The organism is Pseudomonas sp. FG6 (assembly GCF_057809015.1).
On the sequence record NZ_JBMDJD010000021.1, the window covers coordinates 1 to 97653 of the forward strand.

The 97653-nt window shown below is 62.6% G+C and carries 84 protein-coding genes, 3 tRNA genes and 3 pseudogenes; 45 read left to right on the forward strand and 45 right to left on the reverse strand.

What is annotated here, in order from left to right; translation table 11 throughout:
• The first annotated feature begins 141 nt into the window (after positions 1–141).
• The 4 genes from ACODSJ_RS15185 to ACODSJ_RS15200 all read left to right on the forward strand — a co-directional run bounded on the left by ACODSJ_RS15185 (position 142) and on the right by ACODSJ_RS15200 (position 6526).
• A complete protein-coding gene (locus ACODSJ_RS15185) occupies positions 142–963 on the forward strand; it encodes an endonuclease/exonuclease/phosphatase family protein (RefSeq protein ID WP_489102504.1) in 822 nt (273 codons plus the stop codon).
• A 180-nt stretch (positions 964–1143) separates the two neighbouring features.
• Positions 1144–3567: an autotransporter family protein gene (locus ACODSJ_RS15190; protein ID WP_489102505.1), complete on the forward strand. Its 2424-nt coding sequence runs from the start codon at positions 1144–1146 to the stop codon at positions 3565–3567.
• 276 nt (positions 3568–3843) lie between these two features.
• Entirely contained in the window at positions 3844–4758 is a 915-nt protein-coding gene (locus ACODSJ_RS15195; RefSeq protein WP_489102506.1) for an autotransporter domain-containing protein, read from the forward strand.
• A gap of 142 nt (positions 4759–4900) precedes the next feature.
• Positions 4901–6526, forward strand: coding sequence for an NADP-dependent glyceraldehyde-3-phosphate dehydrogenase (locus ACODSJ_RS15200; protein ID WP_489102507.1), 1626 nt, complete (start codon positions 4901–4903; stop codon positions 6524–6526).
• Here the strand turns inward: ACODSJ_RS15200 and ACODSJ_RS15205 are convergent.
• The gene (locus ACODSJ_RS15205; protein ID WP_489102508.1) at positions 6514–7425 is read right to left on the reverse strand and encodes a DMT family transporter; all 912 of its coding nucleotides are present in this window, start codon (positions 7423–7425) and stop codon (positions 6514–6516) included. The two genes, ACODSJ_RS15200 and ACODSJ_RS15205, sit on opposite strands and share 13 nt — an antisense overlap.
• A gap of 133 nt (positions 7426–7558) precedes the next feature.
• Here ACODSJ_RS15205 and ACODSJ_RS15210 point away from each other — a divergent pair, with 133 nt between their 5' ends.
• A complete protein-coding gene (locus ACODSJ_RS15210; RefSeq protein WP_489102509.1) occupies positions 7559–7996 on the forward strand; it encodes an Lrp/AsnC family transcriptional regulator in 438 nt (145 codons plus the stop codon).
• Positions 7997–8106: 110 nt separating this feature from the next.
• Here the strand turns inward: ACODSJ_RS15210 and ACODSJ_RS15215 are convergent, their stop codons facing one another.
• On the reverse strand, positions 8107–8778 hold the full coding sequence (locus ACODSJ_RS15215; protein ID WP_489102510.1) for a Bax inhibitor-1/YccA family protein: 672 nt from the start codon (positions 8776–8778) through the stop codon (positions 8107–8109).
• A 123-nt stretch (positions 8779–8901) separates the two neighbouring features.
• On the opposite strand from ACODSJ_RS15215, the gene ACODSJ_RS15220 reads away from it, so the two are divergent.
• Positions 8902–8989 (forward strand) — tRNA-Ser (locus ACODSJ_RS15220).
• A gap of 370 nt (positions 8990–9359) precedes the next feature.
• Positions 9360–11150, forward strand: coding sequence for a DAHL domain-containing protein (locus ACODSJ_RS15225; RefSeq protein WP_489102511.1), 1791 nt, complete (start codon positions 9360–9362; stop codon positions 11148–11150).
• Between the two features lie 40 nt (positions 11151–11190).
• Here ACODSJ_RS15225 and ACODSJ_RS15230 read toward each other — a convergent pair whose 3' ends face one another.
• The gene (locus tag ACODSJ_RS15230) at positions 11191–12090 is read right to left on the reverse strand and encodes a polysaccharide deacetylase family protein (RefSeq protein ID WP_489102512.1); all 900 of its coding nucleotides are present in this window, start codon (positions 12088–12090) and stop codon (positions 11191–11193) included.
• A gap of 238 nt (positions 12091–12328) precedes the next feature.
• On the opposite strand from ACODSJ_RS15230, the gene ACODSJ_RS15235 reads away from it, so the two are divergent.
• Both ACODSJ_RS15235 and ACODSJ_RS15240 read left to right on the forward strand, forming a co-directional pair.
• On the forward strand, positions 12329–12583 hold the full coding sequence (locus tag ACODSJ_RS15235) for a DUF6555 family protein (RefSeq protein WP_489102513.1): 255 nt from the start codon (positions 12329–12331) through the stop codon (positions 12581–12583).
• 151 nt (positions 12584–12734) lie between these two features.
• Positions 12735–12965 carry a hypothetical protein gene (locus ACODSJ_RS15240; protein ID WP_260956298.1) on the forward strand — a complete coding sequence of 77 codons (231 nt, stop codon included), beginning with the start codon at positions 12735–12737 and terminating at the stop codon, positions 12963–12965.
• 81 nt (positions 12966–13046) lie between these two features.
• Here ACODSJ_RS15240 and ACODSJ_RS15245 read toward each other — a convergent pair whose 3' ends face one another.
• Positions 13047–13232: a hypothetical protein gene (locus ACODSJ_RS15245; protein ID WP_489102514.1), complete on the reverse strand. Its 186-nt coding sequence runs from the start codon at positions 13230–13232 to the stop codon at positions 13047–13049.
• A 247-nt stretch (positions 13233–13479) separates the two neighbouring features.
• Here ACODSJ_RS15245 and ACODSJ_RS15250 point away from each other — a divergent pair, with 247 nt between their 5' ends.
• On the forward strand, positions 13480–13842 hold the full coding sequence (locus tag ACODSJ_RS15250) for an NUDIX hydrolase (protein WP_489102515.1): 363 nt from the start codon (positions 13480–13482) through the stop codon (positions 13840–13842).
• Positions 13843–14111: 269 nt separating this feature from the next.
• Here the strand turns inward: ACODSJ_RS15250 and ACODSJ_RS15255 are convergent.
• Positions 14112–14198: transfer RNA gene (locus tag ACODSJ_RS15255), tRNA-Leu, on the reverse strand.
• Positions 14199–14393: 195 nt separating this feature from the next.
• Positions 14394–14467 (reverse strand) — tRNA-Cys (locus tag ACODSJ_RS15260).
• A 327-nt stretch (positions 14468–14794) separates the two neighbouring features.
• On the opposite strand from ACODSJ_RS15260, the gene ACODSJ_RS15265 reads away from it, so the two are divergent.
• The 8 genes from ACODSJ_RS15265 to ACODSJ_RS15300 all read left to right on the forward strand — a co-directional run bounded on the left by ACODSJ_RS15265 (position 14795) and on the right by ACODSJ_RS15300 (position 24116).
• The gene (locus tag ACODSJ_RS15265) at positions 14795–16024 is read left to right on the forward strand and encodes an MFS transporter (protein WP_489102516.1); all 1230 of its coding nucleotides are present in this window, start codon (positions 14795–14797) and stop codon (positions 16022–16024) included.
• A 120-nt stretch (positions 16025–16144) separates the two neighbouring features.
• Positions 16145–16660, forward strand: a complete 516-nt coding sequence (locus tag ACODSJ_RS15270) for a sigma-70 family RNA polymerase sigma factor (protein ID WP_489102517.1) — start codon at positions 16145–16147, stop codon at positions 16658–16660.
• Complete coding sequence (locus ACODSJ_RS15275) at positions 16661–17626, forward strand: FecR domain-containing protein (protein WP_489102518.1); 966 nt, start codon at positions 16661–16663, stop codon at positions 17624–17626.
• 92 nt (positions 17627–17718) lie between these two features.
• The gene (locus tag ACODSJ_RS15280) at positions 17719–20154 is read left to right on the forward strand and encodes a TonB-dependent siderophore receptor (RefSeq protein WP_489102519.1); all 2436 of its coding nucleotides are present in this window, start codon (positions 17719–17721) and stop codon (positions 20152–20154) included.
• Between the two features lie 57 nt (positions 20155–20211).
• Positions 20212–21390, forward strand: a complete 1179-nt coding sequence (locus ACODSJ_RS15285) for an ABC transporter substrate-binding protein (RefSeq protein WP_489102520.1) — start codon at positions 20212–20214, stop codon at positions 21388–21390.
• Positions 21387–22445, forward strand: a complete 1059-nt coding sequence (locus ACODSJ_RS15290) for a FecCD family ABC transporter permease (protein ID WP_489102521.1) — start codon at positions 21387–21389, stop codon at positions 22443–22445. Before ACODSJ_RS15285 ends, ACODSJ_RS15290 begins: the two co-directional genes overlap by 4 nt.
• Positions 22439–23194 (forward strand): ABC transporter ATP-binding protein, encoded by a 756-nt coding sequence (locus ACODSJ_RS15295; RefSeq protein WP_489102522.1) that lies wholly within the window; start codon positions 22439–22441, stop codon positions 23192–23194. Before ACODSJ_RS15290 ends, ACODSJ_RS15295 begins: the two co-directional genes overlap by 7 nt.
• A 142-nt stretch (positions 23195–23336) precedes the next feature.
• Positions 23337–24116: a TSUP family transporter gene (locus ACODSJ_RS15300; RefSeq protein WP_489102523.1), complete on the forward strand. Its 780-nt coding sequence runs from the start codon at positions 23337–23339 to the stop codon at positions 24114–24116.
• Here ACODSJ_RS15300 and nudC read toward each other — a convergent pair.
• From nudC to ACODSJ_RS15355, 11 genes are all read right to left on the reverse strand, one after another.
• The gene (nudC, locus tag ACODSJ_RS15305) at positions 24084–24917 is read right to left on the reverse strand and encodes an NAD(+) diphosphatase (RefSeq protein ID WP_489102524.1); all 834 of its coding nucleotides are present in this window, start codon (positions 24915–24917) and stop codon (positions 24084–24086) included. The genes ACODSJ_RS15300 and nudC overlap by 33 nt on opposite strands.
• Positions 24918–24923: 6 nt before the next feature.
• Positions 24924–25736, reverse strand: coding sequence for a crotonase/enoyl-CoA hydratase family protein (locus ACODSJ_RS15310; protein WP_489102525.1), 813 nt, complete (start codon positions 25734–25736; stop codon positions 24924–24926).
• Between the two features lie 243 nt (positions 25737–25979).
• The gene (locus ACODSJ_RS15315) at positions 25980–27461 is read right to left on the reverse strand and encodes an efflux transporter outer membrane subunit (protein ID WP_489102526.1); all 1482 of its coding nucleotides are present in this window, start codon (positions 27459–27461) and stop codon (positions 25980–25982) included.
• The gene (locus tag ACODSJ_RS15320; protein WP_489102527.1) at positions 27458–30562 is read right to left on the reverse strand and encodes an efflux RND transporter permease subunit; all 3105 of its coding nucleotides are present in this window, start codon (positions 30560–30562) and stop codon (positions 27458–27460) included. Before ACODSJ_RS15320 ends, ACODSJ_RS15315 begins: the two co-directional genes overlap by 4 nt.
• 202 nt (positions 30563–30764) lie before the next feature.
• A complete protein-coding gene (locus ACODSJ_RS15325) occupies positions 30765–33860 on the reverse strand; it encodes an MdtB/MuxB family multidrug efflux RND transporter permease subunit (RefSeq protein WP_489102528.1) in 3096 nt (1031 codons plus the stop codon).
• Positions 33857–35173 carry an MdtA/MuxA family multidrug efflux RND transporter periplasmic adaptor subunit gene (locus tag ACODSJ_RS15330; RefSeq protein ID WP_489102529.1) on the reverse strand — a complete coding sequence of 439 codons (1317 nt, stop codon included), beginning with the start codon at positions 35171–35173 and terminating at the stop codon, positions 33857–33859. The genes ACODSJ_RS15325 and ACODSJ_RS15330 overlap by 4 nt, the downstream gene beginning before the upstream one ends.
• Positions 35174–35363: 190 nt before the next feature.
• Positions 35364–35864 (reverse strand): thiol peroxidase, encoded by a 501-nt coding sequence (gene tpx, locus ACODSJ_RS15335; protein ID WP_489102530.1) that lies wholly within the window; start codon positions 35862–35864, stop codon positions 35364–35366.
• A 110-nt stretch (positions 35865–35974) separates the two neighbouring features.
• Entirely contained in the window at positions 35975–36646 is a 672-nt protein-coding gene (locus tag ACODSJ_RS15340) for a DUF3313 domain-containing protein (RefSeq protein ID WP_489102531.1), read from the reverse strand.
• A gap of 84 nt (positions 36647–36730) precedes the next feature.
• The gene (locus ACODSJ_RS15345; RefSeq protein ID WP_489102532.1) at positions 36731–37228 is read right to left on the reverse strand and encodes a GNAT family N-acetyltransferase; all 498 of its coding nucleotides are present in this window, start codon (positions 37226–37228) and stop codon (positions 36731–36733) included.
• A gap of 277 nt (positions 37229–37505) precedes the next feature.
• Positions 37506–38456 (reverse strand): alpha-E domain-containing protein, encoded by a 951-nt coding sequence (locus tag ACODSJ_RS15350; protein WP_489102533.1) that lies wholly within the window; start codon positions 38454–38456, stop codon positions 37506–37508.
• Positions 38457–38459: 3 nt separating this feature from the next.
• Positions 38460–39869, reverse strand: coding sequence for a circularly permuted type 2 ATP-grasp protein (locus ACODSJ_RS15355; protein ID WP_489102534.1), 1410 nt, complete (start codon positions 39867–39869; stop codon positions 38460–38462).
• A 566-nt stretch (positions 39870–40435) separates the two neighbouring features.
• Here ACODSJ_RS15355 and ACODSJ_RS15360 point away from each other — a divergent pair.
• The 8 genes from ACODSJ_RS15360 to ACODSJ_RS15395 all read left to right on the forward strand — a co-directional run bounded on the left by ACODSJ_RS15360 (position 40436) and on the right by ACODSJ_RS15395 (position 47196).
• On the forward strand, positions 40436–41026 hold the full coding sequence (locus ACODSJ_RS15360) for an amino acid synthesis family protein (RefSeq protein ID WP_489102535.1): 591 nt from the start codon (positions 40436–40438) through the stop codon (positions 41024–41026).
• Positions 41027–41071: 45 nt separating this feature from the next.
• Positions 41072–41905, forward strand: coding sequence for an alpha/beta fold hydrolase (locus ACODSJ_RS15365; RefSeq protein WP_489102536.1), 834 nt, complete (start codon positions 41072–41074; stop codon positions 41903–41905).
• The gene (locus ACODSJ_RS15370) at positions 41902–43383 is read left to right on the forward strand and encodes an aldehyde dehydrogenase (RefSeq protein WP_489102537.1); all 1482 of its coding nucleotides are present in this window, start codon (positions 41902–41904) and stop codon (positions 43381–43383) included. Before ACODSJ_RS15365 ends, ACODSJ_RS15370 begins: the two co-directional genes overlap by 4 nt.
• Positions 43384–43395: 12 nt before the next feature.
• A complete protein-coding gene (locus ACODSJ_RS15375) occupies positions 43396–43881 on the forward strand; it encodes a flavin reductase family protein (RefSeq protein WP_489102538.1) in 486 nt (161 codons plus the stop codon).
• A 48-nt stretch (positions 43882–43929) separates the two neighbouring features.
• Positions 43930–45405, forward strand: coding sequence for an NAD-dependent succinate-semialdehyde dehydrogenase (locus tag ACODSJ_RS15380; protein ID WP_489102539.1), 1476 nt, complete (start codon positions 43930–43932; stop codon positions 45403–45405).
• Positions 45402–45791 (forward strand): carboxymuconolactone decarboxylase family protein, encoded by a 390-nt coding sequence (locus tag ACODSJ_RS15385; RefSeq protein WP_064677219.1) that lies wholly within the window; start codon positions 45402–45404, stop codon positions 45789–45791. The genes ACODSJ_RS15380 and ACODSJ_RS15385 overlap by 4 nt, the downstream gene beginning before the upstream one ends.
• A gap of 75 nt (positions 45792–45866) precedes the next feature.
• Positions 45867–46631, forward strand: coding sequence for a GntR family transcriptional regulator (locus ACODSJ_RS15390; protein WP_489102540.1), 765 nt, complete (start codon positions 45867–45869; stop codon positions 46629–46631).
• A 1-nt stretch (position 46632) separates the two neighbouring features.
• Positions 46633–47196: an NUDIX hydrolase gene (locus ACODSJ_RS15395; RefSeq protein WP_489102541.1), complete on the forward strand. Its 564-nt coding sequence runs from the start codon at positions 46633–46635 to the stop codon at positions 47194–47196.
• 7 nt (positions 47197–47203) lie between these two features.
• Here ACODSJ_RS15395 and ACODSJ_RS15400 read toward each other — a convergent pair whose 3' ends face one another.
• Complete coding sequence (locus ACODSJ_RS15400; RefSeq protein ID WP_489102542.1) at positions 47204–47497, reverse strand: DUF1330 domain-containing protein; 294 nt, start codon at positions 47495–47497, stop codon at positions 47204–47206.
• An 85-nt stretch (positions 47498–47582) separates the two neighbouring features.
• Between ACODSJ_RS15400 and ribBA the strand changes: the two genes are divergently transcribed.
• From ribBA to ACODSJ_RS15425, 5 genes are all read left to right on the forward strand, one after another.
• A complete protein-coding gene (ribBA, locus tag ACODSJ_RS15405) occupies positions 47583–48692 on the forward strand; it encodes a bifunctional 3,4-dihydroxy-2-butanone-4-phosphate synthase/GTP cyclohydrolase II (protein ID WP_489102543.1) in 1110 nt (369 codons plus the stop codon).
• A gap of 267 nt (positions 48693–48959) precedes the next feature.
• Positions 48960–49985: an ABC transporter substrate-binding protein gene (locus ACODSJ_RS15410; protein WP_489102544.1), complete on the forward strand. Its 1026-nt coding sequence runs from the start codon at positions 48960–48962 to the stop codon at positions 49983–49985.
• A complete protein-coding gene (locus ACODSJ_RS15415; protein ID WP_489102545.1) occupies positions 49982–50911 on the forward strand; it encodes an ABC transporter permease in 930 nt (309 codons plus the stop codon). Before ACODSJ_RS15410 ends, ACODSJ_RS15415 begins: the two co-directional genes overlap by 4 nt.
• 6 nt (positions 50912–50917) lie before the next feature.
• Positions 50918–51727, forward strand: coding sequence for an ABC transporter permease (locus tag ACODSJ_RS15420; protein ID WP_489102546.1), 810 nt, complete (start codon positions 50918–50920; stop codon positions 51725–51727).
• A gap of 17 nt (positions 51728–51744) precedes the next feature.
• A complete protein-coding gene (locus tag ACODSJ_RS15425; protein ID WP_489102547.1) occupies positions 51745–52896 on the forward strand; it encodes an ABC transporter ATP-binding protein in 1152 nt (383 codons plus the stop codon).
• Positions 52897–53193: 297 nt separating this feature from the next.
• On the opposite strand, the gene ACODSJ_RS15430 is transcribed toward ACODSJ_RS15425, so the two are convergent.
• The 4 genes from ACODSJ_RS15430 to ACODSJ_RS15445 form a co-directional block, all read right to left on the reverse strand.
• Positions 53194–53688: a GNAT family N-acetyltransferase gene (locus ACODSJ_RS15430; RefSeq protein WP_489102548.1), complete on the reverse strand. Its 495-nt coding sequence runs from the start codon at positions 53686–53688 to the stop codon at positions 53194–53196.
• A 58-nt stretch (positions 53689–53746) separates the two neighbouring features.
• Positions 53747–54868: a cell division protein ZapE gene (gene zapE, locus ACODSJ_RS15435; protein ID WP_489102549.1), complete on the reverse strand. Its 1122-nt coding sequence runs from the start codon at positions 54866–54868 to the stop codon at positions 53747–53749.
• A 246-nt stretch (positions 54869–55114) separates the two neighbouring features.
• Positions 55115–55456, reverse strand: a complete 342-nt coding sequence (locus ACODSJ_RS15440; RefSeq protein WP_420232527.1) for a nuclear transport factor 2 family protein — start codon at positions 55454–55456, stop codon at positions 55115–55117.
• Positions 55457–55507: 51 nt separating this feature from the next.
• Entirely contained in the window at positions 55508–56224 is a 717-nt protein-coding gene (locus ACODSJ_RS15445) for a helix-turn-helix transcriptional regulator (RefSeq protein ID WP_489102550.1), read from the reverse strand.
• Positions 56225–56597: 373 nt separating this feature from the next.
• Here ACODSJ_RS15445 and ACODSJ_RS15450 point away from each other — a divergent pair, with 373 nt between their 5' ends.
• On the forward strand, positions 56598–57068 hold the full coding sequence (locus ACODSJ_RS15450; RefSeq protein WP_489102551.1) for an LEA/WHy family protein: 471 nt from the start codon (positions 56598–56600) through the stop codon (positions 57066–57068).
• Between the two features lies 1 nt (position 57069).
• Here ACODSJ_RS15450 and ACODSJ_RS15455 read toward each other — a convergent pair whose 3' ends face one another.
• Positions 57070–57993 (reverse strand): carbon-nitrogen hydrolase family protein, encoded by a 924-nt coding sequence (locus ACODSJ_RS15455; protein WP_489102552.1) that lies wholly within the window; start codon positions 57991–57993, stop codon positions 57070–57072.
• A gap of 84 nt (positions 57994–58077) precedes the next feature.
• On the opposite strand from ACODSJ_RS15455, the gene ACODSJ_RS15460 reads away from it, so the two are divergent.
• Complete coding sequence (locus ACODSJ_RS15460) at positions 58078–58986, forward strand: LysR substrate-binding domain-containing protein (RefSeq protein WP_489102553.1); 909 nt, start codon at positions 58078–58080, stop codon at positions 58984–58986.
• Between the two features lie 3 nt (positions 58987–58989).
• Here ACODSJ_RS15460 and ACODSJ_RS15465 read toward each other — a convergent pair whose 3' ends face one another.
• Positions 58990–59244, reverse strand: a complete 255-nt coding sequence (locus ACODSJ_RS15465) for a hypothetical protein (protein ID WP_421136756.1) — start codon at positions 59242–59244, stop codon at positions 58990–58992.
• A gap of 146 nt (positions 59245–59390) precedes the next feature.
• On the opposite strand from ACODSJ_RS15465, the gene ACODSJ_RS15470 reads away from it, so the two are divergent.
• Entirely contained in the window at positions 59391–59708 is a 318-nt protein-coding gene (locus ACODSJ_RS15470) for an ElaB/YgaM/YqjD family protein (protein ID WP_489102554.1), read from the forward strand.
• A gap of 191 nt (positions 59709–59899) precedes the next feature.
• On the opposite strand, the gene ACODSJ_RS15475 is transcribed toward ACODSJ_RS15470, so the two are convergent.
• The 3 genes from ACODSJ_RS15475 to ACODSJ_RS15485 all read right to left on the reverse strand — a co-directional run bounded on the left by ACODSJ_RS15475 (position 59900) and on the right by ACODSJ_RS15485 (position 64295).
• On the reverse strand, positions 59900–61777 hold the full coding sequence (locus ACODSJ_RS15475) for a feruloyl-CoA synthase (protein WP_489102555.1): 1878 nt from the start codon (positions 61775–61777) through the stop codon (positions 59900–59902).
• A 132-nt stretch (positions 61778–61909) separates the two neighbouring features.
• Positions 61910–63358: an aldehyde dehydrogenase gene (locus ACODSJ_RS15480; protein WP_489102556.1), complete on the reverse strand. Its 1449-nt coding sequence runs from the start codon at positions 63356–63358 to the stop codon at positions 61910–61912.
• A gap of 106 nt (positions 63359–63464) precedes the next feature.
• Complete coding sequence (locus ACODSJ_RS15485; RefSeq protein ID WP_489102557.1) at positions 63465–64295, reverse strand: p-hydroxycinnamoyl CoA hydratase/lyase; 831 nt, start codon at positions 64293–64295, stop codon at positions 63465–63467.
• Positions 64296–64508: 213 nt separating this feature from the next.
• Here ACODSJ_RS15485 and ACODSJ_RS15490 point away from each other — a divergent pair, with 213 nt between their 5' ends.
• Positions 64509–64994 (forward strand): MarR family winged helix-turn-helix transcriptional regulator, encoded by a 486-nt coding sequence (locus ACODSJ_RS15490; RefSeq protein ID WP_489102558.1) that lies wholly within the window; start codon positions 64509–64511, stop codon positions 64992–64994.
• Positions 64995–65202: 208 nt separating this feature from the next.
• On the opposite strand, the gene ACODSJ_RS15495 is transcribed toward ACODSJ_RS15490, so the two are convergent.
• Positions 65203–66510 (reverse strand): OprD family porin, encoded by a 1308-nt coding sequence (locus ACODSJ_RS15495; RefSeq protein WP_489102559.1) that lies wholly within the window; start codon positions 66508–66510, stop codon positions 65203–65205.
• A 307-nt stretch (positions 66511–66817) separates the two neighbouring features.
• Between ACODSJ_RS15495 and mhpT the strand changes: the two genes are divergently transcribed.
• Positions 66818–68059: a 3-(3-hydroxy-phenyl)propionate transporter MhpT gene (gene mhpT, locus ACODSJ_RS15500; RefSeq protein WP_489102560.1), complete on the forward strand. Its 1242-nt coding sequence runs from the start codon at positions 66818–66820 to the stop codon at positions 68057–68059.
• Between the two features lie 189 nt (positions 68060–68248).
• Here mhpT and ACODSJ_RS15505 read toward each other — a convergent pair whose 3' ends face one another.
• The 3 genes from ACODSJ_RS15505 to ACODSJ_RS15515 all read right to left on the reverse strand — a co-directional run bounded on the left by ACODSJ_RS15505 (position 68249) and on the right by ACODSJ_RS15515 (position 71587).
• The gene (locus ACODSJ_RS15505) at positions 68249–69196 is read right to left on the reverse strand and encodes a SphA family protein (protein WP_489102561.1); all 948 of its coding nucleotides are present in this window, start codon (positions 69194–69196) and stop codon (positions 68249–68251) included.
• A gap of 77 nt (positions 69197–69273) precedes the next feature.
• Positions 69274–70041 carry a coniferyl-alcohol dehydrogenase gene (locus ACODSJ_RS15510; RefSeq protein WP_489102562.1) on the reverse strand — a complete coding sequence of 256 codons (768 nt, stop codon included), beginning with the start codon at positions 70039–70041 and terminating at the stop codon, positions 69274–69276.
• Positions 70042–70114: 73 nt separating this feature from the next.
• Positions 70115–71587, reverse strand: coding sequence for a benzaldehyde dehydrogenase (locus ACODSJ_RS15515; RefSeq protein WP_489102563.1), 1473 nt, complete (start codon positions 71585–71587; stop codon positions 70115–70117).
• 455 nt (positions 71588–72042) lie between these two features.
• Here ACODSJ_RS15515 and ACODSJ_RS15520 point away from each other — a divergent pair.
• Positions 72043–73137, forward strand: a pseudogene (locus tag ACODSJ_RS15520) (sigma 54-interacting transcriptional regulator); the annotation flags it as partial.
• Here ACODSJ_RS15520 and ACODSJ_RS15525 read toward each other — a convergent pair.
• Positions 73039–73269: pseudogene (locus tag ACODSJ_RS15525) on the reverse strand (hypothetical protein); the annotation flags it as partial. The pseudogenes ACODSJ_RS15520 and ACODSJ_RS15525 sit on opposite strands and share 99 nt — an antisense overlap.
• On the opposite strand from ACODSJ_RS15525, the pseudogene ACODSJ_RS15530 reads away from it, so the two are divergent.
• Both ACODSJ_RS15530 and ACODSJ_RS15535 read left to right on the forward strand, forming a co-directional pair.
• Positions 73162–73647, forward strand: a pseudogene (locus tag ACODSJ_RS15530) (AAA-type ATPase lid domain-containing protein); the annotation flags it as partial. The pseudogenes ACODSJ_RS15525 and ACODSJ_RS15530 overlap by 108 nt on opposite strands.
• 379 nt (positions 73648–74026) lie before the next feature.
• The gene (locus ACODSJ_RS15535; RefSeq protein ID WP_489102564.1) at positions 74027–74878 is read left to right on the forward strand and encodes a CAP domain-containing protein; all 852 of its coding nucleotides are present in this window, start codon (positions 74027–74029) and stop codon (positions 74876–74878) included.
• 106 nt (positions 74879–74984) lie between these two features.
• Here ACODSJ_RS15535 and mqo read toward each other — a convergent pair whose 3' ends face one another.
• The 11 genes from mqo to pedF form a co-directional block, all read right to left on the reverse strand.
• Complete coding sequence (gene mqo / locus ACODSJ_RS15540; protein WP_489102565.1) at positions 74985–76628, reverse strand: malate dehydrogenase (quinone); 1644 nt, start codon at positions 76626–76628, stop codon at positions 74985–74987.
• A gap of 395 nt (positions 76629–77023) precedes the next feature.
• Positions 77024–78229, reverse strand: a complete 1206-nt coding sequence (locus tag ACODSJ_RS15545; RefSeq protein WP_489102566.1) for an acetyltransferase domain-containing protein — start codon at positions 78227–78229, stop codon at positions 77024–77026.
• 218 nt (positions 78230–78447) lie between these two features.
• Positions 78448–79818 (reverse strand): ATP-binding response regulator, encoded by a 1371-nt coding sequence (locus ACODSJ_RS15550; RefSeq protein WP_489102567.1) that lies wholly within the window; start codon positions 79816–79818, stop codon positions 78448–78450.
• Positions 79802–80959 carry an alcohol dehydrogenase-like regulatory protein ErcA gene (ercA, locus tag ACODSJ_RS15555; protein ID WP_489102582.1) on the reverse strand — a complete coding sequence of 386 codons (1158 nt, stop codon included), beginning with the start codon at positions 80957–80959 and terminating at the stop codon, positions 79802–79804. The genes ACODSJ_RS15550 and ercA overlap by 17 nt, the downstream gene beginning before the upstream one ends.
• A gap of 133 nt (positions 80960–81092) precedes the next feature.
• Positions 81093–81164, reverse strand: coding sequence for a pyrroloquinoline quinone precursor peptide PqqA (gene pqqA / locus ACODSJ_RS15560; RefSeq protein ID WP_003243383.1), 72 nt, complete (start codon positions 81162–81164; stop codon positions 81093–81095).
• A 255-nt stretch (positions 81165–81419) separates the two neighbouring features.
• Complete coding sequence (gene exaC / locus ACODSJ_RS15565; RefSeq protein WP_489102568.1) at positions 81420–82940, reverse strand: acetaldehyde dehydrogenase ExaC; 1521 nt, start codon at positions 82938–82940, stop codon at positions 81420–81422.
• A gap of 274 nt (positions 82941–83214) precedes the next feature.
• Positions 83215–84990, reverse strand: coding sequence for a PQQ-dependent methanol/ethanol family dehydrogenase (locus ACODSJ_RS15570; RefSeq protein ID WP_489102569.1), 1776 nt, complete (start codon positions 84988–84990; stop codon positions 83215–83217).
• A 286-nt stretch (positions 84991–85276) separates the two neighbouring features.
• The gene (locus tag ACODSJ_RS15575) at positions 85277–86215 is read right to left on the reverse strand and encodes a quinoprotein relay system zinc metallohydrolase 1 (protein ID WP_489102570.1); all 939 of its coding nucleotides are present in this window, start codon (positions 86213–86215) and stop codon (positions 85277–85279) included.
• A 16-nt stretch (positions 86216–86231) separates the two neighbouring features.
• Positions 86232–86999 (reverse strand): quinoprotein dehydrogenase-associated SoxYZ-like carrier, encoded by a 768-nt coding sequence (locus ACODSJ_RS15580; protein WP_489102571.1) that lies wholly within the window; start codon positions 86997–86999, stop codon positions 86232–86234.
• Positions 87000–87009: 10 nt separating this feature from the next.
• Positions 87010–87885: a substrate-binding periplasmic protein gene (locus ACODSJ_RS15585; RefSeq protein ID WP_489102572.1), complete on the reverse strand. Its 876-nt coding sequence runs from the start codon at positions 87883–87885 to the stop codon at positions 87010–87012.
• Positions 87886–87890: 5 nt separating this feature from the next.
• A complete protein-coding gene (gene pedF / locus ACODSJ_RS15590; RefSeq protein ID WP_489102573.1) occupies positions 87891–88352 on the reverse strand; it encodes a cytochrome c-550 PedF in 462 nt (153 codons plus the stop codon).
• Between the two features lie 251 nt (positions 88353–88603).
• Here pedF and exaA point away from each other — a divergent pair, with 251 nt between their 5' ends.
• Together exaA and ACODSJ_RS15600 are read left to right on the forward strand one after the other, a co-directional pair.
• Positions 88604–90460, forward strand: coding sequence for a quinoprotein ethanol dehydrogenase (gene exaA, locus ACODSJ_RS15595; protein ID WP_489102574.1), 1857 nt, complete (start codon positions 88604–88606; stop codon positions 90458–90460).
• Between the two features lie 130 nt (positions 90461–90590).
• Entirely contained in the window at positions 90591–91235 is a 645-nt protein-coding gene (locus ACODSJ_RS15600) for a pentapeptide repeat-containing protein (protein ID WP_489102575.1), read from the forward strand.
• Between the two features lie 237 nt (positions 91236–91472).
• On the opposite strand, the gene ACODSJ_RS15605 is transcribed toward ACODSJ_RS15600, so the two are convergent.
• Positions 91473–92111, reverse strand: coding sequence for a response regulator (locus ACODSJ_RS15605; RefSeq protein WP_489102576.1), 639 nt, complete (start codon positions 92109–92111; stop codon positions 91473–91475).
• Entirely contained in the window at positions 92111–93367 is a 1257-nt protein-coding gene (locus ACODSJ_RS15610) for a HAMP domain-containing sensor histidine kinase (protein WP_489102577.1), read from the reverse strand. Before ACODSJ_RS15610 ends, ACODSJ_RS15605 begins: the two co-directional genes overlap by 1 nt.
• A gap of 421 nt (positions 93368–93788) precedes the next feature.
• On the opposite strand from ACODSJ_RS15610, the gene ACODSJ_RS15615 reads away from it, so the two are divergent.
• The 4 genes from ACODSJ_RS15615 to ACODSJ_RS15630 are packed head-to-tail and all read left to right on the forward strand — an operon-like array spanning position 93789 to position 97531.
• On the forward strand, positions 93789–94973 hold the full coding sequence (locus ACODSJ_RS15615; RefSeq protein ID WP_489102578.1) for an ABC transporter substrate-binding protein: 1185 nt from the start codon (positions 93789–93791) through the stop codon (positions 94971–94973).
• Positions 94974–95016: 43 nt separating this feature from the next.
• Positions 95017–96015 carry a YVTN family beta-propeller repeat protein gene (locus tag ACODSJ_RS15620; RefSeq protein WP_489102579.1) on the forward strand — a complete coding sequence of 333 codons (999 nt, stop codon included), beginning with the start codon at positions 95017–95019 and terminating at the stop codon, positions 96013–96015.
• On the forward strand, positions 96012–96743 hold the full coding sequence (locus tag ACODSJ_RS15625) for an ABC transporter ATP-binding protein (RefSeq protein ID WP_489102580.1): 732 nt from the start codon (positions 96012–96014) through the stop codon (positions 96741–96743). The genes ACODSJ_RS15620 and ACODSJ_RS15625 overlap by 4 nt, the downstream gene beginning before the upstream one ends.
• Positions 96740–97531 (forward strand): ABC transporter permease, encoded by a 792-nt coding sequence (locus ACODSJ_RS15630; RefSeq protein ID WP_489102581.1) that lies wholly within the window; start codon positions 96740–96742, stop codon positions 97529–97531. Before ACODSJ_RS15625 ends, ACODSJ_RS15630 begins: the two co-directional genes overlap by 4 nt.
• Positions 97532–97653: the final 122 nt, after the last annotated feature.

Here is a 97653-nt window from a genome sequence, read left to right on the forward strand (position 1 = left end):
TTTGGGCGCAATCATAGCGCCCGATTGAAGTGTCCAAAATCATTAGGCCAGTTCAGCTTTGCTCCCACAGGAATCTGAGTAGCGGCGACAAACTAAAATATCTGGAACTGCCGCTGACTCGGGTCAGTCGCATGAACAGGTATGTCTGATTCAGGAGTGAACGTGACTCGCGATCCCGACTGGCGGGCTGTCGAATCAGTGCCATTGGACCCACCGGCGACGGTCCATCGGTTGCGGGTTCTGACGGTCAACACCCACAAGGGCTTCACTGCCCTAAACCGCCGCTTCATCCTCCCCGAATTGCGCGAAGCGGTGCGCAGCACCGGGGCTGACCTGGTGTTCCTGCAGGAGGTGCTGGGTGAGCATGATCGCCACGCCTCGCGCTACGACAACTGGCCCCAGACCTCCCAATACGAATTCCTCGCCGACAGCATGTGGAGTGACTTCGCCTACGGACGCAACGCGGTCTACCCCGACGGCCACCATGGCAACGCGCTCCTGTCCAAATACCCGATCCGCCAGTTTCGCAATCTCGATGTTTCCATCACGGGCCCCGAGCGGCGCGGGCTGCTGCATTGCGTTCTCGATGTGCCGGGCCACGCCGAAGTCCATGGCATCTGCGTGCACCTGAGCCTGTTGGAAAGCCATCGCCAATTGCAGCTCAAGCTGCTTTGCCAACTGCTCGACTCGCTTCCCGAAGACGCTCCAGTGATCATCGCTGGCGACTTCAATGACTGGCAGCTACGCGGCAACGCCACCCTTGCCCGTCGCCAGTACCTGCACGAAGTCTTCGAGCATCATCTCGGCCGACCGGCCAGGACATACCCGGCCCGCTTTCCCCTGCTGCGCCTGGACCGCATCTACCTGCGCAACGCCACCAGCCATGCCCCGCATATCCTGGGTAACAAACCCTGGACCCATCTGAGCGATCACCTGCCTCTTGCGGTGGAAGTGCATCTCTAGACCCCGCCTGCGCCCTCGCTACTTGCGCAGCGACCTGTAAGTTCTGACAGTAGCGAGGCCCTTTATTCATTGCTAGGGTGCCATTCCATACAGCGAGCGTTGCCAGGTCCTGTGTGCCTTTTGTAGTGCAACCGATGCTGGAACAGGCATGCCAGGGATGCCGATGCAGAGGGATAGCACATGAGCTTGCGCGATCATGGGTACACTCGGCTGTTCAACGCCCTATGGCTATCGGCACCGCTGCTGCTACCGGCACCAGGTGCCATGGCGGCCTGCTCGCTGACTCCCACGGCAGGCGATGACGTCTATGTCTGCGACAGCGGCACCAGCCCGGGACTCACGGACCTTTCGGGCAACAACAGCCTGACGCTGCCCGTCAACGGCAGCGGCACCATCAGCGGCAATGTCAGTTTCGGTGCCGGGGTCGATCGCATCGAAATCAACGCCAACGGCGTGATCGACGGTGACGTAGAGCAAGGCTCCGCGGCCGACGCCTTCGTCATGAATGGCGGCAGGATCCTTTCCCTGTCCCAGGGTGATGGCATCGATTCCTTCCTGATGACCGGCGGCACCATCGTCGATGCGTTCGAAGACGGCGACATCGCGAAAATGACCGGTGGCACCATTGGCCGGGTCAACATGAAACTCGATGACAACGTCTTCGACATGTCGGGCGGGCAAATCATCGGCAACCTGGTGACCGGGTTCGGCCAGGACACCATCATCCTGTCGGGAGGACGCATCGGTGGCAACGTCAGTGTCAGCGATGGTAACGACCGCATCAGCGTGAGCGGCGGTGAAATCATCGGCGAAGTCCGGGCCAGCCTGGGCGATGACCGATTCGAGTGGAGCGGCGGCCTGATCCATTCGGCGATCCTGATGGGCGACGGCAGCGATACCGCGCTGCTTAGCAATCTCACGCCGACCCAGCTCGGCTCCAACCCCAGCCTGGACGGGGGCTTGGGCCAGGACGTCCTGACGTTCGCCGGCACCACCTCCGACACCGGAGCCCGCTACATCAACTGGGAAACCGTCAACCTCACCCAAGGCTCGCGCCTGGATCTGGCGGACGCGCTGGTGCTGGGCGACAGCACGTCCGCCACGGGCGTGCTCAACATCGACGCCAGCAGCGTGTTGACGTCAAGCCAGGGCAGCGTCGCCGCGTTCACCGCCGGCCAACGGGTGACGCTCAACAACGCCGGGGCTATTGACCTCGCCACGGGTAACAGTCGCACCAACGACACCCTCACGGTTCAGGGCAACTACGTCGGTAACAACGGCCAACTGCGCCTGCAAACCGCGCTCGGTGCAGACGACGCGCCCAGCGACAAGCTGGTGGTCAATGGCGGGACGCTCACCGGCACCACCGCCATCGTGGTCACCAACCAGGGCGGCGCAGGCGCGTTGACCACCCGCGACGGCATTCAACTGGTCGAGGCCCAGGGCGGCGCCGTCAGTGACAGCGGGGCTTTTTCCCTGGCGCAATCCGTTTCAGCCGGTGCGTTTGACTACCGCCTGTTCAAGGGCGGCGTCACCGGCAACGAAAACAATTGGTACCTGCGCTCCACGGTCGTCGCGGGGCCAGTCGCGGCGCCCAGCCCGACGTTGCCTCCCCTGCCGGTGGCAGTACCCGGCGCTGCGCCTATCGTGCTGTATCGCCCGGAAGTGCCCACTTGGTCGGTCTTGCCGCCGGTGGCTGCGCAACTGACGCTGATGGCCCTGGGTACGTTCCATGACCGTCAGGGTGACCAGCGCCTGCTCAGTGAAACCGGCGCGTTCGGCGCGGGCTGGGGCCGAGCCTATGGCAAGGATCTGGACCAGGCCTGGGCCGGCACTGTCAGCCCCCGGTTCGACGGGTCCATCAAGGGTTTCCAGGTCGGTAACGATCTGTACGGCTCGCTGCTGTCCGGCGGCCAGACCCAGCGCGTCGGATTTTTCGTCGGGCATACCGAGCTGAACGGTCACGTCGACGGTTTCAACCTGGGCTTCCAAGGTCGCCGCGCCGGCAAGGTTGGGCTCGACGGCGACAGCTATGGCCTGTACTGGACGCTGATCGATCCCACCGGAGGCTACCTCGATGCGGTGGTGATGGGGACGCGCCTGGATGGCGACAACCGCTCTGAGCGTGGACTCAAGATCGACAATCGCGGACATGCCCTGACGCTGTCGGCGGAGGCCGGTTATCCGTTCGCCGTCGCCGCTGATTGGGTGCTTGAACCCCAGGTCCAGATCATCCACCAGAAGATTTCCCTGGACACTCAGAACGACGGCGTCTCCAAGGTCGAGTTCGATTCCGACGGCGCCTGGACCGGACGTCTCGGTGCACGCCTCAAGGGGCGTTACCAGGTCAGCGGTACACCTGTGGAGCCGTATCTGCGCGCCAACCTCTGGCACACCTTTTCCGGCACTGACGCAGTGACCTTCGACGACACCGAACGGGTCGAGACGCAACAGCGCGCTTCGACCGCTGACCTGGGCGTCGGCGTCATCGTCAGCCTGGCGCCCACCGTCAGCGTGTACGCCGGTGCCGACTACAGCAACAACCTCGACAGCACACAGCAACGCAGCGTGGCGGGAAATCTCGGTCTAAGGATCAGTTGGTAGTCTTCAACAAACATTTGACGTCAACATAATCGCCAATAATCAGTCAGTTATATCGCAATAAAACAACACTCCACTCATCGGGCATTTTCTTGACGCGCCACCCCCGGTCTTCTTGACTACACCGTACTACCCCCGGAAATACAGTCAGGGGCAGGCCTCTGGAACCCGCCAAAACGGGCCGCCCGAGGTTTGCCTCAATCCATTCGGTCGCCCCTCATTCGGGGTAGGAGAGGACGCCCTAAGCGAGATACAGATGCGATTGCAAGGCAGACCCCCATGAACGCTCCCCTCCGTCCACACACCTTCACCACCACCCTTCATACAGCGTCGACCACCTTGTTGTTGTGCTCCTCGATGCAGGCTCAGGCCTGGCCTGTCGAGGATCCGATGCAGCCCTGGTTTGGCGGGACACAACCCGGCAAACCGAACACCGTACTCACCGAGCCGCTCCCCACCTCAAGCAAAAGCCCGGCCCTGTTGGTGCTGCAGAACGACAGTGGCCACACCCAGCGCATGGGCCTGATCAGCGGACAGAACCAGATCATCGGCACCGCCGATGGCATGCTGGTAACGCCCGCCCTGGGCCGGTCGGACAAGGACGCCCTGAACCTGCAAGGTAACAACCTGGGCGCCTATTGGAGCCTGACCGGCCCGGCCGGTTGGCATGTCGACCTGAACGCCAGCGGCGGCCGGGTCAACGGCTACAGCCGCAACCCGCAAGGAGAGCGCCAGCCCCTGGAAGGCGATGCAGTGACGCTGTCGGTCGAAGGCGGTTTTCCCATCGGCGTCAGCGACAACTGGGTGATCGAACCCCAGGCCCAACTGATCAACCAGCGCATCACCCTCGACGCGACCAATACCGAGAATCGCTCCGCCAATGAATTGAGCACCTGGAGCGGACGCGTCGGCGCACGGCTCAAAGGCGCGTACAACATCAACGGCCTGGGCGTCGAACCCTATGTGCGCACGAACCTGTGGCACACCGTGCAAAGTGGCGAGACCCTGGCCCTGGGCCAGGTCGACAAGATCAGCAGCAGCCGCAAGTCGTCGACCGTTGAACTCGGCCTCGGCCTGGTGGCCCGCGTTACTCCGGTGGTCAGCCTGTACGTCAGCGCCGACTACAGCAGCGACGTCGACGACAATGACCTGAACGGTCTCATTACCAGCATGGGGGTACGGATGCGCTGGTAAGCGTCGCCCGGGCAATGGGCTGTCTGCTTGAGCCACACGGACATCTTGAGTAGACAGCAAGACGCCTTTTGGGGGTATAACCCTTGGGACGATCGATCCGTGCCCCTCAGCCCATGGCTCATTTCATTGATGGAGTAACGACATGACCACAGCCCCCCTCCTCGCCACGCTGTTCCCCAGCGCCGCCGACATCCCGGACGCCTACCGTCTCGATGGGCCGGTCGAACAGCGCGAATACCTCGTCGACGGGGTCCTGGAATCCTGGCACGGACCGCTGGCCGTGGTGCGCAGCCCGGTGTACCTGGCCGGCGAGCATGGCGATGAGCAAGTCATCCTCGGCAGCACACCGCTGCTGGACGCCGAGACCGCGCTCACAGCCCTTGACGCAGCCGTCCGCGCCTACGACCGTGGCCAAGGCCAGTGGCCGACGATGCGCGTTGCCGAACGCATCGGTCATGTGGAAACGTTCCTGGCGCGCATGCGGGAACAACGCGAAGCGGTGGTCAAGTTGCTGATGTGGGAAATCGGCAAGAACCTCAAGGATTCCCAGAAGGAATTCGACCGCACCTGCGACTACATCGTCGACACCATCAACGCCCTCAAGGAGCTGGACCGACGCTCCAGCCGCTTTGAGCTGGAACAGGACACCCTCGGGCAGATCCGGCGCGTGCCCTTGGGCGTGGCCTTGTGCATGGGCCCCTACAACTATCCGCTGAACGAAACCTTCACCACTTTGATTCCCGCCTTGATCATGGGCAATACCGTGGTGTTCAAGCCGGCAAAGCTTGGGGTGCTGCTGGTGCGGCCATTGCTGGAAGCCTTCCGTGACAGTTTCCCGGCAGGCGTGATCAACGTGATTTACGGCAGCGGACGGGAAACCGTCAGCGCACTGATGGCCAGCGGCAAAATTGACATCTTCGCCTTCATTGGCACCAACAAGGCGGCCAGCGACCTGAAAAAACTGCACCCACGCCCCCATCGCCTGCGGGCGGCGCTGGGGTTGGATGCAAAGAATCCCGGCCTGGTGCTGCCGGACGTGGACCTGGACAACGCCGTCAGCGAAGCGTTGACCGGTTCGCTGTCATTCAACGGCCAGCGCTGCACGGCACTGAAGATCTTGTTTGTCCACGAGGACGTGGCACCGCAGTTCATCGAGAAGTTCAATGCCAAGCTCGCCGCCCTCAAACCCGGCATGCCCTGGGAAGATGGCGTGGCACTCACGCCGCTGCCCGAGGCGGGCAAGGTCGATTACCTGCATTCACTGGTGGCCGATGCGGTGGCCAAGGGCGCAGGGATCACCAACCCCCACGGCGGCGAATCCCGGAGTTCGTTCTTCTACCCGGCCGTGCTCTACCCGGTAACCCCCTCAATGCGGGTCTATCACGAAGAACAATTCGGCCCGGTCGTGCCCATCGTGCCGTACCGCGACCTCGAGAGCGTGATCGACTACGTGCTCGAATCCGATTTCGGCCAGCAGTTGAGCATTTTCGGCACCGACCCGGCACAGGTGGGCCGGTTGGTCGACACTTTCGCCAATCAGGTCGGGCGTATCAACCTCAATGCCCAATGCCAGCGAGGCCCGGACACCTTCCCCTTCAACGGCCGGAAAAACTCCGCCGAAGGGACGTTGTCCGTGCACGATGCCTTGCGCACGTTTTCGATCCGTACCCTGGTGGCGACTAAATTCCAGGAAAACAACAAGGCGCTGATCAGCGACATCATTCGCGACCGGGACTCGAACTTCCTCACGACCGACTACATCTTCTGATCCGTCACCACAGGGCTGGAGCGCCGCCACTTGAGGTTCCAGCCTTGCTGCATACCGGCGGCGGCCACCAGGATCGCCGCCACGCCCAGCCATTGCAACGGTTCGAGGCGATGGCCGAAAGCGAACCAGTCGACGAAGATCGCTGCGATGGGATAGATGAACGACAGCGCGCCGGTCAATGCCGTCGGCAATCGTTGGATCGCGCTGTACAGCAACACGTACATCACACCCGTGTGCACCATGCCAAGTGTCACCAGGCTGGCCCAGGCGCTCGCCTGCTGGGGCAACGCCGAAAAGTTCGCCCACGGAGCCAGCAGCAACACCCCGGTGCTCACCTGGATCAATGCGATCAGGTGCGGCGGCGTACCCGTCAGGCGCTTGATGATCAATGCCGCGATGGCGTAGAGCAGCGCCGCGCCGAGCGCCAGGGCAATGCCCGCCAGATAGTCTCCGCCACCCTGCGCTTGCTCGCCGTGGGCGCTGACGATTGCCAACATCCCGAGGAATGAAATTGCCAGCCAGAACAGCTTTTGCCCGGTGATCCGTTCGCCCAGGAACAACGCTGCCAACCCCACCAACATGAACGGCTGGACGTTGTACACCGCCGTACCGATGGCAATCGAAGCGCGGGAATAAGAGGCGAACAGCAACACCCAGTTGCCGACGATCGCGACACCACTGAGCACCGCCAGCATAAAGGTGGTGCGCGTCAGGATGCCCGGACGCAAGAATCCGAAGCCCGCGCAGATCAGCAGCAACGTCGCGGCGCCAAACACGCACCGCCAGAACACCACATCCAGCACCGGTTGGCCGGACACCAGCACGAACCAACCTATGGTTCCGGAGATCAGCATGGCGGCCGTCATTTCCAGCGAACCGCGGCGTAAAGTCTTGTCCATCGTCAGGCTCCTCTAGCAAGTGAGCACAGTATGCGCAATCGCCGTGGCCCTTCTCCATGGTTCGAAAAAGGCTAAACTGGCTTTCCACCTTTTTTATCAAGGCAACTTTCAGCATTCGCCTAACGGAGTGAAAATGACCGACGATATCGACCAGATCCTCATCAGCGCCCTGATGGAAGATTCCCGACGCTCGCTCAAGGCCTTGGCGAACTTGAGCGGCTTGTCATCCCCCAGCGTCGCCGAACGCCTTCGCCGACTCGAAGAACGCGGCGTGCTCAGGGGCTATACCGTCGAGGTCGACCCGAAAAGTTTTGGTTACCAGCTCCAGGCCATCGTGCGCATTCGCCCATTGCCAGGGCAACTGCAGGAGGTGGAACGCCAGATCCAGGCCATTGCCGAATTTACCGAATGCGACAAGGTCACCGGCGAGGACTGCTTCATCGCCCGGCTGCATGTACGCTCGATGGAACAGCTGGACACCCTGCTGGACAGGCTCAATGTGCTTGCCGAGACCAACACGGCCATCGTCAAGAAAACCCCGGTCAAACGCCGACTGCCGCCGATGGCATAGGTCGAAACCAAGCCAAAAAAAACGGCGCCTTCCATCGCTGGAAAGGCGCCGTTTTTTCTCAGATGAACAGCATTACGCCGAAGCGCGCTCTTCACTGCTCACGAATGCAATCAGTCGTCACTGCCCATCAGGCCGAACAGCTGAAGCAAGCTGACGAACAGGTTGTAGATCGATACATACAGGCTGATGGTCGCCATGATGTAGTTGCGTTCGCCGCCATGGATGATGGCGCTGGTCTGGAAAAGGATGCAGACCGACGAAAACAGTACGAAGCCGGCGCTGATCGCCAGTTGCAGGCCGCTTATCTGGAAGAAGAAGCTGGCCACCACGGCCCCAAGCAACACGAAGAAACCAGCGGTAATGAAACCGCTCAGGAAGCTCATGTCCTTACGGGAAATCAGCACGTAGGCCGACAGGCCACCAAACACCAACGCCGTCATGGCGAAGGCCGAGCTGACGACCTCCGCACCGCCTTGCATTTGCAGGTAGCGGTTGAGGATCGGGCCGAGCAGGAAACCCATGAAACCGGTCAGGGCAAACGCGGAAACCAGGCCCCAGGCCGAATCACGGAGCTTGTTGGTCAGGAAGAACAGACCGTAGAAACCGATCAGCACCACGAAGATGTTGGGGTAACCCACACGCATCTGTTGTGCTACGTAGGCCATCACACCGCTGAAAGCGAGGGTGAGTGCCAGCAAGCCATAAGTGTTGCGCAGGACGCGGCTAACCTCTAGCTGCTCGGCCTGCACGCGGTTGTTGACTGCGTATTCCTGTTCGCGCATGGCGACCTCCATCGTGTTTGAAACATTCAGTGGCAAGGATAATAACAGACGCTCTGTAACAAGCTACGTGGAGAGTTTGACAGTGTGTTTCATTCGGGTATTATGGCGCCCGCAACGCAATACGGAGGTGTGGCCGAGTGGTTTAAGGCAACGGTCTTGAAAACCGTCGACTGTAACAGGTCCATGAGTTCGAATCCCATCGCCTCCGCCATCTTCATACGAAAAGCCCTGATTATTCAGGGCTTTTTTGTGCCTGGCGTTCGGCAAGACCGGTTTCGGTGCCGCCGTGCAGAATCGGGTCCAACTGGTCAACGATATCTCCACCGCCATCAAGTCCACCATTACCGGCCCCGTAAACGCCCGGTAACACCGTTCGTTTCGTTGGCGCTACACTCACGTCATCCCAGATTTGCAAAGTTCATCGTTAGCAGGAAGCTCAACGTGTCCCCATGCATGAACGAAACGACGCGACACACACCCTTCTTATTATTGGCCCCTGCCATCGTTCTACGCCCTGACCATCGCCCCCCGCCCGGGAACTCACCGACTCCTTCGACAACGTCCCCGGACAGGAGAACAGCGTGACCAGACTCATCAAAAAATACAAATGGCCCGCTCTGCTGGCGATCGCACTGGTTGTTTTTTCAGCGCTGATCTTCTTCTTGATCAAGTCCTATACCTACGACTCAACCACCTATTTCGAATCCCGTGACTTCATTCGCCAGCTCAAGCAGTCCGATGCGAACTGGAGCGTCAAGATCCTCAGGAAGAAAATCGGCGTCAACAATAACCTGTCGCTGGCGCCACCGCCGGAAGCGAACAGTCGGTGGGAGCAGCTGGAACGCCTCAACAGCACCGGCCCCCTGGCCGCACTCTGGGCTTCCCGGCGCCAGGGCTATGTCGATGCCACCAAGAACAAGACGGTGTTGGTGGATCAGTTCCAACAACACAATACGGCGCTGCGCACCTCCCTGGATGCGCTGCCGATTATCGAAGACGAGCTTCAGATACGTCTCAAGGGCATGAAAATCGAAAGTGCCAGCCAGCGCCTGACGGCAGCCTCCAACGTGCTGGAACTGACCCTGACAACGCTCGAATACGCCCTCTACGTCAGCTCGGACAAAGCCAACGAAGTGCAGGACCAGCTCAAGGAAATGGCCCGGTACATCGCGCAACTGCCGGCGAACGATCAGCCGGCGTTCCTTGCGCTGACCGATCACGTGCAAGCCATTCTGCGCGAACAACCCATCGTCAATGATCTGCTTGACCGCATCAGCGTCATTCCGGTGGCCCAGGAACTGGACAATATCAATGAGCTGCTGAACGAGACCCAACGCCGGACTGCCGCGACGGATCGGCAATACCATATCTACCTGGCCCTGTGTGCCAGCATCATGGCGATCCTGATGATCTACCTGGCTGTGCGGTTGGTTCGCAGCGCTGCCGTCATCAATCAGATCAACCATGCGCTGCAATCGTCCAACGAGCGACTCGAAGAGCGCGTGCAAGAACGCACCCGTGAGCTGATGGAGGCCGAGCGTGAGCTGGTGGACGCCGCGCGCATGGCGGGCATGGCCGAGATCGCCACCAACGTATTGCACAACGTGGGCAACGTGCTCAACAGCGTCAACATTTCCGCCGAGCTGGTCACCCGCAAGCTGAAGCACAGCAAGACAGCCGGGTTGGGCAAAGCGGTGCAAATGATGAATGAACATGCCGACGATCTCGGCCAGTTCATCACCACGGATGAAAAAGGCAAGTTGCTGCCCCGCTACTTCAATGAACTGGTCGACTCTATCGCCGCCGAACAAGCGGTGCTCATCGACGAGCTCGCGCAACTGACCAAAAGCATCGATCACATCAAGGAAATCGTCACGACTCAACAAACCTATGCCGGAGCAGCCAGGCTGATCGAGCCGCTCAGGGTCAGCGATCTGTTCGAAGATGCGTTGCGCATGAACTCCGGCGCACTGAGCCGACACCACGTCACCGTCATCAAGGACTACCAGGAAGTCCCTGCCATCCTGGGGGACAAACACCGGTTGCTGCTGATTCTGATCAACCTCATCAGCAACGCCAAATTCGCCATGTCGCACATCAGCGACCATCCGCGCGAGATCACGCTAGGGATCCAGATGCTCGATCAAACGACGCTACGCCTGAGCGTCAAGGACCGAGGCGAAGGGATCAAGCCCGAGAACCTGGCGCGAATATTCAATCACGGCTTCACCACCCGCAAGGACGGTCATGGATTCGGCCTGCACAGTTGCGCCCTCGCGGCGGTCGAAATGAACGGTCGCCTGTACGTCCACAGCGACGGGCCAGGCCAGGGTGCCGTGTTCACCCTGGAGATTCCACTGGAACTGGCATGAGAAGCGAACAGGCCGGCTGCCTGGCAGCCGACCTCAAGCGTCAATGGGCGTCCGAATCCCAGATCCAGTTCCACAGGCCGGGCAAGCGTACCGGCTGGCCGGCGCTCTGGACGGTGCGCGCCATGGCCGCGCGCTCCAACGCCTGACGGTCGTCATAGAACGGTTTGGCGTCGACCCTCACCCCAGTGACCTGGGCGGCATCGAGCAGGATCTGCAAGTACTCGAGGGAATGTCGGGCGGTGTAGCGGTTGAGGTCATGGAACGTCACCACCACCGGAATCACGCCATCGACCGCAGGTAGCTCGCCCGCCGCGATGCGCTCGCGCACTTCCGAGAGTTGGCGTATCAGGTTGCTCCGTCGGCGCGGGCTGGCGGTGATGCCCCAGACTTTACCGTCGTTGGCGCTCAAATCAGTCAGCAGCACATGCATGCCATGACGCTGGTAGGCGGCGAAGGTGCGCTTGTCGTAGCTCCAGAATGGCGGCCTGACCAGCGTGGGGGCGGTGCCGCTGATGGCGGCGATGTCCGCGCTGCCATCGACCAGTGATCGCTCCAGGTCGTCGGGGCTCAGGGATCGATGGTTCGTGTGCCAATGGGTGGCCGTATGGAAACCCATCACATGACCCTCGCGCTGCTCGCGATGCATGACCGAACGTCCGATGTCACTGTTTCCGGCGCGCGGCGCGCGGGTCTGTACAAAGAACACTGCCTTGATGCCGGGCTGTATGGGATTGTGCGCCAAGGAATCAAGCACCTGCTGGCTCGGGTTCCAGAAGGACGATGCACTGGGGCCGTCATCGAAGGTCAACAAGAACCGGATGGGGGGCTGTTCCAGCAAATGTTGCCGGGTCTGCGGCGTCAGTTCGATGGGTGGGCCAATGCAGCCCGACAGACCGATGGCGAAGACCGCGATGGCCAGCGCCCTGGCGATGTTTTTCATGTTTTGCCCTAATGTGAATGCCGTACTGCCTGGCCTTTTTCCCTGGCCTCGGGTGGAAAAGCTCATCTTGGAGAAGGTTACCCGGGTTTGGTTCCGAGCCGCGAGCATTGCGCGCCAGAGCGCTTTCGCTGCCGCCCTGTCCAGCGGTTATCCGAGCGGATGTCTACCGCCTGGAAATTCAATGGAATTTTCCGCACGCCTCCGTATCCATCCGTATAGGACTAATTAGGGAGGATTTATGGGCGGGCCATCGCTTTACATCATCGACTACACGCTCCATGGCGAGCCGAAGTCTTTCATCATTCGCGCCGAAGTGATGAACAACTCCGAAGCTTGGCATTGGGCCAGTTGCGACGCAGGTGTCGGGCGCATACCCAAGTTCGGCAGGGAAAAGGTCAAGCGGGTTTCAAAACCCCTTGCGGAAAAATACGGCATTACTGACGTGCGCTGGCGAGCGAGTACCGCGCCGGCCTGGATCAAGGAGTCTGGCTGACACATAAAAGCGCTCATTCGGCGCGCCGACTGTCCAGTCGGGCGCCGGATTCTTCGACAGACCTGAAATAACTCAGCTACGCTTAATGACAGTACAACTCGCCTTCGGGTGGGCTTTGTGCTGCCCCATCAACCCTGAATGGAGGTGTGACATGTCGGAAAAAGAGTCCATCACCACCCTGCTCACTTTACTGGAATCCCGTCAGTCACGACTGGCGGCGGCCTGCAAGGAAATCGCCGACTGGGTCGACCATCAAGGCGGACACCCCACCGCCGTGCGTATCCGCGACCGGCTCAATGATATCGATAAGGACGCCCCGTCGATCCAAAGTGCATTAACGTCGCTCAAGCCGGTGGAGCCGCCGTTGCCTAAATTCCGCTGACTCGCCGCATTTCGACAGTCCTCTTTTAAGGGGCAGGTCCGTTCAAAGAGTTTGCCGGCGCCCGCAACGCCTGGCCGGCGACTACTGACGCTCGTTCAGATATTCAACCCACCGTTCATAGGCTTCGTGCTGACGCCGGACGGCTTCCTCCCAGGCAAGCCCGGCCATTTGATGGGCACAGATGAGCGTCATCATTTCCGATGTCGCCGTGTCGAGCTCTACCAACAACTCGTGGGATTTGATCTTGAAGTCTTCAACGGTAGTCATCTCTCCTCTCTTCCCCATGCCGGGGCCAGCCGTTCACCCAACATGGATGCCTTTTTTCGACGCTGATTCATTTTTGGCGATGATCGGTCGATAGCCGGGTATCGGGCAGCGAGTGAAACCAGTTAAGACATTCATCCATGCCCATGGTCGTAATGACAGGGCCTCATTGGAATTTTAGTTTAATAAGCCGTAACCGAATATTTCAGTTATATTTCACTTTTATGACAGTCAATGATTGAACACACCTATGAAAATCCGCGCGACGGTCATTTGTGAGCAAGACCGCCAGATCTTGCTGGTACGCAAACCCAAGAGCCGTTGGGCGCTGCCGGGCGGCACCGTCGAACGCGGCGAAACCCATGGCGACGCGGCCATCAGGGAATTGGCGGAAGAAACCGGACTCAGCGCCGAAAGCCTGCTCTACCTGATGCGGATTAACGAAGGCGAAACCGAACACCACGTTTTCGAGGTTTCCGTCCTCGACGGCAAGGCAGCCAGCCCACGGAACGAAATCAGCGATTGCCTGTGGCATCCGCTGGATGCCATCGCGCAATTGCAGATGAAAAAAGGCACGCGGGAAATTCTTGAGGCGTTTCGGCGACGGCTGTGACGTTGGCGGGAACTGCCGCGCTTCCCTGGCTAGCTAGTTTTTGCAAAGCACCGGTGGAGGCGTAGCAGGCGTCAGTTTCAAACCAGCAAGTGCTACAGCAAAAAAAGGTACGACAGTGACAACTCGCATGACCATGTCCTTATGCGCCCAACAACTCGAAACAATCCCGATACTGCCTACCCAGCGAATTGTGGACCCACTCTAAAATTGCGGAGCGGAAACGAACAAGGGTTTGCATTAGCTTTCGCCCGCAAACCCTTGATTTTAGATGGTGCCCGAAGCCGGAATCGAACCGGCACGCCCTTACGAGCGGGGGATTTTAAGTCCCATGCGTCTACCAGTTTCGCCATTCGGGCGGTAGCGCGGTGCAGCCGTTGTGAGCGCCGGCAGGTCTGGACCTGCGGAAGCAAGGCTGATGCAGCAAGGGGAGGAATATATACATCCCTCTCCGGTGAAGCAAGGTTGCTCATGTCCGTTTACAGACAAGGCTTTTCCTCGCTCCGTAAATGAAAAAGCTCTGTAGATCATGGATCTACAGAGCTTTTCAAAAGTGGAGGCCGAAGTCGGAATCGAACCGGCGTAGGTGGATTTGCAATCCACTGCATAACCATTTTGCTATTCGGCCTCAGGACGCTCGATGGCATGAAACACCATCCAACGCTTACAAACCTGATTCAGGGGATAAACATTCACAAGGAACGCTAACCCTTTGAAAACATTGAAGTTTTTTATGTCTCAATGCATTCGATGGGCGCAATTATGTACTCATTTGCCGGGGCTGGCAACCCCTTGATTTCAAAAAAAAAATCAGCCGGACGGCGGGCGGTGCTTCGACCGGAATGACGGTGCGGGGCCGGACGCCCCAGGTGATGCTTGCGTAATTTCTGCTTGCTCGAATCGACGCACTGTCGGATAAGACACAGCCTTAAAGTCGTCTCTGTCGAGTCTGTCCATGCCCCGTGCCGGTATCCCCCAGGGTTCGAGCGTTCGCCTGCTGATCTGCCTGTTGTTCACGCTTCAGCTGGTTTCCATGGGGGCGATGGAAATGAGCGGACCGTTCTGGCCAGTCCACCTGCGTGCATTGACCGACAACAGCACCCTGTTCAGCTTCGCCAGTACAGCAGTGTATGTCGGCCCGATGCTGGGCATTATCCTGACCAGCGCGTTCTGGGGCCGACTGGGTGATCGCTATGGCCACAAATGGATGATGATCCGCGCGCTTGCCGGGTTGTCCCTGACCCAGCTCGGCCTGGCGCTGAGCAGTGACATCTGGGTCATCCTGTTCCTGCGTTTCCTGCAAGGTGCATGTGCCGGGTATATCGCTCCGGCCCAGGCCTACGGCGTGAGCATCGAGGTGCCAGTGCGCCGAGCCAGGTTGTTTGCCGTCCTGCAGATTTCCACCAATGTCGGCTCGCTGTTGGGGGCCGTGGTGGGCGGGCTAATCCTGGATTACGCCACGTTCTTCTGGATCAACCTTGTTGCCGCAGGACTCTGTGCCTTGTGCACGCTGGCAGCAGTACTGAGCCTGCCCAACGTCCCACCCGCTGCTAGAAAAGCCCCCGGCGATGCAACACCCAGGTTATCACCGGGTACGCCGTACAATCCGGCCATCGTGTTACTGTTGGGCATCATGGGGCTGTTGCTGCTGGCTCGAATGCTGCCGCAGACGTCGTTTTCGCTCTACGTGGGTTCGACCTTTGCCGCGAGCAACGCCATGGTTGGGCTCTGCTACGGCTTGCTGGCCTTGGGGTTCATCCTTTGTGCCACCGCCTGGTCACGCTATTTCGAACCGCGCAATCCCACGCAAACCCTGGGCGCCATGACCTTCATTGTCATCGGTTGCATGACCCTGACGGCCCTCGCAGGCCTGACACGCCAGCCGCTGGCTTTTGCCCTGGTCTATTTGCTCTGGGGCGTGCTATTGGGAGCAACCACCCCGGTACTGACCGCACTCATTTCCAAAAGCACCGACAACACCCGCCAAGGTCAGGTGCTGGGGCTGGCACAAGGCGTGTCGCAAACGGCGTCCATCATCGGCATTTCCCTCGGCGCCCTGCTCAGCCAGGTCTATGGCCTGCAGTACACCTACCTCTACGTCACCCTCGCCTATGGCCTGGCGCTGGTGCCGATGGTCCTGCTGCGCGGCAAGCCGGTCGGGGTGCCGGACTGCGCAAGCGAATGACATTCGAAAGAACCTGACCTCATCCCGATTTCCCGTTGCACCGAGATCGATCTTGCGTGGCGCCAAGCGCCTCCACTACTATTGGGAATAATTCTCACTATCACACAAATACAGACAGCCATGAGCGACTCCGGGTCAGCAACCAACGATTGTCACCTGCGCACATTCGCAGACCTTTACAGCGGACACCATGGCTGGTTGTACGCCAGGCTTTACCGAAAACTGGGCAACGCGCTGGACGCCGCCGACCTGGCGCATGACACCTTCATCCGCATTCTCGCCTCGAAAGTGTCGAGCATCGAAGAGCCACGGGCCTACCTCAGTTGTGTCGCCGGTGGCATCCTGGTCAATTGGTTCCAGCGCAAGGCACTGGAGCGTGCCTACCTCCAAGCCCTGGCAACATTGCCCGAGCCTGAAGCGCCGTCACCGGAGCGGCGCCTGCTGGTGCTCGAAACCCTGCATGAAATCGATGCCATGCTCGATACGCTGCCGGCGATGGTCAGGCGGGCGTTCCTGTTGTCGCAGATCAATGGTCTGAAATACGACGACATCGCCACGCAACTCGGAGTATCGCAGATCACGGTCAAGCGCTACATGAAGCAGGCTTTCCTGCAATGCCTGACGTTGGTGGATTGAATGAACCTTCACGAGCGCCCGGCCCTCGATCCATCCATTCTCGACGAAGCAGCCGACTGGCTGATGCGCCTGAGCGAAGGCAGCCTCGACGACGCCGAACACCAGGAATGGGAGCGCTGGCGAGTCAGCAGCCCAGATCACCGTCAGGCTTGGGCACGGGCTGAACTGTTGCTGAGCAAGCTGCAAGGTTTGCCACCGACCCTGGCGATGCGATCCCTAGACCGTCCCAGCCACCCCGGGCGCCGCGCCGTTCTCGGCAAACTGGCCAGTCTGTTGGCGTTGGCGCCGCTGGGCTGGGGCAGTTGGCAGCTCAACGATTGGCAGCAATGGGCCGCCGACTACCGAGCGGCTGTCGGCGAGCGCCGTGACCTGACCCTGAACGACGGCACCCTTGTCACGCTGAACACCGACACCGCCATCGATGTGCATTTCGATCAGTACCAACGCCTGTTGCTGTTGCGGCGCGGGGAAATACTGGTCCAGACCGCGCCGGACCCGTCCCCTGTCGCCCGGCCTTTCCTGGTCGAAACCCGCGAAGGCCGGATGCAGGCCCTCGGAACACGCTTCGTCGTGCGCGAACAAACCGGACAGACCTGTCTCGCAGTGCTCGAAGGTGCGGTGCGCATCCAACTGAAAGGTAGCGGCGAGCAAGTGATCGAAGCCGGCCAGAGCAGCCGCTTCACGGCACAGGCCATCGACCCGCGCAAACCTGTCGACAAGGCGCTGCTGGCCTGGACCCAAGGCATGCTGATGGCCGACAACATGCGTCTGGCCGATTTCGTCAACGAGCTGAGCCGTTATCGCAACGGTGTCCTGCGCTGCGACCCAGCCATTGCCAACCTGCGGATCTCCGGCGCCTTTCCCATCAGCGATAGCCGACGCACCCTGAACATGCTGGCCCAGACTTATCCCATCCGCGTCAACGCACGCCTGGGCGACTACTGGATCATGCTGGCGCCGGCATGATCGACTGAAAAAATAATCCTGCGGGGGTGATACTTTTTTCGATCCTGGCTGGCTAGAGAAGAACAAAACCCTCTGAACAGGATCACCACGTCATGCCCGTTGCCCGCCCCCTGCGTTCGGATCGCAAGCTGAATCTGGCGATTCGCAGTGCGATGCTCAGTGTCGCGCTTTCGACTTTAAGCCCGGTCTGCTGGGCCGCGACGGGTGCAGCACTGGACAGCGTCGGCAGCCAATCCTACAACATCCAACCCGGCCCACTGGGGCCCACCCTCTCGGCGTTCGCCGTGCAAGCCGGCGTCGCATTGTCGTTCGAGCCCGCCCTGACCCAAGGCTTGAACAGTCCTGGCCTTTCCGGCCAGTTCACCGCGCGTGAAGCATTCAACCGACTGCTGGCCGGCAGCGGGCTGGACCTGGTGTTGCGCGATGATGGCAGCTACACCCTGGAAAGAGCCATCGCAGGCGGTGGGCTGACATTGTCGGAAACGACCATCAGCGCCGCGCAAAGCCGTCCCGGCGACCTGCCCCCGGCGTATAGCGGCGACCAGGTCGCCCGAGGTGGTCGCGTCGGCCTGCTGGGCAACAAGGATTTGATGGACACGCCCTTCAGCGTGAGCAATTACACCTCGACCCTGATGAAGGATCAGCAAGCCGTGACCGCCGCCGACGTACTGGAGCGTGACTCCTCGGTGCGCTCCACCGGTCAGACGGGAGGCATCGTCGACTCGTTTTTCATTCGCGGTTTTCCAGTCGGCGAAGGCAACCTCGGTGAACTGGCCTTCGACGGGGTGTATGGCGTTGCGCCGAACTACCGGGTCTTCACCGAGTACGCCGAACGCATCGAAGTGATAAAGGGCCCGGCCGCCTTGCTCTATGGGATGTCGCCCAACAGCGGCGTGGGTGGTGTCATCAATATCGTGCCCAAGCGGTCGCTGGACGAGGACCTGACCCGCGTGACGGCCAGTTACGCCATGGACACCCAGGCCGGCAGCCACGTCGATATCAGCCGGCGCTTCGGCGAGGAGCGGCGCTTCGGCGTGCGGGTCAACGGCAGCCTCCAGGGTGGCGATACGGCCATCGACAAGCAATCGCGGGATGTGGGCATTGGCTCGATAGCCCTGGATTACCAGGGGGATCGTTTCAGGAGCAGCCTGGATCTGATCAGCCAGGAAGAAAAATGGGACGCGCCATCCAGGCCGTTCCAGATAGTACGCGGCATCGACGTGCCGTCAGCAGCCAATGGCCGCAACAACGTGACCCAGGAATGGTCCTGGTCCGAGACCCGCGACAAGTCAGCCCTGCTCAGCGGCGAATACGACCTGAGCGACAGCCTCACGGTATTTGCCCATGCCGGCGGCGGCAAGTCCGATGTGGCGCGGCTGTCGGACCAGACTCCGACGATACAGAACAGCGCCGGAGACAGCCGCTCGACACCCGGCTATTACAAATTCGAAGTGCAACGCTACACCGTCGATGCCGGCGCCCGGGCCCGCTTCGACACGGGAGCAGTCAGCCACAGCAGCTCGCTACAGGTCAGCCGCTACCGCGATGAGTTGCGCAGGGGCATCAATTCCGGCTCCCCTGTACTCTCGAACATCTACCACCCGGTGGAACGTGACAAGCCCTCGATCGCCTCGCCGGACGTGTTGAAAATTTCCGAAACCGAACTGTCCGGGGTCGCCTTGGCCGATACCTTGTCGATCCTGGATGAGCGCGTCCAGGTGACCCTGGGCCTGCGTCAACAGAACATCGAATCAAAGAACTACAACGCCAATGGCGTGGTTACCACCGCCTATGACGAAAGTGAAACCACGCCGTTGTTCGGCGCGGTGTTCAAGCCATGGGAACACGTTTCGTTCTATTACAACTACATCGAAGGCCTGAGCAAGGGCGACACCGCCCCAGCCAATGCCAGTAATTCCGGCGAGATATTCAAGCCTTATATCTCCCGTCAGCAGGAGGTCGGCGTCAAGGTCGACTACGGCACCTTTACCTCGACCCTCGCGCTGTTCCAGGTCAAGAAACCAGCCGGCGAACTGACCAATAACGCGGCAAACAGTGTGTTCTCGGTCCAGGGCGAACAGCGCAACCGCGGCATCGAGCTGAACATGTTCGGCGAACTGCGCGAAGGCACCCGTCTGCTGGGCGGCGTTACCCTGCTCGACGGTGAACTGACCAAAAGCGGGACGGCGGCCAATCGTGGGAACAAACCGGTTGGCGTGCCTGAAGTCCAGGCCAACCTCTGGGCCGAATGGGACACCCCGTGGATCCGGGGCATGACCCTGACCGGTGGTGCGATCTACACCGGCAGCCAATATATCGACCAGGCCAACACTCAGGAACTCGACCCGTGGACGCGCTTCGATGCGGGCGCACGATACAGCACGGTGCTCGACGGCCGACCGACCACCTTGCGCGCCACGGTGCAGAATGTCTTCGACCGGGAGTATTGGTCTGGCGTCGCCTCCTACGGTGCGTTCTCCCAAGGTTCACCGCGTACGTTACTGCTGTCGGCCACGGTCGATTTCTGATTGCTCCCGACCCGGCCGCATGGACAGCACGGTCGGGTCTTTATCCAGGTTTCAACGATGCGATTAACCTTTCGGACATGCCCTTCACTCACCGCGTCACTGCTGGGGGCTATCCTTCTGCTGCTGAGCGGTTTTGCTTTTTCGGACACCTCACCGGCCCTCCCACCCGGCACGACAGTCACCGACCTGCTAGGCCGCCAGGTACAAGTGCGCATCCCGGTGCGCCGCGTGATCCTGGGCGAAGGTCGCCAGTTGTACCTGGTCGCCGCCCTGGACACGAGTAACCCGATCCGCCGCATCGTCGGCTGGCGCAAGGACCTGATCCAGTCCGACCCGGACACCTACGGTGCCTACCTGCGGCGCTATCCGGAGCTTGCCAAAGTCCCGACATTTGGCGGTTTCGAGGATGGCACCTTCGACATTGAGCAGGCGATCAGCCAGCAGCCGGACGTCATCATCCTCAATATCGAAGCGCAACACGCCACCGAAGACGCCCGCTACATCGAGAAGCTCGACGCCCTCGGCATCCCAGTGGTGTACGTGGACTTTCGCAACAATCCAATGCAGAACACCGAGTCGACCATGCGCCTCTTCGGCCAGTTGTTCGGCGAAGAGGCCCGCGCCGAGGCGTTCATCGCCTTTCGCAACCAGCAGATCCGTCGCGTCACCGATGTCATCGCGGCCAAGCAGCCACCCCGGCCCAATGTGTTCATCGAACGTATCGGCGGCTATACCGATGACTGCTGCCTGAGCTTCGGCAATGAGAACTTCGGCCGCTTTGTCGAGCTGGCCGGCGGTCGCAATATCGCCAGCGCCATCATCCCCAATACGTTCGGCCAGTTGAACGCCGAGCAGGTAATCGTCGCAGACCCCGAGCAGGTGGTGATCACCAGCGCCAACTGGGAAGCCTTTGCCCCCGGCGGACATTGGGTGGGGGTCGGTCCCGGTGCGGACTTGATCGAGGCACGGCGCAAACTGCAATGGTTCACCCAGCGCCCCGCCTATGCCGGCATCAAGGCCCAACAAACCCATGGTTTCCACGCCGTCTGGCATCAGTTCTATAACAGCCCGTACCAGTTCATTGCCATCCAGCAACTGGCCAAGTGGTTTCACCCGGACCTGTTCGCCGACCTCGACCCTGACGCCACGTTCCGAGAGTTCCACGAGCGCTTCCTGCCGGTGCCCTACGGACCGGGCTACTTCGTCAGCCTCGACCCCGGACAGGTACAGCCATGAACAGTCGTCTCGATGGCGCAGCCCTGGGCACGATCTATCGCGAGCAAGTCTGGCGAAAACGGATGATCCTGGCCGGGTTGGGGGCGTTACTGCTGGTCAGCGTGCTGTTGGACCTGGCCCTCGGTCCAGCCAGTTATGGTCTGACTGAAGTGTTGGGCGCGCTGTTTTTCCCCGATACCGCTGCCTCCCAAGTGCGCGTGGTGATGTGGGAGATTCGCCTGCCGGTGGCGCTGATGGCGGTGGCCGTGGGCGCCGCCTTGTCCCTGGCAGGCGCGCAGATGCAGACCATCCTCAACAACCCGCTCGCCAGTCCCTTCACCTTGGGCATCTCGGCGGCAGCCAGTTTCGGCGCAGCCCTGGGACTGGCGTTTGGCGTCGCCCTGGTGCCACTGATCGCTCAATACATGGTGCCGCTCAATGCCTTCGTCATGGCGATGCTGTCGGCATTGTTGATTCATGTGCTGAGCCTGCGTCGCGGCATGACCAGCGAAACCATTGTGCTGCTGGGCATCGCCCTGGTCTTCACCTTCAACGCTTTGCTCGCGCTGGTGCAATTTTTTGCCACCGAGCAAGCCGTAGCCGCAGTGGTGTTCTGGACCATGGGCAGCCTGACCAAGGCCACTTGGCCGAAACTGGGCGTGATCTGCCTGGTGATTCTGGTCACCCTGCCGCTGTTCGCCCGTCGAGCCTGGGCCATGACCGCCTTGCGACTGGGGGATGAAAAGGCCGCGAGCTTCGGCATCAACGTGCGCAGGTTGCGCCTGCAAACACTGGTCTTGGTCAGCCTGCTGGCGGCTTTTCCGGTGGCGTTTGTCGGCACCATTGGTTTCATCGGCCTGGTGGGACCGCACATTGCGCGGATGCTGATCGGTGAAGACCAGCGCTTCTTCCTGCCGGCCTCGCTGCTGACCGGTGCGCTGATCCTGTCGGCCAGCTCGGTGGTGAGCAAAACCCTGATACCCGGGGCGATCTTCCCCATTGGCGTGGTCACGTCGCTGATCGGCGTGCCCTTTTTCATTTCATTGATTCTGGGCGGGAAGAAGCATTCATGGTGACGATCCAGCTGGAAAACCTGGGTGCCTGCTACGGCACCCGGTCGATCCTCGATGGGATCAGTACCCCGGTATTCTCCGGCGGCGAGGTGGTGGCCGTGATCGGGCCCAACGCGGCCGGCAAGTCCACGTTGTTCAAACGTATCGCCGGGCTCATCGCTGGCCCCGGCCTGGTCCGGCTGCGGGGTACGCGCAAAGGCCCGGACGGTGTCTGCTACATGCCGCAGAGCCTTAACACCAGCGCGCGCCTGACAGTCTACGAGTCGGTACTGCTGGCCCGTAAACAACGCACGCCGGGGTGGTCGGTGCAGACGGGTGAACTGGAGGTGGTGGACCGTATCCTCGAATCCCTGGGCATCGCCGACCTGTCATTTCGCAACCTCACAGAACTGAGCGGCGGCCAGCAGCAACTGGTGTCCATCGCCCAGACGCTGGTGCGCGAACCCGAAGTACTGCTGATGGATGAACCCACCAGCGCCCTGGACATGCACCGTCAGGTCCAGGTGCTGAAATTCATGCGCACCCTCGCCCGTCAACACGGGATCATCGTGTTCATCGCCCTCCATGACCTGAGCCAGGCGTTGCGTTTTGCCGATCAGGTACTGGTGATCGCCAACGGCTCCCTGCAAGGCAGCGGGCCGAGCGAGGAAGTGATCAGCGAACAAATGCTGCGTCGGGTGTATCGGGTCGAGGCCCGGATCGAGCGCTGCTCGAAAGGTGAGCCGCACATCATCGTGGATGATGTGGTTTGACGATCATCCGCAGACCCGAGCATCCGATTGCGTGACGCTGGCGGGCGGCGTATTCACCGGCAGTCGCAGCCCGCCGCCATTGTGGGTAACATACCGGCCTTTCCCCGCAGACCTGCTGCGACCTGCCAAATAAGCCCATTGCATGCCTTTCGAACTCAGCGTTGACCTCACTACACTCGCTATCCTGGCCATTGTCGCGTTCATTGCCGGTTTCATCGATGCCATCGCCGGTGGCGGTGGCCTGTTGACCACCCCGGCACTGCTGACGGCCGGCCTGCCGCCCCACCTGGTGCTGGGCACCAACAAGCTCAGCTCAACGTTCGGCTCGGCCACCGCCAGTTTCACCTTCTACAAGCGCAAGCTGTTCCACCCGCGGCAGTGGACCCACGCCCTCGTCGGCACGCTGGTCGGTGCCTTGACCGGCGCTATCGTCGCCCATTACCTGCCCGCCGAATGGCTGAACAAGATGCTGCCGGTGATTGTCTTCGCCTGTGGCCTGTACCTGTTGTTCGGTGGCACGCCCAAGGCGCCGCTGGACAGCAACGCGCCCATCAAGAAAACCTGGCAGTCGCCCCAGGGCTTCAGCCTGGGTTTCTATGACGGTGTGGCCGGTCCTGGCACGGGGGCGTTCTGGACGGTGAGCAGCCTGCTGCTCTACCCCATCGACCTGGTCAAGGCCAGTGGCGTGGCCCGCAGCATGAACTTCGTCAGCAACATAGCGGCGCTGGCGGTGTTCATTTTTTCCGGGCAAGTGGATTGGATCATTGGCCTGAGCATGGGCCTGTCGGTGATGGTCGGCGCATTCTTCGGCGCACGCACCGCCATCAGTGGCGGTGCGAAGTTCATCCGGCCAGTGTTCATCACCGTGGTGCTGGGGCTGACCGTTCGGCTAGCCTGGCAGCACTGGTTCAGCATGGCCTAGGCGCCGGGCCAAGTAGAGGTCGATCAGGTAGCGGGCGATGGAGCGCGACGCTGGCAGCGGTGGCAAGTCATGGACGTTGAACCACTGGGCGTCCTCGATTTCGTCTTCCTGGGGCACGATCTCGCCACTGGCGTACTCGGCATGGAAGCCCAGCATCATCGAATGGGGAAACGGCCAGCACTGGCTGCCCACGTACTGGATGTTCTTCACTTCGATGCTGACCTCTTCGCGGACCTCGCGAATCAGGCAATCCTCGGCCGATTCGCCTGGTTCGGCGAACCCGGCCAGTGTGCTGTAGACGCCGGGGACAAAACGCGGTGAACGGGCCAGCAACACTTCGTCGCCGCGGGTAATCAGCACGATCATGCTCGGTGAGATCCGCGGGTAATGCCGCAGGTCACACACATCGCAATACATCGCCCGCTCCCGCGGGATCTGGCCCATGCGCTTGCCACAACTGCCGCAAAACCGATGTTCCCGGGCCCATGTGCCGATCTGTGCCGCATAACCCAGCACCTTGTACAGCGTGTGGTCGTCCTCGAGCATGAAGGCCCTCAGGCCCTTCCAGTTGCAACCAGGGATCTGCAGCGGGCTGTGCAGCTCCAGCAGATAGACCGGTTCGCCATCGAGGTGGCCGATGCCATGCTCGGCGAGGATCGACAGGTCCTGGCGCTTGAGCCAGTCACGGGGAAACAGCGCGCCGTTGTCGTCAAACAGAAAACCTTCGGGACTGCGGGCCACGGCCCAGCCGCCGGGAAGGTCGGTGTCGAGTAATGTGGTAGTGGTCCAGCGTGAAATCATGATCGATCAATCCAGAAATTCAGGTTTCTGTTTGCTCATATGGGCGGCCATGGCCACACGCAGGTCGTTCGATTGCAGCATGGCGGCGTTCCAGGTGGCGACGTACTCCAAGCCGTCGTCGATGCGGTGGTCGCGCATGTAGCTGATCATTTCCTTGGTGCCGGTCACGGCGATCGGCGACTTGGCGGCGATCTCCCGGGCAATGCCCATCACGCCGTCGAGCAGGCTGGCGGTATCCTGGTAGACACGGTTGACCAGGCCGATCGTGCGCGCTTCCTCGGCACCGAAGGTGCGTCCCGTATAAGCGAGTTCACGCAGCATGCCGTCCCCGACGATCCGGGGCAAGCGTTGCAATGTGCCAACATCGGCGGCCATGCCGATGTCGATTTCCTTGATGGAGAACTGGGCGTCCTCGGCGGCATAGCGCATGTCGCACGCCGCAATCAGGTCAATGGCCCCACCCAGGCAATAACCCTGGATGGCGGCGAGAACCGGTTTGCGACAGCTGTCCACCGCGTTGAACGAGGCTTGCAGTTGCAGGATCTTGCGTCGCAGCAGGCGTGCGTTGCGGCCCACGTCCTTGCCCAATTCGTTGGCGACACCCGCGAGCATCATCAGGTCTATCCCGGAGGAAAAATGCTTGCCGGCACCACTGAGCACCACCACCCGCACCTCGTCGGTGTCGTCGATCCATTGGAAGATTTCGACGATCTCGCTCCAGAACGCCGCATTCATGGCATTGATCTTGTCCGGGCGGTTGATCTGCACATGGGCGATGTTGTCTGCAAGTTCGACGTTGAACGCTTGGTATTGCGACATGGCAGTGATCCTTTACCGGCTGAAAAGAGGCCTGAACTATAGCAAGCCATTGCGACAGGACGTAGGCAGTGCATCGGCCAAAAGCGGGACTGTTGGCGAGTGATTAATAGTGGGGCGAGGGAGCTTGCTCCCGCTGGGCCGGTCCGACGCCTCGGGCGTAGCGGCCCCTGTTATGAGCGCTGCGCACTCAAGCGGGAGCAAGCTCCCTCGCCACAAAAGCATCTCCTGGCATTATCCAATCAATCAGGGTTTCTCGTCTGGCTGCAACTGCCCATCCCACCCCCCACCCAAGGCTGCAATCAGCTGCACGCTGGCGATCAGGCGGCTCTGCTGCAAACTCAGCACGCTGCGTTCGTTGCTCAGCGCCGTGGCCTGGACGGTGACCACGTCGAGGTAGGCGATCAGCCCGGCCTTGTATTGGTTCTGGGTCAGGCGCAAGGACTCGCGCGCGGCATCCAGCGCTTCCTGGCGCACCCGCGCTTCGTCTTCCAGCACCTTGAGCTGGATCATGTAGTTTTCCACCTCGCGAAAGCCGTCGAGCACGGTCTGGCGATAGGTGGCGACGGTCTGATCGTAGGCTGCGACGGTACGGTCGACTTCCGCCGAGCGCTGGCCGCCGTCGAACAGCGTCATCGCCAGTTGCGGCCCCACCGACCAGAAGCGGTTCGGCACGCTCACCCAGTTGTCGTAGGTACTGCTGCTGTAGCCGCCGCTCAGGCTCAAGGTGAGGTCCGGATAGTAGGCCGCCTTGGCGACGCCGATGTTGGCGTTGGCGGCCATCACCGAGCGCTCTGCCGAGGCGATGTCGGGGCGGCGCTCCAGCAGTTGCGACGGCAGCGCCAGCGGGATCTGGGGCAGTGCCGGGATGTCGCGGGTTTCGGCCAGGCTGAACTCCGCCGGTGCCAGGCCCATCAGCACGGCGATGGCGTTCTCGAACTGAGCCCTCTGCCAGATCAGGTCGACCAGGTCGCCCTGGGTGGTCTTGAGCTGGTTCTGGGCCTGGGCCACCGCATCCTTGCCCGATACACCGGCCCGGTACTGGTTTTCGGTCATTTTCAGCGAGCGTTGATAGTTGTCGACGGTGGTCTGCAACAGGCGCTTCTGTTCATCGATCACCCGCAACTGCAAGTAGTTCTGCACCAGCTCCGATTGCTGGCTCAGGCGCATGGCGGCCAGGTCGGCATAACTGGCCTGGGCGCTGGCCTCGTTGGCTTCCAGGGTGCGGCGCAGCTTGCCCCAGACGTCCGCCTCCCAGCTGACCCCGGCCTGGGCACTGTAGGTGTCGCGAATGCCGCTGGAGGAACTGCTCAGGCTCGAACTGCTGCTGCCAGTGCCCTGGCTGGAGCGGGTCTTGCCAACCGTCAGGTCCACGGTCGGAAAAAAGGCACCTCGGGCGCTGCGGGCCAACGCTTGGGCCTGGCGGTATTGGGCTTCGGCCTGGGCCACGGTCTGGTTGGAGGTGTTGAGTTTTTCCACCAGGCCATTGAGCTGTGCGTCGCCGTACAGTTCCCACCAGGCGCCACGGGCCAGCGCGTCGCTGGGGTTGGCCTGGCGCCAGCCCTGGGCCTCTTTGTATTGCGCCGCCGTCGCCGCGCTCGGACGCTGGTAATCCGGGCCGATGGCGCAGGCGCTGAGCATGGCCACGCACAGCGCCAGGCTCAGTGCCCGGGAGCCACGGGTAGCCGCCAGCGGCGCGACAAGATTGAAGAGCGAACGGTCGGTCATAGCGCAGTTTCCAGGGCAGCATCGGTGCGCACGCCGCGCCAGCGGTTGAAGCGATGGCGCAGGCGGTCAAGGTAAAGGTAAACCACTGGCGTGGTGTAGAGCGTCAGGACCTGGCTGAACACCAGCCCGCCGATAATGGTCAGGCCCAGCGGCTGGCGCATTTCCGCCCCCTCGGCGCCGCCGAGCAACAACGGCAAGGCGCCCAGGATTGCCGCCAGCGTAGTCATCAGGATCGGCCGCAGCCGCAGCAGGCAGGCACTGCGGATCGATTCCAGCGGCGCCTGGCCGGCGCGCTCCAGTTGCAGCGCCAGGTCGATCATCAGGATCGCATTTTTCTTCACCACGCCGATCAACAGGAACAGCCCCAGCAGGGAAATCAGGCTGAATTCACCGCCCAGCACATAGATCGACAACAAGGCGCCGACCCCGGCCGAGGGCAACGTGGACAGGATGGTCAGCGGGTGGATGTAGCTTTCGTACAGCACGCCCAGTACCAGGTACACCGCCAGCAACGCGCCAAGGATCATGAACGGTTGGCTTTTCTGGGTGGCGGCGAAGGCATCGGCGGTGCCGGCCATCTTCACGATGATGTCCTCGGGCATGCCGAGCTTGGCAATGGTTCGCTCGATGGCGGCCGTGCCCTGCTCCACCGTGACGCCTTCGGCCATGTCGAACGAGATACTCTCGGAGGCAAACTGGCCTTCGTGGCTGACCCGGTCATCCTCCAGGCTGTTTTCGTAGTGAGCGATGGCCGACAGCGGCACCCGCGCACCGTCGGCGGTGATCACCTGGACCTGCTCAAGGGTGTGCGGATCCTGGGCGTACTTGGGATTGACCTCCATCACCACCTGGTATTGGTTGAGACTGTCATAGATGGTGGAAATCTGCCGTTGGCTGTAAGCGTTGTTGAGCACCGTGGTGACCATGTCCATGTCGATGCCCAGGCGCTTGGCCTGGTCGCGATCGACCACCAGCGTCACTTGCTGGGCCCCGCCACCATCGCGGGCGTCGATGGCGGTCAGCTCCGGCAAGGCCCTGAACGCGGCCACCAACTTGGGGTACCACTGGCGCAGGGACGCCAGGTCAGCGCTCTGCAGGATGTAGGAGTATTGCGAGGTGGTCTGCTCGCGCCCGCCTCCGAACTGCAGGTCCTGGTCGGCCATCAGCATCAGTTGGGCGCCGGGCACCTTGGGCATTTCCTTGCGCAGGCGCTCGATGACCTTTTGCGCGGAAATATTACGTTCCTTGATCGGCTTGAGACGCACCAACATGAAGGCATTGTTGGTGCCGTTGTTACCGCCGATGAAGCCGGCCACGCTCTGCACGGCATCGTCCTTGAGCACCGCGCGACGGAAGATTTCCATCTTCGGCTGCATCACGTTGAACGACAGTCCGTCGTCCCCACGCACGAAACCGATCAGTTGGCCGGTGTCCTGTTGTGGCATGAAGGTTTTCGGCACCACCACATACAAGGCGACGTTCACGCCAATGGTTACCAGCAGGCTCAGCAAGGTCAGGCGCCGATGGCGCAGTACCCAGTCCAGGCTGGTGGCGTAGCCACGGACCATCCAGTCGTTGAGCAGCCGGCTCCAGCGCTGCAAGCGGTTTTCCTGCCCCGGGACATGGGGCTTGAGCCAACGGGCGCAGAGCATCGGCGTCAGGGTCAGGGACACCACCAGCGAGACCACGATCGCCGCCGCCAGGGTGATGGAAAACTCACGGAACAGGCTTTCGATGATCCCGCCCATGAACAGGATCGACAGAAACACCGCCACCAGCGAGGCGTTCATCGACAGCAGCGTGAAGCCCACTTCCTTGGCCCCCAGGTAGGCGGCCTTCATCGGCGGCACGCCTTCGTCGATGTGCCGGGAAATGTTCTCCAGCACCACGATGGCATCGTCCACCACCAACCCGGTCGCCAGGATCAACGCCATCAACGACAGGTTGTTCAGCGAAAAGCCGTAGAGGTACATCACCGCAAACGTGCCCACCAGCGACACCGGCACCGCCAGGGTCGGGATCAGCGAGGCGCGCAGGTTGCCCAGGAACAGGAACACCACCAGCACCACCAGGGCCACGGCGATCAGCAGGGTCATTTCCGCTTCGTGCAGGGTGGCCTTGATCACTGGCGAGCGGTCCATCGCCAGGTTCAACTTGACGCTGGCCGGCAGCACGGCCTGCAACGCCGGCAGTTGCGCCTTGATCTCGTTGACCGTCTCGATGATGTTGGCCCCCGCCTGACGGTTGATCACCAGCAGTACGGCGGCGTCGTTGTTGAAGAACCCACTGTTGTAGCGGTCCTCGACGCTGTCGGAGACTTTCGCCACGTCCTTGAGCCGCAACACCGAGCCGTCCTGGTAGCGGATGATCAGCGTTTCGTAGTCCTTGGCTTTTTCCAGCTGGTCGTTGGCCTGGACCTGCCACATGCGTCGATCGTCCTCGACCGAGCCTTTGGGCCGGCGCACATTGCTGTCGGCAATCGCGGTGCGCACGTCGTCCAGGGCCACACCGTACTGGTTGAGCAATTGCGGCTCCAATTCGATGCGCACCGCCGGCAGGGAGCTGCCGCCGATCTGCACCTCACCCACGCCCGGGACCTGGGACAGGCTCTGGGACAGGATGGTCGACGCCAGGTCGTAGAGCTGGCCTTTTTTCAGCACATCCGAGGTCAGCGACAGCACCATGATCGGCGCCTGGGACGGGTTGACCTTCTTGTAGGTGGGCATGCTGCGCATGCCACTGGGCAACAGATTGCGCGAGGCGTTGATAGCCGCCTGCACTTCCCGGGCGGCACCGTTGATGTCGCGGTCCAGGTCAAATTGCAGGATGACCCGGGTCGAGCCCTGACTGGAACGGCTGCTCATGGTGTTGACCCCGGCGATGGCGCCGAAGGACCGCTCCAGCGGAGTCGCCACGGTCGATGCCATCACCTCCGGGCTGGCCCCCGGCAGGTTGGCCTGGACCACGATCACCGGAAAATCCATCTGCGGCAACGGCGAGACCGGCAGCAGGCCGAAACACATGCCGCCGAGCAGCATGATGGCGAAGCTCAGGAGCATGGTCGCCACGGGGCGCTTGATGAAGGGGCCAGAGAGGTTCATCGGCGACAGCCCCAGCCGTCATGCGATGAGCGGGCAGTGCTTTTGTGGCGAGGCCCGCTATGTGGGAGCAAGGCTTGCCCGCGATGAAGGCGATGCGGTCCCACAGAATCGAGGTGCCTGTTTCGCGAGCAAGCTTTGCTCCCACAGCCCAGCGGGAGCAAGCTCGCTCGCCACGAAAAGCAGCCCTCTTCCTGCAGCCTGCTCATACCTGCACCTCTTTCGCCTCAGGCCTGGCAAACCGCCGCCCCAGCCGATCGAAATACAGGTAGATCACCGGCGTGGTGAACAGGGTCAATACCTGGCTCACCAACAACCCACCCACCATCACCAAGCCCAGCGGCTGGCGCAGTTCGGCGCCGGAGCCGGTGGCGAACATCAGCGGTATCGCACCGAACAACGCCGCCAGGGTGGTCATCAGGATCGGCCGAAAGCGCAGCAGCGCCGCCTGGTAGATGGCCGTCTGCGGATCGACGCCCTGGTTGCGTTCGGCGTCGAGGGCGAAGTCGATCATCATGATCGCGTTTTTCTTGACGATACCGATCAACAGGATGATCCCGATGATCGCGATCATGCCCAGGTCGTTGCCGCTGAGGATCAACGCCAGCAACGCGCCGATGGCCGCCGAAGGCAAGGTGGAAAGAATGGTGATCGGGTGGATGTAGCTCTCATAGAGAACCCCCAGGACGATGTACATCGTCACCACCGCCGCCAGGATCAGCAGCAAGGTACTCGACAATGACGCCTGGAACGCCTGGGCCGCACCCTGGAACTCGGTCTGCACGCCCACCGGCATGCCGATGTCCTGCTGGACCTTCTCGATTACGGTCACCGCATGCCCCAGGGCCACGCCCGGTGCCAGGTTGAACGACATCATCACTGCGGGGAACTGGCCGATGTGGGCAATCGCCAACTGCGCCTGACGCTCCTCGACCCGGGCCAGACTAGACAGCCGCACCTGCCCACCGTCGGTAGTCTTGACGTGAATCTGGTCCAGCGCCTGGGGCCCGATCCGCTCCCCGGCCTGGGCCTGCAACACCACGCGATATTGGCTGGACTGGGTGTAGATGGTGGAAATCTGCCGCTGGCCGAACGCGTCATACAACGCATCGGTGATGTTCGACACCGAGACGCCCAGGCGCGAAGCGGCATCGCGGTCGATCACCAGATAGACCTGCAAGCCCTTGTCCTGCAAATCGCTGGTGACGTCGGTCAACTCCGGCTGACGGGACAGGGCTTCGGTGAGGCGGCCACTCCAGAGCGTGAGCAGCTCGGCATCGGGCGAAGACAGGCTGAACTGATACTGGGTACGGCTGACCCGATCCTCGATGGTCAGGTCCTGCACCGGTTGCATGTACAGGCGAATGCCCACCAGCCGGTCGACCTGCGGCTGCAAGCGGGCGATGATCTCGCTGGCGCTGCCGTCTCGCTCGCGATGAGGCTTGAGGTTGATCAGCAAACGTCCGCTGTTGAGCGTGGCATTGTCGCCATCCACGCCGATGTAGGACGACAGGCTCTGCACCGCCGGATCGGCGAGGATCACCTTGGCCAACTGCTGTTGGCGCTCGCTCATGGCGGCGAAGGAAATCGACTGCGGCGCTTCGGAAATGCCCTGGATCACCCCGGTGTCCTGCACCGGAAAGAAACCCTTGGGCACGGCCAGGTACAGCACCACGGTCAGCACCAGGCTGCCCACCGCCACCAGCAGGGTCAGCGGCTGGTGCTTGAGCACCCATTGCAACTTGCGTCCATAGGCGGCGATCAACCTGTCGATCCAGGCGCCGCTGGCGCGGTAGAAACGGCCCTGCTCCTCTTCCTTCGGTTCGCGCTTGAGCAGGCGGGCACACATCATCGGCGTCAGGGTCAGGGACACCACCAGGGAAATCAGGATCGCTACCGCCAGGGTGATGGCGAACTCGCGGAACAGCCGCCCCACCACGTCTGCCATGAACAGCAGCGGGATCAATACCGCGATCAGCGACAGCGTCAGGGACACCAGCGTAAAGCCGATCTGCCGGGCGCCCTTGAGCGCCGCCTGCAATGGGCTGTCGCCCTCTTCGATGAAACGGGCGATGTTCTCCAGCATGACGATGGCATCGTCCACCACGAAACCGGTGGCAATCGTCAGGGCCATCAAGGTGAGGTTGTTGATGGAAAAACCGGCCAGGTACATCACGCCGAACGTGCCGATCAGCGACAGCGGCACGGCCACCGATGGAATGATCGTGGCACTGACGCGACGCAGGAACAGGAACGTCACCATGACCACCAGGGCGACGGCGATCAGCAGCTCATGCTGTACGTCGGTGACCGAGGCGCGGATGGTCTGGGTGCGGTCGGTCAGTACAGTGACGTCCAGCCCGGCAGGCAGGTTGTCGGTGATGCTCGGCAACATGGCCTTGATCCGGTCCACCACCTCGATCACGTTGGCCCCCGGCTGGCGCTGGATGTTCAGCAGCACGGCCTGGTTTTCGTCGGCCCAGGCCGCAAGGCGCTCGTTTTCAGCGCCGTCGACGATCTGTGCCACGTCCTTGAGCCGCAGCGGCGCGCCGTTGGCGTACGCCAGGATCAACTCGGCGTAGTCCTTGGGCGAGGTCAACTGGTCGTTGGCGTCGAGCATCGAGACCCGGGTCGGGCCGTCGAAATTGCCCTTGGGCTGGTTGACGTTGGAAGCGCCGATCAGCGTGCGCACGTCCGCCAGGTTGAGGCCGTTGGCCGCCAGGGCTTCGGGGTTGACCTTGATGCGCACGGCCTGGCGCTGGCCGCCGGCGATGGTGACCATGCCGACTCCGCTGATCTGGGCAATTTTCTGCGCCATGCGGGTGTCCACCAAGTCATTGAGCTTGGGCAGCAGCATCGTCTTGGAGGTGACCGCCAGGGTCAGTACCGGGGTGTCGGCCGGGTTGACCTTGTTGTACACCGGCGGCGCCGGCAGGTCCTTGGGCAACAGGTTGGTGGCCGCGTTGATCGCTGCCTGCACCTGTTGCTCGGCAACGTCCATGTTGGTTTCCAGATTGAAACGCAAGGTGATCACCGATGCGCCACCGGAGCTGGTGGACGCCATCTGCGTCAGTCCCGGCATCTGGCCGAACTGTCGCTCCAGGGGCGCGGTCACCGCGCTGGTCATCACATCGGGGCTGGCACCCGGGTAGAGGGTCATCACCCGGATGGTCGGGTAATCGACCTGGGGCAGTGCCGACACCGGCAGCAGGCGATAGGCGATCAGGCCGGCCAGTACGATAGCCAGCATGCTCAGCGTGGTGGCGACCGGGCGAAGGATAAACAGCCGCGAGAGGTTCATGCGCCGCCCTTTTTCGCCTTGTCGGCCACCGCCGCATCGTCCGGCGCCGCAGCCGTCTTGCCCTGCAAGTGCTCGGTCGGCGTGGTGGGCACGTCCTGGCTGTCGTTGACCACTTCCACTTCACTGCCTTCCTTCAAGCGGTCGGTGCCTTCGAGTACCACCCGGTCACCGGCGGCCAGGCCTTCGGTGACCACGGTATGGGTGCCATCGCTGGCGCCGACCTTGAGCTTCCTGATGGTGACTTTCTTGTCACCGTCCAGGGCGTAGACGAAGGTGCCATTGGTGCCGAACTGAATGGCAGCGGTCGGTGCCAGGACAACGCCTTTGAGGGTGTCGGCCAGCAGGCGCACATTGACGAACTGGTTGGGGAACAGCGCTTGCTCGCGGTTCTCGTAGCGAGCCTTGAACTTCAGGGTGCCGGTGGTGACGTCGATCTGGTTGTCCAGGCTTTGCAGTACACCGCTGGCCTGGAGTTTCACGTCACCACGGTCCCAGGCTTCGACCGGCAGCTTGGCCCCGCTGCGATAGCGGGCGAGCACCGTGTCGAGGTGGTTTTCCGGCAGGGTGAACACGACGCTGATGGGTTGGGTCTGGGTAATGACCGCCAGGGCCGTGGTGTCGTTGGCGGCCACCAGGTTGCCGATGTCCAGTTGCCGCAGGCCGACCCGCCCGGAAATGGGAGCACGAATCTTGGTGAATTCGAGGTTGAGCTTGGCGTCGTTGACCGCGGCCTGGTTGGTCTTGACCGTGCCCTGGTACTGGCCCACCAGCGCCGCAGCGGTATCGAGGGTCTGTTTGGCGATGCTGTCCTCGGCGTACAGGCCGCGATAGCGCTCCAGGTCCACCTGGGCATTCTTCAGTTGGGCCTGGTTCTGCAACAGCGTGCCTTCGGCCTGGAGCAAGGCGTTCTGGTAGGGACGCGGGTCGATCTCGACCAGCAGGTCACCCGCCTTGACCATCTGCCCTTCTTCGAAGGCGACTTTCACCAGTTCACCCCCCACCCGGCTGCGCACGTTGATGGTATTGAGGGCCGTGACCGTGCCCAGCGCCTTGAAATACAGCGGGAAGTCCCCCGTCACCGCCGGAGCCACCCGAACCGGGATCGGCCCGGTTGCCCCGCCAAACCCTGGTCGCACGTTGCCCGAGCGCCCCATGTGCCCGGCGGCCGCCTTCTGCCCTGCCCCGGACTTTGTGTCCGTGCCGGCGGGCCAGAACTTCCAGGCCAGTGCCGCGACGACCAACACGATGAACAGGCTGAACAGCCAGCGACGGGAATTGCGGGAAACGGAGGATTGCATGGAGGGATCAACCATTGGACGCGTGGGCTTCTTTTATCGAAGGCTGAACGATAAGCACTGGCGGGTATTTAGCAAAGCGCCTTTACCGGCAATTTACGTTGGGCTTACTGAGCGTGATATTGGCTAAAGCCTTGATGCACAAAAGAAAACGGCCTGGACAAGGCCAGGCCGTTAACATTTTTGCTAAAACTTAATTTCAGACCGCTTATTTCAAGGCTGCCAGCGCTGCGTCGTAGTTCGGCTCTTCGGCGATTTCTTTGACCAGCTCGCTGTGCAGCACGGTGTCGTTTTCGTCGAGCACCACCACGGCACGTGCGGTCAGGCCTTTCAGCGGACCATCAGCAATGGCCACGCCGTAATCCTGGATGAATTCGGCACCACGCAGCGTCGACAGGTTCTGGACGTTTTCCAGGCCTTCGGCACCGCAGAAGCGCGCCTGGGCAAACGGCAGGTCGGCGGAGATGCACAGCACCACGGTGTTGTTCAGCTCGTTGGCCTGGGCGTTGAACTTGCGCACGGAAGTGGCGCAGGTCGGCGTGTCGACGCTCGGGAAGATGTTCAGTACTTTGCGCTTGCCGGCGAAATCCTTCAGGGAAACGTCGGACAGATTGCCGGCGACCAGGGAAAAGGCAGGCGCCTTGGAACCGGCTTGTGGCAGTTGGCCGTTGACCTGGACTGGGTTGCCTTTGAGAGTGACTTGAGCCATGAACGGATTCCTTCTGACAGGTTTGAAAAAGTCGAAGGCCGGAGTTAACCATGAAATGGTGCTCCGACCTATGGCTGGACATAAAAAGACACCCCATCGACACCCTGCGGCTATTTCGCCTTGAGCCGCAGGAATGACTGGTGCATATCACTCGCCCAACCGTCGATGACCTGTTTGACATCATCGGGCTTCATCACCTGTGATTCATTGGACAGCGGCTTGCCCGTGCCCTTGCGCACCACTTGGGCGACCACCGCATTGTTGCCGCCGTCGAGAAACACCGCTTCGGTGCCCAGGGTGGTTTCCTGGTCGCGAATACCGCTGGCGGTGCTGACGGCTGCCGCGACCAGTGCAATCGGAATCACTTCATAGGGTTTGAGGCCTTCGGTCTTGCTGCTGACGGCGGTGATGGCTGCGCGTATCACCAGAACGCCCGGGCCGGGAGCGGTCGCCAGCGGCAAGGATTTGCCCGCTTCGCGCTTGAGGGCCTGGTCATAGTAGGCGGTGATACCGGACAGCGTCGCAGGTGGGATTTTCACCGTCGGCTGCGGCTTGGGATACAGCTGTGTCGGTTCGATATAGAGGCTGGTGAACTTGCCCGGGTCGACCTTGGGGTCGACCCAACGCATCACCTCGGCGCCCGACGGCGATTTTTCCTCCTTGAGGCGGCTGTAATCGCCCAGGAACCCGGAATATTCATTTGGCTGGGTGACTTTGCTGGAACAGCCCGCCAAGGCGAGCGAGGCGACGCAAACAGCCCCAATCAAGGAAGAAACTTTCATTCTGCTACTCCTGTAGGCCATGCGAAGCGGGCCGGAACTACAGGTATAGCCAATGGACAGGCATTTTGCCGTGATGGCCCTGCTTCAGCGCAGCCGCGCCATGGCAAGGGTGTCCATCCAGCGTCCGTCGCGCACGGCGTAGTCACGCATCCGGCCTTCGATCTCGAAGCCAAACTTGCGGTACAGCCCGATGGCCGCCTCGTTGTCGGCGTATACCGTCAGCTCGACCCGCCGCAGGTTCATCCAGTTGTCGGCAACATCCAGCGCAGCAGCCAGCAGCCGTGAACCCACGCCCTTGCCCTGCCAAGGAACGGCCACGCCCATGCCGAGACTGGCGCAATGGGCACGACGCACCCGCGAGAACTGCTCCATCCCCAGGTTCGCGACGACCTCCCCCTCGTGCAGGGCCACCAGTTTCAGCGAGCGCTCGTCATCCAACGCCAGGCGCTTGCGCCAGACTTCAGTGGACTGGAAAGGCATCTGCAGCACCTGGCGGGTCACTGCGGGGTCGTTATAGAGCGCGGTGACGCCCGCGACATGGGCGTCAGTGAAGCGTGCGAGGGTGATTGAAGATTCGGACATGCGGCTCCTCCCTGGAGACGTGACAAGGCCGACCACTATAAGCCGCGCCTCGCCGCGGGGGGGAACATGTGTCCAAACTCCACCAACCCCGTGGCGAGGGAGCTTGCTCCCGCTCGGCTGCGGAGCAGCCGCAAACCAGACGACGCGGTCTGCCAGAAACAATGCAAGGGCCTGCTTCGCAGGCCAGCGGGAGCAAGCTCCCTCGCCACGAAGGGATGGTTGAATCAAGATGCTGAGCGCCCGGATATTGGACAAGAAATCCAACGTCCAAGGGTGCCTACACCACCTCCAGGTACGACTCATGAACGGTCTCGCCCAGGTGCCGGATCTGGTCGATGAGCTCGGTCAGCCACGGATGCAGGCCCGAGGCGAGGATTTCGTCGATGCCGGAATAGCGCAGGCGGGCATTCAGCTCGGCGGCCAGGCGCTGGGCCGGCCGGCCGTTGTGGCCCGGCAGGCTGGCGAGGATGTCGTCCAGTTCTTCGATGCAGGCGTGCAGCGAGCGCGGGACATCGGCGCGCAGCAGCAACATCTCCGAGACCTGCTCGGCATTGGGCGCGTTGCGGTAGATTTCGTTGAATGCCTCGAACGAAGACAGCGCCCGCAGCAAAGCGCTCCACTGGTAATAGCCACGGGCCGAACTGTCGCTGACCTCCTCTGACTCCTCGCCGAACATTTCGTAGCGCGAATCCAGCAGGCGCAGGGTGTTGTCGGCCCGTTCGATGAAGGTGCCCAGGCGAATGAAACGGTAGGCATCGTTGCGCATGATGGTGCCCGAGGTGGCGCCGCGAAACAGGTGCGAACGCTCCTTGACCCATTCACAGAAATGGCTGATGCCATAGCGTCCCAGGCCACTTTCGGCGATGTTGCGCATCTCCAGCCAGGTGGCGTTGATGTTCTCCCACATGTCTGCGGTGATGCGCCCGCGCACAGCGTGGGCATTGGTTCGCGCCGCCCGCAGGCAACTGTAGATACTCCCCGGGTTGGTCTCGTCCAGCGCAAAGAAATGCAGCATGTGTTCGCTGTTGAGCGCGCCATGGCGGGCGTGGTAGTCGTCCAGCGTACCGGCCGCCAGCAGCGACATCGCCAGTTCGGTATGCCCCTCGCTGCGCCCGGCCTGGGGCATCAGCGACAGCGAGTAACTGACTTCGAGCATGCGCGCCAGGTTCTCGGCGCGCTCAAGGTAACGGGACATCCAGTAGAGGTCCGAAGCGGTTCTTGAAAGCATGTATCAGTCCTCCACCACCCAAGTGTCTTTTGTACCGCCGCCCTGGGACGAGTTCACCACCAGCGAGCCCTCGCGCAGCGCCACGCGGGTCAAGCCGCCGGGCACCAGGCGGATTTCCTTGCCCGACAGCACGAACGGGCGCAGGTCGATGTGACGCGGCGCGATGCCGTTCTCGACAAAGGTCGGGCACGTCGACAGGCTCAGAGTCGGCTGGGCGATGTAGGCTTCGGGACGGGCCTTGAGGCGCGCGCGGAAATCTTCGATCTGCGCGGCGGTCGCGGCCGGCCCCACCAACATGCCATAGCCACCGGAGCCCTGGGTTTCCTTGACCACCAGGTCCGGCAGGTTCGCCAGTACATGGGACAGGTCTTGGGGCTTGCGGCATTGCCAGGTGGGCACGTTCTTCAGAATCGGCTCCTCGGTGAGGTAGAAACGGATCATCTCGTCGACATACGGGTAGATCGACTTGTCATCGGCCACGCCGGTCCCGACCGCATTCGCCAGCACCACATTGCCCGCCAGGTACGCACCGATCAGCCCCGGAACGCCCAACATCGAGTCGGGGTTGAAGGCCAGTGGGTCGAGATAGGCATCGTCCAGGCGTCGATAGATCACATCTACCGGTTTGGGACCTGCGGTGGTGCGCATGTAGACACGCTCGTCACGCACGAACAGGTCGGCACCCTCCACCAGTTCAACCCCCATTTCACGGGCCAGGAACGCATGTTCGAAATAGGCGCTGTTGAAGCGCCCCGGGGTCAGGACCACGGCGGTCGGATTGTCCAGCGGGCTTGAACGCTTGAGGGTGTCGATCAGCAGGTTCGGGTAGTGATCGATGGGCGCCACGCGCTGGGCAGCGAAGAGCTCGGGGAACAGACGCATCATCATCTTGCGGTCTTCGAGCATGTAGCTCACGCCGCTGGGGGTGCGCAGGTTGTCTTCCAGCACGTAATAGCTGCCGTCGCCATCGCGCACCAGGTCGACCCCGGCAATGTGGGCGTAAATGTCGCGGTGCAGGTTCAAGCCCTGCATCGCGACCTGGTAACCCTCGTTGGCGAGCACCTGCTCGGCCGGAATGATCCCTTCCTTGAGGATCCGCTGCCCATGGTAAATGTCCGCCAGGAACATGTTCAGGGCCTGCACCCGTTGAATGCAGCCGCGCTCGACCACCTGCCATTCACTGGCCTTGATGCTGCGCGGAATGATGTCGAACGGAATCAGGCGCTCGGTGCCCTGTTCGTCCCCGTAGAGGGTGAAGGTGATGCCGGCTCGATGGAACAGCAGGTCGGCTTCGCGACGACGCTGCTCCAGCAGCTCGGTCGGCGCATCCGCCAGCCAGCGGGCGAAGGCTTGGTAATGCGGGCGGCAGTCACCCATGGCGTCATACATTTCATTAAAAAAAGCTCGGGGCATAGCCAACTCCCAGCCGCGTTCTACACGGCATTTCTTATCACTTCGTCATTCCAATGGTCCGGCCTTGCTTCGTTTTAATGAGCCCTGTTTCTCTGAGCACCCCGTTGGACATAGGTCTCTGGTCTGGCCTCTGCGTCTGGAAGACGTGCGCCCCGGTTAGATCCGCGTGATGAATACCTCCGATGAATAAGTGAATACCTTTGAAGTGATAGCAAACGTTGTGCCTAAGCGCCGTAAATCGGATCCGAATAGGGAAAATCAGGCTTAAACGTTCGCCCAGGCGAAATTTAAATTCATTTCTGCGACCAGCACGGTTTCCACGGCTGAAACGTTTACAGCGATTTTTTCCAGAGGGAGCGCGAACGAGTCGAATCGGTGCAAAGCGCCGGTTAACACGCAGCGAACGCCCTCAAATGGGGAATTATTGACTCATCGCCCCGCCCCGCCGCCTTCCGTCGCCTCCTGTTGAACAAACTCACGGCGGCCTCTTGCGCTCTCGGTATTATGGTATACCATCATACGCACAGACTATTTTTGATTTACCCCCATACACCACGGAGCAGCTCATGAGTTTCGAAATTCGCAAGATCGTCAGCTATGTCGAAGAAACCTTCATCGAAGGCGGCAAGGCCACCGACAAGCCGGTGACCATGGTCGGGCTGGCGGTGGTCATGAAGAACCCTTGGCTGGGTCGCGGTTTCGTCGAAGACCTGAAACCGGAAATCCGCGCCAACTGCTCCGACCTCGGTGCCCTGATGGTCGAACGCCTGGTGGGCATCATTGGCGGCGCGGAAAAGATCGAAGCCTATGGCAAGGCCGCCGTGGTCGGCGCCGACGGTGAGATCGAACACGCCTCAGCGGTGATCCACACCCTGCGCTTCGGTAACCATTACCGCGAAGCGGTCAAGGCCAAGAGCTACCTGAGCTTCACCAACAAACGCGGCGGCCCGGGCACCTCGATCCAGATTCCGATGATGCACAAAGACGATGAAGGTCTGCGTTCGCACTACATCACCCTGGAAATGCAAATCGAAGACGCCCCGCGCGCCGACGAAATCGTCGTGGTCCTGGGTTGCGCCGACGGCGGCCGAATTCACCCGCGCATCGGCAACCGTTACATCGACCTGGAAGAACTGGCCGCCGAAAAAGCACAGTGATCCAGCCTGGGCAACCACAATAAAAAAGGCATGCAGGAGTGCTCCATGATTCGGCTCACCGCTGAACTCACACCGGCTGGCACCAGTTACCTGGCGACCGGCCAAGGCCAGCCCGTGGTCTTGATCCACGGCGTGGGCCTGAACAAAGAAATGTGGGGCGGCCAGGTCGTCGGCCTGTCCACGAAGTACCGGGTGATTGCCTATGACATGCTCGGCCATGGCGCCAGCCCGCGCCCCGAAAGCGGTACCGGGCTGCTGGGCTATGCCGATCAGTTGCGAGAATTGCTCGACCACTTGCAAGTGCCTCAGGCCACGGTGATCGGCTTCTCGATGGGCGGCCTGGTGGCGCGGGCGTTTGCCTTGCATTACCCGGAACGCCTGCAAGGCCTGGTGGTGCTCAACAGCGTGTTCAACCGCAGCGCCGAACAGCGTGCCGGCGTTATCGCCCGCACTGCCCAGGCCGCTGAACACGGGCCGGATGCCAATGCCGAGGCCGCGCTGTCGCGCTGGTTCAGCCGCGAGTACCAGGCGGCTAACCCGGCGCAGATTGCCGCGCTGCGCCAGACGTTGGCGCAGAACGACCCCCAGGGTTACCTGACCACTTACGAACTGTTCGCCACCCAGGACATGTACCGCGCCGAGGACCTGGGCAACATCCAGGCGCCGACGCTGATCGCCACGGGCGAACTGGACCCCGGTTCAACGCCGGAAATGGCCCGGCAGCTGGCCGAGCGGATTCCCGGCGCCACGGTTGCCGTGCTCGACGAGCAGCGGCATATGATGCCCGTGGAGTCGCCGCGCCTGGTCAACCAGATGCTGCTGGAATTTCTCGACAAAGCCTACTCCCGACAACATTCAATAAAGGGGATCGTTGCATGACACTCACACGCTTTTCGATGTGCATCGGCGGTGAATGGGTCGATGCCCTGTCCGGCAAGACCTTCGAAAGCCTGAACCCGGCACTGGCCCGGCCTTGGGCCGAATTGCCCGATGCCGACGAAGCGGATGTCGAGCGCGCCGTGCAGGCTGCGCAGACCGCTTTCGACAGCCCGGCGTGGCGCGGCCTGACCGCTACCGCGCGCGGCAAACTGCTGCGTCGTCTCGGTGATCTGATCGCCGAAAACAAAGAACAACTGGCGCAGCTGGAAAGCCGCGACAACGGCAAGCTGATTCGCGAAACCCGTGGTCAGGTCGGCTACCTGCCAGAGTTCTTCCACTACACCGCGGGCTTGGCCGATAAACTCGAAGGCGGCACCCTGCCCCTCGACAAGCCAGACCTGTTTGCCTACACCGTGCACGAAGCCATGGGCGTGGTCGCGGCGATCATTCCCTGGAACAGCCCGCTGTACCTGACCGCGATCAAACTGGCGCCGGCTCTCGCGGCGGGCAACACCATTGTGATCAAACCGTCCGAGCACGCCTCGGCAACCATTCTTGAGCTGGCTCGCCTGGCGCTGGAAGCCGGCATTCCGCCGGGGGTGGTCAACGTGGTCACCGGTTACGGCCCAAGCACCGGCGCCGCCCTCACCCGCCACCCGCTGGTGCGCAAGATCGCCTTCACCGGCGGAGCGGCCACGGCCCGGCATGTGGTGCGCAGCAGCGCTGAAAACTTCGCCAAGCTGTCGCTGGAACTGGGCGGCAAATCGCCGAACATTATCTTTGCCGACGCCGACCTCGACAGCGCCATCAATGGTGCGATTGCCGGGATCTATGCGGCCTCCGGTCAGAGCTGTGTTTCCGGCTCGCGACTGCTGGTGCAGGACGACATCTACGACGAATTCGTCTCGCGCCTGGTCGAACGCGCCAAGCGCATCCGCATCGGCAACCCGCAGGACGACAGCAGCGAAATGGGCCCCATGGCCACTGCGCAACAACTGGCCGTGGTCGAAGGCCTGGTGGCCGATGCCATCGCCGAAGGTGCGCGCCTGCGTTTGGGCGGCAAGCGCCCGCAAAATGCTGGCGACGGCTGGTTCTATGAACCGACCCTGTTCGAATGCGACCGCAACTCGATGAAGATCATGCAGGAAGAAGTCTTCGGCCCGGTGGCCTCGGTCATCCGCTTCAAGGACGAAGCCGAAGCCCTGGCGATTGCCAACGACTCGCAGTTCGGCCTCGCCGCCGGCATCTGGACCCGCGACCTGGGCCGTGCCCATCGTCTGGCCCGAGACGTTCGCTCGGGGATTATCTGGGTCAACACCTACCGTGCTGTCTCGGCCATGGCGCCGATCGGCGGCTTCAAGAACAGTGGCTACGGACGCGAAAGCGGCATCGATTCAGTGCTGGCCTACACCGAACTAAAAACCGTGTGGATCAACCTGTCCCAGGCCCCGATGCCTGACCCGTTCGTGATGCGCTAGGAGTCCTGAGAAATGATCGAACCCGGCATTTACAAAGAAGTCATGGGCTCGTTCCCGTCCGGCGTCACGGTGGTCACCACCCTGGACACGGAGGGGAATATCGTCGGCATCACCGCCAGCGCGTTCAGCGCGCTGTCGATCGACCCGGCGCTGGTGCTGTTCTGCCCCAACTACGCCTCCGATACCTACCCGATCCTGCGCGACAGCCAGCAGTTCGCGATCCACTTGCTGTCCAGCGACCAGACCGCCGAAGCCTATGCCTTCGCCGGTAAAGGCAAGGACAAGGCCAAGGGCATCGACTGGCACTTGAGTGAACGGGGCAACCCGTTGCTGAGCAAGGCCACGGCAATCATCGAGTGCGAGTTGTGGCGCGAATACGACGGCGGCGACCACGCGATCATTGTCGGTGCGGTGAAAAACCTGATCCTGCCCGAGCAGCCGGTCACGCCGATGATCTATCACAAAGGCAAGCTCGGCGCCCTGCCCGCGCTGGCCTGATGGCTGTACTCAAAACCCACAGGTTGACCATTTCCCTAAGGAGCCAGCATGAGCCCAGCAGCCTTGCAATTGTTCCGCCAGCAGGCCTATATCGACGGCCAGTGGCTGGAAGCGCCCGATGGCGCTTGCCAGGACATCTTCAACCCGGCCACTGGCGAACGGATCGGCCAGGTCCCGAACCTCGGTGCCGAACACGCTCGCCAAGCCATCGCGGCCGCCAACAAAGCCTGGCCGGCCTGGCGCGGATTGACCGCCAAGGAACGGAGCCAAGCCCTCAAGCGCTGGCACGGGCTGATGCTTGAGAACGCCGACGCCTTGGCCGAAATCCTCACCCTCGAACAAGGCAAGCCATTGCCGGAAGCCAAGGGGGAAATTCTCTACGCCGCCAGCTTCATCGAATGGTTCGCCGAAGAGGCCAAGCGCATCTACGGCGACACCATTCCCAGCCACAAGGCCGATGCGCGCATCGTGGTAAGCAAGGAACCCATCGGCGTGGTGGCGGCCATCACGCCGTGGAACTTCCCCGCCGCCATGATCACCCGCAAGGCCGGACCGGCGCTCGCTGCGGGTTGTCCGTGCATCGTCAAGCCGGCGCCGGAAACACCGTTCTCGGCCCTGGCGATGGCGGCCCTGGCCGAACAGGCCGGCATTCCCGCCGGCATTTTCAACGTGATAACCGGTGATGCGCTGGCCATCGGTGGCGAACTGACCGCCAGCCCGCAGGTACGCAAACTGTCGTTCACCGGCTCCACGGCCATCGGCAAGTTGCTCATGGCCCAATGCGCGCCGACGCTCAAGAAGGTGTCCCTGGAGCTGGGCGGCAATGCACCCTTTATCGTGTTCGACGATGCCGACCTGGAACGCGCCGTGGAAGGCGCGCTGATCGCCAAGTTCCGCAATGCCGGACAAACCTGCGTCTGCGTCAATCGCTTCCTCGTCCAGGACGGTATCCACGATGCGTTTGTCGCCCGCCTGGCCGAACGCGTGGCGCAACTGAGCGTGGGCAGCGGCTTCGATGCCGGCGTCAACCAGGGCCCGCTGATCAACGAACGCGCGGCTGCCAAGGTCGAGGATCACGTCCAGGACGCCCTCACCCAAGGCGCCCGGTTGCTCTGCGGCGGCGAGCGTCATGCCTTGGGCCACGGTTTCTTCCAGCCGACGGTCCTGGCCGACGTGACCGCACAGATGAAAGTCGCCCAGGAGGAAACCTTCGGGCCCTTGGCGGCGGTCTTCCGTTTTGCCAGCGAGGCCGAGGCCGTGCAGATGGCCAACGACACCGAGTTCGGCCTTGCGGCTTACTGCTACACCCGCGACCTGGGCCGCGCCTGGCGCATGAGCGAGGCCCTGGAGTACGGCATGGTCGGCATCAACGAAGGGTTGATCTCCACCGAAGTCGCGCCGTTTGGCGGCATCAAGTCTTCGGGCCTGGGCCGTGAAGGTTCCAAATACGGCATTGACGATTACCTGGAGCTCAAATACACCTTGATGGGCGGGCTCGACGATTTTGGGAGCGCACAACGATGAGCAACGACAAGTATGAACAAGGCCTGAAGATCCGCACCCAGGTGCTGGGCGAGGCCTACGTCAAGCGTTCCATCGAGAACGCCGACGATTTCACCCGGCCGTTGCAGGAAATGGTCACTGAATATTGCTGGGGCCATGTCTGGGGCCGTGAAGGTTTGTCGCTCAAGGAGCGCAGCATGATCAACCTGGCGATGATCTCGGCGCTCAATCGTCCCCACGAACTCAAGCTGCATGTGCGCGGCGCCTTGCGTAACGGTCTGAGTCGTGAGCAAATACGCGAAATTTTGCTTCAGGTCGGTATCTATTGCGGTGTCCCTGCGGCCGTAGACAGTTTCCGACTTGCCCGTGAAGCCTTCGCCGAAGCCGATGCCGAGGCCTCCAGTTAACCCCAGGCTGCCCGGCCAGAACGCGCATGGATCCTGCCCGTTCGGCCCGCCCAGCCACATTACAGAGCGGACCCCATGAAACGCCTGCCACTCGACGACAGCTTCAAGGTCAATCGCAACCCCGTCACCCTGCGCGAAATCGTGCTGGATAAATTGCGAAGTGCCATCATGAACTTCCAGCTTCTGCCGGGAGATCGCCTGGTCGAGCGCGACCTGTGCGATCGTCTGGGCGTCAGCCGCACGTCGGTACGTGAAGCGTTGCGCCACCTGGAGTCCGAAGGCCTGGTGGAATTCGCCGACGCCAAGGGCCCACGGGTCGCGATCATCACCCTGGCCGATGCCGTCGATATCTATGAGCTGCGTTGCGTGCTCGAAGGCCTGATCGTCCAGCTGTTCACCCTGCGAGCCAAGGCCAAGGACATCAAGGCCCTGGAAAAAGCCCTGGCGGAAAACCGCGAGGCGCTCAAGGAAGGCGAACTGCAACAGGTCATCGATTCGGTGCAGGGCTTCTATGACGTCTTGCTCGAAGGTTCCGGCAACCACGTCGCGGCCACCCAGTTGCGCCAGTTGCAGGCACGCATCAGTTACTTGCGGGCGACCTCGGTGTCCCAGGAAAACCGTCGCGGCAGCAGCAACCAGGAAATGGAACGCATGGTTGAAGCGATCAAGAGCGGTGATCCATTGGCCGCCCACCAGGCGTGCGTCGACCACGTGCGTGCCGCCGCCAAGGTGGCCTTGGAGTATTTGCAGCGCAAGCAGGAAGAAACCGGCGATGTCCCGGAGATCACCGCGCCCATCGCCCTGAAAGAACCTCGCATCGTTCCTGGCACAGACCGCTGATATGTTCAGCCCGAGCTTTTGTCCAAAGTGTGGCGGCAGTGACCTGAGTCACCGCCTGCCGGCGGGCGATACCCATGAGCGGCTGATGTGCGGCGGCTGCGGCTACATCCATTACGTCAATCCGAAGATCATTGCCGGCTGCATCATCGAGCAGGACGGCAAGTACTTGTTGTGCCAGCGCGCCATCCCACCGCGCCCCGGCACCTGGACCCTGCCGGCCGGCTTCATGGAAAGCAACGAGACCACCGAACAGGCAGCCGTGCGCGAAGTCTGGGAAGAAACCGGGGTACGCGCCGAGATCGTCTCGCCTTACTCGATCTTCAGCGTGCCGAAGATCAGCGAGGTGTACATCATCTTCCGCGCCATCGCACTGGAAGCCACCGGCCAGTTCGGTCCGGAAACCCTCGCCTGTCAGTTCTTCGCTCCAGAAGACATTCCCTGGGACAGCATCTATTACCCGGCCATCCGGCAGATCCTCGAGCGGTACATCGAGGAACGCCAGGCCGGGGTCTATGGCATCTACATGGGCAACGACGACAGCGGCAAGATTCACTTCATCCGCTGATAGCCCATCAAGGCGCCACGCCTTCGACAATGATCACCTCGGCCCGCGCCACATCCTTGCGATGGCGCTTGGCTTCCTGATACTGCGCCGAGTGGTAGCAGGCCAGCGCCTGCTCGTAGGAATCGAACTCGATCACCACGCTGCGCTGCGGCGTGACCCTGCCTTCCATTGCCTCGCTGCGCCCACCCCGGGCCAGCATCCGACCGCCATACAAGGCGAACGCCGCCGGCGCCCGCTGCGTGTATTGGGTGTATTGATCCGGGTCGGTGACATCCACATGAGCAATCCAGTACGCCTTCATAGTGACCTCTCTGTTTATTTTGTATTATGGTATACCACAAGGTAATTCCATCCTGCACCCTCATCGAAAACAAAGAGAGCCCGACATGGCCTTTAACAGCATTCAGGAAATCATCGAAGACTACCGCCAGGGCAAGATGGTGTTGCTGGTGGACGACGAAGACCGCGAGAACGAAGGCGACCTGCTCTTGGCGGCCGACTGTTGCAGCGCCCAGGCCATCAGCTTCATGGCCCGGGAAGCCCGGGGCCTGATCTGCCTCACCTTGACCGACGAGCACTGCCAGCGGTTGGGTCTCGAACAGATGGTGCCGAGCAACGGCAGTGTGTTCAGCACCGCGTTCACGGTGTCCATCGAGGCCGCCACGGGGGTGACCACCGGCATCTCCGCCGCTGATCGGGCACGCACCGTTGCCGCCGCCGTGGCCGCCGATTCCGGGCCTGACGATATCGTCCAGCCGGGACATATCTTCCCGTTGCGGGCCAAGGAAGGCGGCGTGCTGACGCGTGCCGGACACACCGAAGCCGGTTGCGACCTGGCGCGCTTGGCGGGCTTCACCCCGGCCTCGGTGATCGTCGAAGTGATGAACGACGACGGCACCATGGCCCGCCGTCCCGATCTGGAAATCTTCGCCCGCAAGCACGGGATCAAGATCGGCACCATCGCCGACCTGATCCACTACCGCCTGAGCACCGAGCACACCGTGGTGCGCATCGGTGAACGGGAACTGCCGACGGTGCACGGCACCTTCCGCTTGTTCACCTTCGAAGACCGCATCGAAGGCGGCGTGCACATGGCCATGGTCATGGGCGACATCCGCCGGGAAGAACCGACCCTGGTGCGGGTGCATGTGATCGACCCGCTGCGCGACCTGGTGGGCGCCGAATACAACGGGCCGTCCAACTGGACGCTGTGGGCCGCCTTGCAGCGGGTTGCCGAAGAAGGTCGCGGCGTGGTGGTCGTGCTCGCCAATCACGAATCATCCCAGGCACTGCTCGAACGCGTACCGCAACTCACCCAACCGCCCCGCCAGTTCAGCCGCTCCCAATCGCGCATCTATTCTGAAGTAGGTACCGGGGCGCAGATCCTCCAGGACCTGGGCGTCGGCAAATTGCGCCACCTGGGGCCACCGCTCAAGTACGCGGGGCTGACGGGGTATGACCTGGAGGTGGTGGAAAGCATCCCCTTCACCGGATAACAAATATCCCTGTGGGTTCGACCCAGGGGTGAAAGGGAAAAATCTACCTTCAGCCAGATAGCCGGTACGGCAAAATGCTTGCAGAAAGTTTGGAATACCATAATATGATATTCCATAGACCGAACGCTTCAGCCAAAGTGCATCCGGCAGGGAACGCGCACTTGATCCACCCATGGCACGGTCACCGCAAGACCCGATGGACCTGAAGCTCCCGATAAGCGGGCTCATAAAAACCCGCTCAATAAACACAACAATGAGGGCGTGAAAATGGTGTTGAAGAAAAGTGCAGCGGCAATCTTTTTTGCTGGCCTGTTGAGCGTTACCAGCCAGGCAACGATGGCGGCCGAAAGCGTCAACTTCGTCAGTTGGGGCGGCAGCACTCAGGATGCGCAGAAACAGGCCTGGGCCGATCCGTTCACCAAGGCCAGCGGCATCACCGTGGTCCAGGATGGACCGACCGACTACGGCAAGCTCAAGGCCATGGTCGAAAGCGGCAACGTGCAGTGGGACGTAGTCGACGTCGAGGCGGACTTCGCCCTGCGCGCCGCCGCCGAAGGCCTGCTCGAACCGCTGGATTTCTCGGTCGTGCAGCGCGACAAGATCGACCCGCGCTTCGTGTCCGATCATGGCGTCGGCTCGTTCTACTTCTCCTTTGTCCTGGGCTACAACGAAGGCAAGCTGGGTGCCGGCAAACCCCAGGACTGGACCGCCCTGTTCGACACCAAGACCTACCCTGGCAAACGCGCCCTGTACAAATGGCCAAGCCCCGGCGTGCTCGAACTGGCCTTGCTGGCCGATGGTGTGCCGCAAGACAAGCTTTACCCGCTGGACCTGGATCGCGCCTTCAAGAAACTCGACACCATCAAGAAAGACATCGTCTGGTGGGGCGGCGGCGCGCAGTCACAGCAATTGCTGGCGTCCGGTGAAGCCAGCCTCGGGCAGTTCTGGAACGGTCGCGTCTATGCCCTGCAACAAGATGGCGCACCGGTGGGCGTGAGCTGGAAGCAGAACCTGGTCATGGCCGACATCCTGGTCATTCCAAAGGGCTCGAAGAACAAGGCCGCCGCCATGAAGTTCCTGGCCAACGCCAGCAGCGCCAAAGGCCAGGCCGACTTCTCCAACCTGACCGCTTATGCGCCGGTCAACGTCGACAGCATCGCGCGCCTGGATTCGGTGCTCGCCCCTAACCTGCCAACCGCTTACGCCAAGGATCAGATCACGCTCGATTTCGCGTACTGGGCCAAGAACGGTCAGGACATCGCGACACGGTGGAACGAATGGCTGGTCAAATGAAAATGTCGGCAACGGCAACCCCACACACCGGGAGCGCCCCTGGCGCTGCCGGTGTGACAACCCGGGCCATCACGCCACAATCCCCGTCGCTGGCCCAGCGCTGGCGCGGGGCCGGCAACCTGCTTCCCGCCCTGCTGTTCCTGGGGCTGTTTTTCCTGGCACCGCTGATCGGCCTGCTGCTGCGTGGCGTGCTGGAACCGGTGCCTGGCCTGGGCAACTACCAACAGCTGTTCGCCAACTCGGCGTATGCGCGGGTGCTGTTCAACACCTTCTCGGTGGCCGGGCTGGTGACAGTGTTCAGCCTGTTGCTGGGCTTTCCCCTGGCCTGGGCGATCACGCTGGTGCCCCGTGGCTGGGGCCGCTGGATGCTGAACATCGTGCTGCTGTCGATGTGGACCAGCCTGCTGGCTCGCACCTATTCCTGGCTGGTGCTGTTGCAGGCGTCCGGGGTGGTCAACAAGACACTGATGGCCCTGGGCATCATCGATCAGCCGCTGGAGATGGTGCACAACCTCACCGGTGTGGTGATTGGCATGAGCTACATCATGATCCCGTTCATCGTGCTGCCGTTGCAGGCCACCATGCAGGCCATCGACCCGATGATCCTGCAGGCCGGCTCCATCTGCGGCGCCAGCCCTTGGACCAACTTCTTCCGGGTGTTCCTGCCGCTCTGTCGGCCGGGGCTGTTCTCCGGCGGTTTGATGGTGTTCGTGATGTCCCTGGGTTACTACGTGACTCCGGCGTTGCTGGGCGGTGCGCAGAACATGATGCTGCCTGAATTCATCATCCAGCAGGTGCAGTCGTTCCTCAACTGGGGCCTAGCCAGCGCCGGCGCCGCCTTGTTGGTGGTGATCACCCTGGTGTTGTTCTACTTCTACCTGAAGCTCCAGCCGGAATCCCCGGTGGGTGCCAGCAATGCGAGGTAAGCCGTCATGCTCCTGACCCCCAATGCCATGAGCCGGCGCATGCGGTTCGGCCTGTACTTCACCACCGGCTTGATCGCGCTGTTCCTGCTGTTGCCCATCGTGTTCATCGTGCTGTTGTCGTTCGGCTCGTCCCAATGGTTGGTGTTCCCACCGCCAGGCTGGACGTTCAAGTGGTACGGCCAGTTCTTTTCCAACCCGGACTGGATGAGCGCCGCCCTGGCCAGCCTCAAGGTCGCGCTGCTGACCACCGTCTGCGCCGTGGCCCTGGGCCTGCCCACCGCTTTTGCCCTGGTGCGCGGGCGCTTCCCGGGCCGGGAAATGCTCTATGGCCTGTTCACCCTGCCGATGATCGTGCCGCTGGTGATCATTGCGGTGGCGGTGTACGCGCTGTTCCTGAAACTGGGCTACACCGGGACGATGTTCGCCTTCGTGGTCAGCCACGTGATCGTCGCGCTGCCGTTCACCATCATCTCGATCATCAACTCGCTCAAGCTGTTCGATCAGTCGATTGAAGACGCCGCCGTGATCTGCGGGGCCTCGCGCCTGCAAGCCGTGTTCAAGGTGACGTTCCCGGCGATTCGCCCGGGCATGGTGGCCGGCGCGCTCTTCGCGTTCCTCGTCTCGTGGGACGAGGTGGTGCTGAGCGTGATGATGGCCAGTCCCACCCTGCAAACCTTGCCCGTAAAGATGTGGACCACCCTGCGCCAGGACCTGACGCCTGTGATCGCCGTCGCTTCGACGCTGCTGATCGGCCTCTCGGTATTGGTGATGGTGATCGCCGCCGCCCTGCGCCGGCGCAATGAAATCAGCGCTTGAGCGCCTAGGAGAATCCGATGAGTGCCGTCAAAGACCCCGCACACCAGAACAACAAGGCCCTGGTCAGCCTGCGCAACCTGAACAAGCACTACGGCGACTTCGCCGCCGTGGACAACATCAACCTGGAGATCCAGGACGGCGAATTCCTGACCTTCCTGGGCTCCAGCGGCTCAGGCAAGAGCACCACGTTGTCGATGCTGGCCGGGTTCGAGACCCCGAGCAGCGGCGAGATCCTGGTGGAGGGTAAATCCCTGGTCAACGTACCGCCGCACAAGCGCGACATCGGCATGGTGTTCCAGCGTTACTCGTTGTTCCCGCACCTGTCGGTGCGCGACAACATCGCGTTCCCGTTGGCGATCCGCAAACTGGCCCCGGCCGAACGCGATCGCCGGGTCGACGCCATGCTCAAGCTGGTACAACTGGAACAATTCGCCCATCGCCGCCCTTCGCAACTGTCGGGTGGCCAGCAACAACGCGTGGCGATTGCCCGAGCGCTGGTCTACGAACCACGCATCCTGTTAATGGACGAACCCCTCGGCGCCCTGGACAAAAAACTCCGCGAGGACCTGCAAGATGAACTGCGCCAGTTGCACCGGCGCCTGGGCATCACCATCGTCTACGTGACCCACGACCAGGAAGAAGCCATGCGCCTGTCCCAGCGCATCGCCATCTTCAGCCACGGCAAGATCGTCGGCCTGGGCAGCGGCTATGACCTCTACCAAAACCCGCCGAATGCTTTCGTCGCGTCCTTCCTGGGCAACTCCAACTTCCTCAAGCTCAAGGCCCAAGGCAACGCGGTGGCCACGTTCGAAGGCCAGTCGCTGTCGATCCGCCTGACCGCCGGCCTGCAAACCGGCCAGGACGTACTGCTGATGGTGCGCCCGGAAAAAGCCCTGGCCCTGAGTGTTGAACAAGCCGCCCAGGAAACGCTCGCGGCCGGTTGGAATGAAGTCTCGGCCAAGGTGGTCGAGGTGCTGTTCCTCGGTGAAAGCCAGACCTGCAGCGTCGTGACCTCCGGTGGCACTGCCATGACCGTCAAGGCGCTATCCGCCGCCGGCATGCCCCTCAAGGCCGGCGACCCGGTGCGCGTGCGCTGGGCCACTGCCGATGCATGCGTCTACACCCAATGGGCCGAAAGCGACTTGAACAAGGCCGCCGGCGCCCATTGACAGCTTGGCCCACTGCCGTGGGCCGCTTCCCGGATGTCACCCTTGGCTATGTACGAAATCGCTTGAAACTTGGTTATGCGGCGTTAAAAAACGGCTCGGAATGCTCATTGACAACTAGTCAACTCCGCTTCCTCGCCGTTTTTTGCCTTGCCTAACCTACGTTTCAAACAATTTCGTACACACCCTCAGGTCGCCGCAACGTCGGGTTGCGGCGGCCTTTTTTATGCGCCCTCGCCACGGGGTTACGGTGTTTGGGCGCGCGTTATCGCGAGCAAGGGATCGACCCGAATCGAGCCATCAAAGCGGCTTCGTCCAAAACAACATGCGCCCGTGAGCCGGATCGAACATCCCCGCCGAAAAACCAAACTTGGCATAGCTGGCCTGGGCCACCGCGTTACCCTCAAGCACTTCCAGCGTGATCTTGCAGCAACCGCGCTGACGGGCGATGTCCTCGACCTTCTGCAGCATCTTCTGGCTCAACCCCAACCCGCGAAAAGCCTCCATCACCATCACGTCATGGACATTGACCAGTGGCCGGCAGGCAAACGTCGAAAACCCTTCGAAGCAGTTGACCAGTCCCGCCGGTTCGCCATTGACGAATGCCAGCACGCTGAACGCATGAGGACGCTTGGCCAGTTCGCCAGGCAGGTGTAACAGCACTTCGGCCGGCAACGGATGGCCGCTCCCCATCGGGTCCTGCGCATAGCCGTTGAGCACATGGCAGATCGCTTCGGCGTGGACCGGGTTGGTGTAGCTGGCTTGCAGTACGAGAATGCCCTTGGTTTCTTCCATGATGATGACTCTCTCACTTCGACGGTACCGGCGGCCCTGGGCCTTCGGCGGATACAGGTCAGGCGGGCTGACCAAAACGTTGCAATTGCATTTCCTGGAGGCGACTGAGCGTACGGCGAAACGGGAATTGCAGATAGCCCTCGGTGTACAACTCATCCATCGGCACCGGCGCCGACAGGTACAGCGGCACCTTGCGGTCATAGCATTCGTCGACCAGGGCGATGAAACGTCGCACGCCGTCGTCGTTGACCGACAGTTGCGGCAACTCGCGATCACCGGCCTCGACCCGTTCGACGCCGTCCTCGGTGCCACGGGCGATGCGTCCTTCGCGCTGTTCGGCGCCCAGGCACGGCACGTCACTGAGCAGGATGACGCTAAAGCGGTCGCACAGCGCCATGAAGTCCACGGCCGAGAACGGTTGCTCGCACAAGTCCCGATAGCGACTCCACAGCACCGTATCGCTGGCCTGGAGCGGTACGAGCAGGCGATGGCCAACCTCGACGGGCTCGCGGCCCAGCGCCTGTCCGGCGGTCAATTGAGTGAAGATATTTTCCAACGGGTCGGCTTGCCCGGGTTCGCGCAGCCAATACCGTTGCTGCAACTGGCCTGGATGCTGGCGATGATCCTGCCAGCCATTCACCGGCACCACCTGCATGTGCTGCTCGATCGCGCTGATGGTCGGCAGGAAGCGTTCGCGGTTGTGGCCATTGGCGTAGAGTTCTTGCGGCGGCAGGTTGGAGGTGCTCACCATCACCATGCCCAGTTCGAACATCGCCTGGAACAAGCGCCCGAGGATGATGGCATCGCCGATGTCGCTGACAAACAGCTCATCGAAACACAGCACCCGCACTTCTGCGCTCAACTCACGGGCCAGGGCCTGCAACGGGTCCGGCGTGCCGGTGAGCTGGAACGAGCGTTGATGGACCCACGCCATGAAATGGTGGAAGTGCTGGCGCCGGGCCGGGACCTTGAGGCTTTCGTAGAAGCGGTCCATCAACCAGGTCTTGCCGCGACCCACCGGCCCCCAGAGGTAGACCCCCTTGATGGACTTCTGACCCTCGTGCAACGCCTTGTGGCATTGCTCCAGCGCCATGATGGCTAATTCCTGGGCCTCGTCCTGGACGAAGCCGTTGCACTCGATGGCGTGCTGCCAGGCGCTCAAGGGGGAATCGAAAGTCATACGGCCCAGGTCCGGAAAACGAAGGTGGGGAGTATGCCATGACAGCGAGGGTCGATGAGCTACAACTCTACGCCCTGTGCTCAATACACTCCCCACTGACTCCGCACCAAGCCCGGTGGCGAGGGAGCTTGCTCCCGCTGGGCTGCGCAGTGGCCCCAAGAATTTGTGTCAACCAAAAAACCTGGGCCTTCTTCGCAGGCCAGCGGGAGCAAGCTCCCTCGCCACAGCGTTCCGGCGTGTGACTCTTCAGATGGAGATATCCAACCGACTGATCTTCCCCTGCTCATCGAGCCGGAAGGTATAGCGCAGCTCCAGCGGGCTGCCGGGGAAGGTCCCCGAGATCAGGTTGTGCACCAGAACCTTGCCGGTCCGTTGTTGCACATTGAGCACTTCCACCCGTGGCTGGAAGCGCCGGGCGGTGTCTTCCATCCATTGGGCGATGGCCTGGGTGCCCACGCGGTGCTGGCCTTCGTCGAACACGTTGGCGTCCTCGGCGAAGAAACGCGTCACCGCCGAGCTGTCACGGGCGTTGGCCGCCGCGATGTAGCCGGCAATGGCCGGGGCCAGGGAAGAGACGGGATTGGACATGGCATGGCTCCTTGTTTTATCGATCTGGCACCATGCTAGAACAGCGTTGTGTCAGTTTTTGTCAGGAGTGAAACGCCCGGTTTCGTCCAGCTTCATCAGCGCGAACCAGTCCCGCAGCAAGTCGCTGCGCCGCCCCGGATAACGCTCGCCCTGCTCGGTGGCAGCGGCAATCCGGTCGGTGCGAAAAGTCCGATAGGCCCCGCGCAGCTCGCACCAGGCCACCACCACCCGTGCCTCATTGAAAAAACCCAGCGCCAGCGGCCAGATCAGGCGCTGGCTCGGGATCTTGTTCACGTCGGCGTAGTCGATGTGCAATTTGGCCTGGGCGCGAATGGCCTGGCGGTACACGTTCAGTTCGACGATGTTCTGCGGATAGCCGCAACCCGGCGGGCCGGGCAGTACCGTGGGGTTGCGCAAGGCGTCGCGCACGTCCGGCGCCAGCACGGCGGCGACCTTCGCCAGCGCATCGGCGGCGGCCTTGCCCAGCACCTCGTCGCCACGCTGATCGACGTAGCGCAAGCCCAGCACAATGGCCTCGATTTCATCGGCGGTGAACATCAGCGGCGGCAGGAACAAGCCGCTGCGCAGTACATAACCGATGCCCGCCTCGCCCTGGATCGGCGCGCCCAGGGCCGTGAGTTCGGCGATGTCGCGGTACAAGGTGCGCTCGGAGACTTTCAGTTCACCCGCCAAAGTCGCAGCGGTGACCGGGCAACGCTTGCCCCGCAGGACTTGCAGCAACGTGAGCAGCCGGGTGGTACGCGACACGATGAATGGCTCGCAAGGAAAAAGTTGACGCAGATTAGCAGAGGCTGGTGTCAGAAATTGTCAGGAGCTTCTCAGTCCTGAAAATCCTCGTGGCCAGGACCTGGCAGGATGTTTTTGTGGCAACGCTTTTGTGGCGAGGGAGCTTGCTCCCGCTGGGCTGCGCAGCAGCCCCAAAAGGTTGAATGCGAGCAACCTGATCCCCCTGGTGGTTGGTTCAGGGCCGCTACGCAGCCCAGCGGGAGCAAGCTCCCTCGCCACAAAGGCTCAAACACCTTAAGTGAACAGCATTACCTCACCACAGGGATTGTGGTTGCTTTAGAGCGCATTGGGTTATCGTGCTCTTCCGAGCTTTTCATTTTTCGAGAGCCTACCCATGCGCAGAATCCTCGGCCTTTCCCTTGTCCTGATGTTGCTCGGCCTGAGCGCCTGCGCCCTCTTCCCGCACCGCGATCCCTTGAACATCAACGTGGTCGGCATCGAGCCGTTGCCCAACCAGGACCTGGAGATGCGCTTCGCGGTGAAACTGCGGGTGCAAAACCCCAACGAAACCGCCATCGACTACAACGGCGTGGCGCTTGACCTGGAGGTGAACGACCGGACGCTGGCCACGGGCGTCAGTGACCAGGCGGGTTCCATCCCGCGATTCTCCGAAACGATCGTGAGCGTCCCGGTAAGCATTTCTGCGTTTTCCGTGCTGCGCCAGACCCTGGGCCTGAGCCAGACCCAAAGCCTGGATAACCTGCCCTACGTGCTCAAGGGCAAGCTCGCCGGAGGGGCGTTCGGCACGATGCGCTTCGTCGACCGTGGCACGCTCGACCTGCCGGGCGCCAGCGAGCCGTGGTGAATCAGCCGATGAAGCGCACACCAGGCTTGGCGCGCTCGTCCACCACCAGTTCGAAGACATCCGGCCGGGCGTAGTGCCCGACCACGTCATAGTCATAACGTGCCCGCACCAGTTCATCGGTGTCGATTTGCGCGACCAGCAGCCCGGCAGTGTCTTTCAACGGGCCGGCCAGCACGTCGCCCATGGGCCCGACGATCACACTGCCGCCAGCGATCAACGGACGCTCGGCCGGCCAGTGCGCCACCTCGATGCCCAGCGCCTGCGGGGAAGCCTGGACCTGGCAGGCACTGACCACGAAACAACGGCCTTCGTGGGCGATATGGCGCATGGTCACCTGCCACATGTCCCGCTCATCGACGGTCGGCGCGCACCAGACGTCCACGCCCTTGGCGTACATCGCCGTGCGCAGCAGCGGCATCATGTTCTCCCAGCACACCGCCGCGCCGACCCGACCGACCTGGCTGTCGATCACCGGCAGCGTCGAACCATCGCCCTTGCCCCAGATCAGCCGCTCGGTGCCGGTGGGCATCAGTTTGCGATGCCGCGCCACCAGCCCCGCATCGGGCTCGAAGTACAGCGCGGTGCAATACAACGTGCTACCCACCCGCTCGATGACGCCCAGCACCAAGCTCGCCCCTGTCCGCGCCGAAAGCCCCGCCAGCGCTTCGGTTTCCACCCCTGGCACGTCGATGGCATTGGCGAAATAGCGGGCAAACGCCTCGCGACCCTCCGGCAGCCGGTAACCCAGTTGCGTGCCGAAGCCTTCGCCCTTGGGATAGCCACCCAGCAGCGCCTCGGGCATCACCACCAGACGCGCGCCGGCCTCGCGGATGGCGTCTTCGTAGGAAAGAATCTGCGCCAGGGTTTCGCCTTTGCCGCCGGGCAAGGAACCGATCTGCAGGGCAGCAACGATGGATTTGGGCATGTTTTCGACTCCGTGATCATCAGGTGTTGCTGATTCTCATGCCGCGGCTGATCATGAATAAAGACCGAAACGCTGCTAAATGATATGAGCCAAATGAATATCACCGATGTCGACCTCAACCTGCTCAAGGCCTTCGAAGCCTTGCACGAGGAATCCAGCGCCAGCCGTGCCGCTCTGCGCCTGGGCGTGACTCAGTCGGCCATCAGCGCAGCCCTGCGCAGGCTTCGCGATCTGTACAACGATCAACTGTTCGTGCGCACCGGTCGCGGCCTGGCGCCCACCTTGCGAGCCAACCAGCTGAAACCGGTCATCAGCGATGCCTTGAATAAATGCCGCCAGAGCCTGTCGATGGTCGATCCGCTCGCCAGCCACTATGAGGGGCGCTCGGTCATCGTCGGGCTGTCCGACGATTTCGAGATCGCCCATGGCCGCTCGCTGATCGAGGACGTGGCGCGACGCGCGCCAGGGCTACGGTTGATCTTTCGCCAGACCCATAGCCAGATCGTCGGCCGCGCCCTGATGGAGCGCAGCCTCGACCTGGCGATCACGGCGGGCGGTTTCAGCCAGCGCTTGCTCAGCCGGCAGGTGTTGGGCGAAGGCGACTATGCCTGCCTCGTCGACCCTGCCAGCCTCTCGCCGGGTCAATCTGCGTGGGATCTGGAGGCGTTCGTGGCACGGGAGCATCTGCTGGTGTCTTCGCAAGGTTTTGTCGGCATCACCGACGAAGGCTTGGCCGGGCTCGGCCTGAGCCGCAGGGTCTGCGCTTCGACCACCCATTTTGCCGCGCTGCCGTTCCTGCTCAAGGGCAGCCAGGCCGTGGCGACCATCCCGGGGCACGCCGCCCGGGCCATTGCGGCCCTCGGTGGCCTGGCGCTGCTGCCCTGCCCCCTGGACTTGCCACGCTACCCCATCGAGCTGGGCTGGCGAACCCACACCCAGCGGGATCCGGCAGTGGACAAGGTTCGCGAGGCGATTGTCGCAGTTTTCACGTGAGGCTTACTTGTTGGCCGCCATCAGCCGGTTGACTTCGCTTCGCACCATGTTCGCGTATTCTGGCGGCGACATGCCGTCCAGTTCGGAGCGCACCCACTCGGCCCACTTGCCCTTGCGCTTGGAGCGCTCGCCGAACAGTCGGGCGGCCTCGCCCTTGGCCTTGCCCAGGTTGTTTTGCCACAGTTCAAAGAGTCGGGATTTCTCGTCTTCCAGCGCGGCGCGCTCGGCCAGGGGCTTGTCAGCCAGATTGAAACTCATGGGAAATACCTGTTGCGTAAATAGGCGCCATCTTACACCGTGGGACCAGGATTTCATGAATGGATCGTGCTGCGCTCGTACACGGCAACTTTCAAGCCGGCGCAACACTCCATAGTTCAAGGCCATCTTCAACAAGGAGTCATTCAATGGCACATAAAAGTACCGTGCAATCGAACGGGGAACAGATCAAGGACCAGGCCTTCAGCGAACTGCGGGCGTTGATCGAGGAATCGGAAAAATTGCTCAAGAGCAGCGCTTCGCTGGTCGGCGAAGACGCTGACGACCTGCGCGGCCAGGTCTCGCACAAACTGCAACAGGCCCTGGATGCGCTCGCCAGCGCCCGGGAACGTACCCGTCCGATGGTCGATGCGACCGAAAACTACATCGGCGGCCATCCGTGGCAAACCGTAGCGATCAGCGCCGGTCTGGGGTTGGTGGTGGGCTTGCTGCTCGGTCGCCGTTAAGCCGCAGAACCACAAAACCCTGTCAGAGCAAGGCTTTGTGGGAGCAAGTTTTGTGGGAGCAAGGCTTGCCCGCGATGAACGATAACGCGGTCCAACTGTCGGACCGCGGCGCGGCTATCGCGAGCAAGCTTTGCTCCCACAGGACACAGAACACAGAACACAGAACACAGAACACAGGACACAGAGAGAGCCTAGCTAACAGCACCGGCCCGCAAGATCGACGGATCCTCCCCCCGATACAGCGCCTCGACCTTTTCCGCTCGCCACTGCAGCACCGCCCGTTGGTTGATCGAACCCTTGTCGGTGATTTCACCACGGTCGATGGAGGCCGGTTCATCGAGCAAGGCAATCCACTCCACGCGACTGGCGTTGCCGCTGGCATCACGGTTGAGCCGTTGCAGCCAGTCGCTGAACCACTGACGCACCGCCGCACTGGCAAGCACCTCGGCATCATCGGCCTCCGGCCCCAGGCCTGACAGTCGCCGACATTCGGCCAGGCGCGGAAACACCAATGCCCCCAGGCACTCGCGATCCGGCGCGGTCACCACCAGGTCCATGACATAAGGCGTGCCCGCCAGCACCGCTCGGTTGCGCAGCGGTCCGACGCTGACGAACACCCCGGAGGACAACTTGAAGTCTTCGGCGATCCGTCCATCGAACATCAACCCCCACTGCGGATTGGCGGGATCGGCCAGCTTGATCGCATCACCCGAACAGTAGAAACCCTCCTCATCGAACACCTCGGCGGTCTGCTGCGGCGAGCGCCAGTAGCCCGGCATGATGTGCGGCCCGCGAAAGCGTCCTTCGAACTTGCCGTCCACCGGCACCAGGCGCACTTCGCAACCGGGTGCCGGCAGGCCGATGTAGCCGGCCATGGACAGCGGACCGGTGGTGAAGGTGCAGGACGGCGACGCCTCGGTCATGCCCAGCCCGGCCATCATGCGGATACGCTCGCCGCAATGCTGCTCGGCGACTTTGTCGAGCCGGTCCCAGGTGCTTTGGGACAAGCCCGCCGCCGCGAAGAAAAACAGGCTGACACGCTCAAAGAAACGTTCGCGCAACGCGCCATCCTGCTCCAGGGCACTGACCAGCTCCTCCCAGCCCTTGGGTACGGTCAGGTAGGCCGTAGGGGAGATTTCCTTGAGGTTGCGCAAGGTTTCGGCAAAGCCCTGGGCCGTCGGCTTGCCGTCGTCGAGGTAAAACGTGCCACCGTTGTACAACACGATCCCGACGTTGTGGCTGCCACCGAACGTATGGTTCCACGGCAACCAGTCCACCAGCACCGGCGGCGCCTCGCCGAACACCGGGAAGGTCTGCAACAGCATCTGCTGGTTGGCGCACAGCATGCGTTGGGTGGTGACCACGGCCTTGGGCAGCCGGGTCGAGCCGGAGGTGAACAGAAACTTGGCGATGCTGTCCGGGCCGGTGGCCGCAAAGGCCCGCTCGGCCTCGGCGGTTCCGGGTTGTGTCAGCAGGCTGGCAAAGCTTGCCCGAGATCGGCCCGCCACCTCGCCGCGCACTGTGATCAAGGGCACATCCGCCGGCAACACGGCGTGGATGGCCCGCTCGAACGGTGCGGCGTCGCTGACAAACACCAGCCCGGGCTGCAACAGGTCACAGACGTGCCGCAGCTTGGCGAAATCCTGGGACAGCAACGAATAGGCCGGCGACACCGGGCAATAAGGGATGCCCGCGTACATCGCGCCGAGGGCCATTTGCAGGTGCTCGATGTCGTTGCCGGACAGCAGCGCCAAGGGCTTTTCAGCGGATAAACCGTAGGCCAGCAAGCCTTGCGCAATGGCGCGGACACTGTCGAGCATTTCGGCGTAGCTGACTCGGCGCCAATCACCGCCCGACTCGCGGGCGGCGATAAAGGTCTGCTGCGGGCGCACCTGGGCCCAGTGTACCAAGCGGTCCAACAGGCGCGCCGGCATGGGCGCCAACGGTTCCAGGGAACGCATGTGCAGGATGCCACGCTCTTCCCTGACTTCAACGGCTGGATGGCCGATCGACACATGGCGATAACGCCCGGAACCGGGCCGGGAGGACGATTTGAACTCGGAACTCACGTAGATTTCCTCCACCAGGGCACGCTCGGTTCGCGTAAAGCGAGCAGAGCCTGCAGCCTTGTAATTGTTATGTCTGGCCTTGGGCGGACGACGGTCGCAAGACCCGATCGCCCGCCCTGCAAGCAACGGATTTCAGATCGGGTAATGCCGGGGACCGTTGTGCATCGTCACCCAACGCAACTGGGTGAAATGCTCGATGGACGCCTTGGCGCCAAAACTGCCGTAGCCACTGGACTTGACCCCGCCGAAGGGCATCTGCGCCTCGTCGTGCACGGTCGGCCCGTTGATGTGGCAGATGCCCGACTCGACCCGTTGGGCCAACGCCAGCGCACGGCTGGTGTCGCGACTGAAAATGGCCGCCGACAAACCGAACTCCGAATCATTGGCCAGGTGCAGCAGCGCCTCGTCACCTTCAGCGCGCAGCACCACCGCCACCGGGCCGAAGGACTCTTCGTGATACAGGCGCATGTCCGGGGTCACACCGTCGAGCAAGGTCGGTTGCAAGATACTGCCGTCCAACTGCCCGCCTGCCACCAGCGTCGCGCCTTTGTCCAGGGCATCGTCGATCAGCGCCTTGATGCGCTGACCGGCGCTGGCGTCCACCAGCGAGCCCAACACCGAATCCTCGGCAGCCGGATCACCGGCGCGCAAGGTCGAAATCTTCGCGGCCAGCCGTGCGACAAAGGCGTCGGCGACGCGGGCATCGACGACCAGGCGCTCGGTGGACATGCAGATCTGGCCCTGGTTGAAATAGGCTCCGAAAGCCGCCGCTTGCACCGCGGCGTCCAGGTCGGCATCGTCCAGCACCAACAGCGGTGCCTTGCCCCCCAGCTCCAGCACGGCCGGCTTGAGATGACGCGCCGCGAGCTGGCCGACGATGCGCCCGACATGGGTCGATCCGGTGAAATTGACGCGGCGCACTGCCGGGTTGGCGATCAACCGCTCGACAATGGCCGGCGCATCGGCGGGCGCGTTGCAGATCACGTTGATGACGCCCTCGCCCAGCCCGGCGTCCTGCAACACCTGGCCGATCAGGCGATGCACCGCCGGGCTGATTTCCGAAGCCTTGAGCACCACCGTGTTGCCGCACGCCAGGGGCATGGCGACGGCGCGGGTGGCGAGAATCACCGGGGCGTTCCACGGCGCGATGCCCAGCACCACGCCACACGGCTGCCGCAGGGCCATGGCAAAACTGCCCGGCAGGTCCGAGGGAATGATTTCGCCATTGATCTGAGTGGTCATGCACGCGGCTTCGCGAAGCATGTTCGCGGCCAGGTGCACGTTGAAACCGTACCAGTTGGCCATGGCGCCGGTCTCGCCGGCGGCGGCGATGAATTCGCCGCTGCGGGCCTGCAACTGCTCGGCTGCACGCAACAGACGCGTGCGGCGTTCGTTGGGCGCCAGCGCCGCCCAGGCGGGAAACGCTGCCTGGGCGGCGGCCACGGCGGCATCGGCGTCTTCCAGCGTGGCGGCGGCCACGCGTGAGACCACCTCCCCGGTCACCGGGTTGCAGCGCTCGAAGGTCCGGCCGTCACGGGCCGGGCACGACTGGCCGCCAATCAACAGGGGCACGTCCAGCATGGTGATTCCTCTTTATTGTCTTTATAGGGAACACGTTCACAGTAGCGCCGAGGGCCTTGTACGAACAGCCTGCGGACGCACCATGGGCGCCCGCCGCGCCATTGTCTCAGCGCTTGTAGGTCTGCAAGCCGGGCTTGATGCTCTTGTCGTCCAGAAATTGCTTCATGCCCTGCTCGCGACCGCCCTCGGTGTCGAGCAGGCGCGACTGGTCAAGCTTGGCGTACAGGTAATCCTCGTTCTGCTCCCAGGTCAGTTCGCGGCAACGTTTGAAGCCATGCTTGGCCGCCCGCAGCACCACCGGGTTTTTCTCCAGCAGATTGCGCGCCAGCTCCACGGTGACTTCGCGCAGTTGGGCCAGGGGCACGCTTTCATTGACCAGGCCCATCTCGGCCGCTTTCTGCCCGCCGAAGGTCTTGCCGGTCATGATGTAGTACAGCGATTGGCGATGGCCCACCGTGTCGGCCATGGCCTTGCTGACCAGGTTGCCCGGTGGGATGCCCCAGTTGATTTCCGAAAGGCCGAAGGTGGCTTCATCGGCGCAGATCGCCAGGTCACACGCCACCAAGGGGCTGAAGCCACCGCCGAAGCACCAGCCATTGACCATCGCAATGGTCGGCTTGGCGTACATGCGCAGCAGCTTCCACTGCCATTGCGAAGCTTCTCGACGGATTTTTTCCTGAAGGATCTCGGGGCCGGCGTCGACCTCGCGGAAATATTCCTTGAGGTCCATGCCCGCGGTCCAGGAATCACCGGCTCCGGTCAGCACCAGTACGCCGGCCGCCGGGTCTTGCTCAAGGGTCTCCAGCACATCGACCATCTCGCGGTTGAGCGTCGGGCTCATGGCGTTGCGTTTTTCCGGACGATTGAGGGTCACCCAAGCGATGCCTTCCTCGATCTCGACCTTGACGGTTTTCCAGCGACCTTCGTAATTGCTCATGGCGCGTGCTCTCTTGTTCTTGGCTGAAGATGATCAAAAACTAAACCGGAAATTTAGTTATGTCAATTAACTATTAACTGTCTTATCGGTCTTTTCGCTGGCGGCATGAAGATGAGGCAGATCAACGAAACTCCAATCGACCATAGCCATCGGCTCGCAACCTCGGCAAACTGGATAGCCTTGTTAATCACTCACCTGAGGATGTGTTCTTCGATGGCCAAGTCTTCCAAGCTTGCCGAACCTGCCGAGCCCCTGGCCGACGCCAGCGCCGCCCAGTCGCCGCTGGACTCCGCGCTGGACGACCTGATCGGATACGCCCTGCGTCGTGCCCAGTTGAAGCTGTTCCAGAACCTGATCGGCCGCCTCGCCGTCCACGACCTGCGCCCGGCGCAATTCTCGGCCCTGGCGATCATCGACCAGAACCCCGGCCTGATGCAGGCCGACTTGGCCAAGGCCCTGGCGATCGAACCGCCGCAAGTGGTGCCGTTGCTGAACAAACTGGAAAGCCGGGCCCTGGCCGTGCGGGTGCGGTGCAAGCCGGACAAGCGCTCCTACGGGATATTCCTGAGCAAGCCCGGCGAGACCTTGCTCAGGGAACTCAAGCAGATCGCGGTCGAAAGCGACCTGGACTCAACCGCGGCCTTGTCGACGGAGGAGCGCGGAGAATTATTGCGGTTGTTGAAGAAGGTTTATCAATAACCAACCTTGCGCATGTCCTTGAGAGCTTTATCTGTGGGAGCAAAGCTTGCTCGCGATAGGTGCGCCGCGGTCTAGCAACTGAACCGCGTTATCGTTCATCGCGGGCAAGCCTTGCTCCCACAGGTCTTGCTCCTACAGGTCTTGCTCCCACAAGCTTTGCTTCCAGAGGGTTTACTTCCTTAGTAGAAACAGGTCCTCTCTCCATGCGTTACCAGATCGGCACGCTGTACGTCACCAGGAACCGGGTCTGGTTCTCATCGCGAAACGCCGCTGTCCCGGGGAAGTCGTTGCGGTAGATCGACTTGCGCGCCAGTAGGCCGACGCTCTTCAGCGGGCCGTCCTGGATCACGTAACCCAGCTCCATCTGGAACTCGCGCTCCTTGCGATCCTCGGCGTTGAGGGCGGCCAGTTCAATATGGTCGCCGCGCACATAGCGCAGTCGAGTCCGCAGGCCGGGCATGCCGACCGCCGCGAAGTCATAGTCATGGATCGCCTGCCAGGTACGTTCCTTGGCGTTGAGAAAGTCCGAACTCATGGTCATTTCGCTCAAGCCCATCAACTCGGTGCCGGACACATACGGCGTGGCCGTGTCGCCGCTGGCATGCATGTAGCCCAGGCTCACCCGATGGCCGCCCAGGCGATACCCCACCAGCGCCGAGACGTTGCGGTTGTCCACCTTGCCGGCCTTGGCCGCACCGTCCTCGTCACTGAAAAAACTGCGCAAATCGGTGGTCAGCACGCCGTTGCCCAACGGTAAGTTATGCAGCAGTGCCAGGGTGTTCTGCTGGTACAGGTCCGCCACTTCGGCGTGGTAGGCCCGCAGGCTGAGGTCTTTGTTGACCTGATAGTCACCGCCCACATAAGCCATGTGGGATGTGGTCGCCGCGCCGTTGAAACGACGATTGGGCGAGGCAATGCTCATCGGCTGGTAGTCGGTGGAGTCGCGTCGGTTGATGCGATCGATATAGCCGGTGTTGAAGGTCAGTGCGTCGAGGTCCTTGGAGCTGAGCGTCGTACCGCGAAAGGTCTGCGGCAGCAATCGCGACGGGCTGGCGAAGGCAAACGGCAGGAAGATCGAGACATCGCCGGTCTTCACCGTGGTCTGGCCGAAGCGCAACTTGCCGGTCGGCGCCAGGCGCGAATACTCGTCCGCCGCGCGTTTGTCGCTGGCAGACACCGGCAGCAGTTCGGTGCCACTGCGATCCGGTGAGGAGTCGAGCTTGATCCCCACCAATCCCCGGACATCCAGGCCGAACCCGACGGTGCCCGGTGTGAATCCCGATTCGACATTCATGATCAGGCCTTGGGCCCATTCCCTTGCGGCCGTCTTGGCGCCGTCGTCCTTGTAGTCGCGATCCATGTAGTAATTGCGCAGGGTCAAGGTGCCGTGGCTGTCGTCGATGAATCCCTCTGCCCACGATGTGGCAGCCCCCAGGCTCAACCCGAGACAGGCCAGCAGGGGAACGAGCGATGAAACAGGGCGCACCGCGAGGGCGTCCCAAGCAAGGTTTGGCATGTTCGATGTCCACTTATTGTTGTTTTGATCGGCCCTGCCTCGATGAACGGGGCAGTGCGGACAAAGAATGGAAACGGCGGGGAGGCTTCGTCAATCCAGAATGACCGATAATCGAACATTAATATCATTAACCAATTTGCCGTTCACTGCGGTCGGCTGCCGCAACCCCATGATTTTCCTGTCGATTCAGGTGATTACCGCCTCCCCATCCCCGTCCTTCATTTTTTAGTTAGCTTTGTTAATCTTAAAAACACCTACCGGTTCCCTCCGAGTCGGTGCCCTTACAAAAACAATAAGAGGATTTGCCATGAATCGTCCGGCGCGTCGTGCGACGCTGACCATTGCCTTGTGTTTCATCGTTGCGTTGATCGAAGGGTTCGACCTGCAGTCAGCCGGTACCGCGGCGGCAGGCCTGCGGCAGACGTTTGCCCTGGACCCGAAGATGATGGGCTGGGTGTTCAGCGCCGGAATCATCGGCCTGCTGCCGGGTGCGTTCTTCGGGGGGTGGATCGCTGATCGCATCGGCCGCAAGAAAATCCTCGTCGGCGCCGTGCTGGTGTTTGGTCTGTTTTCCCTGAGCACCGCGTGGGTCGGGCAGTTTTCCAGCCTGCTCTGGGTGCGGTTCATGACCGGCCTGGGACTGGGCGCAGCCCTGCCCAACCTGATCGCCTTGTGTGCCGAAGCCGTGGGCGAAGAACGACGTGGCACGGCCATCAGCGTGATGTATGCCGGAGTACCGCTGGGTGGCGCACTGGCGGCAGTGGTGGCGATGTTGTTTGGCGAGCACTGGCAGATGACGTTCTTCATTGGCGGGCTGGCCCCGTTGCTGGTGGTGCCGCTGATGCTGCTGTGGCTGCCGGAGTCCAGCGCGTTTCGCCAGGTACAGGACGCCACCGGCCAAGGGCGCCATTCCACCGGCCAGGCGTTGTTCGGCGAAGGTCGCAGCCGCACCACCCTCGCCCTCTGGCTGGGCTACTTCTTCACCCTGACGGTGATGTACATGTTGCTCAACTGGCTACCGTCGTTGCTGCTGGAACAAGGTTTCAGCAAGCCCCAGGCAGGCCTGGTACAAATGCTGTTCAACATCGGCGGCACCCTCGGTTCGTTGTTGGGCGGCCTGTTGCTGGACCGCTGCAACGGCATCAAGGTGGTGCTGTTTGTCTACGCCGGATTGCTGAGCGCGCTGGCCGGCGTGGGGTTGTCGGTCGGCATCGTACCGATGGGCATCGCCGGGTTCGCGGCCGGTTTGTTCGTCATGGCCGCGCAACTGGTCCTCTACGCCCTGGCGCCGCCCTCCTACCCCACGGCCGTCCGTGCAACCGGCGTGGGTGCAGCGGTGGCGATCGGACGCCTGGGCTCGGTGGCCGGCCCCCTGGCAGCGGGACAAATCCTCGCCGCCGGGGCGGGAACCACAGGCGTGCTGCTGGCCACATCGCCCGGGCTGCTGATCGCAGCGGTGGCGGCGATTAGCGTGATGGTCCGGACGGTGCCGATGAGGACAGGTGCTGTGCAAGCAAGACCTGCCTCGATCAATGCCAATCAGCACTGACACCCACCCCCTGTGCCCTGTGTCCTGTTCCCTGTGGCGAGGGAGCTTGCTCCCGCTCGACTGCACAGCAGTCGTAAAACCAGGCAATGCGGTTTTCCTGAAACAATGCAGGGGCCTGCTTCGCAGGCCAGCGGGAGCAAGCTCCCTCGCCACAGGGATGGGGGTCGTTCCTACACGGAGCCCCAGGACTTAGAACTGATGCAACCAGTTCAACACCAGCTTGTTACCCTCGGTGCGGTTCTCGGCGTCCTGTTCGAAGTAGGCATTGACCGACAACACGTCCTCCTTGCGAAACACGTAGTTGAACCCCGGTCCGATGGCCCAGACTTTCTCCCGCCGCCCGCTGACGTCATGCCCGTCGACCTGGGTGTCGGTGAATTGCTTGAGCCAGTAGCCATTGAGGCCTGCGCTCAGCCGGTCGGTCAGCGCGTATTGCAGCGTCAGGTTGGCGTGCAGGGCTTGGCCGGCCTGGGTGTTGGAGACATCGCCGAAGCTGGCCGAGGGGTCGTCGTTCTTGCCGTTCCACAGATACATGAAGCGCCCGCTGGCCGACCATTTCGGCGTGAACCAGTAAGTGGCGGCGTAATACGGGTTGAACGACCAGAAGTTGCTGCCCGGGTTGATCGAGCGACGAGGGTTGTAGGCGCCGACCGGCACCGACACATCCACCTCGACCCGCTGGGTCAGCAACGGGCTGCCATCGGCCCGCGTCAACGTGGGCAGTTGCAGGAAGGCACCCACCACCAGGTCGCCAAAACCGGCGCGAGAACTCAAGGCGGCGTTGTCCAGCCCGTCGTCCACCTCCACGTGGGCCAGGGACGTGTTGATCAGCGTGAAGCCCGGCATCGCACCGTTGGCCCGAGGTTGGCCCACGTAGATGATCTGGGTGGTCGGTGCAAACACCTCGACGGTTTGCTTGGGCAACGGCAGTTTATCGCCGTGGGCATCGTTGAATCGATTGGCCTTGGAGTACGTGAAGTACTCCTCCAAGTACCAGCCGGGGCCGGCCGGCGCAGGTGAACCGTCATAGAAACTGGTACTGCCCAGGTTGAGACCCGGCAAGTCGTACGCATGAACGAGGGGCGACAGCGCGGCCAGAATCGGGGCAGCAGCCGTCCGCAAGATAGGCTTGAGCATCTTGTAAGTCCTGTATTTTTTGTTGTTATCGCAGGCCCGGCCTCGCACGCACGAGGCCGGGTTACATCAACGCGTCGCTACACGTAGGTCGCCGCCAACCCGCCATCCACCGGCAGATTGATGCCGTTGACCCAGCGCGCGGCATCGCTGCAAAGGAAGGCGATGACCGCCGCCACCTCATCGGCCAGGGCCGGACGCTTCATGCGATGGCTGTCCTGGGCGACCCGTTCCTCGCCGAGCATGCTGACAAAGTCCCCGAGGATCGGTGTGAACACCGGCCCCGGCGCCACGCAGTTGACGCGCACCGAATGCTCGGCAAACCACTGTTGCGACTTCTGGAACGTCCAGACGATCAACGCTTCCTTGAAGTACTGGTAACAGGTGGCCTGCTCCACGGGGTGGGCGGCAAGCCACTGCTCCCCTGCCTCGTAGGTCGGGGTCGCGGCGAGGGCCTTGTGCAGCGCCAGGCGCTCCGGCCACTGGGCCCCGAGGATCGAGGCGACGTTGACTATGCTGCCACCCGGTGCCATGCGCGGCAGCAAGGACTCGGTGAAATGACGCAGGCCCAGGTAATTGACCTTCGCCACCGTTTGCACCGGTGCGGTCCCCGGCACGCCGGCCACGTTGCACAGTCCGTCGATCCGCAGGGGCAGGCGCGCCACCAGGGCCGCGATGCGGTCCGGATCGCCCAGGTCAGCCTGGAAGAAACCGTCCACGGTCAATTGGTGTTCATGGCGGTCGATCCCGATCACCCGGGCGCCCTGGAAACGCGCCAGGCGTGCCAGCTCCGCGCCGATCCCGGAAGCCACGCCCGTGACGACCAGGGTTTTGTTGTGCAGGTTCATGTTCAAGCCCTCTTATTGTTGTATAGGCAAGTCGCTGGATCAGCTTCAGAACGGATTCTTCAGAATGGATGCCTCAAAATGGATAGATCGGCGCCGTGTTTTTCACCGTGACCCATTGCCATTGGGTGTACTCGTCCCAGTCTGCCGGGCCGCCGACGCTGCCGCCGTTGCCCGAGGCGCCGCGCCCGCCGAACGGGTTGACGCACTCATCGGCGACTGTCTGGTCGTTGATGTGCAGCATGCCGCATTGCAGCCGTTCGCCGATGGCCATCGCCCGGCCCACCGAGGGCGAAATGATCGCGGCCGACAAACCGTATTCGGTGCGGTTGGCCAACTCGATGGCCTCTTCATCGCTGGCGAAACTGACCACGGTCGCCACAGGGCCGAAGACCTCCTCGTCGAAAGCGCGCATGCCCGGCTTCACGCCACTGAGCACGGTCGGTTGATAGAACAACCGGTCGTATTCGCCACCGGTTTCCAGCCGGGCCCCGGCGCGCAGGGTGTCGATGACAATGTCATGGGCCCGCTGCAACTGCCGCTGATTGATCAACGGGCCCAGCGCCGCTTCGCCCTGGGCAGCGTTGCCGACGGTCAAGGCCCGGGCCTTTTCCACCAGTCTGGCGGTCAGTGCCTTGGCGATGGATTCATGGACGAGGATCAACCCGGTGGCCATGCAAATCTGCCCCTGGTGCAGCCAGGCACCCCAGGCTGCGTTACGGGCCGCGAGGTCGAGGTCGGCGTCTTCAAGAATGATCAGCGGGTTCTTGCCGCCCAACTCCAGCGCGACCTTCTTCAGGTTGCGCCCGGCCACTTCAGCGACCTTGCGCCCGGCACCGGTCGAACCGGTAAAGGCGATCATGCGCACGTTCGGGTCTCGGCACAGCGCCTCACCGGCCTCTGCGGCGCCGGGCAATACTTGCAGCACGCCCTTGGGCAACCCCGCCGCCTCGAACAACCGGGCGATGAGGAAACCGCCGCTCACCGGGGTCTGCGGGTCCGGCTTGAGCACCACTGCGTTGCCGGCCGCCAAGGCCGGTGCCACGGAGCGCATGGACAACACCAGGGGAAAGTTGAACGGCGAAATCACGCCGACCACGCCATGGGGCTGGCGCCGCGCATAGGACAGGCGCCCGGCCTCGCTGGGCAGCACCAGCCCGTGGCCCTGGGACAGCATGCCCGCGGCCTGATGCAACAGCACGATGGCTTCGCGCACCTCATGCTGCCCCTTGAAAAAAGCGGCACCAGTCTCCCTGGCGACGTACAGCGCCAGTTCGTCGAAAGCGTGTTCGGCGACGTCGGCGGCCTTGCGAAAGATCGCCGCACGTTGCCGCGGCCCCAGCGCCGCCCACGCCGGCTGCACCAGGGCGGCGTCGCGGCTGGCCTTGGCGATATCAGCCGCGTCCGCCGTGGCGCTGCGCATCAACCGCTCACCGGTGGCCGGCTCGACAATCGTTTGCAGCGAGCCCGAGGCAGGCACCCAGTCACCGTTGAAAATACATTCCGACTCGATCACCTGGGACAGCAGGTGGCTTTTGGATGCAGACATTGAACACTCCCGGCTCTAGTTGTTGTCATCGTTTGCCGCCCCCAGCGGGTGCCGACGCAAACGCCGTGCAAGGGCCTGAGCAAGCGCTGTGCCGGTTTCGAGCGCAGGTTTGGATAAACCCGCTGCAAGGGCTCTGGATCAAGGTTGCGCCGCTGGTACGGCACGCATGGGGCCGCGGCCGGCAAGGTTGTTGGCCAGCCAGCGCTTGTTCAATTGATAAAGTTATGCTTAATAACTATCTCGCCAGATGCTCATTTCGATCACCCGCCACCAGGGGCATAACAATGAATAATCCCCACTGCCCGTTGCCGGATCACCGGATTGCCACCGAGCATTTCCATCCGCGGGGCGACAGTAACGAACTGACCGACAGCAGTTCGCCCACACCCGCCGAACTCACCGACTGCCTGTTTTTCTCCCCGGACGATGGCCGCATCTGGCTCAACGACCAGCGCATGCTGTTGCTGCACAGCTCCTCCTTCGGCGCGTTACGCCGGGAAATCATCGAACGCCAGGGGCTGGAACAGGCGCGGGGTATGCTCACCCGCACCGGCTATGCCTCCGGCGCCCGGGACGCGCGGCTGATCCGCGAGCGCTGGCCCCAGGCCGATGCCGCAGCGGTGTTTCGCGCCGGCACGCACTTGCATACCCTCGAAGGCATGACCAAGGTCGAGCCACTGCATTTCAAGTTCGACGCCGATTCGGGGTTCTATGACGGGGAGTTCCTGTGGCATCACTCCTGCGAGGCCGACGAACATGTCGCGGCTTATGGCACGGGGCAGGATCCGGTGTGCTGGACGGAGCTGGGCTACGCCATCGGCTTCGTCAGCGGGTTGTTCGGGCAACTGGTGATTTTCCGCGAAGTGGAATGCCGGGGCATGGGCCATGAGCGTTGCCGGGTCATCGGCAAGACCGCCGAGCAATGGGGTGACATCGAGCAGGACCTGAATTACCTCAACGCCTCCCAGCCGACCGTCGTGGCCCGTTCCGACACGCGCCCTGCGAGCGTTGCCGGAACCGTCCCGCTGCCTGACAGCGAACAGCCGCTGATCGGTGCCAGCGCGGCCTTCAACGCCGCGACCCAAGCCCTGCAACGGGTCGCCTTGACCCCGGCCACGGTACTGGTCAGCGGCGAATCCGGCGTCGGCAAGGAGCTGTTCGCCCGTCAGTTGCACCAATTGAGTCACCGCCGCGAAGGGCCGTTCATTGCCCTTAACTGCGCAGCCATCCCGGACAACCTGATCGAAGCCGAGCTGTTCGGTGTCGAACGCGGCGCCTACACCGGGGCGACGCATTCACGCCCCGGACGCTTCGAACGGGCGCAGGGAGGCACGCTGTTTCTCGATGAGATCACCTGCCTGAGCCTCGCCGGCCAAGGTAAATTGCTGCGGGCCCTGCAAGAGCGGGAAATCGAACGGATCGGCGGCGTGCACGGCATCAAGGTCGATGTACGCGTGGTGGCGGCCACCAACATCGACCTGCGCCAGGCCGTGGCGGACGGCGAGTTTCGCGAAGACCTGTTCTATCGCCTCAACGTCTACCCCATCGCCCTGCCTTCGCTGCGCGAGCGGCGTGACGACATACCGTTGCTGATCAACGCGTTCCTCAAGCGCTTTTGCCGGGAATACGGCCGCACGCCAATGGGACTGACCATGCGCGCCTTGAAGGTCCTGCTGCGCTATGACTTCCCGGGCAACGTGCGCGAATTGCAGAACCTCATCGAGCGCGGCCTGATCGCCAGCGAAGAAGGCCAGGCGATTGACCTGTCCCACCTGTTTCGCAATGAGCAACTGCCGGTGGATGGGTATGGCGTCGACCTCCACGGCGCGCTCTCGCCGATGGACCTGGTCACCCAGCAGACCGCGCACAAACCGGCGCTACTCCAGTCCCTCAGCCAGTTGGACGCAGAGTTCTCCATCGACGGCCTGGAATCACGGCTGATCAACGAAGCCTTGCAATTGAGCAGCGGCAACCTGGCGGCAGCCGCCCGCTCCCTGGGGCTGAGCCGTGCCCAGTTCGCCTATCGTTTGAAAAAACACCGGCGTAGTAACCGGGACTGAACACAGAAAAATATGAAAACCAATGCTGTGCCCTGGGATGAATCTGTGGCGAGGGGATTTATCCCCGCTGGGCCGCGAAGCGGCCCCTAAGCCTGCCATCTGGGTATGCCAGGTTGCTCGCATTCAGCCTTTTGGGTCTGCTTCGCAGCCCAGCGGGGATAAATCCCCTCGCCACAGGGCGCATGCAACCCCGCATTTTCATGGTCTTGTCACGACGCCAACGGACTTATTCGCCCAAAAATGAATCCCACTCCTTGAGGAGTGTCCCAAACGGTACCTAACGGTGCCGTCCAAGGGATTTCAAAAGAGCGTGAATACCATTGCCCCAGCGGGGCAAAAATTGCGCATCATAGGCGCCGTCCGCTCAAGGGAGATTTACATGCGTGCCATTTCATCCGCCATGCGTCTTGTCGTGCTGTCGCTCGGGCTGGCCTTCGCCGCCGGGGCGGTGGCCACCGAAGAGACGCAGTTGGTCGAGTCCATCAACCTTTACCGCAGCCAATCCCAGAGCTGCGCCGGCCAAGCCTCGCTGGAGTTGCCGCCGTTGGCCATGGATTCGCGGCTGATCCTGTCGGCCAATGGCATCGGCGACTTACAACAGGCGCTGGCACGGGCTTCCTACCCGATGGTCAACGTACAGGCCATCAGCCTGTCCGGGCCACGGGACGCCCAGGCCGCGATGAAGGCGGTGCAAGAGAGCTTCTGCCAAGTGGTGCTGGACCCGCAGTTTGTCGACATCGGCGTCAGCCGCCTGGATCGCGAATGGCGCATCGTGCTGGCGCGCCCACTGTTGTCGGCACGCCTGGGGGACTGGCAAGCCGAGGGCCAGAAGCTGCTCAAGTTGATCAACAGCGCCCGCGCCCAACCCCGCCGCTGCGGCACCGAAGCCTTCGCGGCGACCACGCCGCTGAGCTGGAATGCCACCCTGGCGCTGGCCGCCGTGACCCACACCCGCTCGATGGCCAACAATAATTTTTTCGACCACAAGGACCGTGACAGCCGCATGCCCGGCGACCGTGCCGAGCTGGCCGGCTACCTGGGTCAGTTGATCGGCGAGAACATCGCCGCCGGACAAGACACCGCGCTCAAGGTCGTGGACGGCTGGCTGGCAAGCCCGGGGCACTGCGCCAACCTGATGAACCCGCAGTTCCGCGAACTGGGTGCCGGTTATGCAGTGGACCCGAAAAGCGATGCGGGGATTTATTGGACGGCAATGTTCGGGACTCAATAATCGCCGCTCCCACAAGGAGTGTTGGTATTCACCAAGACTGACAGGCAATAAAAAACGCCGCTCAACCGAGCGGCGTTTTTTTGTACCTCACCTGACAACGTCCGGTTTACAGCGCCATGTCAGCCGCTGGATTGGCTGCTGGGGCCGCAGCCGGTTTGGCCGGTGCTGCTGGGGTGCCAGGCTTGCCGATCACCGGCGGCGGGTCCAGTTGCAGGACGTCGCTGGTGTAGGCCCATTCCTGGGCTACACGCTCAGGGCTGTCGTTAAGCTTGGTGCCGTAGCTCGGAACGATCTGGTGCAGTTTTTCCTGCCAGGCCGGGGTGGCCACCTTGTCCTTGAAGACCTTCTCGAGCACGCTCAGCATGATCGGTGCAGCGGTCGAGGCACCTGGCGAGGCACCCAGCAGGCCGGCGATGCTGCCGTCCTGGGACGCGACCACCTCGGTGCCGAGTTTCAGTACACCGCCCTTCTCTTCGTCACGCTTGATGATCTGCACGCGCTGGCCGGCCTGCCACAGGCGCCAGTCTTCCTGCTTGGCCTGGGGGAAGTATTCCTTCAGGGCGTTGAAGCGATCTTCATCCGACAGCATCAACTGGCCCGCCAGGTATTCGACCAGTGGGTACTGCTCGATGCCAACCTTGGTCATTGGCCACACGTTGTGGGTGGTAGTGGTGGTCAGCAGGTCGAAGTACGAACCGTTCTTCAGGAACTTGGTGGAGAACGTTGCGAATGGGCCAAACAGGATCACGCGCTTGCCGTCGAGCACACGGGTGTCCAGGTGCGGAACGGACATCGGCGGTGCGCCCACCGAAGCCTTGCCGTAGGCCTTCGCCAGGTGCAGTTGGGCCACGGTTGGGTTCTCGGTGACCAGGAACGAGCCACCCACCGGGAAGCCTGCGTATTCACGCGCTTCCGGGATGTCGGCCTTCTGCAGCAGGTGCAAGGCACCACCGCCCGCGCCGATGAACACGAACTTGGCGTCGGTCTCGGTTTCGGTACCGTCCTTGAGGTTCTTGTACGAAACGCGCCAGCTGCCGTCCGCATTGCGGGTGATTTCTTCCACTTCGCTGGACAGCTTGAGGGAGAAGTTCGGCTTGGTTTGCAGGTAGGCAGCGAACTGACGCGTGATTTCGCCGAAGTTCACGTCGGTGCCCAACGGGCTCCAAGTGGCGGCGACTTTCTGGTTCGGGTCACGCCCTTGCATCATCAGCGGCACCCACTTGCTGATCTGCGCGGGGTCTTCGGAATACTGCATGCCGGCGAACAGCGGGCTGGCCTGAAGGGCTTCGTAGCGCTTCTTCAGGAACGCGATGTTCTCGTCGCCCCACAGGAAACTCATGTGCGGCGTGGAGTTGATGAACGAGCGCGGATTCTTCAGCACGCCGTTCTTGACCTGCCAGGACCAGAACTGGCGGGAGATCTGGAAGGCTTCGTTGATTTCGATGGCCTTGGCGATCTCGACCTTGCCGTTCTTGTCTTCCGGCGTGTAGTTCAGCTCGGCCAGCGCGGAGTGGCCGGTACCGGCATTGTTCCAGCCGTTGGAACTCTCTTCGGCAACACCGTCCAGGCGCTCGACCATTTCCATGGTCCAGCCCGGCTCCAGCTCATTGAGCCAGACGCCGAGTGTCGAGCTCATGATGCCCCCACCGATGAGCAGGACGTCCACTTTTTTTGGCTCGGCGGCGTGCGTGGTCGCAAGACCCATCGCCATCGCCAGGCCCAGTAGCGCCGTGTGTGTTTTCTTCAACATGTGTGTATCCCTAGGATAGAACGCCATTCCGTCCGCCTGTCCGATCCAGGGTAGACCGCGCCCAATGGCCGGCAACGCCAGCGCGACTGGTTTGAATAGGACTGGAGGATGGACCTACAGGACCGAGTAATTGTCGGCCTCAGATTTATGTCTCTCCGGCGCTGACTTCTTGTAGGTCTTGGCTTCAGCTGAGTGAGGGACACTGCGAAACGGTTGTTGTCGGGCCCGGCACGGCCGTGCCCGATTGTCGCAGCCCGGGGAGTTTACATAATGAAATATCCAGACCGAAGCCTCTTTTTACATTCCAGGCGAAAACGCCGACCAACTGACGGCATTTTAATGGCTCTGGTGGGCCGGTTTCAGCCGATCAGAGCCCTCCATCCAGAGCCCTTCGCTCAAAAGTACTTGAGCAACGCAATATCCCGCCGACGTTGCTTGAGCCCGGCAAACCAGCGGGTCGGGAAAAACAGCACCCCCCCCAGCAGTACGCTCCACAACCAGACCATGGGCAACTGCTCGAAGCCGAAATACGCACCCTGGTTGGTGCCCCAGAGAGCGACGGCCATCAGGTACAACGCCTTGAGCACATACAGGTGCAGCAGGTAGAAAAACATCGGCGCCCCGCCGTAGATCGCCAGCAACGCGATGCCCGCGCGCTCCTGGGCTTTCTCGAAGCACGCCAGCAGGATCAGCCCCAGGCCCAGGGTCGGCATCAGGAACATCAGCGACGGCGGGTACTTTGTCGCGCTCAGGAAGCTCATGACGGTGCGCAACGCATCGCCGGTCTGCACCCAGGGCTTTTCACCGTAAACGTTCAGGTAGCGAATGAACACGAACGCCACCAGCAAGCCGACACCCACGGTGTACAGCCGCCGCACGCGCACGGTGGGCTCGACGTCTTTGCCGAACCACGGCCCGATGGCCCAGCCCAGCAGGATCACGCCGATCCATGGCAGCACCGGATAGGTGGTGCGGGCACGGGTAAACTCGGTGATGTCGATGAACACCCGCTGGTGCAGGATCGACCACGGCACGAAGAAGGGAGAATCCGGTCCCAGCACCACACCATCCAACAGGTTGTGCCCGGCGACGATGGCCACGCCGAGGGCGACCAGCCAACGCCGCTCAAAGTGCAGCAGCGCAGCCAGGACGATCATGCAGATGCCGATGCACCAGATCACCTGTAGCCACAAGGTCTTGGGCGGGAACTCGGCGTTCCAGGCGAAGCAGACGAAGGTGAGCTCCAGGAAAACCAGGAACAGACCGCGCTTGAGCAGGAACAGCGACGTCTGGCCGGCGGTGTGTTTCTGGCTGTAGAGCCAGGCCGACAACCCAGTGAGGAAGATGAATACCGGGGCGCAGAGCGTGCTAAGCAAACGGGTGAAGTACAAATCCGGGCTGACGTTCAAGGCATCGATCGGATCGCTGACCTGACGGTGCAGCAGGAACGTTTCGCGGACGTGGTCAACCAGCATCAACAACATGACGAAGCCCCGTAGCGCATCGATGGCGAGCATGCGCACGTGGGTTTTGGCGGTGCTGATGGCAAGTGCGGGCGCGATGACACCGGGCGGGGTCGTCGCGCTGGAGAAAAGGCTCATTGGCAATACTCGGATGGAAAGATCGTTGGTCCGTGCAAGGCTGGAAATGAGAATTCCTGCCAAACGAAAGCGGATAACGTAACACAAAATAATCCGCACGAGCAGCCGAACGACATCCCTGGACAGCACGAAACCCTGTGGCGAGGGAGCTTGCTTCCTCGCCACAGGTTTGTGCTGCTTTGGCGGATGAATTTCAGTGACGGGTCACAGGTCTTGCGCTACCCAAGCAACTGACTCAACACCGCCCGCAACTTGCCCGGCTTGACCGGTTTGTTGAGCAATGGCGCACCCAGTTTGCGCAGGGCGCGGCGGCATTGGTCGCTGCGGTCGGCGGTGATGATCACCGCGGGGATCGTCTCGTGGAAATGCTCGCGCAGGTGCTTGACCACGTCGCAGCCGACCACGCCATGGTCCAGGTGGAAATCCGCCAGGATCAGCTCCGGCGCACGACCTTGCAGCACATCGAGGGCGGCGGCCTCGTCGGTGGCGGTCAGCACCTCGCAACCCCACTGCCCCAGCAGCGCGGCCATGCTCTGCAGGATGCTCAACTCGTTGTCGATCACCAGCAACCGCCGTCCCGGCAGCGGATTGCCGGCGACCGCCTGAGCGGGAACCTGCGAGACCGGCAACGGTTTCTCGCTGGACAGCGGCACCTCGATACTGAACACCGAACCCCGTCCGGGCCGGGAGCGTACCTGGACCCGGTGGCCGAGGATGTGGGCAATGCGTTCGACGATCGCCAACCCCAGGCCCACGCCTTTGCGGTCGGCCGCGCGCCCGACGTCCAGTTGATTGAATTCAAGGAAAATCGACTCCAGGCAATCGGCCGCGATGCCACGCCCGGTGTCCCAGACTTCCAGGCTCAGGCGCCCTCCCCGGCGCCGCGCGGCCAGCAGAATGCCGCCCTGGTCGGTGTAGCGGCAGGCATTGCTGAGCAAGTTGCGCAGGATACGGGTGATCAGCCGCAAGTCGGTGACGATCGCTTCGTCGACAAAATGCACCCGCAGCTCCAGGCCTGCGGCGCCGGCCACCGATTGAAACTCCGAGACCAGCGGCGCCAGCAACTCATCCAGGCGATACGCTGCCGGGTCGGGCCTGACGGCGGCCTGGTCGAGCCGGGAAATGTCCAGCAGGTCGGTGAGCAGGTCTTCCGCGCCCTCCAGGGCCAGGTGGGTGCGCTCCACCAGCACGTGTTCGGCCGCGGGCAGTTGGCGCTCACGCAACGTGGCGATCAACAGGCGTGCGGCATTGAGCGGTTGCAGCAGGTCATGGCTGGCCGCCGCGAGGTACTTGTCCTTGCTGCGGTTGGCAGCCTGGGCGGCGTCCCGGGCATCACGCAGCTGTCGCTCCACCAATTCACGCTGGGCAATCTGCTGTTGCAGGTTGTGGTTGGCCACCAGCAACGCGTCGGTGCGCTCGGCCACCCGCTGCTCCAGTTCGTCGTTGAGCTGTTGCAGGCGCTGCCGGGCCTGTTCCAGTTCGTCGAGGCGCGCCGCCAGCTCAGGATAATGGCTCTTGCGCGTCGAATGATTGCCCAGTCCCAACAACCCGGCGAGGGCCTTTTGCTGCTCGTCAGAGGGCTTCGCCATAGACGACCTCGACATCCCGCTGGCTCGACTCCCGAGGGTTGGTGAGGATGCACGGATCGTGCATCGCATGGTGCGACAGGAACGGAATGTCCGACGTGCTCACGCCGTGCAGCCCCAGGGTCTCGTGGAAACCGATGGTGCGCTTGAGGGCGATCAGGTGCTCCACCAACCGGGTACGGATCTGCTGATGATTGAGCCCACGGCAATCGATGCCCAGCGTCTCGGCTATCACCTTGAAACGTTCTGGCGCGGAGGTGTAGTTGAACGCCACCACATGCTCCACCAGCACCGCGTTACACAGCCCATGGGGCAGGTCCAGGAATCCGCCCAGGCTGTGGGACATGGCGTGCACCGCGCCGAGGATGGCGTTGGAGAACGCCAATCCGGCCTGCATGCTGCCGAGCATGATCTTTTCCCGCAGGGCGACGTCCGCCGGGTTGGCGATCATTTGCACCAGGTTGTTGTTGATCAGGCGCATCGCCTCCAGCGCATGGGGATCGGTCAACGGGCCGTGACCGGTGGAAACGAACGCCTCGATGGCATGCACCAGTGCGTCGATGCCGGTACAGGCCGACAGGAACGGGTCCATGCTCAGGGTCGTTTCCGGGTCGATCAGCGAGACGTCCGGCACTGCCGCCTTGCTGACGATGGAGAACTTCATGCGCTCCTGCTGGTTGGAGATGATCACGAATTGCGACACATCGGCCGAGGTGCCCGCCGTCGTGGGAATCAGGATCAGCGGCGGGCTGGGCACATGCAGCGTATCGACGCCTTCGAACTCGAGGATGTTGCGTCCATGGGCGACGACGATGCCGATGCCCTTGCCGCAGTCCATCGGGCTGCCGCCGCCGACCGCGACGATCACGTCGCAATGATTTTCCCGGTACAGCTCGGCACCGAGCATCACTTCTTCGACGCGGGGGTTGGGCGAGACGGCGCTGTAGACGCAATAGTCGATGCCCAGGGCCTGGAGGCTGGCTTCGACATCCGCCACCCAACCGGCGGCGATCACGCCGGGATCGGTAACGATCAATACCTTGCGTGCGCCAAACGTCTTGGCGTAGTTGCCAACGTTGTGCCGGCAACCGGCACCAAACATGATTTCCGGAGAAACGAACTTGCGCAGCGGGCTGAGGCTCATCTTTTCAGGGGCGTGGCTCATCGGTAAGCCTGTTTTTTATTGTAGGAGGATAGCCTGAGCCTAAAGCATCCCGCCGCGATTGCAATCAGACCAATGGGTAGCCCGGCCTGAACGCGTCAGGCCGGGGCTGCACTCATCGGTTGGCGAAGTACATCGTCACTTCAAAGCCAATACGCAGGTCGGTGTAAGCGGGTTTAGTCCACATGGGTCTTTCCTCTTCTTGTACCGGGCGATTCCGGCAAGGTCATTAATGCACGGGGCACCCGGGGTTCGAATGCTACTTTCGAAGCGGTGGGTGGGGTGCGTTGGTACTAACGATGCGGATTGAGAATTGTGGGAGCAAGGCTTGCCCGCGATGCAGGCGACTCGGTCAACCGGACAGACCGAGTCGCCTGCATCGCGAGCAAGCTGTGCTCCCACATAGGCCCAGTTGTATATCAGGCTTCGCGGTGTTGCTGGGTTAGAAGAACCCCAACGGATTGATGTCGTAGCTCACCAGCAGGTTCTTGGTCTGCTGGTAGTGGTCGAGCATCATCTTGTGGGTTTCACGACCCACACCCGACTTCTTGTAGCCACCGAACGCGGCATGCGCCGGGTACAGGTGGTAGCAGTTGGTCCACACGCGACCGGCCTTGATCGCCCGGCCCATGCGGTAGGCGCGGTTGATGTCGCGGGTCCAGAGACCGGCGCCGAGGCCGAACTCGGTGTCGTTGGCGATGGCCAGGGCTTCGGCTTCGTCCTTGAAGGTGGTCACGCCCACCACTGGACCGAAGATCTCCTCCTGGAACACGCGCATCTTGTTGTGGCCCTTGAGCAGGGTCGGCTGGATGTAATAGCCGCTCGACAGGTCACCCTCGAGCCGTTCGGCCGCGCCGCCGGTGAGCAGTTCGGCGCCCTCTTCCTGGGCAATGGTGAGGTAGGAAAGGATCTTGTCGTATTGCTGCTCGGACGCCTGGGCGCCGACCATGGTCTCGGTGTCCAGCGGGTTGCCACGCTTGATCTTGACGATCTTCTTCATGACCTCGGCCATGAACGGCGCGTAGATCGATTCCTGGACCAGCGCCCGGGAGGGGCAGGTGCAGACCTCGCCCTGGTTGAAGAACGCCAGCACCAGGCCTTCGGCGGCTTTCTCGATGAACGCCGGCTCGGCCTGCATGATGTCTTCGAAGAAGATGTTCGGCGACTTGCCGCCCAGTTCCACGGTGGACGGGATGATGTTCTCGGCGGCGCACTTCATGATGTGCGAACCGATCGGGGTGGAGCCGGTGAAGGCGATTTTGGCGATACGCTTGCTGGTGGCCAGGGCCTCACCGGCTTCGCGACCGAAACCATGGACGATGTTCAACACGCCCGGTGGCAGCAGGTCGGCGATCAGCTCGGCCAGGACCATGATCGACAGCGGCGTCTGTTCCGCCGGCTTGAGCACGACGCAGTTGCCGGCGGCCAGGGCCGGGGCGAGTTTCCAGGCCGCCATCAGCAGCGGGAAGTTCCACGGGATGATCTGCCCGACCACGCCCAGCGGCTCATGGAAATGGTAGGCGGTGGTCAGTTCGTTGATCTCGGCGGCGCCGCCCTCCTGGGCACGGATGCAACCGGCGAAATAACGGAAATGGTCGGCCGACAGCGGCACATCGGCATTGAGGGTTTCGCGCACGGCCTTGCCGTTGTCCCAGGTCTCGCTGACGGCGAGGATTTCCAGGTTCTGCTCGATGCGGTCGGCGATTTTCAGCAGCACCAGGGAGCGGTCCTGCACGGAGGTCTTGCCCCACGCGTCGGCGGCGGCATGGGCAGCGTCCAGGGCCTTGTCAATGTCGGCGGCGCTGGAGCGCGGGAACTCAGCGATCACCTGGCCGTTGACCGGGGACGTATTGGTGAAGTACTCGCCGTTGACCGGCGCGACGAACTCGCCACCGATAAAGTTGCCGTAACGCGGCTTGAAGGTAACGACGGCGCCTGGGGTTCCGGGTTGTGCATAGATCATGATGGGCCTCTGCCTGGTCGATGCCTGTCATGGGACAGGCGATAGGCCGATGGTAGAGAGCCCCGCTGCCGGGACGAATGCGTCGTTGGCAGTGGGGCTCTCGTTATTTGGTCGTAGGTTTTGCAAAACGGCGACGAATGCTCTTGTGGCGAGGGAGCTTGCTCCCGCTGGAGTGCGGAGCGCTCCCCGCTTCTTGGCCCTGCAAGTCCATCGCAGGGCGACTGCTTCGCAGTCGAGCGGGAGCAAGCTCCCTCGCCACAGGTGAGCGCAGATTTTAGCGCTTGGCCACCAGATCCTTCGGCAACTTGAAGGTCCAGAGCATCCCGCCCTGGTTGAAGTCCTTCACGCGCTTGGCGACTTCGCCGCCCCACAGGGGCACCGCACCGCCCCAACCCGAGACCACGGAGACGTATTGCTCGCCGTCCATTTCCCAGGTGATGGGCGAGCCGAGCACGCCGGAGCCAGTCTGGAATTCCCAGACCTTTTCCCCTGTCTTGGCGTTGAATGCTTGCAGGAAGCCTTCAGGCGTCCCGGTGAACACCAGGTTGCCCTTGGTGGTCAGGACGCCGCCCCACAGCGGCGCGTAGTTCTTGTGACGCCAGACTTCCTTGCCGGTCTTGGGGTCGATGGCCCGCAGCACGCCAATGTAATCCTCGTTCAGCGGTTTGATGGTGAAACCGGCCCCGAGGAACGCCGCGCCCTTCTTGTAGGCGATGCCTTCGTTCCAGATGTCCATGCCCCACTCGTTGGACGGAACGTAGAACAACCCGGTGTCCTGGTTGTAGGCCATGGGCATCCAGTTCTTCGCACCGAGGAAGGCCGGGGCGACGAACACCGAGCTGCCCTTGGCTTCGCTGCCTGGCGCGCCCGGACGGCTGGCCTCGTTGTAGATCGGCCGTCCATCCTTGTCCAGGCCGCTGGCCCAGGTGATCTTGTCGACGAACGGGAAGCCACGGATGAACTTGCCGTTGGTGCGATCGAGCACGTAGAAGAAGCCGTTACGGTCGGCGGTCGCCGCCGCCTTGATGTCCTTGCCGCCTTCCTTGTAGTTGAACGAGATCAGCTCGTTGACACCGTCATAGTCCCAGCCATCGTGGGGGGTGCTCTGGAAGTGCCACTTGATGCTGCCGTCGTCCGGGTTCAGGGCCAGGCGCGAGGAGGAATAGAGGTTGTCACCAGGGCGCAGGTGGGAGTTCCACGGCGCCGGGTTGCCGGTGCCGAACAGCAACAGGTTGGTTTCCGGGTCGTAGTAGCCGCCCAGCCAAGGCGCGGCACCGCCGGTTTTCCAGAGGTCGCCCGGCCAGGTCTTGCCGGCCTCGCCACCGGAAATACCGTTCTCGATGGCCTTGCCATCCTTGTAGACGTAGCCCATGTGGCCTTCCACGGTTGGACGGGTCCACAGCAGATCACCATTTTTCGGGTCGAAGGCGCTGATCTGCCCCACAACGCCGAACTCGCCACCGGCCACGCCCGTGATCAACTTGCCGTTGATCACCAACGGCGCGGCGCTGATGGAGTAGCCTTCCTTGTGGTCCGCGACCTTCTTGCTCCAGACCACTTTGCCGGTGTCCTTGTTCAGGGCCACGAGCTTGGCATCGAGGGTACCGAAGAACACCAGGTCGCCATACAGCGCCACGCCACGGTTGATCACGTCGCAGCAAGGACGGATGTCATCGGGCAGGCGCGCGTCGTACTGCCACAGCTTCTTGCCGGTGCGCGCATCCACCGCGAACACCCGCGAATAGGACCCGGTGAGGTACATCACCCCGTCCTTGATCATCGGCTGGGCCTGCTGGCCGCGCTGCTTCTCGCCGCCGAAGGAAAACGCCCAGACCGGACGCAGGTCCTTGACGTTATCGACGTTGAGGGTATCGAGCGGGCTGTAGCGCTGGCCCTGGACGCCCAGGCCGTTGGTCACGACCTGTTGCGGGTTTTTCGGGTCCTGGAGAATTTCCTGATCGGTCACGGCGGCCAAGGCCGAACCCGACAGCAGCATGGCACTGAGCAGCAGGCTTATGGCGAAGGGTTGGCGACGTGCGGGATGAGTCATGACGGCTACCTCTGCGGTTATTGTTATACCCGGGAAATTTTCCCGGTCTGCCACAGATTCTTGGGCTCGGGGCCGTCGCCAACAATTGCCCGCTGTATTGAGTTATCTAGTTCCTTGGTACATGTGGAGGTCAGCGGACAACCCCTGTGGCGAGGGAGCTTGCTCCCGCTGGGGCGCGCAGCGGCCCTATAAAAAGCCCAATCGAAACCAACCTTAAGGGTGACCGATAAGAGGGGCTGCTGCGCAGCCCAGCGGGAGCAAGCTCCCTCGCCACAGGGACGTGTGATTAGCCAGGGTCATGGGCATCCACCCGCTTCATCCCTACCCGCTCGTAACGCGGATACAGATGGCTGACGCTGCGAATCAACTCATACCGGCTCAGGCTGATGCCGGCGAAGCGCTCGGGGATGGGGCTGCGGATCATCTCGGCCATGTCGTCGCCACGGGCGGCGCCGTCGCGCATCAGTTGGTCGAGCCAGCCCAGGTAATCGCGCATCTGCACGAAGGGCGCGGCGTCGCTGGCCACCGGGCCGTGGCCGGGTACGATCTGTTTCCAGGGCAACGCCTGCAAGGTGTCCAGGTCCTTGAGCCAGACTTCGAGCCCCGGGCTGTTGGGGGTGGTCAGGGCGCGTTCGTAGAACACCAGGTCACCGGCGAACAACACGCCGGTGGTCTCGTCGAGGATCGCCAGGTCAGCCCCGGTGTGCCCGGCCAATTGCAGCAGGCGCAACGCATGATTGCCCACCGTCAGCGTCCCGGCAGCCAGTTCCTGGGTGGGTAGCACCACCTCGGTGCCGCGCATCCAGTCGCCCACCAGGCGGTACATGTTTTCCGCGAGCGCATCGCCCTGTTGGCGCAGCAGCTGCGTGGTGCCCGCCAAGGCGCCGATGGGCACATCGCTGAAGGCCTGGTTACCCAGCACATGGTCGGGATGATGATGGGTCAGCAGCACCTGGATCACCGGTTTGTCGGTCGTTGCCGCGATGGCCTGGCGCAGCGCCTCGCCATAGCGCCTGGACGGCCCGGTGTCGATCACCACCACACCGGCATCGGTGACGATGAACGCCGTATTGACGATGTTGCCGCCATTGGCCTTGGCGAAATTCTCGGTGCTGCCTTCCAGCAGCCAGGTGCCTTCGGCGATCTGCCGGGGCTTGAGCCCATAGTCCGTGTCGGCCCAGGCCGGCCAGTACAAGGCCATGAAGATCAGCAACAACCAGCGCATGGCGCACTCCTTGTGGTCAGGGGATTGCCGCTTCGAAGGCGTTGCCGCTGTTGTCACGCAGCAACAGTCGGGTGCGGCCCGGGCCCTGGAGGTCGAAGCCCAGGTTGGGGTTTTCGCTGACGGCCGGGAACAGCTCCAGGCGCGCCAGTACTTCACCGTCGGCGCCCAGCAATTGCGCTTGGTTGAGGTAGAACTCGGGGATGCCGCTCACCAGACCGTTGTCCATCGGGTGCGCGACCTGCAAACGCAAGCGACTGCTGTCGCCCCGAGGGTAGCGCGCGCCCAATACCTCGCCCAGGTGCTCTTCCCAACCCGCTTGGGTACGCACCACGCTGGGCGCCGTGCAACCGCCGCCCTCCGCGTCGATCAGGGTCGAGCCGACATGCCAGAGGCCGTCGCGGGTCTGCACGGCGGCGCGCAACGGGGTGGCTTGCTCGATGCGGATACGGATCGACAGCCAGGGCAATACACGAGGCCCGGGGTGGAAATCGACGATCCGGGGCAACGGGTTCAACTCGGCCCAGGCCAGTATCCGTACCACATCGCCGGTAAAGGCCCGGGCGTCGATTTCCAGCGGTACCTGGCGCGCGTCTTCGGCAAAAGGCGGCGCCAGCAACCGCACCCGATCGTCGAACACGAACGGCGCATCGCCCAGCAATTGCTTGTGATAGAAGGCCCACATCACCGACGGTACCGGGTCCTTCCCCGGTTCGACCGCCGCGAGCGCCATCATCGGCAGGCTGCACAACAGGCAGCACAACAGGCGCCACTGGGGCCATCTCATCCTTGCGCTCCTATTGATACATCTCGGGCACGTCATAACGCAGGCCGTAATGGGCATAGACATTCTGGACGCTGCCGTCGCGGATCAAGCCTTCCAGGGCCTCTTCCACCGCATAGGCCAGTTGCCGGTTGCTCTCATGCACCGCCATGCCGATTTCCCAACGCCGCTTGCCCATGTTCGGGTAGGCGTTTTCCGCCAGCGCCAGTTGCGGATCGGCGGCCTCGTGCACCTGCCAGTCGACTTCCCCGCGCATGGCCATGACCGCGTCGACCTCGCCCGCTTGCATGGCCTTGAACGCCTGGCTGACACCAGGGTAATGATGGGTCTTGGCGCTGAGCATGCCGTTGAACACCGACGTCAGATAGAACGACGGCACGCTGTCGACTTCCACGCCGATGGGGTGCTGTTGGAACACCGCGACGCTGCCCACCGAATCCAGCCGTCGGCGGTCATAGGCGACCTGCCAGCACTCCTGCTGGTAGGGTCCGAACATCACCACCTGGGCGTTTTCCAGCTCGCCGACGTCGTTGCGTCGTTGCACGTAGTCATGGTCGTAGGGCACGCGCATCATCAGGTCGGCCAGTTGCCGGTCATGCAGCGGACTGCTGCGCCAGATGTAGTCGCGCAGGTCGTCGTCGAGCTTCTCGCCGGGCGGCGCCCAAATCAGTCGCAGGCGCACGCCCAGCGCCTTGGCCAGGGCCTGGGCGAGTTCCACGTCCACGCCACGGGGCTGGCCGTGGTCTTCGAAACTGTAGGGGGCAAAGTCCTTGTACACCGCGACCTTCAGCTCGCCGGCGGCGATCATCTGGTCGTAGCTGCGCACCTGCGCCTGCACCGTTTGGCCCCACAGCAGCACGCTGCACATTACCCAGGCGAACAGGCGCATGGCGATCATTCCTCGACGTGCACACTGTCGAGGTAGGTGCGCACCGCCCACAAGGCTTCCTGGCTCAGGTAGTCGGCCATTTTCGGCATGTAGACCCGACCGTCGCGTACCGCGCCATGGCGCACGCGCTCGACGAACCATTCATCGCCGGCTTCGGCGGCGTCGAGCATGCGCAGGTCCGGGGCGATCCCGCCGGACTTGGCTTCCAAGCCATGGCAGGCCGCACAGTTCTGGTTGTAGGCCGAGGAGCCGATTTCCAAGGCCCGCTCACGCTCCGGCGAAGTGCGATAGGGGTTCACCGAGGCCCAGCCGTCGGCATCGACCGCGACGCCGGCGTCCTTGATCGAGGTCAGCCCCTTGGTCTCCACAGCCTGGGGCACTACGTTGCCATGGGCCCACACGGAACCTGCGCCGGCCAGCCCCATCAGCAATGCAGTGGCGATGATGGCGTTGCGTTTTGTTGTCATTGTTATGCCCTCTGGATTACACGCAAGACCTCTTTACAGAGGCCGTGCCGTCATCTTAGGAAGGCCCCGGCCCGAGCCGAATGCTGCTTTGGTGGTCGGGCACTAGTTCCTTGGTAGCAGGCCCTACGACGCAGGTCGCAAAGACAGGCGCGGCGGGAAGTCTTCCCGGCAAGGGCGGGACTTTTTCCGTATCGGCGCAGCACGGCGCGACCCAACCTAGTCAGGTCAAAACCTCACTGGGAATGCCCACCATGACAATAAAAAACCTCCCCGCCCGTTCCTCCCTGGCCGTTGCCTTGCTGCTGGCCGGCGGCCTCTCGCTCAGCCCCGTGGCCCGCGCCGCCGTCACCTGGGAAGACATCGCCAACGATCACCTGAGCACCCAGGATGTGCTGCAATACGGCATGGGCACCAACGCCCAGCGCTGGAGCCCGCTGGCCCAGGTCAACGACAAGAATGTGTTCAAGCTGACGCCGGCCTGGTCCTACTCCTTCGGCGACGAGAAGCAACGCGGCCAGGAATCCCAGGCCATCGTCAGCGACGGCGTGGTGTACGTCACCGGCTCGTACTCGCGGGTGTTCGCCCTCGATGCCAAGACCGGCAAGCGCCTGTGGACCTACAACCACCGCCTGCCGGACAACATTCGCCCGTGCTGCGACGTGGTCAACCGCGGTGCGGCCATCTATGGCGACAAGATCTACTTCGGCACCCTGGACGCGCGGCTGATCGCCCTGGACAGGAACACCGGCAAGGTGGTGTGGAACAAGAAGTTCGGTGATCACGCCGGTGGCTACACCATGACCGGCGCCCCGGTGCTGATCAAGGACAAGGCCAGCGGCAAGGTCCTGTTGATCCACGGCAGTTCCGGCGACGAGTTCGGCGTGGTCGGCCAACTGTTCGCCCGTGACCCGGACACCGGCGAGGAAGTCTGGATGCGCCCGTTTGTCGAAGGCCACATGGGCCGCCTCAACGGCAAGGACAGCACCCCGACCGGCGACGTCAAGGCGCCCTCCTGGCCCGATGACAAGACCACCGAGACCGGCAAGGTCGAAGCCTGGAGCCACGGCGGCGGTGCTCCTTGGCAGAGCGCCAGTTTCGATGCCGAGACCAACACCATCATCGTCGGCGCGGGCAACCCCGGACCCTGGAACACCTGGGCGCGCACGGCCAAGGACGGCAACCCCCACGACTACGACAGCCTCTACACCTCCGGCCAGGTCGGCGTCGACCCGAGCACCGGCGAGGTGAAGTGGTTCTACCAGCACACACCCAACGACGCCTGGGACTTCTCCGGCAACAACGAGCTGGTGCTGTTCGACTACAAGGACAAGGACGGCAAGGTGATCAAGGCCACGGCCCACGCCGATCGCAACGGCTTCTTCTACGTGGTGGACCGCAACAACGGCAAGCTGCAGAACGCTTTCCCTTTCGTCGACAACATCACCTGGGCCAGCCACATCGACCTCAAGACCGGTCGCCCGGTGGAAAATCCCGGCCAGCGCCCGGCCAAGCCGTTGCCCGGCGAAACCAAGGGCAAACCGGTGGAAGTCTCGCCACCGTTCCTCGGCGGCAAGAACTGGAACCCCATGGCCTACAGCCAGGACACGGGCCTGTTCTACGTGCCGGGCAACCAGTGGAAAGAGGAGTACTGGACCGAAGAAGTGAACTACAAGAAAGGTTCGGCCTACCTGGGCATGGGGTTTCGCATCAAGCGCATGTACGACGATCACGTCGGCAGCCTGCGGGCGATGAACCCGACCACCGGCAAGGTGGTCTGGGAGCACAAGGAACCCCTGCCCCTGTGGGCCGGCGTGCTCGCCACCAAGGGCAACCTGGTGTTCACCGGTACCGGCGATGGTTTCTTCAAGGCCTTCGACGCCAAGACCGGCCAGGAACTGTGGAAATTCCAGACCGGCAGCGGCATCGTCTCCCCGCCCATTACCTGGGAGCAGGACGGCGAGCAGTACATCGGCGTGACCGTCGGCTACGGCGGTGCCGTGCCGTTGTGGGGCGGCGATATGGCCGAGCTGACCAAGCCCGTGGCCCAGGGCGGGTCGTTCTGGGTGTTCAAGATTCCGGCCTGGGATAAGGCAACGGCGCAAAAGTAACCCTGACCTGTACCCAATCCCGTGTGGGAGCGGGCTTGCTCGCGAAGACGTCGGCACAGTCAAAATCCATATCAACTGAACCATCGCTTTCGCGAGCAAGCCCGCTCCCACAACTGCCCGAGTACCTGCCATGAAATTATTGCCATTGCTGCTTCTGTTCATCGGCACCTTTGCCAATGCCGATAATCCCGATACCCCCCTGACCATCAACGGCTGCCTCATCGCCGAATCCAGCCAATGCCCCGGCGTCGACCTGCGCGGGGCGAACCTGGCGAACCAGGACCTGCGCAAGATGAACCTCAGCGGTGCCGACCTGCGCGATGCCGATCTGCGCCACGCCCGGCTGGACCTGGCCAACCTGGAAAAGGCCCGTTTGCAAGGTGCCAACCTGACCCGTGCGAGCCTGCAACAGAGCAACCTGCGCCTGGCGGACTTCACCGGCGCCACGCTCAAGGCGATCCAGGGCTGGGGCCTGTTCGCCCAGGGCGCACAGTTCCAGCGGGCCGATCTGAGCGGCGCCTACCTGGAATTCGCCCGCCTGTCCGGCGCCCGCTTGCACGCGGCCAACCTGCAGGCCGCCGATCTGGAAATGGCCTGGCTGAACAAGGCCGACCTCAAGGGCGCCGACCTGCGCGACGCCAACCTGCAAGAGGTCAAGCTCGCTGAAAGCAACCTGGAACAGGCCGACCTGCGCGGCTCGCGCCAGCACTACGGGAATTTCCAGGGGGCCAATATGCAAGGGTGCGCGGGGTGTCCGGTGTCCTGGGATCAATGAGCCTGACGCGCCCCCCTGTGGCGAGGGAGCTTGCTCCCGCTGGGGTGCGAAGCAGCCCCAATAGGGCCGACTCAATGAGCCTGACACACTGAAGTGCCGGGTTTGAGGGCGCTCCGCACCCCAGCGGGAGCAAGCTCCCTCGCCACGGGATTTGGCGCAGTCATCGCCAGCAAGCTTTGCTCCCACATAGCGGGGATAATCCCCTCGCCACAGGTGATTGCATTTCAAATCAAACATTCACCCCGCCACCCGCACCACCCCCATGTCGATCCCCAGGTGCACCAGCTCGGCGTGGGAGCTGACCTGCAGCTTGCTCTTGAGCAGCGTGAGGTGATTAGAGACCGTCTTGGCGCTGATGCACAGGTGTTCGGCGATGGTCCGCGCCGGGGTGCCCTTGGCGAGCATGACGAAGATTTCCAGCTCGCGCTGGGTCATCGATTGCAGGCGCGGGTCGGCGTCGTGTCGGGAGCTGGCGCAGGCCAGTTGGGTCGCCAGGCCCTGCTCGATGTAGACGTGGCCCGCCAGCACCCGCCGCACCGCTTCCACCAGCACCTGGGGTGCGGAGTTCTTGGTCAGGTAGCCCGAGGCGCCGGCGTCCAGCGCCTGGCGCACCAATGGCAGCTCATCGTGCATGCTGAAGAACAACACCCGCAGTTGCGGCAGGCGCTGGCGCAGGCGCCGGGTGGCTTCCAGTCCGCTGATGCCGGGCAGGCCGAAGTCCATGATCACCAGGTGGGGCACCTGTTCCTGCACCTGGCTCAGCGCCTCTTCGCCCGTGGCCGCTTCCCGCACCGACAGGTCCGGCATCAGCACCTGCAACAGGCTGGCGTAGCCCTGTCGGACCACCGCATGATCGTCCACCAACAAAATGTTCATCACGCCTCCATGGGAATGTTCAAGGCCAGCGCCCAACCGGCGCCGGGCTGGCTGATGACGCGCAGCTCACCCCCCAGGCTGCGGGCCCGTTCGGACATCGAATGCAGGCCAACGCCCGCACGCGCTGGTTGCGCCGAACCGCGGCCGTTGTCGCGTACCAGCAAGCGCAGGCGACCGGCCCGGTGTTGCAGGCGAATCCGCACCTGGCTGGCGCCGGCATGCCGGGCGACGTTGGTCAGCGCTTCCTGGAGCAAGCGATACAGATGGGTCTTGTCCGGCCCGGACAAGGGCGGCAGTGCGTCATCGATCCGCAGTTGGCAGGTGATACCCTGGCTCGCCTGCCATTGCCCGGCCAACACTTCGAGCGCTTCGTTCAACGGCAAGTGCTGCAACACCACCGGGTACAAGTCGTGCACCAACGCCCGGAAGCCCTGCTGCAAATGCTCACAATGCGCTTCCAGCTGGCTGACGGTCTGCTCCAGCGCGGGCGGCTGATCGACCACCAGGCGCAGCAGACACGCCCGGGCACGAATGCCGGCGACGTACTGGCCCAGGTCATCGTGCAGGGTCTGGGCCAACCGGGTGCGCTCTTGCTCCTGCACGGCCAGCAAGGCTTGGGTAAGCCGAGTGTTATCGGCCCGGGCCTCGGCCAAGGCTGCGCCCATGCGGTTGAAATGCCCCGCCAGATGCTGCGCTTCCGGTACCCCTTCGACCGGCAAGCGGACCTGCAGATTGCCAGCCGAGACCTCGCACAGCGCACGCAGCAACTGGTCCAGCCAGCGCATGCCCCGACGCACCGCCCAGCGGATCACCAGCAGGCTCAGCAACAGCGCCATGGCGCAGACACCCAGCAGTTGCACGAGGGAATCGAGGATCTCCTGGATTTCATCCCGAGGGTCGACCGCAATCCAGGCTCTTCGACCGTCCGCCAAGTCCACCTGCTGCGCAGCGGGCCCGTCTTCCAGCAGGCGCTGGCCAAGCCAGGCCTTGAACCCGTCTTCGACCGGCACCGGCAAGGCTTCTCCCGGCGCCAGCCAGCGCACCCGCACATGCCGCAGGCTGCCGGTCAACCGCGGCTGGAGACTGTCCGGGTCACGCTCGGCGGTTTCGCGCAGGTAATGCACCACCGACTCGGCCGACTGCAACTCGCGCTTCACATCGGCCACGGCCTGGTGCAACAGCAGGACGGCGCAGGCCAGGGTGACCAGGGCGAAGAAGGCCGAGACCCAGAGGTTGATTCGCCAGAGGGCTGACATGGTCAGGGCGCCATTGCCGGGATCCCACACATCCCGCCCTGGTCACAGACCTCTTGTGTGGAGCCTGCTCGCGATAGCGATCTTCCGGTCAACAGGTATGCCGAATGTGACGCCCTCATCGCGAGCAGGCTCGCTCCCACAGAGGGCACTGGATGGCTGCAGGTCTTCTGGTCGCTGCAGTCGATTTTCTTGGCAGACAACCGGTCCACCCCAACCAGGCTCAGGATCAGCAGGAACGGCAACAGCAGCGCTTTGAGAATCCGCATGGCCTGTCCGCTCCCTGAACAATGACGATGCCTGCATGCTAGAACCCCGGCCCCGAATCAGGGCTACTACCTTGGTACTGCCCCGGCGGTACTTTCTGCATATTTCCCCGTGAGCACGGGCTTCCTATGCTGGGGCTACCTGCATTGGAGGTGATATGCGCCGGCTTCTGAGTTACGCCTTGATCCCCCTGCTGGCCGCCGCCGGCGGTTGGCTGCCGAGCGCCGTGCAGGCGGGCGACGAGGCCGGGTTGCAAATACGCATCGGCTACCTGGGCTATCGCCCCGACCCCGGTCCTCTGCTGTCCAACATCATCGCCGAGCCCGCCGATGCCGGGCTACGCGGTGCGGAGCTGGCGATCATCGACAGCAACAGCACCGGGCGTTTTCTCAAGCAGGACTATCACCTGCAAAGCGCCAGCGTCGACAGCCCTGAAGCGCTGCTCCAGGCGGCCCGCGTCCAGCATGACCAGGGTGTGCGCCTGTTCGTGATCAACGCCCCGGCGCAAAGCCTGCGCCAGCTCAGCACCGCCTTGCCCGACAGCCTCCTGTTCAACGCCGGCAGCCCCGACGACAGCCTGCGCACCACCGACTGCCTGGGCAACGTGCTGCACAGCCTGCCCGACCGGGCGATGCTCGCCGATGCCCTCATCCAGTTCAGTGTCGTGCGCAAATGGCAGCGGGCCTTGCTGATCGTCGGTCAGACGCCCGAAGACCAGGCCTACGCCGCCGCCTTGCGCCGGGCCATGAAACGCTTCGGCATGAAGACCGTCGCCGAAAAGGCCTGGACATTCGACAACGACCAGCGCCGCAGCGCCCAGGCCGACATGCCGCTGTTCACCCAGACCGCCGAATACGACGTGGTGCTGGTGGCCGACGAGCGTGGCGACTTCGGTGAATACCTGCCCTACCAGACCTGGTACCCGCGCCCAGTGGCCGGCACCCAAGGGTTGACCCCCACCGGCTGGCACAAGACCGTGGAAACCTACGGCGCGGCGCAGTTGCAAAAACGCTTCGAAGCCTTGTCCGGTCGCTGGATGAACGACCGCGATTTCGCCGCCTGGATCGCCGTGCGCAGCATCGCCAGCGCCGTCGGCAAGCTGCGCCAGGATGACCCGCTCGCGATCCGCCAACTGGCCCTGAGCGACCAGTTGCCCCTGGACGGTTTCAAGGGTCGCAAGCTCAGCTATCGCCCCTGGAACGGCCAACTGCGCCAGCCTATCCCACTGGTCCAGCCTCGCGCCTTGGTGAGCACCTCGCCACAAGACGGCTTCCTGCACCCGACCAATGAAATGGACAGCCTGGGCTACGACCAGCCCGAAGTGAGCTGCCGTTACCCCTGATCGACAACGACCCTTGATCGATAACAACAATAAGGAAACCGCCATGCGCCGCCCATACCCTGCCCTGTTCTCTCCGGCCCTGTTATGCCGGGCCCTCGCCCTGGGCGCGGCGCTGTTCGCCGCCGGCCCGGCCGCCGCCAGCATCGCCTGGGTCTCCAACGAGAAGGACAACAGCCTGAGCCTGATCGACATGCAGAGCCTGGAAGTCATCGACACCCTGCCGGTGGGCCAGCGCCCACGGGGCCTGCTGCTGTCCCATGACAACCGCCTGCTGTACATCTGCGCCAGCGATTCGGACCGGGTCCAGGTGATGGACGTGGCCACGCGCAAGATCATCAAGGAGTTGCCCTCCGGCAAGGACCCGGAGCAGTTCGCCCTGCACCCCAACGACCGCTGGCTCTATGTGTCCAATGAGGACGATGCGCTGGTCACGGTGATCGACACCCAGACCTCCGAAATCCTCGGCCAGGTCGGCGTGGGTGTCGAACCTGAAGGCATGGCGGTCAGCCCGGACGGCAAGTGGGCGGTCAACACCAGTGAAACCACCAACATGCTGCACTGGATCGACACCAGCACCCAGACCCTGGCCGACAACACCTTGGTGGATCAGCGGCCGCGTTTCGTCGAGTTCAATCGCGACGGCACCCAGCTCTGGGCCTCGGCGGAGATCGGCGGCACGCTGACCGTGCTGGACGTGGCCACGCGCAAGGTCCTCAAGACCCTGACCTTCCAGATCAAGGGCGTGCACCCGGACAAGGTCCAGCCAGTGGGCATCAAGCTCAGCGCCGACGGCAAGCTCGCCTTCGTCGCCCTGGGCCCGGCCAATCACGTGGCGGTGGTCGACGCCAAGACCTTCGAGGTGCTGGACTACCTGCTGGTGGGCCGGCGGGTCTGGCAATTGGCATTCACCCCGGACCAGCGCCAACTGCTGGCGACCAATGGCGTGAGCGGTGATGTCTCGGTGATCGACGTGCAAAGCCGCAAGGTGCTCAAGTCGGTGAAGGTCGGGCGCTACCCTTGGGGCGTGGTGGTCACGCCATGAACGCGCTGGAGGTCAGCGACTTGAGCTTTGCCTACGGCCCGCGGGACGTCCTCAAGCGGCTCGATTTCAGCGTGTCGGCCGGGCGTTTCGCCGCGCTGCTGGGGCCCAACGGTGCCGGCAAATCCACACTGATTGCCCTGCTCACGCGCCTGTACGACTTGCAATGCGGTGACATTCGCGTCGGCGGGCACTCCCTGCGCACGTCCCCACGACCGGCCTTGCGCCAGCTGGGCGTGGTGTTCCAGCAGAGCACTCTGGACCTGGACCTGAGCGTCGAGCAGAACCTGCGTTATCACCTCGCCTTGCACGGTTTGTCGCCGCGTCAGGGCGGCGTACGGATCGACGCCGAACTGGCCCGCCAACATCTGAAGGAGCGCCGCCACGAGCGCGTGCGCGACCTCAACGGCGGCCATCGACGCCGAGTGGAAATCGCCCGGGCCCTGCTCCATGAGCCGCGCCTGTTGCTGCTGGACGAACCCAGCGTCGGCCTCGATCCCGCCAGCCGCCTCGCCCTCGGCTTGCACATCCGCCAACTGTGCAGCGAACAGGGCATCAGTGTGCTCTGGACCACTCATTTGCTGGACGAAGTGCAGCCCAGCGACGACCTGTTGATCCTTCACCAGGGCCGACTGGTCGCCAGCGGCCGCGCCGACGCCGTGAGCCTGGAGCACGGCGGCACCCTCGGTTCGGCCTTCACCCGCCTGACCGCCACGGGAGCCGTTTCATGAGTGCATATTGGCAATGTTTCAGCGGCGTCGTGATGCGCGAGTGGCTGCGCTTCGTCCTGCAACGCACCCGGCTGCTCAGCGCGCTGGTGCGGCCATTGCTGTGGCTGCTGGTGTTCGCCGCCGGCTTTCGCGCCGCCCTGGGCATCGCCATCATCGCACCCTACGACACCTACATCCCCTACGAGGTGTACATCGTACCCGGGCTGGCCTGCATGATCCTGCTGTTCAACGGCATGCAAGGTTCGCTGTCGATGGTCTACGACCGGGAAATGGGCAGCATGCGGGTATTGCTGACCAGTCCCCTGCCCCGGCCGTTCCTGCTGGCGAGCAAGCTGCTGGCGACCGCGCTGATCTCGTTGTTGCAGGTCTACGCCTTCCTCGCCATCGCCTGGCTGTACGGTATCCAGCCGCCGACCATGGGCCTGCTGCTGGCCTTGCCGGCGTTGCTGCTGGTGGCGTTGATGCTCAGCGCCCTGGGCTTGCTGCTGTCCAATGCCATCCGGCAATTGGAGAACTTTGCCGGGGTGATGAATTTCGTGATTTTCCCGTTGTTCTTCCTGTCCTCGGCACTGTACCCGCTGTGGAAGATGCAGGAAGCCAGCCCCTGGTTGTACTGGCTCTGCGCGCTCAGCCCGTTCACCCATGGCGTGGAACTGGTGCGGTTTGCGCTGTACGAGCAGCTCAACCTGCTGGCGCTGGCGGTCTGCGCGGGGTTGACCGTGGTGTTCGCGCTGTTGGCGGTGTGGACGTTCAATCCGCAGCATGCGGCGTTGCGCAAGGCGGGTTGATCCTGCCCGATGCAAATCCCCCGGCGGGTGGATCCCCTGTAGGTAGATTCCTGTGTGGGAGCGAGCTTGAACTGGCCTAATGATTTTGGACACTTCAATCGGGCGCTATGATTGCGCCCAAA

Bases quoted from the DNA above. Each gene is read 5' to 3' on its own strand.
- ACODSJ_RS15185 (WP_489102504.1), top strand. From the start codon at position 142: ATGTCTGATTCAGGAGTGAACGTGACTCGCGATCCCGACTGGCGGGCT.
- ACODSJ_RS15190 (WP_489102505.1), top strand. From the start codon at position 1,144: ATGAGCTTGCGCGATCATGGGTACACTCGGCTGTTCAACGCCCTATGG.
- ACODSJ_RS15195 (WP_489102506.1), top strand. From the start codon at position 3,844: ATGAACGCTCCCCTCCGTCCACACACCTTCACCACCACCCTTCATACA.
- ACODSJ_RS15200 (WP_489102507.1), top strand. From the start codon at position 4,901: ATGACCACAGCCCCCCTCCTCGCCACGCTGTTCCCCAGCGCCGCCGAC.
- ACODSJ_RS15205 (WP_489102508.1), bottom strand. From the start codon at position 7,425: ATGGACAAGACTTTACGCCGCGGTTCGCTGGAAATGACGGCCGCCATG.
- ACODSJ_RS15210 (WP_489102509.1), top strand. From the start codon at position 7,559: ATGACCGACGATATCGACCAGATCCTCATCAGCGCCCTGATGGAAGAT.
- ACODSJ_RS15215 (WP_489102510.1), bottom strand. From the start codon at position 8,778: ATGCGCGAACAGGAATACGCAGTCAACAACCGCGTGCAGGCCGAGCAG.
- ACODSJ_RS15230 (WP_489102512.1), bottom strand. From the start codon at position 12,090: ATGAAAAACATCGCCAGGGCGCTGGCCATCGCGGTCTTCGCCATCGGT.
- ACODSJ_RS15235 (WP_489102513.1), top strand. From the start codon at position 12,329: ATGGGCGGGCCATCGCTTTACATCATCGACTACACGCTCCATGGCGAG.
- ACODSJ_RS15240 (WP_260956298.1), top strand. From the start codon at position 12,735: ATGTCGGAAAAAGAGTCCATCACCACCCTGCTCACTTTACTGGAATCC.
- ACODSJ_RS15245 (WP_489102514.1), bottom strand. From the start codon at position 13,232: ATGACTACCGTTGAAGACTTCAAGATCAAATCCCACGAGTTGTTGGTA.
- ACODSJ_RS15250 (WP_489102515.1), top strand. From the start codon at position 13,480: ATGAAAATCCGCGCGACGGTCATTTGTGAGCAAGACCGCCAGATCTTG.
- ACODSJ_RS15265 (WP_489102516.1), top strand. From the start codon at position 14,795: ATGCCCCGTGCCGGTATCCCCCAGGGTTCGAGCGTTCGCCTGCTGATC.
- ACODSJ_RS15270 (WP_489102517.1), top strand. From the start codon at position 16,145: ATGAGCGACTCCGGGTCAGCAACCAACGATTGTCACCTGCGCACATTC.
- ACODSJ_RS15275 (WP_489102518.1), top strand. From the start codon at position 16,661: ATGAACCTTCACGAGCGCCCGGCCCTCGATCCATCCATTCTCGACGAA.
- ACODSJ_RS15280 (WP_489102519.1), top strand. From the start codon at position 17,719: ATGCCCGTTGCCCGCCCCCTGCGTTCGGATCGCAAGCTGAATCTGGCG.
- ACODSJ_RS15285 (WP_489102520.1), top strand. From the start codon at position 20,212: ATGCGATTAACCTTTCGGACATGCCCTTCACTCACCGCGTCACTGCTG.
- ACODSJ_RS15290 (WP_489102521.1), top strand. From the start codon at position 21,387: ATGAACAGTCGTCTCGATGGCGCAGCCCTGGGCACGATCTATCGCGAG.
- ACODSJ_RS15295 (WP_489102522.1), top strand. From the start codon at position 22,439: ATGGTGACGATCCAGCTGGAAAACCTGGGTGCCTGCTACGGCACCCGG.
- ACODSJ_RS15300 (WP_489102523.1), top strand. From the start codon at position 23,337: ATGCCTTTCGAACTCAGCGTTGACCTCACTACACTCGCTATCCTGGCC.
- nudC (WP_489102524.1), bottom strand. From the start codon at position 24,917: ATGATTTCACGCTGGACCACTACCACATTACTCGACACCGACCTTCCC.
- ACODSJ_RS15310 (WP_489102525.1), bottom strand. From the start codon at position 25,736: ATGTCGCAATACCAAGCGTTCAACGTCGAACTTGCAGACAACATCGCC.
- ACODSJ_RS15315 (WP_489102526.1), bottom strand. From the start codon at position 27,461: ATGACCGACCGTTCGCTCTTCAATCTTGTCGCGCCGCTGGCGGCTACC.
- ACODSJ_RS15320 (WP_489102527.1), bottom strand. From the start codon at position 30,562: ATGAACCTCTCTGGCCCCTTCATCAAGCGCCCCGTGGCGACCATGCTC.
- ACODSJ_RS15325 (WP_489102528.1), bottom strand. From the start codon at position 33,860: ATGAACCTCTCGCGGCTGTTTATCCTTCGCCCGGTCGCCACCACGCTG.
- ACODSJ_RS15330 (WP_489102529.1), bottom strand. From the start codon at position 35,173: ATGGTTGATCCCTCCATGCAATCCTCCGTTTCCCGCAATTCCCGTCGC.
- tpx (WP_489102530.1), bottom strand. From the start codon at position 35,864: ATGGCTCAAGTCACTCTCAAAGGCAACCCAGTCCAGGTCAACGGCCAA.
- ACODSJ_RS15340 (WP_489102531.1), bottom strand. From the start codon at position 36,646: ATGAAAGTTTCTTCCTTGATTGGGGCTGTTTGCGTCGCCTCGCTCGCC.
- ACODSJ_RS15345 (WP_489102532.1), bottom strand. From the start codon at position 37,228: ATGTCCGAATCTTCAATCACCCTCGCACGCTTCACTGACGCCCATGTC.
- ACODSJ_RS15350 (WP_489102533.1), bottom strand. From the start codon at position 38,456: ATGCTTTCAAGAACCGCTTCGGACCTCTACTGGATGTCCCGTTACCTT.
- ACODSJ_RS15355 (WP_489102534.1), bottom strand. From the start codon at position 39,869: ATGCCCCGAGCTTTTTTTAATGAAATGTATGACGCCATGGGTGACTGC.
- ACODSJ_RS15360 (WP_489102535.1), top strand. From the start codon at position 40,436: ATGAGTTTCGAAATTCGCAAGATCGTCAGCTATGTCGAAGAAACCTTC.
- ACODSJ_RS15365 (WP_489102536.1), top strand. From the start codon at position 41,072: ATGATTCGGCTCACCGCTGAACTCACACCGGCTGGCACCAGTTACCTG.
- ACODSJ_RS15370 (WP_489102537.1), top strand. From the start codon at position 41,902: ATGACACTCACACGCTTTTCGATGTGCATCGGCGGTGAATGGGTCGAT.
- ACODSJ_RS15375 (WP_489102538.1), top strand. From the start codon at position 43,396: ATGATCGAACCCGGCATTTACAAAGAAGTCATGGGCTCGTTCCCGTCC.
- ACODSJ_RS15380 (WP_489102539.1), top strand. From the start codon at position 43,930: ATGAGCCCAGCAGCCTTGCAATTGTTCCGCCAGCAGGCCTATATCGAC.
- ACODSJ_RS15385 (WP_064677219.1), top strand. From the start codon at position 45,402: ATGAGCAACGACAAGTATGAACAAGGCCTGAAGATCCGCACCCAGGTG.
- ACODSJ_RS15390 (WP_489102540.1), top strand. From the start codon at position 45,867: ATGAAACGCCTGCCACTCGACGACAGCTTCAAGGTCAATCGCAACCCC.
- ACODSJ_RS15395 (WP_489102541.1), top strand. From the start codon at position 46,633: ATGTTCAGCCCGAGCTTTTGTCCAAAGTGTGGCGGCAGTGACCTGAGT.
- ACODSJ_RS15400 (WP_489102542.1), bottom strand. From the start codon at position 47,497: ATGAAGGCGTACTGGATTGCTCATGTGGATGTCACCGACCCGGATCAA.
- ribBA (WP_489102543.1), top strand. From the start codon at position 47,583: ATGGCCTTTAACAGCATTCAGGAAATCATCGAAGACTACCGCCAGGGC.
- ACODSJ_RS15410 (WP_489102544.1), top strand. From the start codon at position 48,960: ATGGTGTTGAAGAAAAGTGCAGCGGCAATCTTTTTTGCTGGCCTGTTG.
- ACODSJ_RS15415 (WP_489102545.1), top strand. From the start codon at position 49,982: ATGAAAATGTCGGCAACGGCAACCCCACACACCGGGAGCGCCCCTGGC.
- ACODSJ_RS15420 (WP_489102546.1), top strand. From the start codon at position 50,918: ATGCTCCTGACCCCCAATGCCATGAGCCGGCGCATGCGGTTCGGCCTG.
- ACODSJ_RS15425 (WP_489102547.1), top strand. From the start codon at position 51,745: ATGAGTGCCGTCAAAGACCCCGCACACCAGAACAACAAGGCCCTGGTC.
- ACODSJ_RS15430 (WP_489102548.1), bottom strand. From the start codon at position 53,688: ATGGAAGAAACCAAGGGCATTCTCGTACTGCAAGCCAGCTACACCAAC.
- zapE (WP_489102549.1), bottom strand. From the start codon at position 54,868: ATGACTTTCGATTCCCCCTTGAGCGCCTGGCAGCACGCCATCGAGTGC.
- ACODSJ_RS15440 (WP_420232527.1), bottom strand. From the start codon at position 55,456: ATGTCCAATCCCGTCTCTTCCCTGGCCCCGGCCATTGCCGGCTACATC.
- ACODSJ_RS15450 (WP_489102551.1), top strand. From the start codon at position 56,598: ATGCGCAGAATCCTCGGCCTTTCCCTTGTCCTGATGTTGCTCGGCCTG.
- ACODSJ_RS15455 (WP_489102552.1), bottom strand. From the start codon at position 57,993: ATGCCCAAATCCATCGTTGCTGCCCTGCAGATCGGTTCCTTGCCCGGC.
- ACODSJ_RS15460 (WP_489102553.1), top strand. From the start codon at position 58,078: ATGAGCCAAATGAATATCACCGATGTCGACCTCAACCTGCTCAAGGCC.
- ACODSJ_RS15465 (WP_421136756.1), bottom strand. From the start codon at position 59,244: ATGAGTTTCAATCTGGCTGACAAGCCCCTGGCCGAGCGCGCCGCGCTG.
- ACODSJ_RS15470 (WP_489102554.1), top strand. From the start codon at position 59,391: ATGGCACATAAAAGTACCGTGCAATCGAACGGGGAACAGATCAAGGAC.
- ACODSJ_RS15480 (WP_489102556.1), bottom strand. From the start codon at position 63,358: ATGCTGGACGTGCCCCTGTTGATTGGCGGCCAGTCGTGCCCGGCCCGT.
- ACODSJ_RS15485 (WP_489102557.1), bottom strand. From the start codon at position 64,295: ATGAGCAATTACGAAGGTCGCTGGAAAACCGTCAAGGTCGAGATCGAG.
- ACODSJ_RS15490 (WP_489102558.1), top strand. From the start codon at position 64,509: ATGGCCAAGTCTTCCAAGCTTGCCGAACCTGCCGAGCCCCTGGCCGAC.
- ACODSJ_RS15495 (WP_489102559.1), bottom strand. From the start codon at position 66,510: ATGCCAAACCTTGCTTGGGACGCCCTCGCGGTGCGCCCTGTTTCATCG.
- mhpT (WP_489102560.1), top strand. From the start codon at position 66,818: ATGAATCGTCCGGCGCGTCGTGCGACGCTGACCATTGCCTTGTGTTTC.
- ACODSJ_RS15505 (WP_489102561.1), bottom strand. From the start codon at position 69,196: ATGCTCAAGCCTATCTTGCGGACGGCTGCTGCCCCGATTCTGGCCGCG.
- ACODSJ_RS15510 (WP_489102562.1), bottom strand. From the start codon at position 70,041: ATGAACCTGCACAACAAAACCCTGGTCGTCACGGGCGTGGCTTCCGGG.
- ACODSJ_RS15515 (WP_489102563.1), bottom strand. From the start codon at position 71,587: ATGTCTGCATCCAAAAGCCACCTGCTGTCCCAGGTGATCGAGTCGGAA.
- ACODSJ_RS15535 (WP_489102564.1), top strand. From the start codon at position 74,027: ATGCGTGCCATTTCATCCGCCATGCGTCTTGTCGTGCTGTCGCTCGGG.
- mqo (WP_489102565.1), bottom strand. From the start codon at position 76,628: ATGTTGAAGAAAACACACACGGCGCTACTGGGCCTGGCGATGGCGATG.
- ACODSJ_RS15545 (WP_489102566.1), bottom strand. From the start codon at position 78,229: ATGAGCCTTTTCTCCAGCGCGACGACCCCGCCCGGTGTCATCGCGCCC.
- ACODSJ_RS15550 (WP_489102567.1), bottom strand. From the start codon at position 79,818: ATGGCGAAGCCCTCTGACGAGCAGCAAAAGGCCCTCGCCGGGTTGTTG.
- ercA (WP_489102582.1), bottom strand. From the start codon at position 80,959: ATGAGCCTCAGCCCGCTGCGCAAGTTCGTTTCTCCGGAAATCATGTTT.
- exaC (WP_489102568.1), bottom strand. From the start codon at position 82,940: ATGATCTATGCACAACCCGGAACCCCAGGCGCCGTCGTTACCTTCAAG.
- ACODSJ_RS15570 (WP_489102569.1), bottom strand. From the start codon at position 84,990: ATGACTCATCCCGCACGTCGCCAACCCTTCGCCATAAGCCTGCTGCTC.
- ACODSJ_RS15575 (WP_489102570.1), bottom strand. From the start codon at position 86,215: ATGCGCTGGTTGTTGCTGATCTTCATGGCCTTGTACTGGCCGGCCTGG.
- ACODSJ_RS15580 (WP_489102571.1), bottom strand. From the start codon at position 86,999: ATGAGATGGCCCCAGTGGCGCCTGTTGTGCTGCCTGTTGTGCAGCCTG.
- ACODSJ_RS15585 (WP_489102572.1), bottom strand. From the start codon at position 87,885: ATGCGCCTGTTCGCCTGGGTAATGTGCAGCGTGCTGCTGTGGGGCCAA.
- pedF (WP_489102573.1), bottom strand. From the start codon at position 88,352: ATGACAACAAAACGCAACGCCATCATCGCCACTGCATTGCTGATGGGG.
- exaA (WP_489102574.1), top strand. From the start codon at position 88,604: ATGACAATAAAAAACCTCCCCGCCCGTTCCTCCCTGGCCGTTGCCTTG.
- ACODSJ_RS15600 (WP_489102575.1), top strand. From the start codon at position 90,591: ATGAAATTATTGCCATTGCTGCTTCTGTTCATCGGCACCTTTGCCAAT.
- ACODSJ_RS15605 (WP_489102576.1), bottom strand. From the start codon at position 92,111: ATGAACATTTTGTTGGTGGACGATCATGCGGTGGTCCGACAGGGCTAC.
- ACODSJ_RS15610 (WP_489102577.1), bottom strand. From the start codon at position 93,367: ATGTCAGCCCTCTGGCGAATCAACCTCTGGGTCTCGGCCTTCTTCGCC.
- ACODSJ_RS15615 (WP_489102578.1), top strand. From the start codon at position 93,789: ATGCGCCGGCTTCTGAGTTACGCCTTGATCCCCCTGCTGGCCGCCGCC.
- ACODSJ_RS15620 (WP_489102579.1), top strand. From the start codon at position 95,017: ATGCGCCGCCCATACCCTGCCCTGTTCTCTCCGGCCCTGTTATGCCGG.
- ACODSJ_RS15625 (WP_489102580.1), top strand. From the start codon at position 96,012: ATGAACGCGCTGGAGGTCAGCGACTTGAGCTTTGCCTACGGCCCGCGG.
- ACODSJ_RS15630 (WP_489102581.1), top strand. From the start codon at position 96,740: ATGAGTGCATATTGGCAATGTTTCAGCGGCGTCGTGATGCGCGAGTGG.